Here is a 114,140-nt window from a genome sequence, read left to right as displayed (position 1 = left end):
CGTCTTCGGCAACGGCATGCTGCTCTCCGAGCACATCCGCCTGGTCGCCGCCTTCGACCACCGGCACATCTTCATCGACCCGGACCCGGACGCGGCCACCTCGTACGCGGAGCGCCGCCGGCTGTTCGAACTGCCGCGCTCCTCGTGGGCCGACTACGACACCGCGCTGCTCTCCCCGGGCGGCGGCATCCACCCCCGCACCGCGAAGGCCATCCCGGTCAACGCGCACGTCCGCGCGGCCCTCGGCATCGAGGCGGGCGTCACCAAGATGACCCCGGCCGACCTGATGCGGGCCATCCTCCAGGCCCCCGTGGACCTGCTGTGGAACGGCGGCATCGGCACGTACGTCAAGGCGACGGCCGAAACCCACGCGGACGTGGGCGACAAGGCCAACGACGCCATCCGCGTCAACGGCTCGGACGTGCGGGCCAAGGTGATCGGCGAGGGCGGCAACCTGGGTCTGACCCAGCTCGGCCGGATCGAGTTCGCCCGTACCGGCGCCGGCGGCGAAGGCGGGAAGGTCAACACCGACGCCATCGACAACAGCGCCGGCGTGGATACCTCCGACCACGAGGTGAACATCAAGATCCTGCTCAACGCGGTCGTCGCCGACGGCGACATGACCGTCAAGCAGCGCAACAAGCTGCTCGCCGAGATGACCGACGAGGTCGGGCACCTGGTACTGCGCAACAACTACGCGCAGAACGTGGCCCTCTCCAACGGCGCGGCCCAGGCCCCCAGCCTGCTCCACGCCCAGCAGCGCTTCATGCGCCGCCTCGGCCGCGAAGGGCTGCTGGACCGGGCGCTGGAGTTCCTGCCCACCGACCGGCAGATCCGCGAGCTGCTGAACACCGGCAAGGGCCTGACCCAGCCGGAACTGGCCGTCCTGTTCGCCTACACCAAGATCACGGTGGCGAGCGAGCTCATCACCACCGGGCTGCCGGACGACCCGTACCTGCGCCGCCTGCTGCACGCGTACTTCCCGGCCGCCCTGCGGGAGCAGTTCCCGGAGCAGATCGACGCGCACGCGCTGCGCCGCGAGATCATCACCACGATCCTGGTCAACGACACCGTCAACACCGGTGGCTCGACCTTCCTGCACCGGCTGCGCGAGGAGACCGGGGCCTCCCAGGAGGAGATCGTCCGGGCGCAGCTCGCGGCCCGCGAGATCTTCGGCCTGGCCGAGGTGTGGGACGCGGTCGAAGCGCTCGACAACGAGGTCGCCGCCGATGTCCAGACCCGGGTGCGGCTGCACTCGCGGCGCCTGGTGGAGCGCGGTACCCGCTGGCTGCTGAACAACCGGCCGCAGCCGCTCCAGATCACCGAGACCATCGAGTTCTTCCAGGACCGGGTGACGCGGGTCTGGGCCGAGCTGCCCAAGCTGGTGCGCGGCGCCGACCTGGAGTGGTACGGGTCGATCATGGACGAGCTGACCGGCGAGGGCGTGCCGGAGGAACTGGCGGCCAAGGTCGCCGGCTTCTCCTCCGCCTTCCCGACGCTCGACATCGTCGCGATCGCGGACCGCACCGGCGCGGGCCCGCTGGATGTCGCCGAGGTGTACTACGACCTCGCCGACCGCCTGGAGATCACCCAGCTGATGGACCGGATCATCGAGCTGCCGCGGGCCGACCGCTGGCAGTCGATGGCCCGCGCCTCCATCCGCGAGGACCTGTTCGCCGCGCACGCGGCGCTGACCGCGGATGTGCTGTCGGTGGGCAACGGCAGCTCCACTCCCGAAGAGCGCTTCAAGGCGTGGGAGGAGAGGAACGCGGCGCTCATCGGGCGAGCCCGTACGACCCTGGACGAGATCCGGGGCTCGGACGACTTCGACCTGGCGAACCTGTCGGTGGCGATGCGGACGATGCGGTCGCTGCTGCGCGCGCACAGCTGATCGGCGGGTCGCTCCCGCGGGGGTGTACGGAACGGGCCGGCCCGGGACCTGAACGGTCCCGGGCCGGCCCGCCCCGTTGTACGGCGTGCCCGTTGTACGGCGTGCGCCGTCCGCCGCTGCGGCGCCGTCGCGGGGGCTCCGCCCCCGGGCCCCGCGCCTCAAACGCCGGCGGGGCTGGGTGGGTGCGCCTCAAACGTCGGTGGGGCTGGGTGGGTGCGGCGGGGGTGGACGGCGCGCCGCGGCTATCTCTTGGCCGTGGTGAAGGCTTCGTACGCCGCGCAGACCTCCGTGGAGGGGCCGTCCATGCGCAGGACGCCCGATTCAAGCCAGATCGCACGGTCGCAGGTCTCGCGGACCGTGTTGATGCCGTGGCTGACGAGGAAGACGGTGCCGGCGCGCTCGCGGAGCTCCGCGATGCGGGCCTGGCTGCGGCGCTGGAAGGCGGCGTCGCCGGTGGCCAGGGCCTCGTCGATCATCAGGACGTCGTGGTCCTTGGCGGCGGCGATGGAGAAACGCAGCCGCGCGCCCATGCCGGAGGAGTACGTCCGCATGGGCAGGGAGATGAAATCGCCCTTCTCGTTGATGCCGGAGAAGTCGACGATGTCCTGGTAGCGATCGCGGATCCGCTGCTTGGACATGCCCATCGCGAGGCCGCCGAGGACGACGTTGCTCTCGCCGGTCAGGTCGTTCATCAGAGCGGCGTTCACCCCCAGGAGGGACGGCTGGCCGTGCGAGTAGATCGCGCCGCCGGCCACCGGCTGGAGGCCGGCGATGGCGGCCAGCAGGGTGGACTTGCCCGAGCCGTTGGAGCCGATGAGCCCGATGGCCTCGCCCTTGTACGCGGTGAAGCTGACGCCCTTGACGGCGTGCACCTCGCGGATGCCGGGGGCGGGCCCGCGGGAGAAGATCCGGCTCAGGGCGGCGGTGGCGCCGCCCTTGCGGGCGCCGCTGCCCTGGACCTTGTAGACGACGTGGACCTCGTCCGCGATCACGGTCGGGACGCGGGTCGCGGTGTCAGCCACGGCCGTACTCCTCTTCGGACTTCCAGAAGTAGACGAAGCCGCCGGCGCCCGCCAGCACGGCCCAGCCGATGGCGATCGGCCACACGTGGTGGGGGAGCGACTGCGCCGGGAAGCTGTCGATCAGCGCGAAGCGCATCAGGTCGATGTAGACGGCCGCCGGGTTGGTCTTGAGCATCAGCAGCACCCAGTGCGGCAGATGGTCCGTCTTCAGCACCTGGTCGATGGACCACATGACGCCCGACGAGTACATCCACGTGCGCAGGACGAAGGGCATCAGCTGGCTGACGTCCGGGCTCTTGCTGCCGATGCGGGCCATGACCATGGCGCAGCCGGCGGCGAAGACGGCCATCAGCAGGAGTGTCGGGACGGCCAGCAGCCAGGACGGACTCGGGGTCTGGCCGAAGGCGAACAGCAGGATGACCAGGGCGCCCATGGTGACCAGCAGCTGCTGGAAGAGCTGGACGACGGTGGAGAGGGGCAGGCTGGCGCGGGGGAAGTGCAGGGCGCGGACCAGGCCGAGATTGCTGTGCACGGAGCGGGTGCCGGCGTTGACGGAGCTGCCGATGAAGTCCCAGACGAAAACGCCTGTGATCAGGAACGGCACGTAGTCGGGCACGCCGTGGCTGGCCCGCATCACGATCCCGAAGACGAAGAAGTACACGGCGGCGTTGAGCAGCGGGGTCACCAGGTGCCAGACCTGGCCGAGTCTGGCCGTGCTGTACGTCGCCTGCATGCGGGCGGTCGCGTACGCGGTCACGAAGTGGCGGCGGGCCCAGAGCTCCCGGATGTAGCGGGGGAGGGTGGGGCGGGCGCCGCTGACGGTCAGGCCGTGGGCGGCGGCGAGTTCTGCGGGGCGCTCGGGGCGAGCGGGTGCGGTCGCGGTGGTCACAGGGGTCGCTTTCGCCGGGGTCAGGGTCTGGCTGGCGATGGGACGGGGCCGTATCGTCGCTACGGCGAGGTTAGAGCGGGCGTCGTCGGAACGCAACCGTATCGTCGCGACGGCTAGGGGAGGGCGTGCGCCGCTATGCTCTGCGCATGACCAAGGACCCCGCCTCCGCCGATTCCCCCGCTTCCGCACCGGCCCCCGCTCCCGCCCGTCGCGCCCCGGCAGGAGCCGCCGTCCTGCGCGAGGACGTCACCGAGGCGATCCGCGGGGCGGTGCTGGAGGAACTGGCCGCCGTCGGGTTCTCACGCATGTCGATCGAGGGAATCGCGCGGCGGGCGGGCGTCGGCAAGACCGCGGTGTACCGGCGGTGGAAGTCGAAGCTGCATCTGGTGCTGGACCTGGTGGGCGCCTTCGCGGCGGACGGCCTGCCGGTGCCCGCGACGGGGTCGCTGTACGGGGACGTACGCGCGCTGCTGGAGGTCATGTCACACGTGCTGCGGCATCCGGTGGCGTCCGCGGTGGTCCCCGATCTGCTGGTCGAGGCGGCGCGGAATCCGGAGATTGCGCAAGCGGTCCGGGGCGCGGTGCTGGACGGGCAGCGGCGGATGGCGGAGGGGATCGTCGCGGACGCGGTGTCCCGGGGCGAGTTGGGGGAGGGCGCGGATCCGGAACGGGCGCTCGATCTGGCGATCGGGCCGCTGTACTGGCGGCAGGTGGTGGTGCGGGACGCCGTGTCCGGGGAGTACCTGGACGACCTGGCCCGGTCGGTGGTCGCGGGGCTGCGGGCCGTCTGATCCCCGCGGAGCCCCGGAAAGCCGGGCGCGGCCCGGCTTCGTCTGCCCGGCCCGCCGGCAGGCTTACGGCGAGAGGCCCGGCACGCGTCCGCCCCGCCCGGCGGCAGGCTTACGGCCAGAGGCCCGCCGTCAGCTTGGCCAGGCCGGGTTCCAGGGCGGGTTCCAGGGCGGGTTCCGGGGCGGGGGACTGGGCCGAAGGCGCGGGGCGGCGGTCCTCCAGAGGCGTGATCGCCGGGACCGGGACCGGCTGCCCCAGGAAGACGCGGCGGACCACACGCTCCGCCGCGTGCCCGTCGTCGTACGGGCAGAAACGGGCCCGGAACGCCGCCCGGAGCTGGGCGGAGCGGGAGCCCTGCCAGTGGCCCGTGGCGAAGATGTCCACGAGCTCGTCCTCGGTCCGGGCGATCGCGCCCGGCGGGCACGTACGCAGGTCGAAGTAGGTGCCCCGGGCGGCCTCGTACGCCTCCCAGTCGTCCGCGTGGATGACGATCGGCCGGTCCAGCACCGCGTAGTCGAACATCAGGGACGAGTAGTCCGTCACCAACGCGTCCGAGGCCAGGCAGAGTTCCTCCACCGACGGGTACGAGGAGACGTCGATCAGACGGGGATGGGCGTCCGGCGCCCACCCGCTGTCCGCGTACGTGAGGTGGGTGCGCGTCAGCAGGGTGAAGCGGGGACCCAGGTCGCGCAGGACCCGCTCCAAGTCCAGGTGGTCGGGGCGGCTGCGCCGGTAGTCGCGGTGGGTGGGGGCGTACAGGATCGCCGTGGAGCCCGGCGGGATGCCGAGGCGTTCGCGCAGCTCCAGGACGTCGGTCCGGCTCGCCCGGTGGAAGACGTCGTTGCGCGGATAGCCGTACTCCAGCGTCGTGTACGAGGACGGCACGGCCCTCTCCCACACCAGCGTGGAGTGGCGGTTCGAGGAGAGCAGGAAGTCCCACTGGTCGGCGCCGCGCAGCAGGCCCGCGAAGTCCGTCGTCGGGGTGGCCGCCGGGCGGTCCTGGAGGTCGAGGCCGACGCGCTTGAGCGGGGTGCCGTGCTGGGTCTGGACCAGGATCTGGCCGGGGCGCTTGACCAGGGCGCGGTCGAAGTTGACGTTGGTGACCAGGTACGTGGCCCGCGCGAGGGCCGTCCAGTACGCCGCCGAGCCGGGGCGCAGGGCCACCGTCTCCCGGGGAAGCGTCGCAGTGTGCGCCGGGTCGCAGATCCACGCCGTCCGCATCCGGGGGGCCAGCTCCCGCAGCTTCGCCTCGATCGCCGCCGGGTTGCAGGCGTAACCGCCGTGCCAGTACGCGGAGAAGACGGCCAGCTCCGGCCTGAGCGGCAGCAGGCGCTGGATCCGGTAGTGCAGGCGCAGCCAGGTCTCGCGCAGGCCCCGCCGGGCGGCACCGGAACCCCGGCCCACCGCCAGTGCGCCCGCCCGCAGGACCGACAGCAGCCGGTAGGTCCGCCGGGCGCCCAACCGCATCAGGGTGTGCCGCACGCGGTCGGTACGGGACAGCGAGAGCGGCAGCGCGCCTCCGCCGCCGGGAGCCCGGTGGCGGCGCAGCAGGGCCGAGGCCCGGCGGAAGAACTCGGCCCGGCTGGAGCGGGGGAGGCGGCGGGGGTCGGCGTACAGGGCGCAGAACTGTCCGGCCATCCGCCGGTGCACGGTCGGGCGCCAGCGCTCCAGCTCGGGGCGGCCGGCGAGGTAGCCGAAGACCCGGTCGTACTGGTCGAGGATGTCGAGGTGGCGGCGGCTGGAGGTGGTCAGGATCGAGCCCGTGCGCCGTTGGCGGTAGTGGACGCAGACCCGGTCCAGGACGGCGACGGACTCGGCGGCCAGCAGCGCCGGGTAGGTCCAGGGGGTGTCCTCGTAGAACCCGGGCGGGAAGGTGAGCCCCTCACGCTCCACGTACTCGCGGCGGTATGCCTTGTTCCACACCACGGTCAGCATGCCGAGCAGGGCCGGGCGGTCGGTGAGCCGGAAGCTGGCCGGACCTTCCTCCGACAGGCGGTGCGAGAGACGGTTGCGCACCAGCTCCCCGGTCCAGAAGGTGCGCGCGTAGTCGTAGACCAGGACGTCCGGCGAGCCGGTGGCCTTCAGCCGGTCCGTGATGGCCTGGAGGGCGCCCGGGGCGAGGGTGTCGTCGCCGTCGAGGAAGACGAGGTAGTCGCCGGTGGCCCGGGCCAGGCCCGCGTTGCGGGCCGGGCCCAGGCCCAGGTGGTGCGCCAGGTGCACGGCGGTGACCCGCGGGTCCCGGGCCGCGTACTCGTCGATGATCGAGCCGCAGGCGTCCGGGGAGGCGTCGTCGACCGCGATCAGTTCCAGATCCGGGTACGACTGGGTCAGGACCGAGTCCAGACTCTCCTGGAGATACGCCTGGACCTTGTACGCGGGCACGATGACGCTGAACCGGGGCACGGCACATCCAGAGGTCGGCAGGCGGGCATATGGCCCAGGAACCCCCGGCGTGGTGATCGGGTTACGCGGGGTGCGGCATTCGGGTTACGCAGCGTCAACGCCGCACGTCAACGGGGTCGACAGGCCGACAGAACCGACAGGGCCGACAGGCCGACAGAACCCGCCGCGCGGGCCGCGTCACTTGACCGCGCCGGCCATCACCCCCGTGACGAACTGCCGCTGGAAGGCGAAGAAGACGACGAGCGGCACCACCATCGACAGGAACGCACCCGGCGCCAGCACGTCGATGTTGTTCCCGAACTGCCGTACCTGCTGCTGGAGCGCGACCGTGATCGGCGGGTTCGCCGAGTCCGCGAAGACGAGCGCCACCAGCATGTCGTTCCACACCCACAGGAACTGGAAGATGCCGAGCGAGGCGATCGCCGGACCGCCCAGCGGCAGCACCACCCGGGCGAACAGGCGCAGTTCCCCCGCCCCGTCGAGGCGGGCCGCCTCCAGCAGCTCGCGCGGGATCTCCGCGAAGAAGTTGCGCAGGAGGAACACGGCGAAGGGCAGCCCGAAGGCGACGTGGAACAGCACCACACCGGCGGTGGTCTCGAACAGCCCGATGGAGCCGAAGAGTTCGGAGACCGGGATCAGCGCCACCTGGACGGGGACGACGAGCAGTCCGACGACGAGCAGGAAGAGCCAGTCCCGGCCGGGGAACTCCAGCCAGGCGAAGGCGTACCCGGCGAACGCGCCGAGGACGAGTACGAGCAGGGTCGCCGGGACCGCGATCGCGACCGTGTTCAGCAGGGAGCCGGTGATCGTGTCGTTGGCCAGCAGCCGCGCGTAGTTGTCGGCGGTCAGCCGGGACGGCGCGGTCAGCACCTGCCACCAGCCGCCCTTGTTGAGGTCGGTGGGGGAGAGGAAGGAGGAGATGAGCAGGCCGAGCGTGGGCAGCAGCCAGAAGAGGGCGGCCAGGAGCAGGAAGACGCGCAGGGCTCCGCCCGCGGCGCGGGCCGCGAGCCGTCCGGCGCGGCCGCCGGGCGTCGCCGGGGTCCGCCCGGGGACTTCCGGCCGGACCTTGGTGGGGGCGCTCATCGGGACCGCTCCTTCCGCAGCCTGCGGATGTTCACCAGCATCACCGGGACCACCAGGGCCAGCAGCAGTACGGCGATGGCGCTGCCCAGGCCCGGATCGGCGTCCGCGCCGAAGGAGGTCCGGTACAGCTGGAGCGCGAGGACGTTAGCGTCGTCCTGCACCGCGCCCGGCGCGATCACGAAGACCAGGTCGAAGATCTTCATCACGTTGATGACGAGGGTGACGAGGACGACCACCAGTACGGGCGCCAGCAGCGGGACGGTGATCCGGCGGAACACCTGCCACTCGTTCGCCCCGTCCACCCGCGCCGCCTCCAGCAGCTCGCGGGGTACGGAGGCCAGCCCGGCCCCGATCAGCACCATCGCGAAACCGGCCCACATCCATACGTACGCCCCGATGACCGCCGGGGTCACCAGGGCCGGGCCCAGCCACTCCACCCCGGAGTACGCCTCCCGGAAATTGTCCGCGGGCAGCCGCACCCGCGCCCCGTCGGCCTTCGCGGACAGGGTGAAGGTGCCGTCGGCGCGGGCCCTCGCCGAGTCCACCACCTTGCCGTCCTTGACCGCCTCGACCCGCATCCCGGCGAAGGCGGACTCGGCGGGGTCCACCGCGTTCGTACGGCCGCCCCCGCCGCGGGTGAAGTCCTGCCAGGCCGTGCCGGTCACCTTGCCGGGCTCGGCCGCGGCGGCCGCCGCCGTCCGGGTGCCCTCGGGCAGGGCCTCCGGGGCCACGCCCACCAGCGGGAGCAGCACCGGCACGCCCGCCCGGACGGGATCGCGGGTGATGAAGGCGCCCCCGTCGGCGGGCTCCAGGGGCGAGTCCCGGCCGGGACGGGCCTTGGGGAAGGCCGAGGACTCCGCGAAGGTGTCGTGCACGCCCACCCAGACCGCGTTGGCGATCCCGCGGTCGGGATCGTGGTCGTAGACGAGCCGGAAGATGATGCCCGCCGCCAGCATGGAGATCGCCATCGGCATGAACACCAGCAGCTTGAACGCGGTGCCCCAGCGGATCCGTTCGGTGAGCACCGCGAAGATCAGGCCGAGGGCGGTGGCCGTGGTGGGCGCCAGCACCACCCACACCGCGGTGTTCTGCAGGGCGGTGCGGATCGTGTCGTCGCTCAGGATCTGGCGGTAGTTGTCGCCGCCGACGAAGGTGTCGCCGGAGCGGTCGAAGAGGCTGCGGAAGAGGGAGTAGCCGATCGGGTGCACGACGAGTGCGCCGAGCAGCACGAGGGCGGGGAGGAGGAACGCCGCCGCTATCAGGCGGCGGCGCCGCGCCTCCGCGGCGCGGGCCGTCCTCCCGGCCCGCAGGGCGGCCGCGTCGTCCCCGGACCGGGGGGCGGGTCCGGCGCGGCCGGTGCCGGGGCCGGTGTCAGTTGGCTTGGCTGTCACGGAATCAGTTCCCGTACGCCTTGGCCGCGTCCGCCTCCAGTCTCGCCTGGATGCCCGCCACGTCCGACGGGTTCGCCAGGAAGTCCTGGAGGGCCTTCCACTCACCCGCGCCCGGGGTCCCGCCGAAGGCCGCCGGAGCCTGGTCCGACATGTCGAAGCGGAAGTCGTCGCCGGCCGCGATCAGCGCCTTGGCGATGTTCCGCTGGATGTCGTTCGGGTAGGCGGCCAGGTCGACCGACTTGTTCGGGGAGACGAAACCGCCCGCGCGGGCCTGGATCTCCGCCGCGTCCGCCGAGGCCAGGAAGGTCAGCAGCGCCTGCGCGCCCTTGGTCGGCTTCAGGGCCACCGCCACGTCACCGCCCGAGACCACCGGCGCCTTCGCGCCGACCGCCGGGAAGGGGAAGACGAGGGCGTCCTCGCCCACCTTCGCCTCGGTCTGCGCGATGTTCACCGCGACGAAGTCGCCCTCGAAGACCATCGCGGCCGCCGGCCGGTCACCGCCGGTGAAGGTCTGGGTCACCGACTTGGGGAACTCGGTGGACAGGGCCCCGCTCGGCCCGCCCGCCAGGAAGTCCTTGCGTCCGAACAGCTCGCCCAGGGTGGTCAGCGCCTGCTTGACGCTGTCGTCCGTCCACTTGATCTGGTGCTTGGCCAACTGGTCGTACTTCTCGGGACCGGCCTGCGAGAGATAGACGTTCTCGAACCAGTCGGTGAGGGTCCAGCCGTCCGCCCCGGCCACCGAGACGGCCGGGGTGCCGGACGCCGAAAGGGTGTCGGCCGCGGTCAGCAGCTCCTTCCACGTCGTCGGGGGCTTGACCCCGGCGGACTCGAAGGCCTTGGCGTTGTACCAGATCAGCGACTTGTTCGCGGCCTTGTAGTAGACCCCGTACTGCGTGCCTCCGACTGCGCCGAGCTCCTTCCAGCCCGCCGAGTAGTTCGCGTCGAGCTGGGTCTTGGCTTCCGGGCCCACCGGCTGCGCCCACTTGTTCTGCACCGCCGAGACCAGCGCCCCGACCTGCGGGAGCAGCGCCACGTCCGGCGGCTGGCCGCCCGCGATCTTCGAGCCGAGGAAGGTGACGATCGGGTCCTGGGCGGGGACGAAGGTGACGGTGGCCCCCGTCCGCTTCTCGAACTCCTTGAGGACCTTGGTGAAGTTCTCCTGCTCGGGGCCCGTCCAGACGGCCGCGACGGACAGCTTCTCGCCGGTCAGTTCCGGTAGTTGGACCCGGGGGGCGCCGACGGTCCCGCCCTGGGTCGGATCCGGTTTCGTGCCGTCCGCGCCGCCACCGCACGCGCCGAGCGTGAGCGCGCCGGCCGCGGCCAGCGCCGCCCAGCTGAGTGTCGTACGGCTCTTCCCGTGCCTGCGCATGGCTGTGCCCCCGATGCCCGTGGTGTGTCCCGGACCACAAGGTCTACGCCGAGCGGCGCGCCCCCGCAATACCGCGTAGCGGCATACGGGGGCGGCCGGTTGGCGCGGCCGGGCGGCTCAGCGGGCCGGCGGGAACAGCACAGGTGTGGCCGAGACCAGGTGGGAGGCCCGCTCCAGGGCGCTGGCCAGCAGCGCGAGGTCGGTCGGGCCGTTGCCCAGCTCACGCACCGGGCGGCGGGCCGGCGGGTCACCCATCCGCTCCCACTCCACCGGGACCACGGTCGGCCTCAAGGTCGCGGTCCGCGGGATCCGGCCGGTGACACGGCCGCCCTGGAACGGGACCGTCCGGCCGTCGGAGTACCGCAGCAGGCCCCGGCCGGGGCCCGGCTGGTCGGGTGCGTCGAGCTCCACGCGCAGCGGGCTCAGCCGGGACAGTTCGGTGCCGGCCGTGCGGTCCGGGCGGGCGCTGGTCGCCACCAGGTGCACCCCGAGCCCGGCCCCCTCGCGGGCCACCGCCTCCAGTGCCCGCACCACCGAACCGGCGGCGGGGCGGCCCGTACTGCCGAGCCCGGGCGCGACCAGCGCGTCGAAATCGTCCACCAGTACCACCAGGCGGGGCAGCGGGCTCGGGCCGACCGGGTCCGTACGGGTGGTGGAGGAACGCAGCCGGAGCGTGCCCGAGCGCTGAGGTTCGACATCGCCGCGCAGCTCGCCCGGGGCCGGCCGACGGGGCGAGACCATCCGCTCGGAGAGCTCGGACGGGCCCTCCCCGCCCCCGCGGGCAAGGGCGTGCCACTCGGCGAAGGGCGCACCGTCCAGCAGTTCGGCGCGGCGCTTGAGCTCGGCGCCGAGCGCCTGCGCGAACTCCCGCATGCGCAGCGGGTCGGAGGCGACGAGGTGGGCGCAGACGTGCGGGAGCTCGGTACAGGGCAGCAGCCCGTCACCGCGCTCGCCCCCGGCCCCGTCGAGGAGCACCAGTCCGAGCCGGTCCGGCCGGGCGGCGGCGCACAGCGACGCGGCGACCGACCGCAGCAGTTCGGTCCGCCCGCTCCCGGCGGGCCCCTCGATGAACAGGTGCGGGCCGTCGTGGACCAGCTCGGCACCGACGGTTCCGCGCCGCCCGCTGCCCAGCACGACCTCGGCCAGGCCGCCGACGCGCTGCCCCTGGTCGGTGGCGGCGGCCCAACGGGCCATCAGGGAGGCGGGGGTGGCCCGGGCCAGACCGAGCTCGTCCAGCAGCCGCGCGGTGGGCGGCAGGGCGGCCGCGGCCGGCCGGTACGGCTCGGCGCCGCCGCCGTCGGTGCGCAGGGGGGCCAGCGCCCGGGCGAACCGCTCGGCCCAGGCAGCGGAGACGGCGTCGGCGGTGGCGGTGCCACCGGACGGGGACGGCTTGCCGCTCCTGACCGCGAAGGTCCGTACGGCCGTGGCCACATCCCCGCTCAGCAGGGCGACCACACCGCAGTCCCGGAAGGCGGGGGTGCTCGCGCAGGCGGCCTCGTACGTCTCGGCGACCGGGGAGGCGGGCGTGGCGGCCGGCGCCTCGGCGAGCGCCAGCACATGGATTCCGGCTGCCGGACCGTGCGAGGCGAGCCGCCCGGTGACATCGCGCAGGGCGCCCGCGCCGGGATCGCCGTCGACGACGAGGAGGGTGTACGGCCCCTCGTACGCGGAGGCGGCCTGCCGGACGCTGTCCTGATCGGCGGCGGCCCAATGGGTGCCGAGCGGGCCGTCGTCGAGGCGCCGGGTCAGCTCACCGGTGCGGGCGGCGGCCTGGTCGCGGTCGTACGCGAGGAGCAGCCGGCAGTCCTGGCCGTGCGCGGGCCGTAGGTGGGGCAGCCAGCCGAGCCAGCCCCAGTCACGCCGCCGCTCGGCGAGTCCCCGCGCCCGGTCGGTGGAGAGGAGCACGATCTCCAGCTGCCCCGGCGCGTGCAGTCCCGCCAGCTGGGCCACCACGCAGCGGGCGACCCCGGCCAGCCTGGCCCGCGGACCGGCGATGCCGAGCGCGCCGACGGTGCGCAGCGCCACCCGGCTTCCGGCGCCGAGCCCCACTTCCAGCGCCCGGGGGTGCCCGGGGCCACGGGACCACAACCGCTCGGTGGGACCCAGCGCGGCCAGCAGCAGCGCGGCCGGGTCGTCCGGGTCGGGCGCGGCGGCCGGAACCGCCTCCGGCGGGATGTGGGCCTCGGGGAGGTCCTCCCCCCGCACCCACTTCCGGGCCCACGCCCCGAGCCCCTTGCGGCGTCCCGCGTGCGCGGAGCCGGGCCCGTCGGGCGAGTCCCGGTCCGGGCTCCCGGACCCGGCCGGGCCCCAGGAGCCGGGGTGCGCGGGGCGGGACCCCGAGGGGCCGCCCGGAGCCGGGGGCGCGGGGTACGGATCCGCCGGGGCGGCGGGCGTGGAGGAGTCCGCGCCACCCCACCGCGCGTCGGCGGGTGCGGGGCGCTGCCCCGCCCTCGGGTCCGGGGTGCTCGGGCGTCCCGGCTCGTGGGCGGTGGGGCGGGGCCCCGGCGGGCCGCCCGGCGTCGGTCCGGCCGCGCCGGGGTCCGGGGCGGGGTCCGGGGCGGGGTCCCGGGCGGGGTCCCGGGCGGGGTCCGGGGCGGAGCCGCCCGCGCCGGGGCGGTGGCGGGGCCCCGGAAAGGCGCCTTGCGTCGGGCCGGATCCGGGCTCCGCGCCGGAGGCGAGCGGCGCCCGGCCCGGAAGCGTGAGGTGACCCTCCAGGTCCGGCACCACCGGCAGGGCGGAGGCGACCGCCTCCCCCGCGGACGCCAGCCGCAGGGTGGATTCGCCGACGCGCAGCAACGCCCCCGGGGGCAGGGCGACCGGCTGGGGCCCCACCGGCAGGCCGTCCAGCGTCGTGCCGTTCGTCGAGCTCAGGTCGGCCACCGAGACCCGCCCGTCCCGCATCACCGTCACCGCGCAGTGCAGCCGGGACACGTCCGGGTCGTCCAGCGGGACATCGGCGTCGGCGGAGCGGCCCACGCGGATCTGCCCGCTGTGCAGCAGGTGCACCCCGCCGGCGTCGGGCCCGGCCACGACGCGCAGCTGGGGCGCGCCGAGGCCCTCCTCCGGCAGGACGTCCGGCACCGGCGCGTGCAGCGCCAGCACCGCGCCGTCCACGAGCGGCGGCTCGCCGAGCACCCGCCGCTGGAGGTCCAGCCGCTCGGCGCCGGCGTACAGCACGACCGTGCCTCCGGTGTCGGGCCCGCCGACGGTGGCCGCGAGCCCGGAGGCGACCGCGGCCAGCGCCGTACCGGCGGGCGCGGTGACGAGGACGTCACAGCTCGCGGGTGCGGTCGAGGTCTGGTGGCCGCTGCGCGACCCAAGGACGGTCAGCCGGATCTGCATCGCCGTCAGCGGTCCCTTCTGCGCGGTGCGCGGTGCGTGCGCCCGGCAGGAGGATGTCGGGACATGGCCGCCCGATCGCCCCCCGCCCGGCACGGACACGTCGTCCGGTCAGGTCTGCCGGAAGGCGGGGCTCCCGTCCCGTGCCGTTCCGTACGGGTGCATCCTCGCACCTGTCGCGGACGACACGCCCGGCACCCGCCGACAAATGATCTTGAGTGGTCGCGGTCCGTCGCGCCCCCCGCTCGGATACGCACGGCTGACCGGGGAATGGCGGGCCATGCCGGGCAGCGCCGGGGAAAATCGCCTCCGGCATACCCCGCGAACATCACCCTTCGCGCATATGTGCGGCAACCAACCTTCGGTGCCCGGCGTCTTCCCCCGGGACACCCCCTAGAGTGGGCCGGAAAACCATTTCGATGGACGGCGGCAGCGAAACGCCGCGATGACGACAGCAGGGGAGCGCGAGACGTGCGGCCAGTCGGCAGCAAGTACCTGCTCGAGGAGCCGCTCGGGCGCGGCGCCACGGGCACCGTCTGGCGCGCCCGCCAGCGGGAGGCCGCAGGCGCGGAGGCGGCCGTCGCCGGCCACGCCGGCGAGACCGTGGCGATCAAGGTCCTCAAGGAGGAGCTGGCGCACGACCCCGACATCGTCATGCGCTTCCTGCGCGAGCGCTCGGTCCTGCTGCGCCTGACGCACCCCAACATCGTGCGCACCCGCGACCTCGTCGTCGAGGGCGATCTCCTCGCCCTGGTCATGGACCTGATCGACGGCCCGGACCTGCACAAGTACCTCCGCCAGAACGGCCCCTTCACACCCGTCGCCGCGAGCCTGCTGACCGCACAGATCGCCGACGCCCTCGCCGCCAGCCATGCCGACGGCGTGGTCCACCGCGATCTGAAGCCCGCCAACGTGCTCCTCGACGAGCGCGGCGGCCAGATGAGGCCGATGCTCACCGACTTCGGCATCGCCCGCCTCGCGGACTCCCCGGGTCTGACCCGCACCCACGAGTTCGTCGGCACCCCCGCCTACGTCGCCCCCGAATCGGCCGAGGGCCGCCCGCAGACCTCCGCCGTCGACATCTACGGCGCCGGCATCCTGCTCTACGAGCTGCTCACCGGCCGCCCGCCGTTCGCCGGCGGGACGGCGCTCGAAGTGCTCCACCGCCACCTCAGCGAGGACCCGCAGCGCCCCTCGACCGTTCCCGAGCCGCTGTGGACGGTCATCGAGCGCTGCCTGCGCAAGGAGCCGAACGACCGCCCCAGCGCCGAGAGCCTGGCCCGCGGGCTGCGCGTGGTCGCCGCCGGCATCGGCGTGCACTCCTCGGCCGTCGAGGTGGAGGCCGCACTCGGCGTCGGCGCGCTGCTCGCGCCCGATCCCTCGCCGGCCCCCGTCCCGGAGACCCCCGGCGCCGCGGACCCGACCCAGATGCTGTCCGCCGCGGGCGGCTCGCCCCTGGGCGGCTACGACCCGAACGCGATGACCAGCGTCATGCCGCCGGTCGGCGCGCCCGACGCCACGTCGGTGCTGCCGAGCACCGGGGCTCCCGGGGCCGATCCGACCTCGGTCATGCCCCCCGTGCGGCAGCCGGACCAGCCGCACCCGTGGCAGTCGCAGATGCAGGCGGCCCGCGACCGCAACGAGCAGACGCAGATCCAGTTCCTCGACCCGAACGAGGACCCGCTGCGCCGCCGTCCGCAGCGGCAGGCGCCTCCGCCGCCGCAGCACCAGCCGCGCCGGCCCCATCAGCCGTACCGTCAGGGCCCGCCGCAGCCCCAGTACCAGCAGCCCCCGCAGCAGCAGTACGCGCCTCCGCCGCCGCAGCACTACCAGCCGCAGCAGCAACAGCCTCAGCAGTACCAGCAGCCGCAGCAGCCCCAGTACCGCCAGCCGCAGCAGCCTCGGCAGGCGCCCCCGCCGCAGCCGCCCGCCCGCCGGGAGCCGCGCGAGCCGCGCCGCCGCAGCGCCAACCCGGTGCGGATCCCCGGCCTCGGCTGCCTCAAGGGCTGCCTGGTCATGATCCTCCTGTTCGTCGTGGCGGGCTGGATGATCTGGGAGTTCACCGGGCTCCAGGAGTGGATCGGCACCGGCAGGGGCTGGTGGGACCAGCTGTGGACCTGGGGGACCGAGGTCGTCGGCTGGATCGGCTCCATCGGCGAAGCCACGGGCGGCACCACTCCCTGAATCGCGCACCGGTAGCGCCGAGTTCGTGGATTTGTCGACTTCTGGGGCGTGATTTCGCCCGCAGAAGTGAAGGTCGCCGCGAATCGGGCCCCCTACTGGCCTCCAACCCCGACCCGGCCGCGTAGCTTTGGTGCGTACTTCAGCCGCTGAGGGAGCAGTCGTGGCACGGAAGATCGGCAGCCGGTACACCGCGCACCAGATCCTGGGGCGCGGCAGCGCGGGCACGGTGTGGCTGGGTGAGGGGCCGGACGGGCCCGTCGCCGTCAAACTGCTGCGCGAGGACCTCGCGTCCGACCAGGAGCTGGTCGGACGGTTCGTCCAGGAACGCAGCGCGCTGCTCGGCCTGGAGCATCCGCACGTCGTCTCCGTCCGGGACCTCGTCGTCGACGGCAACGACCTCGCCCTCGTCATGGACCTGGTGCGCGGTACGGACCTGCGCACGCGCCTCGATCGCGAGCGGCGGCTCGCCCCCGAGGCGGCCGTGGCGATCGTCGCGGACGTCGCGGACGCCCTGGCGGCGGCGCACGCGGCGGGGGTCGTGCACCGCGACGTCAAGCCCGAGAACGTACTGCTCGACATGCAGGGGCCGCTCGGCCCGGGCGGCGCGCACCCGGCCCTGCTGACCGACTTCGGCGTGGCCAAACTGATCGACTCTCCGCGCCGGGCCTCGGCCGGACGGGCCTCGGCCCCGACCACCCGGATCATCGGTACGCCGGACTATCTGGCGCCGGAGATAGTGGAGGGCCTTCCGCCGCGGGCGGCGGTGGACATATACGCCCTGGCCACGGTCCTGTACGAGCTGCTGGCCGGTTTCACCCCCTTCGGCGGGGGCCATCCCGGCGCGGTCCTGCGCCGGCACGTGACCGAGACCGTCGTCCCGCTGCCGGGGATCCCCGACGAACTGTGGCAGTTGGTCGTCCAGTGCCTGGCCAAGGCCCCCGCCTCGCGCCTGCGGGCGTCGGAGCTGTCGGCCCGCCTGCGGCACCTCCTGCCGATGCTGGCCGGGATGCCGCCGCTCGACGTGGACGAGCCGGACGACGCGGAGCCGGAGCCGAAGGAGCCGGAGGAGGCCGTGGCCGAGCACCCGGTCCGGCGCCGGGGCGTGGTCCCGCTGGTGCCGGGGTCCGCGACGGACTCCAACCGGGACACCCACACCTCGATGCGGGTGCCCGGGCCGGACGAACTGGCCGGGGGTGCGCTCGGCACGGCGCGGGTGCCGCGTCCGGCCGGAGGCCATCGGCCGGGTGCGGCCCGCCACCGGGCGGAGGCGGCGCGCAAGCGACGGCTGGTGCTGACCGGTGCGGCGGTCGCCCTCGTGGCGGCGGTCGGGGTGGGCGGCTGGCTCGCCGTCTCAGGTGGCGAGGAGCCGGCCACCCCGCAGGACACCAAGCAGTCGGGCCCGGCCACGCCGTAGCGCCTGCGGCGCCGCTGCCGGCCCCGCCCCGGTCACCGCACTAGCGCGGCGGGGCTGAAATGGCGTCGTCGGCGCGTGAGGCGCAGGTCCGGGCTGAGCCCCGGGAGTCCCCTACGCCTTCAGCAGCTGCGGGTGCCAGCGCCGCGCCACGGCCGGGTGGGCGCGGACCCAGCCCTTCATCTCGTTGCGCCCGTACTCCGCGTGCAGCGGGTTCGCCGCGTCGTGCGCGATACCCGGGGCGTGGGGCAGGTAGTCGCCCGGAACGGTCTCCACCACCGCGTCCAGCCGCGGGTTGTAGAAGAACGGCACCGAGTACCGCTCCACCGCCCCCGGCGGGCTGACCACCCGGTGGTCGGTCGCCGTCAGGTAGCCCTCGGTCGCGATCTCCAGCAGCTCGCCCAGATTGACCACGAAGGCGCCCGGCAGCGGCGGCACGTCCAGGTAGCCCCCGTCCCGCACGACCTGGAGGCCGCCCACCGAGTCCTGGAGCAGGAGCGTCAGGAAGCCGTAGTCCTTGTGTGCGCCCACCCCCTGGTCGGTGCCGGAGGGGGCGGAGCCCGGGTAGCGGATCAGCTTGGTGTGCAGGTGGGGCCGGTCCGCGAAGGCCGCGTCGAAGAAGTCCGCCGGGGCGCCGATCGAGACCAGGAGCTCCTGGAGCAGCCGGTGGGCCACGCCCGCCAGCCTGGTCTGCCACTCCAGTACGGCTTCCCGCAGCTCCGGCAGGGCCGCCGGCCACTGGTTCGGGCCCTCCAGCCAGAGGTACGCCGGGTCGTCCGGTCCCACGGCCGGCGCGGGGCGCTCGGCGCCGACGTCCAGCTGGTCCCGCCAGTCCGTGGCGCCGCCGGTCAGCTCGTGGCCGATCCGGGTGTAGCCGCGAAAGTGCGGGGAGTTCAGATTGCTCACGGCGAGCCGGTCGGCTTCCGGGAGGGCGAAGAACGCCCGGGTCAACTCCAGGATGCGGGCGGTTTCGGCGGCGGTGACGCCGTGCCCGGTGAGGTGCAGGAAGCCGGTGTCCCGGGCCGCTGCGTGAAGCTCCTTCAGGAACCCGGCTCGCAGCTGCGGGTCGTCGGCCTGGGAGAGGTCCAGGACGGGCAGGGTGTGCGCGGACGGCATGACGGCTCCGTTTCGGATGTCACGGGGTCCTGTTCCCCAGAGGTGGCGGGGCCGCGGGTGGGGGGAGGGCCGCCGGCAGGGATGGCGCCGGGGGCCGCGGAGGCCGCGTACAGGACCAAGTCGGATCGTGGTGGATCAGGCTTGGGGATGGTCCGGCGGCAGACAGCTCGTCGTCGTGACACGCATGTGGTCCACATGACGGCGCTTGACGAGGAGAACGGTCATACGGTGAGCGTACGCCCGTACCCATGTTCATCAGTACGGGTGATTCGGCCTGCCCGGACGGCCATGTCCGGGGACCGGCTACGCTGGACCCGTGGCAGTCGTCGATGTTTCCGAAGAGCTGAAGTCCCTCTCCTCGACCATGGGGTCGATCGAGGCCGTCCTGGACCTCGACAAGCTGAGGGCAGAGATCGCCGTGCTCGAGGAGCAGGCCGCCGCGCCGTCCCTGTGGGACGACCCGGAGGCCGCCCAGAAGATCACGAGCAAGCTTTCGCACCTCCAGGCCGAGGTGCGCAAGACCGAGAATCTGCGCAGCCGCATCGACGACCTCGCGGTCCTCTTCGAGCTCGCGCAGGAGATGGAGGACGCGGACACCCTCGCCGAGGCGGAGACCGAGCTGGTCGCCGTGCGCAAGGCGCTGGAGGAGATGGAAGTCCGGACCCTCCTGTCCGGCGAGTACGCCGAGCGCGAGGCCCTGGTCAACATCCGCGCCGAGGCCGGCGGCGTCGACGCCTCCGACTTCGCCGAGCGCCTGCAGCGCATGTACCTGCGCTGGGCCGAGCGGCACGGCTACGCCACCGAGGTCTACGAGACGTCGTACGCGGAAGAGGCCGGCATCAAGTCGACCACCTTCGTCGTCAAGGCCCCGTACGCCTACGGCACCCTCTCCGTCGAGCAGGGCACGCACCGTCTCGTGCGCATCTCCCCCTTCGACAACCAGGGCCGCCGCCAGACCTCCTTCGCGGGTGTCGAGGTGCTGCCCGTCGTCGAGTCCAGCGACCACGTCGAGATCGACGAGGGCGAGCTGCGCATCGACGTGTACCGCGCCTCCGGCCCCGGTGGCCAGGGCGTCAACACCACCGACTCGGCGGTGCGCATCACGCACCTGCCGACCGGCATCGTGGTCTCCTGCCAGAACGAGCGCTCGCAGATCCAGAACAAGGCCAGCGCGATGAACGTGCTCCAGGCCAAGCTGCTGGAGCGGCGCCGCCAGGAGGAGCAGGCCAAGATGGACGCCCTCAAGGACGGCGGCAGCTCCTGGGGCAACCAGATGCGGTCCTACGTCCTGCACCCGTACCAGATGGTCAAGGACCTGCGGACGGAGTTCGAGGTCGGCAACCCGCAGGCGGTGCTCGACGGCGAGATCGACGGCTTCCTGGAGGCCGGCATCCGCTGGCGCAAGCAGCAGGAGCAGACCGCGTAAGGAAGCGCGGGACCGGATCGCACCGCGTCACCGCGTAGTGACGTGCGGAAGGGCCCGGACCCCACTCGACCAGTGGGTGTCCGGGCCCTTCCGCACGTCATACGTGTGATCGGTACGCGGCGCGAGCCGCACGGACGGGCGACGCCCGCACCTGCGACGCTTGACGCCGCGCCGCAGGGCCTACGCCGTCTGCTGCGCGACCAGGGCCAGAGCTGCGACGAGGACCACCAGAAGCGCTATGAGCGCCACGGGATTCAGGCCGGAGAAGGGGCCCTCCTGCTGCTGGAGGCGCGCCCGGTGCGCCCGGCACACCGGGCAGCGGCCCTGGTCCACGGGCGCGGCGCAGTTCGCGCAGACGAGCCGGTCATATGTCATGCGCTCCTCCTCTCGTCCCCTCGGTCCCTCTGTACAGAGACAACGGTGTGGGGAACGCGACCGTTCCCCCTCCCACTGTGCCAGTTTCGGCGACATTCGGCGCGCCCCGTCCGGACCGTCACGGTCCGCCCCCACCCGGACCCCGGGACATATGGGGCAACTCCGGATGCCGGGTCCACACGCCGTGCCCGTTCGCGTATGGTCACGCACACCTACTCCCGGCGACCGTGGTGCATCCGTGATCCGATTCGACAGCGTCTCCAAGTCCTACCCGAAGCAGAACCGTCCCGCGCTCAGAGATGTCTCCCTCGACATCGCGAAGGGCGAGTTCGTCTTCCTGGTCGGCTCCTCCGGCTCCGGCAAGTCCACCTTCCTGCGGCTCCTCCTGCGCGAGGAGCGGGCGAGCCACGGCCAGGTGCACGTCCTGGGCAAGGACCTCGCCAAGCTCTCCAACTGGAAGGTTCCGCAGATGCGGCGCCAGCTGGGGACCGTCTTCCAGGACTTCCGCCTGCTGCCCAACAAGACGGTGGCCGAGAACGTCGCCTTCGCGCAGGAGGTCATCGGCAAGCCGAGGGGCGAGATCCGCAAGGCCGTCCCGCAGGTCCTCGAGCTGGTGGGCCTGGGCGGCAAGGAGGAGCGGATGCCCGGCGAGCTCTCCGGCGGTGAGCAGCAGCGCGTGGCCATCGCCCGCGCCTTCGTCAACCGCCCCGCCCTGCTGATCGCGGACGAGCCCACCGGCAACCTCGACCCGCAGACCTCCGTCGGGATCATGAAGCTCCTGGACCGGATCAACCGGACCGGCACCACTGTGATCATGGCGACCCACGACCAGCAGATCGTGGACCAGATGCGCAAGCGCGTCATCGAACTCGAACAGGGCCGTCTCGTACGCGACCAGTCGCGCGGCGTCTACGGCTACCAGCACTGAAAGGACGCCATGCGCGCCCAGTTCGTCATGTCGGAGATCGGCGTCGGTCTCCGTCGCAATCTCACCATGACCTTCGCGGTCATCATCTCCGTGGCCCTGTCGCTGGCCCTGTTCGGTGGCTCCCTGCTCATGAGCGACCAGGTGAGCAAGATGAAGGGCTACTGGTACGACAAGGCCAACGTCTCGATCTACCTTTGCAACGCGCAAGACGCCAAGGACGCGGGCGGTGCCGCCAAGCCGGACGCCACGGGAGCCGTCGGCGTCGCCACCTGCTCCAAGGGTGCGGTGACGGCCGAGCAGAAGCAGGCCCTGGAGAGCGAGCTCAAGGGCATGGACCTCGTCGAGAGCGTCCATTACGAGTCAGCCGACGAGGCGTACAAGCACTACCAGGAGGAGTACGGCCACACCGCGCTGGCCGGCTCCATCACCCCGGACCAGATGCAGGAATCCTTCCGGGTCAAGCTCAAGAACCCGGAGAAGTACAAGGTCATCACCAGCGCCTTCACCGGCCGCGACGGGGTGATGGAGGTCCAGGACCAGCACCGGGAGATGGACAGCCTCTTCAAGTACCTCGGCCTGCTCAACTGGGCCGCGCTCGGCATCATGCTGATCATGCTGATCGTGGCGCTCCTGCTGATCGTCAACACGGTGCGCGTCTCGGCGTTCAGCCGTCGGCGGGAGACCGGGATCATGCGGCTGGTGGGCGCCTCCAGCTTCTACATCCAGGTGCCCTTCATCATGGAGGCGGCCGTCGCCGGCCTGATCGGCGCCGTCATAGCGTGCGTCATGCTCGGTTCCGGTCAGTACTTCGTGATCGACCACGGGCTGGGACTGCGCGAGAAGATGGAGCTGATCAAGTTCGTGGGCTGGGACTCGGTCCTCACCAAGATGCCGTACGTGCTCGCCATCGGAGTCCTGATGCCCTCCATGGCCGCGTTCATCGCATTGCGCAAGTACCTGAAGGTGTGACAAGCGCCCTGTGTGAGCTGAGGTCAACCCTCAGTGGCCGCACGGGGCTTGTCCTAGACTCGGCGCCATGCCGGGACTGCCCGCCCTCTGTCTCCGGCCCCGCGACTCGCGTCGCGGGGCCGTTTTGACGTTGGTCTTCCTCACGAGCGTCGCCGCCGCCGTGAGCACCGGTTGCTGGGACCGCGAAGACGTCTCCACCGCCGCTTCCGCCGCGCAGGCCGCCCATATGGGCGGCGCCGCGCCCGCAGGGCCCCGTGAGACGGGCACCGCCGACCGGGAGGCCGTCGCCCGGGCCGCCGCCGAGGCCGTCGCCGACGGGAAGTCCGGCAAGAAAGCCGCCCAGGACGTGGTCAGCCGCAGCGGCGACCGCTGGGGCACGGTCTACGACCAGGACGAGTACGCCGCCTTCGCCGAGGGCCTCGACGGCCGCTGGACCGGCGTCGGACTCTGGGCCAGGCGCGGCCACCACGGCCTGATCGCGGTCGACCGGGTGCAGCCCGGCGGCCCCGCCGCCCGGGCCGGCCTGCGGGCCGGTGACCGGCTGCTGAGCGTGGACGGTCATGCCGTCACCGGCCTGGCCGTGACCGATGTGGTGGCCCTGCTGCGCGGCGAGGCCGGCACCCCCGTCGTGCTGACGTTCAGCCGGGACGGGGCCGACCTCACCGAGACCGTCCGCCGGGAGCAGCTGCGTACGGAGCCCGTGACCGTACGGCAGCTCCCGGGCGGGGTCACCGTCATCAAGGTGGCCTCCTTCACCCGGGGTTCGGGCGAGCGGGTCAAGGCCGCCGTCCGCGCCGCCCCGCCCGGCGCCGGGCTTCTGCTCGACCTGCGCGGCAACCCGGGCGGGTTGGTCACCGAGGCGGTGACGGCCGCCTCGGCCTTCCTGGACGGCGGGCTGGTGGCGACGTACGACGTACGGGGTGCCCAGCGCGCCCTGTACGCCGCACCGGGCGGGGACACCGCCCGGCCGCTGGTGGCCCTGGTCGACGGCGGCACCATGAGCGCGGCGGAGCTGGTGACGGGCGCCCTCCAGGACCGGGGCCGCGCGGTGACCGTCGGGAGCCGGACCTTCGGCAAGGGTTCGGTGCAGATGCCGACGGAGCTTCCGGGCGGCTCGGTGGCCGAGCTCACGGTGGGCACGTACCGCACTCCGGCGGGCCGCAGCCTGGACGGCAGCGGCATCACACCGGACCTGGCGGCGGGCGACGGCGCCGAGGAGCGGGCCACAGCGGTATTGGGTGGCCTCGGGGTGGGTCCGTAGTGCGAAAATGACCGCACTATGGCTAAGGAAAAAGGGCGCAAGCTGATCGCCCAGAACAAGAAGGCGCGGCACGACTACACGATCATCGACACCTACGAGTGCGGTCTCGTGCTCACCGGTACCGAGGTCAAGTCGCTGCGGCAGGGCCGGGCCTCCCTGGTGGACGGCTTCGTCACGATGGAGAGCCGCGAGGCCTGGCTGTACAACGTCCACGTGCCGGAGTACAGCCAGGGGACCTGGACCAACCACAGCGCCCGGCGCAAGCGGAAGCTCCTCATGCACCGGGAGGAGATCGACAAGCTGGAGTCGAAGGCCTCGGAGACGGGTCACACGATCGTGCCCCTCGCGCTGTACTTCAAGGACGGCCGCTGCAAGGTCGAGATCGCGCTGGCGAAGGGCAAGAAGGAGTACGACAAGCGGCAGGCGCTGCGGGAGAAGCAGGACACCCGCGAGACCAACCGCGCGATCGCGGCGGTGCGGCGCAAGCAGCGCGGCGAGTAGGAGCCGTCCGGGAGCCGGGTTTTAATCTCCTGGCATGCCGTGGTCCACTTCGCGTACCATGGTCTCAGCGCCACACGCTTGCGAGTGGCGCTCGTTGAGCGGTACACAGCTCAGCGGCACCTAACTCAATAGCGGTCAACATGGGGATGATCGGTTTCGACAGCGGATGTCGATGCAGGGGAAGCGAGCCGAGGAAGCGGCAATGATCTCGTAAACCACCTGTCGCAAAAAACAATCGCCAACTCCAAGAGCGATAACTCCCGCTTCACCCTCGCTGCCTAATAACAGTGAGCTGAAGCCTCTGTGAGGAGCGTCAGCCCGGAAGTGGTCCCGGTCCGGACCCTGGCGTCAATTAGGGATCTAAACCTCTAGCCCGGGTCACGGGGGTTGGAGGGAAATCAAACAGTGACTGAGCCCGTCGGAGACTTGTCCGTGTGATCTCCGGGGCCGAGAAAAGCGCAGCGGACTGCGCTCGGAGAAGCCCTGCTTCTGCACCGTTGGACGCGGGTTCGATTCCCGCCATCTCCACCACCCCATGTGGGCAAAGGCCTCGCAGCCTCACGGCTGCGGGGCCTTCGTCATGCCCGGGAGCCCTGACCCCGAGCCACTGACAGCAGGGCCATGAGGGCGGCGGCCGCGGGGAGGGCGTAGGCCGCCGGGGGGCCGAAATGGTCGACGGCCAGGCCTGCCGTGGCCGAGCCGGCCGCTATGCCCGCCAGGATCGCGGTCACCGCGAGGGTCATGCCTTCGTTGAGACGGCCCTCGGGGGTGAGCGCGTGGACCCGGGACATCGCCGTCACCATCGTCGGGGCCGTGGCCATGCCGGCCAGGAGGAGGGCGGTGGCGAGGGCGGGCAGGGAGCCGGTGGCCGCCGCGGCCCAGGGGAGGGCCATGAGGGGGGCCAGCGCGCACAGGCAGGCCCGCAGGGAGCGGGGGCGCCGAGTGCCGTAGAGCAGGCCGGCCGCGCAGGAGCCCGCCGCCTGGAGGGCGAGGATCAGGCCGGACGCCGCGCCCAGGCCGCGGGCGTCGAGGTAGGCGATCGAGGCGACCTCCATCGAGCCGAAGACCAGGCCCAGGGTGAGGAAGAGCACGAGCATCGGGCCCAGGGCGCGCACGGGCGAGCCGCGGCGGGGCGTTGCCGTCGCCGGGGGCTCCGTGCCGCGCTGCGAGGTGAAGACCAGCATGCCGGCCAGGAACAGGACCGCGCCGGTGAGGGTGCCGGCCTCGGGGAAGACGATCGTGCAGAGGAAGGCCGCCAGGACCGGGCCGAGCATGTAGCACAGCTCGTCGGCGGCCTGCTCGAAGGACATCGCGGTGTGGTGCGAGGACGGGGAGTCGCGCAGCAGGTGGGTCCAGCGGGCGCGGGCCATGCCGCCGATGTTGGGGGTGGTGGCGGTCGCCGCGTAGGAGGCGAAGAGCGTCCAGGCGGGGGCCTGGGCACGGACGCACGCGATCAGGGCGAGCGAGCCGAGGACCGCGATCACGGTGGCCGGGAGGGCGATCCGGGCCTGGCCGTGGCGGTCGATCAGTCGGGCGGTCCAGGGCGCGACGAGGGCGGTGGCGGCGAGGCCGGTCGCGGTGACCGCGCCGGCGAGGGCGTACGAGCCCCGCTGCTCGGCAATCATCATGACCGCGCTGACCGCGAACATGCCCATGGGGAGCCGGGCGAGGAGGTTGCCGGTGGTGAACCCGCGGGTGCCGGGGAGGGCGAAGAGGCTGCGGTACGGGCCGTGGGCGCGCGCGGGCCCCGGCGGGAGGGCCGGGACGGGAGCCGGGCCCGGCGCCCGGACCGGGGCAGGGGCCGGGGCCGGGCTCGGGGCGGGGGCGGGGGCGGCGAGCACGAGCGTGCTGCCGGTGACGGTCATGAAGGGCATGGCAACAGCCTCGGTCGCGCCCGCAGGGCCCGTCCAACACCTGTTCCGAGGGGATTCACCTCTTTCTGTTGTTAGTCTCCGGAGGTGATACCCCGTGATGTGGAACCCCGCCTGCTGCGCGGGTTCGTCGCCGCCGCCGAGGAACTGCACTTCACCCGCGCCTCCGCCCGGCTGTACGTCGCCCAGCAGGCCCTCAGCCGGGACATCCGGCGCCTCGAACAGACCCTGGGCGCGGGATTGTTCGTACGCACCACCCGGCAGGTGGAACTGACCGCCGACGGGGAGCGGCTGCTGCCCCTGGCCCGGCGGGTGCTGCGCGCCCACGAGGAACTCGCCGCCGCCTTCGCCGGGGACGCCGAACCCCGGCCGCTGCTCGTCGACCTGAACACCGACGGGCCCAGCACGGGACGCACCGTGCTGGAACGGGCCCGGGAACTCGCCCCGGACTGCGAGTTGATGGCCCGCTTCGAGAGCGGGCTCACGCACGCCGCCGCCGAGGTCGCCGCCGGACGCCTGGACGTCTCCTTCGGGTACGCCGACGGACTCGGCCCGGCGCTGCGCGCCCGGCTCGCGCAGCGGCCCGTACGGTACGAGCCGCTCGCCGTGCTGCTGCCCGAGGGGCACGCCCTGGCCGCGCGGGAAGAGGTACCGCTGGACGCGCTGGCGGGGGAGAGCGTGTACGCCGGGGCCGGCAATCCGCGGACCCTGGAGTGGACCGGGCTGGCGCGCGAGCTGTTCGCCGGGCGGGGGATCGCGCTGGCGCCGCCCGCGCCGGTGGCGATGGGCAAGGAGGAGTTCCGCCGGGTGATGGCCAAGACCCGCAACCCGGTGCTGGTGACCGTGGACTTCCTCGACATGCCGGGCTCCGTGAAGCGGCCGCTGACCCGCCCGGTGCCGCTGTCGCCGCTGTCGATGGTGTGGCGCAAGGGCTTCGCGCACCCGGGGCTGGACGCGCTGCGCGCCGCGGCCGACGGGCTGGCCGCCGAACGCGGCTGGCTCGGCGTGCCCCCCGGAAGCTGGATTCCGACCGGGCTCACACACCCCGTCGGCGGCGGGTGAGAGCAAGGTTGCGCAGCGGTCATCCGGTGGTGACCGAGGCCGAAACGCGCCCTTCCTAGGGTCGTCACCACGGACGCGACAGCTGTGGAGGCGTGTGATGACCGGTACCGCACCGCGCAAGGGGGGCCGCTGGATCGAGCAGTGGGACCCCGAGGACGAAACCTTCTGGAAGGAGTCGGGGGAGCGGATCGCCCGGCGCAACCTCCTCTACTCGGTCCTCTCCGAGCACATCGGCTTCTCCATCTGGTCGATGTGGTCCGTGATGGTCCTCTTCATGGGGCCGCAGTACGGGATCGACCCGGCCGGGAAGTTCTTCCTCATCGGGACCGCCACCTTGATCGGGGCGCTGGTGCGGGTGCCCTACACCTTCGCCGTCGCACGGTTCGGCGGCCGGAACTGGACCGTCTTCAGCGCCCTGCTGCTGCTCGCGCCGACCGTGGCCGCCCTCGTGGTCATGGAGCCCGGGACCTCGTACGGCACCTTCCTGCTCGTCGCCGCGCTGACGGGCGTGGGCGGCGGGAACTTCGCCTCCTCGATGACCAACATCAACGCCTTCTTCCCCCTGCGCAAGAAGGGCTGGGCGCTCGGCCTGAACGCGGGCGGCGGCAACATCGGGGTCCCCGTGGTGCAGCTCGTCGCCCTGCTGGTCATCGGGACCGCCGGGGCCGGCCACCCGCGGCTGCTGCTGGCCGCCTACATCCCGCTGATCGTGGTCGCGGCGGTGCTGGCCGCCGTACGGATGGACAACCTGGCGCCCGTACGCAACGACACGGGCGCCGTGCGCGAGGCGCTGCGCGACGCGCACACCTGGATCATGGCCTTCCTGTACATCGGGACCTTCGGCTCCTTCATCGGCTACAGCTTCGCCTTCGGGCTGGTGCTCCAGACACAGTTCGGCCGCACCCCGCTCCAGGCGGCCTCGCTCACCTTCATCGGGCCTCTGCTCGGCTCCCTGATCCGGCCGGTGGGCGGCGCACTGGCGGACCGCTTCGGCGGAGCGCGGATCACGCTCGCCACCTTCGTGGCGATGGCGGCCGCGACCGGCGTCGTCATCCTCGCCTCCATACGGGAATCCCTGCCGGTGTTCCTGACCGGATTCGTGGCGCTGTTCGCGCTGACCGGGCTCGGCAACGGCTCGACGTACAAGATGATCCCCGGGATCTTCCAGGCCAAGGCCCTGGCCCAGGGCATGAGCGGCGAAGGCGCGGCCGCCTACGGGCGCCGGCTGTCCGGGGCCTCCATGGGCCTGATCGGCGCGGTGGGCGCGGTCGGCGGGCTCGGCATCAACCTGGTCTTCCGGGAGGCGTTCATGAGCTCCGGATCGGGGACGTCCGCCTTCGTGACCTTCCTCGGCTTCTACGCGGTGTGCTGCGCGGTCACCTGGGCGGTATACCTTCGCCGGCCCCCCGTCACGGTCGTCCCGGCCGCCGGAACGGCCGCGAAACCGCAGCTCACCTCGGTGTAGCGGGCCTTCGGCGCGGCATCGCTTTACGGCGCCGAAATACGCCGGAACCGAGTCTGACACGCCCGCTTGGCAGGCTCGGTCCCCGCGACGCGAAACCGACCACTGGGCAAGGCAGGTCACCATGTACGAGGACAAGCACATCGGTCCGCTCGCAGGCTTCACCGTCGGTGTCACCGCTGCGCGGCGGGCCGACGAGCTGATCGCCCTGCTGCGCCGCCGCGGAGCCAGCGTGCTGCACGCGCCCGCGCTGCGGATCGTGCCCCTGGCCGACGACAGCGAGCTGCTCGCCGCCACCAAGGAGCTCATCGGCCGCGCGCCGGACGTGGTCGTCGCCACCACCGCCATCGGCTTCCGCGGCTGGATCGAGGCCGCCGACGGGTGGGGGGTCGGCGAGGCGCTGCTGGAGCGGTTGCGGGCCACCGAACTGCTGGCCCGCGGGCCGAAGGTGAAGGGCGCCATCCGGGCCGCCGGGCTGGTGGAGACCTGGTCCCCGCAGTCGGAATCCCTCGCCGAGGTACTGGACCGGCTGCTGACGGCCGGTGTCGCCGGGCGGCGCGTCGCGCTCCAGCTGCACGGGGAGCCGCTGCCGGGATTCGTCGAGGCGCTGCGGGAGGGCGGGGCCGAGGTGGTGGTGGTCCCGGTGTACCGGTGGATGGCGCCGGAGGACCTCGGGCCGCTGGACCGGCTGCTGGACGCGGTGATCGGCGGCGCGGTGGACGCGGTCAGCTTCACCTCGGCGCCGGCGGCGGCCTCGCTGCTCTCGCGGGCCGAGGAGCGGGGCGTACGCGGACCCCTGCTGGATGCGCTGCGCGGCGGGCTGGTGTCGGCGTGCGTGGGGCCGGTCACCGCGCTCCCCTTGCAGGCGCACGGGGTGGACACGGTGCAGCCGGAGCGGTTCCGGCTGGGCCCGCTGGTGCAGCTGCTCTGCCAGGAGCTGCCGGGACGGGCGCGGGTGCTGCCGGTGGCCGGGCACCGGCTGGAGATCCGGGGGCAGGCGGTGGTGGTGGACACGGAACTGCGGCCGGTACCGCCGGCCGGGATGGCCCTGCTGCGGGCGCTGACGCGCCGGCCGGGATGGGTGGTGGGCCGCGCCGAGCTGCTGCGGGCACTGCCGGGGGCGGGGCGGGACGAGCATGCCGTGGAGACGGCGATGGCGCGGCTGAGGGTGGCGCTGGGGGCGCCGAAGCTGATCCAGACCGTGGTCAAGCGGGGGTACCGGCTGTCGCTGGACGCGGCTTCCGACGCGAAGTACGTGGACGCCTGAGGGCTTTCGTTCAGCGAGGTACCCGGTGCACGTTGTGCTCCTGGACATCCGGGAGCAGGCCCGCTGCGGCGGTGAAATCCTTGTCGTCGTGGAGAATGATCAGCCCGTGGTGAGCCGCCGTCACGCAGATGAGCCAGTCGACAACGGACAGGCTCTGGTGGCGGCCGCGCTGGGCCAGGCGGTACTGCGCGGTTTCGATCCACTGCCAGGCGTTCTTGGGAACGGCCACCTCCGGATAGAGGTCGGCAAGCATGTCCGTCATCGCTTCGTACTCGTCGAGACTCCGCGCGGACCTGCGGAACTCCGTGCGCTGGGGGCGACAGGAGCCGACGTTGCCCTCGTCGACTTCGTGTGCCCACGCTTCGTTGAGGGGGCGGTCGCGCTGCAGGCGCCAGACGGCAGTCGAGTCGATCAGGTAGCGGAGCACGTCAGGCGACGCCCTTCTCCGCGGCGTGCTGACGCCAGAAGCTCTCGTCGTCCCAGGCCTGGGCCGCCTGGAAGTGGCGGAGCCGGGCCTCGGTGCGGCGGCGGCGCTCGACGTATTCGCGCAGGGCGAGATTCACCGTCTCTTTCTTCGTCCGGGCGCCCGACAGCTGCATGGCCTCGGCAAGGGCCTCGTCATCAAGATCGATCTGAGTGGCTGACATATGCCCCTCCCGGGGAGTAACCATCGGCTCCATATAAAGGTAGCGGATGCTGCATACATGCGGGGCGCGGTTGGACGGTGCCGACGGGGTTCCGGTAGACGCCCCACACGGGCACTCTTGCAGGGGCACACCCCCAGAGGCGCTGGGGGAGGCACACTCACCGGGTGACCCTCCGAGGCGGTGACAGGGCGCATGGTTGCGGACAGGCGAAAGTGCGGGCTGCGGTTCGACGCCGGGCGGGTCTGCCTGGACCTGATGGCCACCTTCACGCCCCGCGAGGGGATCCCGGACGGCGACGGACTGCGGCTGTGGCTCGCCGGGACCGGGCTGGTGCCCGACCGGACGCCGCTCGCCCGGGTGGACCCGGACTGGGTCGCGGCCTTCCAGGCGCTGCGCGGCGATGTGGAGACCCTCGTACGGGCGGAACTCGCCGGGAGCGAACCGGCCGAGGACGCGCTGGCCCGGGTCAACGCGCTGGCCGCCGGACCACCCCCCGGTTTGTGTGCCGTGAGGGACCACGACGGGCACCTCGTACGGGAGTTGCGCGGCGGCGTCGAATGCCCGGCGCTGCTCGCGGCCGTCGCCCGGGACGCGGTGGAGCTGCTGACCGACCCCGGAGAGCGGGCGCTGCTGCGGGCGTGTGAGGGCGACGGCTGCGCCCGGGTCTACCTGGACACCTCGCGCGGACACCGCCGGCGCTGGTGCTCCAGCGAGCTGTGCGGCAACCGCGAGCGCGTCGCCCGTCACCGCCGCCGGGCACTGGCGGCCGGATCCGCGTAGGCCGCGTACCGCAGGGTGCGCCGCCCGGCGCAGCGCTCCCCGTACCGCCCTGTGAGACCGGTTCCGGAACGGGCGTGCGGACAGGGTCCCGATTCGCGTACGGTTGACGGTCGCCCATGCACGTCAGAAGGGGGCCTTGGTGGCCGCGCAGAATGCCGCTGTCGACAGCACGGCGGATTCCGTCCGCGATCGGGAGATCGCGGTCGAGCAGACGCATCTCGACCGGGTGTACCGACGCCTTGAGGAGAAGATCCACGAGGCCGAGTTCCTCATGAACGACGCGGCCAAGCGGGGCCAGGTGGGGACGCCCGGCGCCCTCGCCGAGCGCGACGCGCAGGTCTTCCGGGCGGGCATCCACCTGAACCGGCTCCACAGCGAGTTCGAGGACTTCCTCTTCGGCCGCATCGACCTGGTGCGGGGGAAGGACGGTGAGCGCGGCGCGGACGGCGCGTTCACCTCGGTCGAGCCCGCCGACGACGCGATCCGCGACGACCTCACGGCCGACATCGCCGAGACGCTGCACATCGGCCGCATGGGAGTCCTCGACTCCGACTACGCGCCGCTGGTCATCGACTGGCGCGCGCCGGCCGCCGCGCCGTTCTACCGCTCGACGCCCAAGGAGCCCGGTCGCGTCGTGCGCCGCCGCGTCATCCGCTCCAAGGGCCGCAAGGTGCTGGGCGTGGAAGACGACCTGATGCGCCCCGAGGTCACGGCCTTCCTCGGCGGCGAGGAACTGCCCGCCATCGGCGACGGCGCCCTGATGGCCGCGCTCGGGCGGGCCCGTACGCACTCCATGCGGGACATCGTCTCCTCCATCCAGGCCGAGCAGGACCTCGTCATCCGGGCCCCCGCCGCGTCCGTCGCCGAAGTCGCCGGCGGCCCCGGCACCGGCAAGACCGCCGTCGCCCTGCACCGCGCCGCCTACCTGCTCTACCAGGACCGGCGCCGCTACGCCGGGGGCATCCTGATCGTCTCCCCGACCCCGCTGCTCGTCGCGTACACCGAAGGCGTGCTGCCCTCCCTGGGCGAGGAGGGCCAGGTCGCCATCCGGGCGCTCGGCTCGCTCGTCGACGGCGCCGAGGCGACGACCTACGACGATCCGGCCGTGGCCCGCGTCAAGGGCTCCTCGCGGATGCCGAAGGTGCTGCGCAAGGCCGTACGCGGCGCCCTGGAGCTCGGCAACGCCCCGGACCGGCTGCGCGTGGTGGCCTTCGGGCGCCGCCAGGAGCTGGAGGCCGACGAGCTGAACCGCATCCGGCAGAACGTGCTCAGCGGCACCGCCCCCGTGAACCTGCTGCGCCCGCGCGCCCGCAAGCTGCTCCTCGACGCGCTGTACGCGAAGTCCGGCGGGTCCGGCCGGCACAGCGACCCGCAGCTCGCCGCCGAGCTGCGCTCCGCCTTCGACGAGGACGTCTCCACCGAGGACGCCTTCATCGGCTTCCTGAACGCCTGGTGGCCCGAGCTGACCCCGCGCGGGGTGCTCGCCGCGATGGCCGACGAGCGGCGCCTGTCCCGCTGGTCGCGCCGGGACCTCAACCAGCGCGAGACCCGCCAGCTGGCCCGCTCGCTGCGCCGGGTGGGCCCGGACGGCAAGGGGCCGCTGTCGGTGCACGACGTGGCGCTGCTGGACGAGCTCCAGCAGCTGCTGGGCGCCCCCGCCCGGCCCCGGCGCAAGCGGGAGCTGGACCCGCTCGACCAGCTCAGCGGGCTGGAGGAGCTGATGCCGACCCGCGAGGAGACCCAGTGGGAGCGGGCCGAGCGGCTGGCGGCGGAACGCACCGAGTACGCGCACGTCATCGTGGACGAGGCGCAGGACCTGACGCCGATGCAGTGGCGGATGGTGGGCCGCCGGGGCCGCCACGGCACCTGGACGGTGGTCGGGGACCCGGCGCAGTCCTCCTGGACCGACCCGGAGGAGGCCGCCGCGGCCCGCGACGAGGCCCTGGGCAGCCGACCGCGCCGGCGGTTCACCCTCACCGTGAACTACCGCAACCCGGCGGAGGTCGCCGAGGTCGCGTCCCGGGTGCTGCGCCGGGCCATGCCGGGCATGGAGCCGCCGTCGGCGGTGCGCTCCACGGGTCTGGAGCCCCGTTTCACGGCCGCGGCGGGCGATCTGGGCACGGCGGTCCGGGAGGAGACGCGGCGGCTGCTGGAGCAGGTGGACGGCACCGTCGGCGTGGTGGTGGCCATGGACCGGCGCGCGGAGGCCGCGGGATGGCTGGCCGACCTGGGGGAGCGGGCGGTGGCGCTGGGCAGCCTGGAGGCCAAGGGGCTGGAGTACGACGCCACCGTGGTCGTCTCCCCGGCGGAGATCGCCAGGGGCATCTCCCACGACGGAGTCGTACGGGACGAGTCCCCGGCGGGCCTGCGGGTGCTGTACGTGGCGCTGACGCGGGCGACGCAGCAGCTCACCGTGGTCTCCACGGACCGGGACGAGCCGGACGCGGACGGGGTGCCGGGCCTGCTGCGGGTGTAGGGCGGGGCGGCGTAGGGCCGTATGGTCCGCGGCCAGGCGCGTGGTGAGCGGAACCGGCCGCCGGGAGGGGGCTCACTTCCGGCGATCCTTTGTTAGCCTGGTGAAGGCACCGACTCGATCCAAGCCCCCGGGCCCAACCTTCGTCGCCTAGAGCGACCACTTGCCGCGAGGCGAGCATGGCGGGTCGGTGTCATAGACAGCAGCGTTACCAGGTGTCGCCAGGTCCGCGCCCTCCACCAGTGGAGGGCGCGGACCTGTTTCGTATCAACCCACCATTCCGTCGATCACTGGAATCTCGTATGGTGGAAGAGTCTTTCCGAAATTTGTAGCTGGTTACCTTGTACCGGCTGGTAGGTGGGACGATCGGACAACAGGTCCTGCCGCGGCAGCCGTGTGCGGGTTCTGTGTGTACAGCGAAAACCAGGGACAGAAGAGGAACACGGCCATGGCAACGGCGCCCAGCGTCTCGTATTCGATGACGGTCCGTCTGGAAGTGCCCGCGAGCGGAACCGCGGTCTCCCAGCTCACCACCGCCGTGGAGTCCTCCGGCGGTTCGGTCACCGGCCTCGATGTGACCGCCTCGGGCCACGAGAAGCTCCGGATCGACGTCACCATCGCCGCGACCTCCACCGCGCACGCGGACGAGATCGTCGAGAAGCTGCGGGGGATCGAGGGCGTCAGCCTGGGCAAGGTCTCCGACCGCACCTTCCTGATGCACCTCGGCGGCAAGATCGAGATGGCGTCCAAGCACCCCATCCGCAACCGCGACGACCTCTCGATGATCTACACCCCGGGCGTGGCCCGCGTGTGCATGGCGATCGCCGAGAATCCCGAGGACGCGCGTCGCCTCACCATCAAGCGCAACTCCGTCGCAGTCGTGACGGACGGCTCGGCCGTGCTGGGCCTGGGCAACATCGGCCCGATGGCCGCGCTGCCCGTCATGGAGGGCAAGGCGGCCCTCTTCAAGCGCTTCGCGGGCATCGACGCGTGGCCCATCTGCCTGGACACCCAGGACTCCGACGAGATCGTCGCGATCGTCAAGGCCATCGCCCCCGGCTTCGCCGGAATCAACCTGGAGGACATCTCCGCGCCGCGCTGCTTCGAGATCGAGGCCCGGCTGCGCGAGGCCCTCGACATCCCCGTCTTCCACGACGACCAGCACGGCACCGCGATCGTCGTGCTCGCGGCGCTCACCAACGCACTGCGCGTGGTGGGCAAGGCGGTCGGCGACGTCAAGGTCGTCATGTCGGGCGCCGGCGCGGCCGGTACGGCCATCCTCAAGCTGCTGCTCGCGGCGGGTGTCAAGAACGCCGTCAGCGCGGACATCCACGGTGTCGTGCACGCGGACCGCCCCGACCTCGTCGACGCGGACGAGGATTCCCCGCTGCGCTGGATCGCCGACAACACCAACCCCGAGGGCTACACGGGCACCCTGAAGGAGGCCGTGGTCGGCGCCGACGTCTTCATCGGCGTCTCGGCCCCGAACGTGCTCTCCGGCGAGGACGTGGCCGCCATGGCGGAAGGCGCGATCGTGTTCGCGCTAGCGAACCCGGACCCCGAGGTCGACCCCGCGATCGCACGCCAGACCGCCGCCGTCGTCGCCACCGGCCGTTCCGACTTCCCGAACCAGATCAACAACGTGCTGGTCTTCCCGGGCGTCTTCCGCGGCCTGCTGGACGCCCAGTCCCGCACGGTGAACACCGAGATGATGCTGGCCGCGGCGAGCGCGCTGGCCGACGTGGTCGGCGAGGACGAGCTGAACGCGAACTACATCATCCCGTCCGTGTTCAACGACAAGGTCGCGGGCGCGGTCGCGGGTGCGGTCCGCAAGGCCGCCTCCGCCGCTGTGACGGCCCCCACGTCCCGCTGATCCCGGCGCGTCGCGGGATGCGGGCCCGGCAGGGCGCCTCTAGGGTTGCGGGGATGCGCCCGCGAGGTCCGCGGTCCAGAGCATCCGGGCGGGCGACGGGTGCGGACGGAGCGTCACCGCGGCGTGACTGTGGCGCTTTTCGTGTGACCCCCGCGGGTGCCGGATTGGCTTTCCCGCCGCTGGTGGGGGCAGGATGCGTAACCGGGCGAGAGGGTCTGACGTTCAGACCCGGGTCCGGGGACTGTCCGAGGGCCCTGGCAGCATCGGCTTCGATCTCACGCCTCTAAGGCAAGTTGAACACGGGAGTACAACATGAACCGCAGTGAGCTGGTGGCCGCTCTGTCCGAGCGCGCCGAGGTGACCCGCAAGGACGCCGACGCCGTTCTGGCCGCGCTCGCCGAGACCGTCGGCGAGATTGTCGCCAAGGGCGACGAGAAGGTCACCATCCCCGGCTTCCTGACCTTCGAGCGCACCCACCGTGCCGCTCGCACCGCGCGCAACCCGCAGACCGGCGACCCCATCCAGATCCCGGCCGGCTACAGCGTGAAGGTCTCCGCGGGCTCCAAGCTCAAGGAAGCCGCCAAGGGCAAGTAGTCAGCCCCGGCGCCGAAGGCAGCACAGGCCTTTGGAACGGCAGTAGTACGTAGAACGGCGAAGGGCGGCCACCCCCAGGCGGGGTGGCCGCCCTTCCGCCTGTTCCGGGCGCCCCAGGCCCCTCGGACAGCCGGGGGCTGCCAGGGGCCGTTGGAGCCCACGGGAAAGCCCCCCTGGCCCGGGAAGGACCAGGGGGGCTTTCCGTAAGGCCGTACGTGGCGTACGTGGCGTACTTGGGGGTCGTTGGGGTACGGCCGACGTGCCGTACCCCAACGTGCCGTACCGCCGTGCTTCCGGACGGAACGTCAGACGAGGTCGCCGTTGGGGAGCTCGACCTTCGCGCCCAGCTCCACGAGCTTCTCCATGAAGTTCTCGTAGCCGCGGTTGATCAGGTCGATGCCGTGGACCCGTGAGGTGCCCTCGGCCGCCAGCGCCGCGATCAGGTACGAGAACCCGCCGCGCAGGTCCGGGATGACCAGGTCGGCGCCCTGCAGCTTGGTGGGGCCGGAGACGACCGCCGAATGCAGGAAGTTGCGCTGGCCGAAGCGGCAGGCCGAGCCGCCCAGGCACTCCCGGTACAGCTGAATGTGTGCGCCCATCTGGTTGAGCGCCGAGGTGAATCCGAGGCGGGACTCGTAGACCGTCTCGTGGACGATCGAGAGGCCCGAGGCCTGCGTCAGGGCCACGACGAGCGGCTGCTGCCAGTCGGTCTGGAAACCGGGGTGCACGTCCGTCTCCAGCGCGATGGCCTTCAGCGGGCCGCCCGGGTGCCAGAAGCGGATGCCGTTGTCGTCGATCTCGAAGGCGCCGCCGACCCGGCGGAAGGTGTTCAGGAAGGTCATCATCGAGCGCTGCTGGGCGCCGCGCACGTAGATGTTGCCGCCGGTCGCCAGGGCCGCGGAAGCCCAGGAGGCGGCCTCCAGGCGGTCCGGGAGCGCCTTGTGGTTGTAGCCGCCCAGACGGTCCACACCGGTGATCCGGATGGTCCGGTCGGTGTCGACGGAGATGATCGCGCCCATCTTCTGCAGGACGCAGATGAGGTCCTCGATCTCCGGCTCCACCGCGGCGTTGCTGAGCTCGGTGACGCCCTCGGCCAGAACGGCCGTCAGCAGCACCTGCTCGGTCGAGCCGACGGAGGGGTAGGGAAGGCGGATCTTGCAGCCGCGCAGGCGCTGCGGGGCTTCCAGGTACTGGCCGCCCTCCCGCTTCTCGATGGTCGCGCCGAACTGGCGGAGCACGTCGAAGTGGAAGTCGATCGGCCGGCCGCCGATGTCGCAACCGCCGAGCCCCGGGATGAAGGCGTGGCCGAGGCGGTGCAGGAGGGGGCCGCAGAAGAGGATCGGGATGCGCGAAGAGCCCGCGTGCGCGTCGATGTCGGCGACGTTCGCGCTCTCGACGTAGGTCGGGTCGAGCACCAGCTCGCCCGGCTCCTCGCCGGGGCGGACCGTTACGCCGTGCAGCTGGAGCAACCCGCGTACGACCCGCACGTCACGGATGTCGGGAACATTGCGCAGCCGGCTGGGTTCGCTTCCGAGCAGAGCGGCGACCATGGCCTTGGGCACGAGGTTCTTCGCACCGCGGACACGGATCTCGCCCTCGAGCGGGGTACCGCCATGGACAAGCAGTACGTCGTCACTGTCTGTGCCGGTCATGAATCTCGCGTTCCGGAGAGGGGTGGGCAGGGGACCAGTGAAAAGGGTAAGGGCCACTAGCCCCTTGTTCGCATGGCTGACGCGGCCGTAGGACTGTCATTAATTCGCCCGGCACAGTGCGTGCCCGCCTCATGGCGGAGTGTTGCCTTCCGCTCGCGTCGCCGGTAGGCGCTCCTTCCCGCGGCCGTGCGCCCTGAGCTGCGTACGATCCGATCCGGCCACCTGCTCCCCTTGAGAGGCGAATGTGCGAGATCATGGCGGCATGACCGAGGTGTCCTCCCTCACAGGGCGGTTGCTCGTGGCCACCCCCGCCCTCGCGGACCCGAACTTCGACCGTGCGGTCGTGCTGCTGCTCGACCACGACGAGCAGGGCTCGCTCGGCGTGGTCCTCAACCGGCCGACACCGGTGGGCGTCGGCGACGTCCTGCTGCCCTGGGCGCCCCTGGCCGGCGACCCGGGCGTGGTCTTCCAAGGCGGACCCGTCGGGCTCGACTCGGCCCTGGGGATCGCCGTCATCCCGGGCGAGGAAGGCCCGCTCGGCTGGCGCCGGGTGCACGGGGCGATCGGGCTGGTCGACCTGGAGACGCCGCCGGAGCTGCTGGCCGCGGCCCTGGGATCGCTGCGGATCTTCGCCGGTTACTCCGGATGGGGGCCGGGCCAGCTGGAGATCGAGCTGGGCGACGGCGCCTGGTACGTCGTGGAGTCGGAGCCCGGCGACGTGTCCTTCCCGGATCCGCAGCGGCTGTGGCGGGCGGTGCTGCGCCGCCAGCGCAGCGAGCTGGCGATGGTCGCCACCTATCCGGACGACCCGTCGCTGAACTGACGCGCGCGGTGTTCAGTACCCTGGGTGGCATGAGCACTCTTGAGCCCGAGCGCGGGACTGGCACGGGGACCCTCGTAGAGCCGACGCCGCAGGTGTCGCACGGTGACGGCGACCACGAGCGCTTCGCCCACTACGTCCAGAAGGACAAGATCATGGCGAGCGCCCTCGACGGGACTCCCGTCGTCGCGCTCTGCGGCAAGGTCTGGGTACCGGGCCGGGACCCGAAGAAGTACCCGGTCTGCCCCATGTGCAAGGAGATCTACGAGTCCATGGGCCCCGGCGGGGACAAGGACAAGGGCAAGGGCGGCAAGGACACCTAGTCCGCCCCACCCCCCTGAGCATTCCGCCTCTCTTCCGCTTGGGCGGGACCAAGGCCCCCGGGTGCGCTGGTGCGTGCCCCGGGGGCCTTTTGCCTGTCCGGGGGGGCGCGTTAGGGTCGGCCGCGCAAGCGCTCTGTGGAACGAGAGTTGCGCTGTGCGCAACGGATGGCCGTGAAGGGCTGACGCATGGACCCGATCCCCGCATCCCTGGACCTGATCCCCGCACCCCGGTTCGCCGTTCCGCACGAGGACGGGCACCGCTACGCCTTCGGACCCGCGCCGGCCCTCGCCGCCGGGCCGGGGACCGAGGCCGCCGCGCGCTGGCTGCGGCGGGAGTTGGGGGCCGCCACCGGGTACGGACTCGCGGAGCCCGCTTCCGGCGTCCGGGGCGACGTACGGCTGTCCGTGGACGGGCGGCTGGCCGCCGAGGAGTACCGGCTGGAGATCGACGCCGACGGGGTGGAGCTGGCGGGCGGCTCCGGTGCGGGGGTCTTCTGGGGCGCGCAGACGCTGCGTCAGTTGCTCGGACCGGACGCGTACCGCAAGGCCCCGCTGCCCGGCCGCACTTGGACCCTGCCGCACGCCCGGATCGCCGACGGCCCGCGGTTCGGGTGGCGCGGGATGATGCTCGACGTCGCCCGGCACTTCATGCCCAAGGACGGGGTGCTGCGGTACATCGACCTGATCGCCGCCCACAAGCTCAATGTGCTGCACCTGCACCTGACGGACGACCAGGGATGGCGGATCGAGATCAAGCGCCACCCGCGGCTCACCGAGGTGGGCGCCTGGCGGGCGCGCAGCCGGTGGGGACACCGGGCCTCGCCGCTGTGGAACGAGACCCCGCACGGCGGCTACTACACGCAGGACGACATCCGCGAGATCGTCGCGTACGCCGCCGAGCGGTACGTCCGGGTGGTTCCGGAGATCGACCTGCCGGGGCATTCGCAGGCCGCGATCGCCGCGTACCCGGAACTGGGGAACGGCGATGTCGTGGAGACCGCCGCGCTGGAGGTGTGGGACGACTGGGGGATCACCGAGAACGTGCTCGCGCCGACCGAGGCCGTACTGCGGTTCTACGAAGGCGTCTTCGAGGAGCTGCTGGAGCTGTTCCCCGCCGAGGTCTCGCCCTTCGTGCACGTGGGCGGCGACGAGTGCCCGAAGGCGCAGTGGAAGGCCTCCGAGGTGGCGCAGGCGCGGATCCGGGAGCTGGGCGTGGACGGGGAGGAAGGGCTCCAGTCCTGGTTCATCAGGCACTTCGACGGCTGGCTCGCGGAGCGCGGGCGGCGGCTGATCGGGTGGGACGAGATCCTGGAGGGCGGGCCGGCTCCGGGCGCGGCCGTCTGCTCGTGGCGCGGTTACGGGGGCGGCATCGCCGCCGCCGAGGCCGGGCACGACGTGGTGATGTGCCCGGAGCAGCAGGTCTACCTGGACTACCGTCAGGCGGCGGGCGAGGACGAGCCGATGCCCATCGGTTACGTGCGCTCGCTGGAGGACGTGTACCGCTTCGAGCCGGTGCCGCCGGAGCTGTCGCGGGAGGCCGCAACCCACGTGCTGGGCGCGCAGGCCAATGTGTGGACCGAGGTGATGGAGGATCAGAACCGGGTCGACTACCAGGTGTTCCCGCGGCTGGCGGCCTTCGCGGAGGTGGTGTGGTCACGGCTGCCGGAGCCGGGGCGGCGGGAGTACGCGGACTTCGAGGCGCGGATGACGGCGCACTACGCCCGGCTGGACGCTCTCGGGGTCGGTTACCGGCCGCCCGGTGGCCCGTTGCCGTGGCAGCGCAGGCCGGGAGTGCTCGGACGCCCGATCGACGGCGAGCCCCCGATCGTGTGAGGGGATGGGGAGGCCGACGGCGGGGAGGCCGACGGCGGGGAGGGGGCAGGAACCGGAACTCTTCCTCAATTTCCGTTTATACGGGGAAAAACGGGCGAACGGCCGAGGTTCGTGGAGCCGGGCGAAGGAGGGGGCGGACGAGGGGGCGGACGAGGGCGTGGAGAAGAGCGCGCGGAAGGGCGCGGAGGAGAGGGGCGCCCGGTGGACCCTCGCGCCCGGGCGGTACGGAAGATGTGCCAGAGTTGCCACGTCCCGGCGGTGAGCACGTACCGTACGGCGGACAGGCGTGAGCGCCGGGACCGGGACATCGGGAAGGGGCAGCTGGGTTGACCACGCACGCACCGCACGCACTGCATTCAGCGCAGGGGCCGCAGGCGGCGCAGTCCGTGACGCTGCCGGCCTCGCTCGACGAGGCCGTGGCGGCACTCACGGCCATGCCCGCCGCCGTTCCCGTCGCCGGTGGCACCGACCTCATGGCCGCAGTCAACGCCGGGCTGCTGCGTCCGGCCGCGCTGGTGGGCCTGGGCCGGATCAACGAGATCCGCGGCTGGCAGTACCAGGACGGCCACGCCCTGCTCGGGGCGGGCCTCACGCACGCGCGGATGGGGCGGCCGGATTTCGCCGCTCTGATCCCCGCGCTGGCCGCTGCCGCGCGAGCCTCCGGACCCCCGCAGATCCGCAACGCCGGCACCCTCGGCGGCAACATCGCCACCGCCGCGCCGACCGGTGACGCACTGCCCGTGCTGGCCGCGCTGGAGGCCGCCCTCATCATCGTCGGCCCGGGCGGATCGGGCCGCGAGATCCCGGTGTCGCACCTGCTGGCCGGCCGGGAGATGCTGCGGCCCGGCGAGCTGATCGGCTTCGTGCGCGTGCCGCTGCTGCACGCACCGCAGGTGTTCCTGAAGGCCACGGGTCGTACGGGGCCGGGGCGTGCTGTGGCGTCCGTGGGGCTCGTACTGGATCCCGCGCGCCGGGGCGTGCGCTGTGCGATCGGCGCGGTCGCGCCGATGCCGCTGCGGCCGCTGGAGGCCGAGGAGTGGGTCGCCTCGTTGATCGACTGGGACGGGAAGCGGAGCCTGGCCCCCGAGGCGCTGGAGGCCTTCGGCGATTACGTCGCGGCCGCCTGCGTACCCGATCAGGGAGAACCGGTGGCTCCCGGTGTACTGCATCTGCGGCGGACGGTGGCCGTGCTGGCACGGAGGGCCCTGGGGAGGGCGCTGACCTCATGAGTGAGAACGAGAACGAGAACGGGAACGTGGGCGGATCGAACGGCGGCCCGGGAGACGCGGGCTCCGTGGGTTCCGCGGGTTCCGGCTGGGGATGGGAGCCGGTGCCGCACGGCGGCGAGTACGACTCCGACGCGACGGCCTTCGTGAAACTGCCGCAGGACATGCTGGACGCGCTCGGGACCGGGGAGCCGCTGGCGGCGCCCGGGCACGGCTACGTGCCGCCGCCGATGATCGTGCCGCTCGGCTCCGCCAGTACGGATCCGGCGGCCACGGGTACCTGGACGATCTCCGTGCCGTGGCCGGAGGCGGGCTCGGCCGCCGCGGCGCCGGCCCCGGGCCCGGCCCCCGTGGGCGGGCCGATTCCGGCGTCGATTCCCCTTCCGGCCTCGGTGGCGGCGGCCTTCGCCGATCCGGCCGCGGCAGCCGCTGCGGCACCGGCCGGGACGGACCGGGATCCGGGCGACTCCACGGCGGAATGGCGGTTCCCGGAGGCGGCGCAGGAGCCCGAGGGCTCGGCGACCGGGCAGTGGGCGATGCGGGAATTCCCCGAGCAGCCGAATGACTACCGGCAGAGCGGGCTGACGGCCGACTGGAGCCAGGCCCCGGCGACCCTGCCGGGCGGCGCCGCGGCGCCGTGGGCGAACCACCCCCACTACGAAGGCGCCCAGGAGTACGCGGCGCAGCAGCCCGACCCGGACCTGGCCTCCGGGGTGCTGCCGGGTACGGACGAGGCGGCGGCGGCTTCGGCCGCGGCGGCCGCCGCCGACGCGGCCGCGGGCCGGCTGCTCGGCGGGCCCGGAGCCGAGGCCCTGCGGCGTGGGCCGCGCGTGCTGGGCGGCCCCGGTGTGGGCACACCCCTCGCGGAGGACGAGCCGGTGCATCCGGCTCCGCACGACATCGACGCCGCGCACGGCGCGGCGGCCGCGCCGGTCGCGGGGGAGCGGCCGCATCCGGTGGCCGAGCCCGCGGGGGCGGCGGAGGCCGCCGAAGCCGTGGCGCCGCCGGTGGCGCGGGTGGCGTCCGCCGTCCGTCTGGACCTCTTCGGCAGCGTGCGGGCCGAGGCGGAGCCCGCCGAGCCGCTGGAGCCCGCGGCGCCCTTGGACCGGGACCTGGGCCCGGACCGAGACTTGGGCCTGGACCGCGACCTGGGCCCGGACCGCGACCTGAGCCTGGACGGGGACGTCGACGCGGACCAGGCGCCGGCCGCAGAGCCCGCGGGGGTCCCCGGGCCGGTGCCGCCCGCGAAGTCCCTGCCGGCCGCGGAACCGGCGGAGCCGGGGAGCACCGACGGGCACGGCTTCGCGGTGTCCGGCGATCCCGCGCCGGAGCCCGCCGGCACGGACGGGCACGGCTTCGCCGGGACCGGGCCGGCCCCTGAGGACACCGCGGCCGAGCCCACACCGGGCGCGGACACCGCGGACCGTGCCGTGGTGGTCCCGGATACGGGAACGGCCGGAGGTTTCCCGGCTCAGGAGCCGACGTACGAAGAAGAAGCGGCAGCCGAGGCCGTCGCCCATCACGAACACCCGCTGGCTTCCTACGTCCTGCGCGTCAACGGCGCCGACCGTCCCGTCACCGGCGCCTGGATCGGCGAATCCCTCCTCTACGTGCTGCGCGAGCGCCTCGGCCTCGCCGGCGCCAAGGACGGCTGCTCGCAGGGTGAATGCGGCGCCTGCGCCGTGCAGGTCGACGGCCGGCTCGTCGCCTCCTGCCTCGTACCGGCCGCGACGGCGGCGGGCAGCGAGGTCCGGACCGTCGAGGGCCTCGCCACGGACGGGGAACTCTCGGACGTGCAGCAGGCGTTGTGCAGGTCGGGCGCGGTGCAGTGCGGGTTCTGCGTACCGGGCATGGCCATGACCATCCACGACCTGCTGGAGGGCAACCACGCCCCCAGCGAGCTGGAGACCCGGCAGGCGCTGTGCGGCAACCTCTGCCGCTGTTCCGGCTACGCGGGTGTCATCGACGCCGTCCGCGAGGTCGTGGCGGGACGGGACGCGGCGGCCTCGGCATCCGAGCCCGCGGGCTCACCGGCACCGCCGGAGCCGTCGACACCCTCGACACCCTCGGCATCGTCGTCACTTTCGACACATTCGGCATCGTCGGAGCCGTGGATTCCGCACCAGGCACCGCCCGGCGAGGGCGGCATCCACGGCATGCACCACGGAGGCACGGCGTGAGCGGGCAGGACGCGGCGACGGCGACGACAGCGGTGAACACCGCGATGACGGCCTCGGCGACGCCCCCGGCGGAGGACGCCGCAGAACAGCGGGTACCCCGCGGAATCGGCGCCTCCGTGCCCTCCGCCGACACCCGCGCCAAAACCGAGGGCACCTTCCCCTACGCCGCCGACCTGTGGGCCGAAGGCCTCCTCTGGGCCGCCGTGCTGCGCTCCCCGCACGCCCACGCCCGCATCCTCTCCATCGACACCGCGGCCGCCGCCGCGATGCCCGGCGTCCGCGCCGTCGTCACCCACGCCGACGTCCCCGGCGCCACCACGCACGGCCGCCGCATCGCCGACCGGCCGGTGTTCGCGCACGAGGTCGTACGCCACCACGGCGAGCCCATCGCCGCCGTCGCCGCCGACCACCCGGACACGGCGCGGCTCGCCGCGGCCGCGATCGCGGTGGAGTACGAACTCCTCGACCCGGTCACCGACCCCGAGCAGTCCTTCGGCGCTCCCCCGCTGCACCCCGACGGCAACCTGATCCGGCACATCCCGCTCCGCTACGGCGATCCGGAGGCGACCGGCGAGGTCGTGGTCGAGGGCCTGTACCGGATCGGCCGCCAGGACCCCGCCCCCATCGGCGCCGAGGCCGGCCTGGCCGTGCCGCGGCCCGACGGCGGCGTCGAGCTCTACACCGCCTCCACCGACCCGCACACCGACCGCGACCTGGCGGCGGCCTGCTTCGGGCTGGACCCCGACCGGGTACGGGTCGTCGTCACCGGCGTCCCCGGCGCGACGGCCGACCGCGAGGACGCCGCCTTCCAACTGCCCCTGGGCCTGCTGGCACTGCGTACGGGCTGCCCGGTGAAGCTGGCCGCCACCCGCGAGGAGTCCTTCCTCGGCCACACCCACCGCCACCCGACCCTGCTGCGCTACCGCCACCACGCGGACGCCGAGGGACGGCTGGTCAAGGTCGAGGCACAGGTCCTGATGGACGCGGGCGCGTACGCGGACGCGTCCTCGGAGTCCCTCGCCGCGGCGGTGGCCTTCGCCTGCGGCCCGTACGTCGTCCCGCACGCCTTCGTCGAGGGCTGGGCGGTCCGTACGAACAACCCGCCGTCGGGCCATGTCCGGGGCGAGGGCGCGATGCAGGTGTGCGCCGCGTACGAGGGCCAGATGGACAAGCTCGCGGCGGCGCTCGGCATCGACGGCGCGGAACTGCGGATGCGCAACGTCCTGGCGACGGGCGACCTGCTGCCCACCGGCCAGACGGTGACCTGCCCGGCCCCGGTCGCGGAACTCCTGCGCTCGGTGCGCGACTACCCGCTGCCCTCCCTCCCGAAGGACGCTCCGGAGGACGAGTGGCTGCTGCCGGGAGGCCTGGAGGGCGCGGGCGAGCCGGGTGCCGTGCGGCGCGGGGTCGGGTACGGGGTCGGCATGGTGCACATGCTCGGCGCCGAGGGCACCGACGAAGTCGCCACCGCGACGGTGAAGGTGGTCAACGGCGCGGCCACGGTCATCTGCGCCGCGGTCGACACCGGGCAGGGCTTCGCCACGTTGGCCCGCCAGATCGTCCAGGAGATCCTGGGCGTCGACGACGTGGCGACAGCCCCGGTCGACACCGACCAGCCGCCGGCGGGCCCGTCGGCGCACGGCCGCCACACGTGGGTCTCGGGCGGCGCGGTGGAGCGGGCGGCGAAGATGGTCCGCACGCAACTCCTCCAGCCCATGGCCCACAAGCTGGGCATGTCGACCGAGCTCCTCCAGATCACGGACGGCCGGATCACGTCGTACGACGGAGCGTTCTCGACGACGGTCACGGAGGCGATGGCGGGCAAGGAACTCTGGGCGACGGCCCAGTGCCGACCCCACCCGACGGAACCCCTGGACGCGGACGGCCAGGGCGACGCCTTCGTCGGCCTCGCCTTCTGCGCGATCCGCGCCGTGGTGGACGTGGACGTCGAGCTGGGATCGGTACGCGTGGTCGAACTGGCCGTGGCCCAGGACGTCGGCCGGATCCTCAACCCCCGCCAGCTGGAGGCCCGTATCGAGGCGGGCGTCACCCAGGGCGTCGGCGCGGCCCTGACGGAGAACCTCCGCACGGTCTCCGGCCTGGTCCGCCACCCGGACCTGACGGGCTACGCCCTGCCGACCTCGCTCGACGCCCCGGTCGTGCGCATCGTCAAACTGGTCGAGGAACGGGACGTGGTGGCACCGTTCGGGGCGAAGGCCGCGAGCGCGGTCCCTGTGGTCACGGCCCCGGCGGCGGTGGCCTCGGCGGTACGCGCGGCCACGGGCCGCCCGGTCAACAGGCTCCCGATCCGGCCATCGGCGGCGGTCGCCGCACCCAACTCGTGACGGCGTGACCTGCATTGCACGTGCAACCCCGGGGGCGGGGTGTTGGTGCCGGTCGCTAGAGTGATCGGTGAGAGTGCGCACGTTTACGCGCGAACAGGTGCGAACGGGTGCGAACGGGGACGGGGAGCGGCGGGAACGCCGCGACTACGGGGAGACGGGGAGTCGGGGAGGCCATCGTGGCAGCGGAGAACGGGCCGAGGGTAAGCGTGCTGGGGCAGAGCCCCACTGCGGGGTTGGCAGACGCGGTGATGCGCCAGGCGAAGGCGCTGGAAGTCGAATACGACTCCCTGAAGGAATACAAGAACCGGGTGGACGGCCTCCTGAAGTCGTTGGGGGAGTCCCCGGCGCACCACGGCAAGCTGGCCCACGGCACTCTGCCGGCCGGTTCGCTGGGCAAGGGTTTCCCGGAGGCCGAAGACCTCTACAACACCTACAACAAGGTTCACTCGGAGCTGCAGAAGCTGTCGAAGGGGCTGGCGGAACAGATCGAGGCCTTGGGCATCGCCCTCTTGTCGGCGGGCAAGGGGTACGACGGGGTGGATGAGGAGACCAAGCGGCGCATGGTCGCCATCGCCAAGGAGGCGAAGGAGCAGTACAAGCGGGCCCTTGACACGGACGCGGACAAGACGGGCAGCGTGCCGCCGGGCACGCCGAACAGTCCGAGCTCCGACGGAGCGAAGCCGGGAGGTCGGCTCTGATGGCGACGAACTTCGACCGCTACACGCACCAGCAACTGCTTGAGATGATCGCCTCGCTCGACCCGGAGACGGTGAAGGCGCGAGGCACTCAGCTGACCGAAGCCTCCAAGGCGATCGAGCGGATCGGGAAGGACCTCAAGGACCACAGGGTCAAGGGCTGGGAGGGCGAAGCGGCCGAGGCCTTCCAGAACTGGGTGAACAGCGCGGGCAGCGCGACGCTGGTCCTGAGCGAGTACAGCCATCAGGGCGGGCACTGGATGACCTTGGCGGCCCAGACCATGGTCGAGACCAAGGCCAACATGCCCAAGTACGACGCCGCGGCGGCGGGCAACCTTGCGTCCGCCCGTGAGTTCCGCAACGACCCGGACGCGCAGCAGATCGGCCAGCAGGCGCATTCGAAGCTGAGCGCGGACCACACCCGGGCCGTGGATGCGCTGAAGAAGCTGTCTGAGTCGTACGAGCAGTCGCACACTCAGATGAAGAAGGCGCAGGTCCCGAGGTTCCCGCCGCCGCCTCCGGTGCTGGTGCCGGTGGATTACAACAGCGGGCAGGACATGGCTCGGCCTGCAGGAGGGTCCGGGGGAGGGGCATCGGCCGGTTCGCCGTATACACCGTCGAGCCCACGTAGCAGTTCCTCCGACGAACCCGGATGGGTGGAGGGGCACCAGCCGAAGTCGGACAACACGCGCTCGCAGACGACCGGGTCCGTTCCGACACAGCCGCCCATGACGAGCACCCCGGACCGTGAGGTCAACGTGGGCCTGGACAACGTCACGACGCTTCCCAACCCGCCCCTGCCTCCGACGACCGTTACACCCGGTGGACCGCTGCCCGTGGGACCCGTCACCGGGGGTCCGCACATGGTCCCGCCTCTCGCTCTCCCGCCGACCGGCGGTTTGACGCTGCCCCGCCCCAACGGCCCCGGTGGGAACGGCCTGTTCCCCAACGTGAGTGGTCCGGGTGGTCCCGGTGGCAAGGCCGTCGGCTACGCCGGACTGCCCCCGCGTGACAGCGGCATCACGGGTGGACGCCCGGTGTCTCCCGCTGGCCCCGGCGCGGGCATCCCGCGCGGCACGGTCATCGGTGCCGAAGGCACGCACGCCGGCGGGCGTGGCATGGGTGGCGGCATGATGGGCGGCATGGGTGGTGGCGCGGGCGGCTCCCACGGCGGCCCCGGAGGCTCCGCGATGGGACGCCGACTGGCGACGGAGCCAGGCGGCGTCGTCGGAGGACGCCAGCCCGGCACGGGCAGTCAGCCGTTTACCCAGGGCGGCTCGGGCCTCGTGCGCAACCCCGGTGGCACGGGCGCCATGGGACATGCGGGCGCGGGCGCACGCACTCCGGGCAACCGGCGTGAGGACCAGGGGGGCGAACGCCCCGACTACCTGGCCGAGGACGAAGAGACCTGGAAGGCCAACCGTCGTGTTGTGCCGCCAGTGATCGACTGATCAGAACGGACGTTCCGCGAGATGCGCATGCGCAAGGCGACCTCGGCCCTGGTGGGCCTCCTGCTGGCCGGGGTCGCCGCGACCCCGGCCCACGCGGAGACGATTCGATCGCAGCAATGGCATCTCGACGCCATGAAGGCGGACGACATCTGGAAGATCAGTACGGGTAAGGGCATCACCGTCGCGGTGATCGATACTGGCGTCAACCGCATCCCGGAACTCAAGGGGCAAGTCCTCCCCGGTGCGGTCTTCCCCGTCGGCGACGCCGAGGGCGACAAGGACAACGACTACGGCGGTCATGGCACCAGCATGGCTTCGCTGATTGCCGGTACCGGTAAGCACCCGAGTGGTGATGGCGCCTACGGACTAGCACCTGGGGCCAAGATTCTCCCCATTCGCGTGCCCAACGTGCTGGAGAGCGCGGCGACCCCGTCTTTGGTCTCGGCCATTCGGTATGCAGCAGACTCGGATGCCAAGATCATCAATATCTCCCAGGGTAGGCCTGGAAAGCCAGAGGACGATCGAAACCGGGCTGAAGCGGTTAAGTATGCGCTTTCAAAGGGAAAATTGATCTTTGCCGCAGTTGGCAACTCCGGGGATTCCACCAACGAGACCGCCTACCCCAGTGCGACCCCCGGAGTCGTGGGCGTCGGAGCTGTGGACGCCAAGGGTGATGCGACGAAAGAGTCGCAGCACGGCCCGCAGGTCGACTTGTCTGCCCCAGGTATCGACATCGTCACGGCTTGCACCGGTAAGACAGGACTCTGCAAAACCCACGGCACCAGTGACGCGTCCGCCCTCGCCTCCGCTTCCGCCGCCCTCCTCTGGTCCGTCCACCCCGAGTGGACCAACAACCAGGTGCTCCGGGTCCTGCTGAACACCGCGGGGAAACCCGTCGACGGCGCCGAGCGCAACGACTACGTCGGCTACGGCGTGGTCCGGCCCCGCATCGCGGTACCCACCCCCGGCGACCCCGGTCCGGCGGACGTGTACCCCCTGCCCGACCTCGCGGCGGCCGAGGCCGGGGCCAAGTCCCCGTCGCCCTCCGCGGACGGCAAGGGCCCGGAGTCGGGCGCGTCGGGCGCGTCCCAGCCCGCCCCCAAGGCCGAGGAGAAGAAGGCCGGGAGCTCCCTTCCCTGGATCGCTCTGGGGATGGGAGCCTGCCTGCTCATCGGCGGAGCCGTCACCGTGATCGCCGTACGCCGTACCAACCGCTGACCTGACTGGACCTACAACGGGAGTGCACGCGATGTCGTTCGACGAGGAATGGTCGGCGGCGCGCGCCACGGCCGCCACCAACGTCTCCATGAGGCTCAACCAAGTTCCGGTCGATCCCGGTGGCGGTGGTGGCGGCGACCTTGCGCTCAACCAGGACCACATCGGCGCGATCGGTTCCGAGGCGCACAAGCTGCACTCACGCCTCCAGACCGACGGCAAGCACGCCGCCACCGCCACCGCCGAGGCCGCGAGCGCGCTGAAGAAAGAGAGCTTCGCGAGCGGGGCGGCGCTGCTCAAGGCACAGACCACGTGGGAAAGTCAGGTGAAGACCCTCGTGGCCGCCTGCGCGAACATCTCCAACGGCTTGAACTACTCGCTCTCCTCGCACGCCAAGGACGAGCAGCATCTCCACGCTGACTTCAGCGCCTCGGCCATCGACAAATACCTCAAGTAGGCGCGCACATGCTGACGTACGAGAACGTGATGAACGCCCCGTTGGACAAGCTCCAGACGGCCGTCTCCGACTGGAAGGCGATGGCCGGCAAGCTGGACGAGATGGCCGAGGCCGCTCGCAACGGCATGAAGGCGAAGTCCGACAAGGCGGAGTGGAACGGCGTCACCGCCGCCGTCGGACGGCCGTTCGTCGACAAGACGGCCAAGGAGTTCGAGGACGCGGCCAAGGAGGCAAAGGGCGTCCACCAGCTCCTCAGCGACGGTCACACCACCATCAAGACGGCCCGCGATGCGCTGAAGAAGGTCGTCGACGAGGAGGCCCCGGCCGCCGGGTTCCGAGTGGAGGCGGCCGGCAAGGTCTCGGCCATTCCGATGGATCCGAAGGCCGAGTTCACGGCCCGGCACGACCCGGACTACCCCGAGTTCAAGCGCAAGCAGGAGGAGAACCGCAAAGCCTGGCAGGCGAGGGTGGACCGGCTCGTCGAGGACTGCGCGGACGCCGACGACTCTCTGGCCCGCGCACTGCGTGCCAACGTCACGGACGACCACAACTTCAGCGGGCCGAAGTACACGACCCTGGACGCCGAGCAGGCCGACCGGGCGGCCGAGCTGATGAAGAAGCTCTCCAAGGAGCAGGGCGGCGTGGCCCGCAACCCCGAGGCGCTGCGCGAGCTGGAGGACCTGCTCGACGACAACCGCAACGAGGCTGACTTCTCGACCGACTTCTACCGCAAGCTCGGCCCCGAGGGCACGCTGGAGGCGTACGCGAAGCTGTCCATCGACGCGTCGACCCTGGGCGAGGCGGGCAAGGACCGCCTGTCGATGGTCGGCAACATCCAGAACGACATGGGCGCGATGCTGGGCCTCGCCACGCAGAAGAGCTCGCCGAACCACCTGGACGCGGCATGGACGACCGGCCTGATGAAGGCCGGCCGCAAGGAGATGCAGGTCACCGGCGATCTGACCAGCAAGATCTACGGATACCAGGCGTTGGGCGCGCTGCTGCACGAGGGCAAGTACGACAAGGACTTCCTGACCTCGGTCGGCCGGGACATGGTTGCCTTCGACCGCGAGAACCCCAAGGCCTGGGAGCACGGCGCTCCGTACGACCCGAAGACGGTGCTCAGCCAGGGCAAGGACGGCAGCCGGGGCTTCTACCCGCTGACCGGCCTCATGGACGCGATGTCGCACAACCCGGAGGCGGCGACGGCCTTCTTCAACGAGCCGGTCCGCAAGGACAGCAACGGCGACGGCATCGTCACCCTGGCCGACAAGGCGGTGGACGGCCAGCACGGCAAGGAACAGGGCATGGTCGACTACATGCTCGACAAGGAGCCGTGGGCCGACGGCTTCGACCAGACCGCCGGCCACCCCTACGGCGAAGCGCTGCTCGCCCACGGGGCACTGGGCGCCGCCCTGGAGTCGGCGGTCAGCGGCCGTGCCGCGGGCGGCGACGAGGACGCGAAGCCGGTCCCGCACACGAAGGAAATGACGGCCATCATGGAACGGATGGTCGAGAAGATCGGCGACGACCCGTCCCTGGTGGCGGCGGAGCCGGGCGAGGACAAGAAGCCGAAGCTGGGCGCCCTCGCGGGGCACTTCGGCAACATGGCCGCGGAATACATCCCGGACCTCCAGGCGTCCGCCGAGAACGGCGGCCAGCAGATCAAGGTCAGCGGCAGCATGGCCCAGTTCGACGAGGCGACGGTGGCCCGCTTCCTCGGCGCGGTCGGCCAGGACCCGGAGGCGTACGGCGCGATCACGAATGCCAACCAGGCGTTCACGGCGGTCCTCGTCAACGACGTCGTCCAGCACCGAGACCAGCACACCCTCCTGGGCGAGGCCATGGAGAACGCCGTACAGCCCGGTGGTCAGATCGCGGGCATGATGACGGAGGCCCGTGCCCAGGGCATGCACGCGGAGACCGCCCACACCAACGAGGAGTACGTGAAGGGCGTCGAGGACACCGCCAAGTGGATCAACCGCGGCATCACGGCCGCTGGTGGCAAGTACCTGGAATTGGTGCCGGTGGCCGGCGACGTCGTGGAATGGGTCCAGGAGGACGTCACCGAGCTCTTCGTCGAGGACGCCAAGGACGAGGGCAAGGAGAAGACCGCCGACACCGAGAAGGCTGTTGGGGAAATGTACTCACAGGCCGACAGGCAAACGAGCCAGGCGGCACAGAGAGCCGTGCTGCACGCGGCCGCCGGATCGGACATGTCCCAGCAGGACATCAATACGCTGGCCGGCGTGGCGTCCAAGGAGTCTTCGGTCGCACACTCGGTCGGCCGCGACCTGGTGGACAGCTCGAAGGGGTCGTCCTGATGTCCCCGGGGAGGTCGGCGCGAGCCGTGGCCGCCGTGGTGGTTGCCGGTGCGCTGCTTGCTGGCTGCTCGGAGAAGGAGGACAAGGCCACCGCTCCAGAGGTTCCGGAGAGGCTGTGCTGGGGCGCCTTCGAGGGCAAGACCGTGGCTTCTCTGTTGGGCAGCGGAAAGAAGATCGCAGAGGACACACGGGATACCTTCTCCCTGCCGACGGATCTCAAGACAATCACTTGCCGCGTTCAGCTGGATGGGGCAACTGTGATGACGGCGCAGGTCAACCGCATGCCGTTGGGCAGTGATGCGTTCTGGCAGTCCTTCGATCCACAGCATCCGGACAAGCTCGACTTCGGGCGCAAAGGTTTGGTGTGGGACGGCGGTGCAACGCTCCTCTACACGTGCCGGACCCCCACGGCCTCCTTCGAAGTGGAGCTGGAGATCGACAACGGCCCGGCGCTCGTGGACAGCGCGAAGGCCAGGTCGCTGAACACCCAACTAATGAGGGAATTTCAGGACTCCACTGGCAAGCAGCTGAACTGCGCCCACTGACGCACACAACGCGAAGGCCGCCCAAGGCGACTTGAGCCGCCTTGCCGGGGAAGGCGTGGGCGGAGTCGGACCGGCTGAGCTCGCTTGGCGGGGAGTCCATCGAGTAGTCCGGCACGCGGCTGTGGGGTGGTGTGCACGACCGGGTAGGGGGCCGCGGGGGTGGCTGAAATGCGACTGGCGGGCCGTGTCAGGTTCCGGAGGCCTAGGACCGGAGGCGGAGGGCGGATCCGCCGAAATGACAGGGTCGCGAGCGGGCTTCGCACCTTACCCTGGGTCGATGAGCACCCTTGAACCCCGCGTGCCCGAGAAGACCGAACCGGTGCCGCCCCCGCCGGGGGCCGGGATCCTGGGGCCCGCGTACCGGACGCTCAGTATCGGGATCATCTCCGTCGTCTTCCTCATCGCCTTCGAGGCCACCGCCGTCGGTACGGCCATGCCCGTCGCCGCCCGCGAGCTGGAGGGGATCGCGCTCTACGCCTTCGCCTTCTCCGCCTACTTCACCACCAGCCTCTTCGGCATGGTCCTGTCCGGGCAGTGGGCCGACCGGCAGGGCCCGCTGCGGCCGCTGACCGTGGGGATCGGGGCCTTCGCCGTCGGGCTGGTGTGCTCCGGGACCGCGGGCGCCATGTGGGTGTTCGTGCTCGGGCGGGCCGTGCAGGGCTTCGGCGGCGGGCTGGTCATCGTCGCCCTGTACGTCGTCGTCAGCCGGGCCTACGACGAGCGGCTCCGCCCCGCGATCATGGCCGCCTTCGCCGCCGGCTGGGTGGTCCCCTCGATCGTCGGCCCACTGGCCTCCGGGACCGTGACCGAGCACCTCGGGTGGCGGTGGGTGTTCCTCGGGATTCCGGCGCTGGTGGTGGTACCGCTGGTGCTGGCCCTGCCGTCCATACGCAGGACCGCCTCCGGGCCCGTGGATCCGGGCGCCGGGCCCGTGCCCTTCGACCGGCGGCGGATCCGGCTGGCGTTCGGGATCTCGGTGGGGGCGGGGCTGCTCCAGTACGCCGCCCAGGACCTGCGGTGGCTGTCGCTGCTCCCGGCCGCGCTGGGCGCGGCCCTGCTGGTACCCGCCGTACTGGGGCTGCTGCCGCGCGGGACGTACCTGGCGCGGCGCGGGCTGCCGTCCGTGGTGCTGCTGCGCGGGTTGGCCGCGGGGTCGTTCATCGCGGCGGAGAGCTTCGTACCGCTGATGCTGGTCACCCAGCGGGGACTGAGCCCCACTCTGGCCGGTTTCTCGCTCGCGCTGGGCGGAGTGACGTGGGCGACCGGTTCGTGGGTGCAGTCGAAGGGGCGGATGGAGCCGTACCGGGAGCGGCTGATGGTCGGCGGGATGGTGATGGTGTCGGCGGCCATCGCGGCCGCGCCGGCCGTGCTGATCGAATCGGTGCCGGTGTGGACGCTGGCCGTGGCGTGGGCCGTGGGCTGCCTGGGGATGGGGCTGGTGATCGGCTCGACGAGTGTGCTGCTGCTGAAGCTGTCGGCGCCGGCGGAGGCCGGGGCGAACTCCGCCTCGCTGCAGATTTCGGATGCCCTGGCGAATGTGGTGCTGCTGGTCGCCGGGGGCGCGGCATTCGCCGCGCTGGGCGGCGGAGCGGTGGGGGCGGCGCACACGGTGGCGTCCGGGGGCGGGGCCGGCGTGTCGCATCCGGGGGCGTTCGTGGTGGTGTTCCTGCCGATGGCGGCAGTGGCGTTGGTGGGGGCGTGGGTGGCGACCCGGCTGGACGCCGCGGAGCGCTGACGCGGGTTCTTGCGGGCGGTCGGTCGGTCGGTCTGGGGTGCGGAGCCGCCGCTTGCGACGCGGGGTTCTTCTCGGGCGGTACGGGCGGTGCGGGCGGTCCGGGCGGTACGGGTACGGCGCCGCCGCCGGGAGCCCTGCCCCCCGGACCCCCGCGCCTCAAACGCCGGCGGGGCTGGATGGGGGCCCGGGCTGTGTACGCCTCGAACTGCCCGGGGCGCCGCTGCGAGGTGCCCCCTGGCGGGCTGGATGGGTGCGGCCCGGGCCGCGGGGGCCGGGGCGGGCTGCGTACGCCTCGAACGCCGCCGGCCACCGCTGGGAGGTGCCCCCTGGCGTGGCTGGATGGGTGCGGCCCCGGGCACAGGGGGCGTTCGCCGCGCGCTCAAGTGGTTAAGCTCGCCCGGTGAATGAGCTGATCATCCGGCTGTCCGACCGGGAGCGTGCCGAGTTGGACGATCTCGCCGATGCCACCGGGCAGACGCCCGAGGAACGCGCGCTGGAGGCCGTGCGGGCGCACCTGCGCGCCGAGCGGGCCGTGGTCGGGGAGGCCGCCGGGCGGTTGGCGCAGCGTCATGCCGCGCTGTTGAAACGGCTCGGCGCATGAGTGCCGTGAGTGCCGACGGGGGTGCCGGAGGTGCCGTGAGTACCGCCGGGGCGCGACCGCGACGGCACCTCACGCTCGCCGAGGTCCTCGACCTCGCCCGGCACGCCTGCCTCGCCCAGGACCAGCCCGTCGAGCTGCGCGCCCCCGGGCTGTTGGAGTCGGCCGTGCACCGCCCGCGGGCGCGGATGTTCGGGACGCCGGCGTACGAGGACCCGTACGAGCAGGCCGCCGCGCTGCTCCACGGCATCGCCACAAACCATCCCCTGGTCGACGGGAACAAGCGCACCGCGTGGCTCGCCGCCGCGACCTTCCTCGCCGTGAACGGCGTCGATCTCGCCGACGCGGACCAGGAGGCGGCGTACGGGCTCGTCATCGACGTCGCCGCCGGCACCGAGGGCGACATCGCGCGGATCGCCGCGCGGCTGCGCGCCGTGTCCGTGTGACGCTCGCCGCACCCCCCGAGGTCACGAGCCTGTCCCTCCCGCAGGGGCCGGCCCGGGCCGGTAGGGTGGCCCGGTTGTCCTACGTACGACTGCCTGCCACCCGTACCAGATACGCCACCGGCTACACCGAGAGCACGAACCGGAGACCGTGACTACTACCGCCTCCCACCACCTCTCACCCGCCTTCCCCGGCCGTGCCCCTTGGGGTACCGCCGGCAAGCTGCGAGCCTGGCAGCAGGGAGCGCTGGACCGCTACATCCAGACCCAGCCGCGGGACTTCCTCGCGGTCGCGACACCCGGAGCGGGCAAGACCACCTTCGCGCTCACCCTCGCCTCCTGGCTGCTGCACCACCATGTCGTGCAGCAGGTGACCGTCGTCGCACCGACCGAGCACCTGAAGAAGCAGTGGGCCGAAGCCGCCGCCCGGATAGGCATCCGGCTGGACCCGGAGTACTCCGCCGGGCCGCTCAGCAAGGACTACCACGGCGTCGCCGTCACCTACGCCGGCGTCGGCGTACGGCCGATGCTGCACCGCAACCGCTGTGAGCAGCGCAAGACCCTGGTGATCCTCGACGAGATCCACCACGCCGGTGACTCGAAGTCCTGGGGCGAGGCCTGCCTGGAAGCCTTCGATCCGGCGACCCGGCGCCTGGCCCTGACCGGTACGCCCTTCCGCTCCGACACGAACCCGATCCCCTTCGTGGCGTACGAGGAGGGCAACGACGGCATCCGCCGCTCCTCGGCCGACTACACGTACGGCTACGGGAACGCGCTCGGCGACGGCGTCGTGCGGCCGGTCATCTTCCTCTCCTACAGCGGCAACATGCGCTGGCGCACCAAGGCGGGCGACGAGATCGCCGCCCGCCTCGGCGAGCCGATGACCAAGGACGCCATCTCGCAGGCCTGGCGTACGGCGCTGGACCCGCGGGGCGACTGGATGCCGAACGTGCTGCGCGCCGCCGACCAGCGGCTGACGGAGGTCAGGAAGGGCATTCCGGACGCGGGCGGGCTGGTCATCGCCTCGGACCAGGACTCGGCGCGCGCCTACGCCAAGCTGATCCGCGAGATCACCGGCAGCAAGGCGACGGTCGTCCTCTCCGACGACACCGGCGCCTCGAAGCGGATCGACGAGTTCAGTGGAGACGGCAGCCGCTGGATGGTCGCGGTCCGCATGGTGTCCGAGGGCGTCGACGTCCCGCGCCTGGCGGTGGGCGTCTACGCCACCACGATCTCCACGCCGCTCTTCTTCGCGCAGGCCGTCGGGCGCTTCGTGCGATCGCGGCGGCGCGGCGAGACCGCGTCCGTGTTCCTGCCGACGATCCCGTACCTGCTCGGCTTCGCGAGCGAGATGGAGGTCGAACGCGACCACGTCCTCGACAAGCCGAAGAAGCAGGGCGAGGAGGATCCGTACGCCGAGTCCGAGAAGGAGATGGACGAGGCGAACAAGCAGGAGGACGAGGACACCGGCGAAGAAGAGCAGATGTCCTTCGAGGCGCTGGAGTCCGACGCGGTCTTCGACCGGGTGCTGTACGACGGCGCCGAGTTCGGCATGCAGGCGCACCCGGGAAGCGAAGAGGAACAGGACTACCTCGGCATCCCCGGGCTGCTGGAACCGGACCAGGTGCAGATGCTGCTGCAGAAGCGGCAGTCGCGGCAGATCGCGCACAGCCGGCGCAAGCCGGACGCGGAGGCGGACCTGCTGGAGCTGCCGGCCGACCGGCGGCCCGTGGTCTCGCACAAGGAACTGCTGGAGCTGCGGAAGTCGCTCAACACGATGGTGGGCGCGTACGTGCACCAGAGCGGCAAGCCGCACGGGGTGATCCACACGGAGCTGCGCCGGGTGTGCGGCGGACCGCCGAGCGCGGAGGCGACGGCGGGGCAGCTGCGGGAGCGGATCAAGAAGGTGCAGGAGTGGGCCACCCGTATGCGGTGAGCTCGGACTCGAAGGCGGGGCTCGTACGCGGGCTCGTACGCGGCCGCGCACGCAGGGCTCGTACGCGGGGCGCGCACCGGGACCCGAACGCGGGGCTCGCACGCGGACTTCGGACCCTGACGTAGGGACGTGGGCTCCGGCTTTCGCCCGACTCCTGGCTCCTATCCGCTGACTCCTGATTCTTGACTTCCACTCGGGTATGGGCGGTTCGTACAGAAAGGTGGGCCAGGTCAGTGCGGAGATTCGCACGGACCCCGCCCGCGTGGTGCGTTGCCTTGTGGTGGAGACGGCCGGCTCCCTGCGGCTCCGGGGGCGGGAGCGCGTCCGCGGGGCGGAAGAGGTCACGAATTGACACCGCCGGGGGTTCTTAACCGGCATAAACAGGCAGCACGCGCCCGGATTCTGGACGAGCTCTTCCGCTGAGCGGACCCGGTCGCTACTGTCCCCGCATCGAACGCACCGTGGCAGCGCCGCCGCGGGAGCGCAGCCGGTGCTATGGCCGCTACCGGCGGCCTCTCCGTGCGTCGCCGCGGGACCGGCGACGTGCCACCCCGAGAGTCACCGCCGCTCACCAGAAGAGGGGGCGTCGTGACCGCGGAAACCTCCCAGACTCTCGACAGAGGGCTCAGGGTCCTCAAGCTGCTCGCCGACACCGACCACGGTCTGACCGTCACCGAGCTGTCCAACCGCCTCGGTGTGAACCGCACCGTGGTCTACCGGCTTCTCGCCACCCTCGAACAGCACGCCCTGGTCCGCCGTGACCTCGGCGGCAGGGCCCGCGTCGGGCTCGGGGTGCTGCGGCTGGGCCGGCAGGTGCATCCGCTCGTACGGGAAGCGGCGCTGCCCGCGCTGCGTTCCCTCGCCGAGGACATCGGGGCCACCGCGCACCTGACCCTCGTCGACGGTACCGAAGCGCTCGCCGTGGCCGTCGTCGAGCCGACCTGGACCGACTACCACGTGGCCTACCGGGCCGGCTTCCGCCACGCGCTGGACCGCGGGGCCGCCGGGCGGGCGATCCTGGCCGCCCGTCAGGGTTCGCTCACCGACCCCGGCTACACGCTCACCCACGGAGAGCTCGAAGCGGGCGCCAGTGGCGCGGCCGCGCCACTGGTGGGCATCACCGGGCTGGAGGGCAGCGTCGGCGTCGTCATGCTGGCCGACGCCGTGCCGGAGCGGGTGGGGCCGCGGGTGGTCGACGCGGCGCGCGAGGTCGCGGACGCCCTTCGCTGACGCGGACTGCCGGGGCCGCTGCGCTCCGGCTCTTCGGCCTTTCCGGGGCCTCCGCTCCGCCCCCCCCGGGCCGTTCGGGTGCGGCGCCGTTGCGGGGTGGGGCTCTGCCCCCGGGCCCCCGCGCCTCAAACGCCGGCGGGGCTGAGGGGTGGGGCTCTGCCCCCGGGCCCCCGCGCCTCAAACGTCGGCGGGGCTGCGGGGTGGGGCTCTGCCCCTGGGCCCCCGCGCCTCAAACGTCGGCGGGGCTGAGGGGTGGGGCCTCTGCCTCTGGGCCCCCGCGCCTCAAACGCCGGCGGGGCTGAAAAGGGTGACGCCGGCGGGGCCGGAAGGGGGGCGGGCCGATAGATTGGCCGGGTGCTCCCTCGTCTCACACGTCTGCCGCGCCCCGCCGCCCTGGCCGTTTGCGCCGTGCCAGTGATCGGTCTGCTCGCCGTCGCCGCGTTCGCGCCGCTGCCCTTCGTGATCGCCCAGCCCGGCCTCACCGCCGACGTGCTCGGCGTGCGCGACGGCAAGCCCGTGATCTCGGTAACAGGGGCCGCGACGCGCGAGACCAAGGGCCAGCTCCGTATGACCACCATCCAGGCCACCGGGCCCTCCACCACCGTGAACCTGCCCGACATCGTCGGCTACTGGTTCGACGGCACCCGGTCGGTCATGCCCAAGGAGGCCGTCTACCCCTCCGGTGGAAGCGACCAGGACATCGAGAAGCACAACCTGGAGGAAATGACCAAGTCCCAGTCGGTCGCCGCGGAGGCCGCCCTCGGCTATCTCCGCAAGGACCCGAAGGACGTGAAGGTCGAGCTCAACCTCGCCGACGTCGGCGGTCCGAGCGCCGGGCTCCTCTTCTCCCTCGGCATCGTCGACAAGCTCGACGGTGACGGCAGCGGCGGCGATCTCACCGGCGGTCGCAGCGTCGCCGGTACGGGCACCATCAGCGCCGACGGCAGGGTCGGCGCGGTCGGCGGGGTGGCCCTGAAGACGCAGGCCGCCCAGCGCGACGGGGCGAGCGTGTTCCTCGTACCGCAGGCGGAGTGCGCGGATGCGCAGTCCCAACTCCCCGAGGGCCTCCGGCTGATCCCCGTCACTTCACTGACGGACGCGGTGAACGCTCTTCGGGCGCTGAAGCGGGGAGAGGCCGTCCCGTCCTGCTGACGGGCGTGGTGCGAACCTGACGGAGTCGTCAGCAGGTACGTGCCAGCGGACAACGCAGGGCGGCGGGCGGGCGGGCCTCCTCGGCGAGGCGCCAGGGGCGGCCTCGGGCGCTCGGGACGCTCGGCGTGTGGCAGTGCTCCGTCAGGAGTGCTCCGTCAGCGGGTGTCGTCCTCGGCCGCCTGTTCGACCAGGGGGATGATCCGCAGCGGCACGGGGTTCTCCATGACGATCGCCGTCGAAGCCCGCACGATGCCCTCGAAACCGACGACCCGGTCGATCACGCGCTGGAGATCGGCGTTGGACCGGGCCACGAGCCGGCACAGCATGTCCCCGTGCCCGGTGGTGGTGTGCAGCTCCAGCACCTCGGGCACCCCGTCCAAGTGGGCTCGAACGTCCGCCCCTTGCCCCTGCTTGATCTCCAGCGTGGCGAAGGCGGTCACCGGATACCCGAGAGCGGCCGGATCGACCTGGGGGCCGAAGCCGCGGATGACCCCGTTCGCCTGAAGCCGGTCCAGCCGGGCCTGCACCGTCCCGCGGGCCACCCCGAGCCGGCGGGAGGCCTCCAGGACTCCGATCCGCGGTTCGCGGGCGAGCAGGACGATGAGCCGGCCGTCGAGGTCGTCGATGCCCATGATGTCTCCGGGGTGGTCGCGAGGTGGTCATAGTGCGCAGATGCTTCAGCCATCCTCTGGCTCTACTGGGCAACCTGTACAGCAGAATAGGAAACTATTGCGCAGCTTGTGGATCGGCGGGACTCTGCGCTCATGACTGAGACCATCGAAACCACCCCGCACACCGCGCGTGAGGCAGACCCCTTCCCGGTGAAGGGCATGGACGCGGTCGTCTTCGCCGTCGGCAACGCCAAGCAGGCCGCGCACTTCTACTCCACCGCCTTCGGCATGAAGCTCGTGGCGTACTCCGGACCGGAGAACGGCAGCCGCGAAACGGCCAGCTACGTCCTGACCAACGGCGCAGCGCGCTTCGTCCTGACGTCGGTCATCAAGGCGACGACCGACCGCGGCCGCTTCCTCGCCGAGCACGTCGCCGACCACGGCGACGGCGTGATCGACCTCGCCATCGAGGTCCCGGACGCCCGCGCCGCGTACGCGTACGCCGTCGAGCACGGCGCGCGCGGCCTGGACGAGCCGTACGAGGTCACGGACGAGCACGGCACGGTCGTGCTGGCCGCCATCGCTACGTACGGCCAGACCCGGCACACGCTCGTGCAGCGCGGGGACTACTCCGGCCCCTACCTGCCGGGCTTCGTCGCCGCCGAGCCGATGGTCGAGCCGCCGGCCAAGCGCACCTTCCAGGCGATCGACCACTGCGTCGGCAACGTCGAACTCGGCCGCATGAACGAGTGGGTCGCCTTCTACAACAAGGTCATGGGCTTCACGAACATGAAGGAGTTCGTGGGCGACGACATCGCGACCGAGTACTCGGCGCTGATGTCGAAGGTGGTCGCGGACGGCACCCTGAAGGTGAAGTTCCCGATCAACGAACCGGCGATCGCGAAGAAGAAGTCGCAGATCGACGAGTACCTGGAGTTCTACGGCGGCGCGGGCGTCCAGCACATCGCGCTGGCCACGAACGACATCGTCGCGACCGTGCGTGCGATGCGGGCGGCGGGCGTGCGGTTCCTGGACACCCCGGACTCGTACTACGACACGCTCGGCGACTGGGCGGGCGAGACGCGGGTGCCGGTGGAGACCCTGCGCGAGCTGAAGATCCTCGTCGACCGCGACGAGGACGGCTACCTGCTGCAGATCTTCACGAAGCCGGTGCAGGACCGGCCGACGGTGTTCTTCGAGATGATCGAACGGCACGGGTCGATGGGCTTCGGGAAGGGCAACTTCAAGGCGCTGTTCGAGGCGATCGAGCGGGAGCAGGAGAAGCGGGGCAACCTGTAGGTCGCGGTTCCCGGGCCCCTGGCTCCCGTCGGCGTGGCGTGGGTGCGGGTGCGGCGCCGCCGGGGCTTCTGCCCGAGCCCGAGTGCGGGGCTCTGCCCGGGGCCCCGCGCCTCAATCGCCGACGGGGCTGAAGATCGCCATCGCGGCTGGATCGCCCGCAGGGGAATCCCAGCCCCGCCGGCGATTGAGGCGCGGGTCCGGGCGGCGCCCGGAGAGCTCCGGGCAGCGGCCCGGCCCGTTCCCGGTCAGCGGGGTGACGCGGACGGCCTTGGCTTCGGCTTCGGCTTCGTCCGTGGCTTCGGCTTCGCCGCCGGCGCGGAGGGCTTCGACTTCACCTGCGGCCGGGGCTTGGGGAGCTCCGGGGCCACCCACGGGCGGGTGGGCCGGATGTTCTCCGGGCCCCCCGCCGGCGGCTGGCCGATCGACTCCAGGGCCTCCTTCGCCAGCGGCGCCCGTACCGGCGAGAAGACGGGGTTCGTGCGCAGGGCCTCCTGCAGGTGCCGCCGCGCCGCCGCCTCGTCGCCCAGGCCGCGTTCGATCATCGCCCGGTGGTACGCGAACTCCGCGCTCCGCAGTCCCGGCTCCGTCGCCTTCTTCGCGTACTCCAGGGCCGCCGTGTCCTCGCCCGCCTTGTGCAGCGCCCAGCCCAGCGCGTCGGCGACCTGCATGCTCTTGTGCCGCGACCACTCCTCCGACAGGCGGCGCACGGCCGCTGCGGGATCTGCGTGGTCCGCCTCGTACAGGCCGAGGACCACGTCGTCGTCCACCCCGTGCGTGCCGTCCCGCGAGGCCAGCGCCGCCAGCATGTCGTACGGCGTGCGCGCCTCCTGCTCACGGCCCAGCGACTCCAGCAGCTCGCCCAGCTCCAGGGCCAGTTGCGGCACCGGCGTCCGCCCCAGGGCCATCCGGTAGTCGCGGACCGCCTCGCCGCCCCGCCCCAGCGCGGCCAGCGCGCGGGCCCGGCCGCCCAGGGCCTCCGCCTGCGCCGGATCCGTCCGCAGCGCGCCCTCGTACTGCCGCAGGGCCTGCGCCGCGTCGCCGCGCTCCCAGGACAGCTCCCCGAGCCGGAACAGCGCGTACGCCTTCTCCGCCGGGGCCTTCGCCGCGGCCGCCGCCTGCTCCATCGCCACCACCGCGTCCTCGCGCCAGCCGCGGTCGCGGTAGACCTGCGAGGCCCTGGTGTAGGCCGCCAGGCCCGGCCGGAGCTCCAGCAGCCGCTCCATCACCCTCTGGGCGGCCTTGTAGTCGCCGAGGCCGGTGTACGCGTCCACGAGCACCGGGTACGCCGTCCAGCGCCGCGGCGCCTGCGCCCGTACCAGCTCGCCCCACTTCTTTCCGGTGCCGAAGTCCCGGCGGGCGTTGGCCAGCGCGCCCATGCCCGTCATCGCGTCGAAGTTGCCCTTCTCGGCCGGCCGGACCTCCAGCGACCGCTTCAGCGCCTTCTCCGCCTTCGGGAACCAGCCCGAGTCGGCCGTACGCCGCGCCTGTTCCAGGTAGGCGGCGCCGAGGACCGCCCAGGAGGCGTCGTCGTCGGCGTGCGCCGCGACCCACTTCTCCCGGTCCGCGACCAGCGCGGTCAGGTCCACCGCCGCCGCCGGGGCGCCCATGCCGACCGCCGCCGCGGCCCGCTCGCTCGGCCCCGGCGGGCGGGCGTCGTCGCCGGTCCGGGCCGGCCTGATCAGCAGGGCCCCGGCGATCAGGACCACCGCGACCGCGGCCGCCACGAGCGTCTTGCGGCCGGTGAAGGTCACGGGCGGCGCCAGCTGCTGCTGCGATTCCTCGTCCATGGGGTCACTGTGCGTCAATATGAAGAGCTCACCGAGGTGCCCGAAGACGGGCGCGGGCGTGTTCACACCGATGGCCCCGGCTGCCACGCTGAGTCCATGGACGACGCTCTCTCCGCCCGCCCCGCAGGGCCGCCCGCCGGACCGCTCTCCGGTTCACCCGCCGGGCCGCTCTCCGCTCCAGCCTCCGGTTCACGCTCCGGCCCGTTTCCCGGTCCGCTTCCCGGTCCGCTCTTCGCGCGCCTCCTGGAAGGGCTTCCGGCCGAGGCCCTGCTCACCGACCCCCAGGTGACCGCCTCCTACGCGAGCGACATGGCCGGCTTCTGCGCCGCCGGCACCCCCGCCGTCGTCGTCCTGCCCCGTACCGTCGAACAGGTCCAGCACGTCCTGCGCACCGCCACCGAGCTGCGCGTCCCCGTGGTCCCGCAGGGCGCCCGCACGGGCCTGTCGGGCGCGGCCAACGCCTCCGACGGCTGCATCGTGCTCTCCCTGGTCAAGATGGACCGCATCCTGGAGATCAGCACCGTCGACCGGATCGCCGTCGTCGAGCCGGGCGTCGTGAACGCCGTGCTCTCGCGGGCCGTCGCCGCGCAGGGCCTGTACTACCCGCCCGACCCCTCCAGCTGGGAGCAGTGCACGATCGGCGGCAACATCGGCACCGCCTCCGGCGGCCTGTGCTGCGTCAAGTACGGCGTCACCGCCGAGTACGTCCTCGGCCTCGACGTGGTGCTGGCCGACGGGCGGCTCCTGCGCACGGGCCGCCGTACCGCCAAAGGCGTCGCCGGATACGACCTCACCCGGCTCTTCGTCGGCTCCGAGGGCAGCCTCGGTGTCGTCGTCCAGGCCGTCCTCGCCCTGCGGCCCGCCCCGCCCCGGCAGCTCGCGATGGCCGCCGAGTTCCCCTCCGTCGCGGCCGCCTGCGCGGCCGTCTGCGCCGTCATGGAGGCCGGACTGGCCCCCTCGCTGCTGGAACTGATGGACCGTACGACCGTCCGGGCCGTCAACGCCCTCGGCAAGATGGGGCTGCCCGACACCACCGAGGCCCTGCTGCTCGCCGCCTTCGACACCCCGCACGCGCCCGAGGACCTCGCGGCCGTCGGGGAGCTGTGCACGGCCGCCGGGGCCACCGCCGTCGTGCCCGCCGAGGACGAGGCGGAGTCCGAACTGCTGCTCCAGGCCCGCCGGATGTCGCTCACCGCCCTGGAGGCACTGCGGCCCGCCACGATGATCGACGACGTGTGCGTCCCGCGGTCGCGGCTCGCCGAGATGATGGACGGGACGGCCGCCATCGCCCGCGCCCGCGGCCTGCTCATCGGGGTCTGCGCGCATGCGGGCGACGGCAACACCCACCCGGTGGTCTGCTTCGACCCGGCCGACGAGGACGAGACGCGGCGGGCCCGCGAGTCCTTCGACGAGATCATGGCGCTGGGTCTGTCCCTCGGCGGGACGATCACCGGCGAGCACGGGGTCGGCGTGCTCAAGAAGGAGTGGCTGGCCCGCGAACTCGGCCCGGTCGGAGTGGAGATGCAGCGCGCGGTCAAGCAGGCCTTCGACCCGCTGGGGCTGCTCAATCCGGGCAAGCTGTTCTGACCGTACCCCGCGTACCCGGCGTGTGCCGCGTGTGCCGTGTGCGCCCTCCGCGCGGTGTCCGCCCCGTGTCCCCGTCCGCCCCGTTCATCGCCCGCGTCGTCCCGGCCACGCGGCGTCACAGGTCACCCTCCGCCGACTCGTCCGACGGCCACGGGTCGCGCAGCCACAGCTCGTCGGCCGGCGTCGGGGTGAGGAGCTCGGCCAGCGCCGCGTCCAGACCCAGCCGCTCGGCCTCCGTGCCCGGCGGGACGATGCGCAGGGTGCGCTCCAGCCAGGCCGACACGGCGGCGGCCGGGGCCTCCAGCAGGGCGTCGCCGTCGGGGGAGCTGAGCGCCATGCAGAGCACGGCCTTGTCGTCGACCTTCGTCGGCCAGATCCGTACGTCGCCGTGCCCGGACGGCCGGAACACCCCCTCGACCAGCAGTTCACGGGCGAAGGTCCAGTTCACCGGGGTGTTCGATCCGGTGTGGAAGGTGATGTGGACGGCGAACGGGTCGTCCGTGACGTAGAGGAGCCTGGCCGGGACGGCGATGCTGCGCTCGGGGGACAGGACCAGCTTGAGTTCCAGCTCGCGTTCGACGGCGGGGTGATGCATGACGGCCTCACATTCGGTGCGCTGCGTGCGATGCGTGCGCTTCGCTCGGTTGCGGGGCCGGATCGCGCCCCACACCCGCAGAGAGCTCCCATGTGCCCGGGTATGACGCGACTGCGGGCGCCGAACGGGAGATTGGCCTGTTTCTGTCGGCTGACCGAAAATCGCCGTCGCTCAGGTTCCCCCGAAGGCGTGACCCATCGGGAGGCGTGTCGTTGATCCGATGACTGCATCGTCGGCGGCGAGGGAGTGGGACGCGGTGCGTGATGTCGTCCCCGACGGGCGGTGTCCTGCGATCGGCGTGATCAGGGGCCGCGCTCGCGGCATCCGGCGCCGGATCACCGAGCAGATCCCGGACCCTTGCCTTCTCCCGTTACCGGACCTGTCGGGGCGCGGTTCTTGGCTATGTTCCTGCCCTGCACAAGCCTCAAGCCACGATCGGAGTTGGGGACATTGACGGCCTCCCCTGGTGACGGCGAGCACGCGGCCCGCGAGGGCTACTACCCGGATCCGTCCATCCCCGGGTACGTCCGGTACTGGAACGGCGTGTCCTGGGTTCCGGGTACGAGCCGCCCCGCAGCCCCCGCTCCCGCCGACGAGACGGGTCCGCTGTTCCTGGACCAGACCTCCGTGACCGAGGCGCTGCCGGAGCCCGAGCCGGCGGCGCGGCGGGCGCCGGAGCCGGAGCCCGAACCCGTGCCGCGGACCGGGGTCGAGAGGGCCGAGGAGCCGGTCGCGTGGCAGGCCGATCCCGCCCAACAGTCCGGCTTCGGCGGGCCGCGCGACCGCCGGGTGTCGTGGGGTGGCCCGGCGGAGCCCGAGCCCGTCCTCGATCCCGGCCGCGAGCCCGACACCGGTCGGGAGCCCGCCCGTTCGACGGGAGTCTCGCTGGGGCGCGGGCCCCGGCAGGAACCTCAGGGCGTACCCGTCGCCGGAGTCCCTGCGGCGCGTACGCCGACCGCCGCGGCCGCCGCGGCCGCGTCGGCTCCGGCGGACCGGTTTCCCGCGCAGGCCCCGGCGGGGCGCGGCTCCGCCGAGGGCGTGGGGATCCTGTCGGTACGGTCCCCGGTGAGCCCGGCCGCGTCCGAGTGGCCCGAGGCGCCCGGAGCCACCGCGTCCGGGATCACCTCCGCCTGGCCCGAGGCGGCCCCGCGGGCGGCCTCCGCCGCGGTACGGGCGCCCCAGGCAGCTTCGGGAGCACCGGCGGCCGCAGCGCCTCCCACGGCCGCCCCACAGGCCCGTCAGAGCGCCCTGCGGTCCGAGGAGCCCCGCCCCACCGCGCGGCGACCCGAGGAGCCCGGCCACGGCTCCCTGCGGTCCGAGGAGCCCCGCCGCGCCCTGCGGTCCGAGGAGCCCCGCCCCAAGGTGTCGGAGGAGCCCGCCGCTCCGCGCCCGGAGGAGTCCGCCCGCCCGCCCAAGGCCACCCCGCGGGAGGTGTTCGAGCGGATGGCGGAGCGGGCGGTACGCCCCGCCGGGTTCTTCCGACGCGCCGTGGCCCGCGCCCTGGACTCCCTCGTTCTCGGCGCGGTCGCGGCGGGAGCCGCCTGGCCCCTCGTCCCCGACGCCACCGCCCACCTCCAGGCCAAGGTGGACGCGGCCCAGGGCAGCGGGCAGACGACCACCGTCTGGCTGCTGGACGCCACCATCGCCGGATACCTGGGCATGGTCCTGGGCGCGGTCCTGCTCTTCGGGGTCTTCTACGAGGTTCTGCCCACGGCCCGTTGGGGCCGCACCCCGGGCAAGAAGCTGCTCGGCGTCCGGGTCCTGGCCACCGCCGGCCTGCGCCCGCCCGGCTTCGGCGCAGCCCTGCGCCGCTGGCTGGTGTTGGCCCTGCTCGGCGTCCCGGGCGGCCTCTGGTGCCTCGTGGACCGCCCGCGCCGTCAGGCCTGGCACGACAAGGCGGCCAAGACGTACGTGGCCCGCTGAGCCGACCGGGGGCCGCCCGGGGCGGTCCGTACCCCGAACGGACCCCGTCCCGTTGCGGGGCCGCCGGAGCGGGGTTCGACTCGGGCCATGAGTACCGATCAGCCGCCGCCGGGCGAGCCGCCCGAGGACCCGTTCCTCAAGAAGCCCCAGGAACCGACACCTCCGTCGGGCGGTTCGCCGTACGACTCGTCGCCCCCCGGGGGCGGCGGGAACGCGCCGCCCCCGCCTCCGGGAGGGCCGGGTGGCGGATACCCGCCTCCGCCGCCCCCGTACGGCGATGGTGGTGACCCCTACGGCGGAGGCGGCGGCTACGGCATGCCCGATCCGCTCGCCGGGATGCCCCCGCTCGCCGACTTCGGTAAGCGGCTCGCCGCCCGCCTCATCGACCTGCTGATCATCGCCGTGCCGCTGTTCCTCATCCAACTGGCCGTCGGGACGAACCGGTACACGGTCGAGACGGAGCGCGGCGAGGACGTCACGGAGGTCATCAGCAGGTCCTACAGCGGCAGCGGTCTGCTCATGACCCTGCTTTCGATCGTCGCCTACGTCGGCTACGACTGGTGGTTCACGAAGAAGAACGGCCGGACGGTCGGCAAGAAGGCGATGGGCCTGCGCGTCGCGATGCTCAACGACGGCAGCGTCCCGAACTCCAACGCGGCCCTGACGCGCGCCGCCGTGCTCTGGCTGCCCACGCTGATCTGCTGCTTCTGCCTGTGGCCGATCGCGATCATCATCTCGATCCTCGTCGACAAGCCGTACAAGCAGGGCCTCCACGACAAGGTCGCCAAGACCGTGGTGGTGCAGGCCGCCACCTGACGCTAGTGGTGCACAGGATGTTCGGCCGCGGCCGTCCGGCGTTCAGCCCGGGCGGCCGCAGCCGCGTCCGCGGGGGCGGGAGCCGCGGCGGAACCCGTACGGGCATGGCGGCCACGGCGCTTGGGGGCCGCGACGGTGACGGCGACGAGCAGCCCCAGGGCGAGGGCGGCGGCCGAGACGACCGCGACTCCGAGCCCCGTGCTCGTCCGCGAGAGCAGCAGCAAGGCGATCGTCGTCACGATGACGGTGGCGGACCCGTAGGCGAGCTGGGCGGCAGTCGGACGCGGCATGGCGATATCCGTCCTCAAGGGGGGAGGGGGAGTCGGCTCAACTAGGTCGCGCGTCAAGTGACTCTACGACGGGGGATGCCCGAGCGGAACGGCCAGTAAGCGTGATCTAACCCACGGTGCCCGGGAGCATGGGGGGCGCACAGGGTCATTCCGCGTGCCACAGCAGGGTCGGGAAGTACCCTTCGCCCCATATGGCAGCGGAACGTCCGGATACCGGAACTGGCTGCCCGCATAGTGCAGTTGTAAGGATCAAGTCAAGGTCTGTCTTTTCTGGCTTCTCTCCGGTCAAATGTCGTCACTTGAGACGCGCGCCGCGCGGAACCCCCCGCTCCTATGGAGACGTTCCGACCTATGTTGCGGCCGCGGGAGGGGAACGACATCAAGTGACCAGCAACTCCGTCAGAAGACGAGCGCTGCGTGCTGCGGCCGTCGGTGTGACCTTGGCCGCGACCGCGGCCTCCGGCGCCTTCTTCACGGCCACCACCGCGCAAGCCAACCCCAGTCCGCTGGGCGCGCCCGCCGCGGACCGTGAGGACCCGACCGCTCCCGCGAAGGAGAACGTCGAGCACAACCTCGAAGGGCCGTTCAGCAAGCAGCAGGAGCAGCAGCGCGAGGCCGCCCTGGAGCAGGTGCTGAGCGGCAAGAAGGACGTCGAACAGCGCGGCGGCTCCAAGGTCGTCAAGCTGGACGACAAGAAGTACGTCGAGCTGGGCCGTGAGAAGACCGACAAGATCTTCACGATCCTCGTCGAGTTCGGCGACCAGGTCGACAACACGACCATGTTCGACCCGGACGGCCCCGGCCCGAAGCCGGCCGTCCCGAAGTACGGTGGCACCCCCGGCCCGATGCACAACACGATCGCGGAGCCGGACCGCGCCAAGGACAACAGCACCGCCTGGCGCAAGGACTTCAGCCGCGACTACTTCCAGGACCTGTACTTCGGTACCGGTGAGGGCAAGCACTCGCTGAAGACCTACTACGAGAAGACCTCCTCGGGCCGCTACTCGGTCGAGGGCGAGGTCTCCGACTGGGTCAAGGTCCCGTACAACGAGGCCCGTTACGGCTCGAACTACTGCGGCCAGAGCAACTGCTCCAACGTCTGGGACACCGTCAAGGACGGCGTTCTCGCGTGGACGGAGGCTCAGAAGAAGGCCGGCAAGACCGACGCCGAGATCAAGGCGCAGCTGTCCCAGTACGACCAGTGGGACCGCTACGACTTCGACGGCGACGGCAACTTCAACGAGTCCGACGGCTACATCGACCACTTCCAGATCGTCCACGCGGGCGAGGACGAGTCGGCCGGCGGCGGCGTGCAGGGCACCACCGCGCTGTGGGCGCACCGGTGGTACGCGTACGGGACCAGCGCGGGCAAGACCGGCCCGGAGAACAACAAGGCCGGCGGCACCCAGATCGGTGACACCGGCATCTGGGTCGGCGACTACACGATGCAGCCCGAGAACGGCGGCCTCGGCGTCTTCGCGCACGAGTACGGCCACGACCTCGGTCTGCCGGACCTCTACGACACCTCCGGTGGCGGCGAGAACAGCGTCGGCTTCTGGTCCCTGATGTCGGCCGGCTCCTGGCTCGGCACGGGCCAGGACTCCATAGGCGACCTCCCGGGCGACATGACCGCCTGGGACAAGCTCCAGCTGGGCTGGCTGAACTACGACACGGCCAAGGCCGCGACGAAGTCCACCCACAAGCTGGGCGTGTCGGAGTACAACACCAAGGACAAGCAGGCGCTCGTCGTCGAGCTGCCGAAGAAGCAGGTCAAGACGGACATCGTCGCTCCCGCCGAGGGCTCCTCGCAGTGGTGGAGCAACATGGGTGACGACCTCAAGAACACCCTCACCCGGTCCGTCGACCTCACCGGCAAGTCCTCCGCCGCCCTGTCCCTCAAGGGCTGGTGGGACATCGAGGCCGACTACGACTACCTCTACACCGAGGTGTCCACCGACGGCGGCGCCAACTGGACGGCCCTCGCCGGTACCGCCAACGGCACGGCCATCCCGGTCGACGCGGCCGGCAGCCCCTCGCTGACCGGCGTGTCCGAGGCCTGGAAGTCGCTGAACTACCCGCTCGACGCCTACGCGGGCAAGAAGATCGACCTCCGCTTCCGCTACCAGACGGACGGCGGCGCGGGCGGCAAGGGCTTCACCGCCGACGCCGTCACCCTCACCGCGGACGGCTCCCCGCTGTTCACCGACGGCGCCGAGGCCGGCGACAACGGCTGGACCGGCAAGGGCTTCTCCCGCATCGGCGCCGGCTTCACCAAGGAGTACGCGCAGTACTACCTGGCCGAGAACCGCCGCTACGTCTCGTACGACACCACCCTCAAGGTGGGCCCGTACAACTTCGGCTTCGGCAACACCCGCCCCGACTGGGTCGAGCACTACCCGTACCAGGACGGCCTGCTGATCTGGCTGTGGGACACCTCCCAGAAGGACAACAACACCAGCCAGCACCCGGGCCAGGGTCTGATCCTGCCGATCGACGCCAACGCCAAGCCCATGAAGTGGGCGGACGGCACCCTGCTGCGGAACAAGATCCAGCCGTACGACGCGGCGTTCAGCGCCTACTCGACGGACGCGTTCACCCTGCACAAGAACGGCGAGGCGCTCTTCCTGAAGCCGAAGGCGGCCAACCTCGTCTTCGACGACCGCAAGGGCAAGTACTACTACGACGAGAACCCGACCGGCAGCGTGAAGGTCACTGACACCAACACGAAGATCAAGATCGCCAAGGAGACCTACGACGGTCTCGTCATGACGGTCGAGGTCGGACCCTCCACGAAGTAGCGCGTAAAACCGCAGGTCAGAGCACGATCGGCCGTCGCCCTCTAGCGGGCGGCGGCCGATCGCGTTTAGATGCGTCGTGCGACTTTCTTATTGACGGGGGAGATGACTGTCATGCCCGGTGGGGGTTTCGTCAGATTGCCAGGCGGCAGCGTGGTGGTCGCGCTCATGCTGCCCAGGCCCTCGGGAGAGGGCGGGAACGTCCGCGTGCTGGTGCACGCCGCGAACCGGGCCCGCGCCCTGACCAGGCTGCGGAACCTCGGCATGCGGGCCGTGTACCTGCGGGGCAACGCCCAGCCGCCGACGCCGGACGAGGTGACGGCCGTCCTGCACCACCCGGACGGCCTGCTGTGGCGCAGCGCCCCCGACCGCGTGGCGGAGCTCTGGCACCCGATCAGAGCCCTGCTGAGCGGCTGAAGGGCGCCTGGCCGACCAGGACCACCCCGGCCGCCCGCAGGTCCTCCAGCGCCCGCTCGGTGGTCTGAGGGGCGACGGCGGCCGTCAGGTCCAGGAGCACGCGGGTGGTGAAGCCGGCCCGGGCGGAGTCGAGGGCGGTGGCCCGGACGCAGTGGTCGGTGGCGATCCCGACGACGTCGACCTCGGTGACGTGCCGGTCCCGCAGCCACTGGGCGAGGCCGGCCCCGTTCTCGTCGGCGCCCTCGAACCCGCTGTACGCGGCCTCGTACGCGCCCTTGTCGAAGACGGCGGCGACGGCTCCGGACGCCACGGCGGGGGCGAAGTTCGGATGGAAGCCCACGCCCTCCGTTCCGGCGACGCAGTGGACGGGCCAGGAGGTCTCGTAGTCCGGCTCGGCCGGGGGGCGGGCGAAGTGCGCGCCGGGGTCGACGTGGTGGTCGCGGGTGGCGACGACGTGCCGGTAACCGGGCGTGGCCTGGCCGATGAGGTCGGTGACGGCGGCGGCGACGTCGGCCCCGCCGGTGACCGCGAGGCTGCCGCCTTCGCAGAAGTCGTTCTGGACGTCGACGACGATCAGTGCGCGGTGCATTTCCGTTGCCCTTCGCTCGGTGTGGCGGGTGCGGCGCAGAGCGCGGGGCTCTTTCCCCGCCCCCGCTTGCAGGGCTCTGCCCCGCCCCCCGCGCCTCAATCGCGGGCGGGGGCTGAAATCGCCCTGCGGGCCGCCGCCGGGTGGACGCCATCGGCCGGCTCCAGCCCCGCCGGGGCCCCTCCCCGGGGGTAGCCGGGGGAGTTCGAGGCGCGGCTCCGGGGCGGGGGCCCCGGGGGCCGGGCGCAGCCCCGCTTCGCCGCCCGGCCCGGCCCACGGGTGTGCCTCCGGCTGCGCCCCGGCGGAGCCGGTGCGGTCCCGCCGGGGCCACCCCGCGGGGCTACACGTACTCCGTCGGGATGACGGCCTCGCCGCGCGAGAGCTGCATCGCGGACAGGGGCAGGCCCGCCCGGGCGGCCCGGTGGCGGTCGCGCGCCGCCTCCAGCGGCTCGCGGGCGATCACCTCGCCCGCCTTGACCAGCTGGGTCAGGAGCTGGTGGTCGGCCAGCGCCGCCGGCACCGGGCCCGTCCCGACGACCTCGGCCTCGGCGACGCCGTCCGCGTCCGGCCGTCGGGCCGCCCACTTCCGGCCGCCGATCGAGGTCTTGCCGCCGGCGGCCTTCTTCGCCACCGGTACCAACGCGGCCTTCGGGTCCGCCGACGCGGCCCGCGCCACCAGCTTGTAGACCATCGAGCACGTCGGGTGCCCGCTGCCCGTCACCAGCTGGGTGCCGACCCCGTACGCGTCCACGGGCGCCGCCGCCAGCGAGGCGATGGCGTACTCGTCCAGGTCCGAGGTGACCACGATCCTCGTCGCCGTCGCGCCCAGCTCGTCCAGTTGCTGGCGCACCCGGTGGGCCACCAGCAGCAGGTCGCCGGAGTCGATGCGGACCGCGCCCAGCCCCGTACCCGCGACCTCCACGGCCGTCCGGACCGCTTCGGCGACGTCGTACGTGTCCACCAGCAGCGTCGTCCCGCCGCCCAGCGAGGCCACCTGCGCCGTGAAGGCGTCCCGCTCGCTGTCGTGCACGAGCGTGAAAGCGTGGGCGCTGGTGCCGACCGTCGGGATCCCGTACCGGAAGCCGGCCGCCAGGTCCGAGGTGGAGGCGAAGCCGCCCACGTACGCGGCGCGCGAGGCCGCGACGGCCGCCAGCTCGTGCGTGCGCCGCGCGCCCATCTCGATCAGCGGGCGCTCGCCCGCCGCCGAGGACATCCGGGAGGCGGCCGCCGCGATCGCCGAGTCGTGGTTCAGGATCGACAGGATGACGGTCTCCAGCAGCACGCACTCGGCGAAGCTGCCCTCGACCCGCAGGAGCGGCGAGCCGGGGAAGTAGACCTCGCCCTCCGGGTAGCCCCAGATGTCCCCGGAGAAGCGGTAGGAGGCGAGCCAGTCCAGGGTCCGCATGTCGACCACGGCCCGTTCGCGCAGGAATTCCAGCACCGCGCCGTCGAAGCGGAAGTTCTCCACGGCGTCGAGCACCCGGCCGGTTCCCCCCACCACCCCGTAGCGGCGCCCCTCGGGCAGCCGCCGGGTGAACACCTCGAAGACCGAGCGGCGGTCGGCGGTGCCGTTCGCCAGAGCGGCCTGCAGCATCGTGAGCTCGTAATGGTCCGTGAAGAGCGCTGTCGACGGCACGTCCACCGGCAGGCCCAGGTCCGCAGGGTTCATGACGGCGATGCTAGCGCACATTTCGTCAGAGTGACGAGATGTGGGTCCCGTTTGTGCGACCGGCCGTTGGCAGTGGCAGCATGGGACAAGTGAGTGTTGCTCCCATTGAGATCGAACGCACCGAATCGGCCGAAGAGACCTTCGCGGTCCCCGAACCCGACGTCCCCTGGGTGACCCTGGTGCACAACGACCCGGTCAACCTCATGAGCTACGTGGAGTACGTGTTCCAGGCGTACTTCGGCTACCCCAAACACAAGGCGCACAAGCTGATGCTCGACGTCCACCACAAGGGGCGGGCCGTCGTCTCCAGCGGCACCCGCGAGGAAATGGAGCGCGACGTGCAGGCCATGCACGGCTACGGCCTGTGGGCGACCCTCTCCCAGGACCGCGGCTGATGAGCGGACGGACCGGCATGTTCGAGGCCCTCAAGGACGGATCGGGCGCGTCCATCGTCCTCGACGAGATCGAGATCTCCATCCTCCGCTCGCTGGCGGTCCAGCTCCTGGAGCTGATCGGCCCCGGCGCTCCCGAGGCCGCCGAGGACGCCGACCCGCTGGCCGCGCTGTTCGCCGAGGGCCCCTCCGAGCCGCCGTCCGACCCGGCGCTGGCCCGGCTCTTCCCCGACGCGTACGGAGCCCCCGACGGCGCCGGCGACACGGGCGTGGACCCGGACGAGCTGAAGGCCCGCTCGGCGGAGTTCCGCCGCTTCACCGAGAACGACCTGCGCACCCGCAAGCGGGAGGACGCGCTGGCCGTCGTACGCAGTCTGGACGGGCTCGACCCGGCCGACGGCGGGGCGGCGGTGCTGGAGCTGACCGGGGAGCAGCCGCTGCGCTGGCTCGGCGCGCTCAACGACCTGCGCCTGACCATCGCGGCCCGCCTCGACATCACCGAGGACGACGAGAGCGCGGTGCTCTTCCGCCTGCCGGACGACGATCCGCGCAAGCCCATGGTGATGGCGTACCTCTGGCTCGGTGGTCTTCAGGAGAGCCTCATCGAGACCCTCTGAGGATCCCCGAGGGGGGAGCGGCGTTCGCTCAGCGGACGCTCAAATCCGGATAACGATCAGATCACCACGCTGTGGTGATCTGATCCATTTCCAGGCCTTTGTCCAAGATTCTCCGTGCCGTGTGTCACTTTTTCCGCCCGCGATATCCCGTCATCCCGTGATAAATCTTCACGATCGCCGACGGGACGCCACCCATGTCCCCCGGCCTGCTTGAACCGGCTGACCGCCGGCGTGCAACTCCATCCGTATCCGGGGGGATCGAGGACCCGATCCGCGGCCTGCAGAAGGCGCGGGTCGGCGTGGAGAAAGGCGCACCAGACATGACCTCTGTGCAGGTCGAGCAGCACGACAAGACGCCCGGCGAGGGCGCTCCGGGCGAGGGCGAGGGCTACCACCGCGCGCTCGGGGCCCGCCAGATCCAGATGATCGCGATCGGCGGAGCCATCGGCACCGGCCTGTTCCTGGGCGCCGGCAAGGCGATCTCCAAGGCCGGCCCGAGCCTGATCCTGGCCTACGCCATCGCGGGCCTGGTCATCTTCTTCATCATGCGGGCCCTGGGCGAACTGCTCATGTACCGCCCCGTGGCCGGTTCCTTCTCGGACTACGCCCGCGAATTCCTGGGCCCCTTCTGGGGATACGTGACCGGCTGGACGTACTGGCTCTTCTGGGTGGTCACCGGCATCACCGAAGTCACCGCGGCCGCCCAGTACATGGCGTACTGGACCCACGACAGCTTCCCGCAGTGGGCGTACGCGCTGATCTTCACCGTCATCCTCTACGGCGCCAACCTGATCTCCGTGAAGCTCTTCGGCGAGCTGGAGTTCTGGTTCTCCATGGTCAAGGTCACCGCCATCGTCGGCATGATCCTGATCTGCGCCGGAATCCTCACCATCGGCTTCTCCGATGCCGGGGACACCGCCACCGTCACCAACCTGTGGAGCGACGGCGGCTTCTTCCCCAAGGGCATCGGCGGCACGCTGATGACCCTGCAGATCGTCATGTTCGCCTTCCTGGCGGTCGAGCTGGTCGGCGTCACCGCCGGCGAGTCCAAGGACCCCGAGAAGACCCTGCCCAAGGCCGTCAACACCGTGCCGTGGCGCATCGCCGTCTTCTACGTCGGCGCGCTGATCATGATCCTGTCGGTCGTCCCGTGGCACGAATTCCAGCCGGGCGTCAGCCCCTTCGTCGCCGCCTTCGAGAAGATGGGCCTCGGCGTGGGCGCCGCCATCGTCAACTTCGTGGTGCTGACCGCCGCCCTGTCCTCCTGCAACTCGGGCATGTACTCCACCGGCCGCATGCTGCGCGACCTCGCGCTCAACGGCCAGGGTCCGAAGTTCTTCACCAGGCTCACCAAGAGCGGCACGCCGCTCATCGGCACCACCTTCTCCGCCGCGCTGATGCTGGCGGGCGTCTGGATCAACTACGTCGCCCCGGGCAAGGCCTTCGACTACGTCGTCTCCTTCGCCACCATCTCCGGCATGTGGGCCTGGATCATGATCCTCGTCTGCCAGATCCGCTACCGCGCCAAGGCCGACCGGGGGGAACTGCCCCAGTCGTCCTTCCGGGCGCCCGGCGCCCCGTGGACCAGCTGGTTCGGGCTGCTCTTCATCGGGATGGTCATCGTGATGATGGGCATCGACAAGGACGCCCGGGTCTCCCTGTACTGCGCCCCGCTGTGGGGGCTCGTCCTCGGCCTGTCCTACCTGGCCCTGAAGTCCCGCAACCCGCGCGGAGCCGCCTTCACCAAGGCCTCGTAGCCGCCACCACCGCGGGACCGCCCGCGCGGCGCGTGAGGCCGGTGAGCCCGCCCGCCGGGGGTTGTGTCCAGCATCCGGGCCCTTCCGTACCACTCCTCGGTACGGGAGGGCCCGTCTGCTTATCCTGTCGCTCATGCTGACCCTCACCCAGGCCCTGTACGACCAGATCGTCGAGCACGCCCGCCAGGACCACCCCGACGAGGCGTGCGGTGTGGTGGCCGGCCCGGCGGGCACCGGCCGCCCCGAGCGGTTCATCCCGATGCTCAACGCGGCCCGCTCGCCCACCTTCTACGAGTTCGACTCCAAGGACCTGCTGAAGCTCTACCGCGAGCTGGACGACCGCGACGAGGACCCGGTGATCGTCTACCACTCGCACACCGCGACCGAGGCCTACCCGTCGCGCACGGACGTCACGTACGCGAACGAGCCCGCAGCGCACTACGTGCTGGTCTCGACGGCGGACAAGGACGGCCTCGGCGAGTTCCAGTTCCGCTCGTACCGGATCGTCGACGGCGTGATCACCGAGGAAGAAGTGCGGGTCGTAGAGGCCTACTGACCAACATGTGAGCGGTCACCGTCCACGATGCGGGATCCCACTCCAAACCGGGGACCGGGAATCGTTAACATGACCGCATGGTTTCCCACGACGTGAGCATCGAGACGCCCGGCAGGCTGCTGCTTGTGGCGCGGCTGCACGTCGATCTGTGCCGCCTCGCCAGCGCGATCTGTCCTGCCGCCTGAGCACCACAGCGCCCCACAGCCCTCTCGCGCGGGGGCAACAAGAACCGCGCGCCCTGACGTTCTCACGCCCCTTCACGACACTGGAGCCAGCCATGGCCATCGAGGTCCGCATCCCCACCATCCTGCGCACGTACACCGACGGCCAGAAGGCCGTCGAGGGCAGCGGTGCCACCCTGGACGAGCTCTTCGCCGACCTCGACACCCGCCACAAGGGCATCCGGGAGCGCATCGTCGACGAGTCGAAGGGCGGCGAACTGCGCCGCTTCGTGAACGTCTACCTCAACGACGAGGACGTCCGCTTCCTCGCCGGCATCACCACCGAGCTCTCCGACGGCGACAGCGTGACCATCCTCCCCGCCGTGGCCGGCGGATCGAAGTAATGCGCTACGACTCCCCTCTGGCCGCGGTCGGCAATACGCCGCTGGTCCGGCTGCCCCGGCTGTCGCCCTCCGCCGACGTGCGGATCTGGGCCAAGCTGGAGGACCGCAACCCCACCGGCTCGATCAAGGACCGCCCCGCGCTCCACATGGTCGAACAGGCGGAGAAGGACGGCCGGCTCCACCCGGGCTGCACGATCCTGGAGCCCACCTCGGGCAACACCGGCATCTCGCTGGCGATGGCGGCCAAGCTCAAGGGCTACCGCATCGTGTGCGTGATGCCGGAGAACACCAGCCAGGAGCGGCGTGACCTGCTGGCCATGTGGGGAGCCGAGATCATCCCGTCGCCGGCTGCCGGCGGCTCGAACACCGCGGTCCGGGTGGCCAAGGAACTGGCGGCGGAGCACCCGGACTGGGTGATGCTCTACCAGTACGGCAACCCGGACAACGCGGGCGCGCACTACGCCACGACGGGCCCGGAGATCCTCGCGGACCTCCCGTCCATCACCCACTTCGTGGCGGGCCTGGGCACGACCGGCACCCTGATGGGCGTCGGCCGCTACCTGCGCGAACACGTCGAGGGAATCAAGATCGTCGCGGCCGAACCGCGCTACGACGACCTGGTCTACGGCCTGCGCAACTTGGACGAGGGCTTCGTCCCGGAGCTGTACGACGCCTCCGTACTCACCAGCCGCTTCTCGGTCGGCTCCGCGGACGCGGTCACCCGCACCCGCGAGCTCCTCCAGCAGGAGGGCATCTTCGCGGGCGTCTCCACCGGGGCGGCCCTGCACGCGGCGATCGGCGTCGGCCGCAGGGCGGTGGCCGCGGGCGAATCGGCGGACATCGTCTTCGTCGTGGCCGACGGGGGCTGGAAGTACCTCTCGACGGGGGTCTACACGGCTGCGACGACGGAGGAGGCCATCGAGGTCCTCCAGGGCCAGCTCTGGGCGTAGCCGCGTGCGGGCCCTCTGTCGGGGTCCCGTCGGCGTCGCCGCGTGCGGCCTCTCTGCCGGGGCTCCGCCCCGGACCCCGTACGGCGCCGCGCCGGCGTAGCAGCCTGCGGGCCCTCTGCCGGGGCTCCGCCCCGGACTCCGTACGGCGCCGCGCCGGCGTAGCAGCCTGTGGCCCCCCTGCCGGGGCTCCGCCCAGACCCCGTACGGCGCCGCGCGCCCGCGCCTCACGTCACGCCCTCCGCCGGCGATCGAGGCGCGGGGCCCGGGGCCCGGCGCACCCCGGCCCGGGAACACGACGTCGCGGCACCCCCACCGGCACGGGCCCACGGCACCGGATCCGCCCCGGGCGACGGGCGCCGGGGCGTCGCGGCACCCACACCGGGCGGCACCGGCTCCGCCTCGCCCCCGGGGCGACGGGCGACGGCCGGTTAGCCCGGCCGTTCCGCGAGCACGGCGGCGTGGCTCGACCCCGGATGCTTGACCGCGGTCGACAGGGCTGACCGCCCCGGCCCGCCGCCCGCCAGGGCGCACAGGCGGGCCAGTTCCGCACCGCCCCGCCTCCGGGGGTTCGTACACGCGCCCCGCCCGGATCATCCGCTCATCCGCCGCGGCCTCCCGGCCCGCCGAGGCCCTGGATCTCGTCCCACAGCGCCGGGTCCAGCAGTCCGACCCTGGTCCGCAACTCCCACACCGACACCTCGGCCGGCCGATCCGCCTCCAGGAAACTCGGCCGGCCCTGCGTCCCCTCCGTCCCCGGGGGCAGCGGGAGCACCCCGGCCCGCCGGTCGTCGTACTTCCCGGTGATCCACGCGACGCGCACGCGGCGGGTCCGTACCGCCCCCACCGCCAGGACCAGACACGTCCGGCCGTCCGCCAGACGCCACAGCTCGCCCGCCCGCGGCCGGGGCGGCGGGCCGGCTCCGTGCGCAGGCGGGGCCCGGCGGGGCATCCCCAGCCGTTCCCCGGCGACCAGCACCACCAGCGCCACGGCCACGACCGCGGCCACGGCGGGCCACCAGGACGTGTCCATGCTTCGACCGTAGCCGCGCCGCGCGCCCCCGGCACGGCAGCGCAGCGGCCCCCGCACGGCAGCGCAACGGCGCCTGGCACGGCGGCGCATGGCTACGCCCGTGCCCACCGTCGCTCCCCCGAGTGACACCACAGGTGATTCCCCCCACAACGGCCCGCCGCGGAGGAGCGACCGAGGGTTTCGCGCCTTACGCTCGACGCACGCACGGCCCGCATTCCGTCCACGGACCGTCCACGGAGGTTCACGCTCCATGAAGCTCACCGTCGTCGGCTGTTCGGGGTCGTTCCCGTCCGCGGAATCGGCCTGTTCGAGCTACCTCGTCGAGGCCGACGGCTTCCGGCTGCTCCTCGACATGGGCAACGGCGCGCTGGGCGCCCTCCAGCGCCATTGCGGCCTCTACGACCTCGACGCGATCTTCCTGAGCCACCTGCACGCCGATCACTGCATCGACATGTGCGCGTACTTCGTCGCCCGCTACTACCGGCACGAGGGCGGCCGCTGCGGCACCATCCCCGTCTACGGCCCCGAGGGCACCGAACAGCGCCTGACCGCCGCCTACGAGGACGTCCCCGACGAGCGCTCGATGAGCGAGGTCTTCGACTTCCGCACCCTGAAGTCGGCCACCTTCGAGATCGGACCCTTCCGGATCCGTACGGAGAAGGTCTGCCACCCGGTCGAGGCGTACGGCATCCGCATCGAGCACGACGGCCGCTCGCTCACGTACTCCGGTGACACCGGCGTCTGCCCCGAGCTGGGCCTGCTCGCCGAGGGCACCGACCTCTTCCTCTGCGAAGCCTCCTTCACGCACGGCAAGGAGGACATCCCGGACCTCCACCTCAACGGCCGCGAGGCCGGCGAGTACGCCCGCGTCGGCCGGGTCGGCCGGCTCGTCCTCACCCACATCCCGCCGTGGACGGACGCCGGACAGAACCTCGCCGACGCCCGCGCGGTCTACGACGGCCGCGTCGACCTGGCGTACCCGGGCGCCGTCTACGAGATCTAGCGGGCACCCGGCGGTCGGGAGGCCCGAGGGCCGCCCGGCGCCGATGACGCGCATCGCCGAAGCCCCCTGTCCTTCACGAGGAAGGACAGGGGCTTCGGTTCTGAAAAATGCCGGGTGCGGCGGGCAGCCGCGGGGACTACTTGGCCTCGGCCTTCACCAGCTCGGCGAGCTCCTCGTCGGACTCGCGGCCCGGGGTGGGGAGGTTGAACTTGGTGATCGCGAAGCGGAAGACGACGTAGTAGACGACCGCGAAGCAGAGGCCGACCAGGACCAGCATCCACGGCTTGTCCGCGATGCCCAGGTTCAGCAGGAAGTCCACCAGGCCCGCCGAGAAGCCGAAGCCGTCACGCATGCCCAGGGCCCAGGTCAGCGCCATGGAGACACCGGTCAGCACCGCGTGGATCGCGTACAGCACCGGCGCGATGAACATGAAGGTGAACTCGATCGGCTCGGTCACACCGGTGACGAAGGAGGTGAGCGCGAGGGAGAACATCATGCCGCCGACGACCTTGCGGCGCTCGGGGCGGGCGCAGTGGACGATCGCGAGGCAGGCCGCGGGGAGCGCGAACATCATGATCGGGAAGAAGCCGGTCATGAACTGTCCGGCGCTCGGGTCACCGGCGAGGAAGCGGCCGATGTCACCGTGGACGGCGCCGTTGGGGGTGTCGAACGAACCGGCCTGGAACCACGGGAAGGAGTTCAGCAGGTGGTGCATGCCGATCGGGATCAGCGCACGGTTGGCGACACCGAAGATGCCCGCGCCGACCGCGCCGGAACCGGTCAGCCACTCACCGAAGTTGTGCAGACCCGTGCCCAGCACCGGCCAGATCAGGCCGAAGACGATGCCCGTGACCAGGCCCGCGAGCGCGGTGAGGATCGGGACGAGGCGGCGCCCGCCGAAGAAGCCCGCCCAGTCGGGCAGCTTGGTCCGGTAGAACTTCTGGTAGAGCAGGGCCGTGATGATGCCCATCACGACACCGCCGAGGACCCCGGCGTTGACGGCGGCGTCCACCATGACGATCTTGCCGCCGACGACCTTGGCGACCTGGGGCAGGTTGCTGTCGGTGAAGGTGGCGAGGACCTTCTGGAAGACCAGGTAACCGGTGACGGCGGCGAGGGCGGTGGAACCGTCGGACTTCTTGGCGAAGCCGATCGCGATGCCGACGGCGAACAGCAGCGCCATGTTGTCGAGGATCGCGCCGCCGCCGGCGGCCATGTAACCCGCGATCTTGAGGATGAACGTCGGGAAGACGTCCTTGTCGCCGAGCATGTCGTCCGCGCCGAGACGCAGCAGCAGGGCGCCTGCGGGCAGCACCGCGACGGGGAGCATCAGGCTCCGGCCGATGCGCTGCATGACAGCCATCGCTCCGGAGCCCTTCTTCTTCTCGGCCGCCGGGGCAGCGCTAGCCGTGGACACAACTTCCTCCAGGGGGCAAGGCGCCGCCCGGGGACAAGGAAGAAGGGTGGCGGCGTCTCAGAAAGGGGGACCGCGAGGGCCGGATCAAGCCACCGCGTGGTCTACACCAATAGGTGGTGTAGACCAGTTGTAACACGGTGAGGGTTAGATAAGGAACCTTCGTTTTCATGTGGCCTACGCCACACCGGCGCCGCCAACGGCCCACCACCGGGGCCTCCGGACCCACGGACATGCCGAAGGCCCCCGGAACCTGGGATCCGGGGGCCCGCGCGGCAGGGCCCAAGGGCCTCAGCGCGCCATGCCGACCGCTACGCCTTGGTGTTCTCCGCCTGCATCGCCGCGATCTCCTCGTCCGACTCCCGGCCCGGCGTCGGGATGTCGAACTTCGTGATCGCGAAGCGGAAGACCACGTAGTAGACGAGGGCGAAGGCGAGACCGATCGGAATGATCAACCAGGGCTTCGTCGCCAGACTCCAGTTGATGACGTAGTCGATCAGACCCGCCGAGAAGCTGAAGCCGTCCTTCACCCCCAGCGCCCACGTCACCGCCATCGACACACCCGTCAGCACCGCGTGGATCACGTACAGCAGCGGCGCCACGAAGAGGAAGGAGTACTCCAGCGGCTCCGTGATGCCGGTGACGAAGGACGTCAGGCCGACCGACAGCATCAGGCCACCCACCTCCTTGCGCCGCTGCGGCTTGGCACAGTGCGTGATCGCCAGCGCCGCCGCCGGAAGGGCGAACATCATGATCGGGAAGAAGCCGGTGAGGAACTGACCGGCATCCGGGTCACCCGCCAGGAACATGTTGATGTCACCGTGCACCGTCTGCCCGTCCGGCTTCGTGAAGCTGCCGAACTGGAACCACACCGGCACGTTCAGGAACTGGTGCAGGCCGATCACCAGCAGCGCCCGGTTCGCGATGCCGAAGAGCCCGGCACCCCAGGCACCCAGACCGATCAGCCAGTCGGAGAAGCTCTCCAGCGCACCGCCGATCGGCGGCCAGATCCACAGGCACAGCGCGGCGAAGGCGATCGCGACGAAGGACATGATGATCGGCACCAGCCGGCGGCCGTTGAAGAAGCCGAGCCAGTCGACCAGCTTCACCCGGTGGTAGCGCTGCCAGAACCAGGCGGTCAGCAGGCCCATCACGATGCCGCCGAAGACCCCCGGATTCTGGAACGTGTACCCCGCGAAGGCATCGGCCTGCCCCAGGCAGCCGCCCCTGATGTCCCGCGTGCCCTCGGGGCAGTCCTTGGGGAAGGCGTGCAGCACACCCCGGTAGACGAGGAAGCCCGCCACCGCCGCCAGCGCGGTCGAGCCGTCCGCCTTCTTCGCCATGCCGATCGCGACGCCGATGCAGAACAGCAGCGGCAGCCCGAGGTCCGCGTCCAGCAGCGCCCCGCCTGCGCCCGCCATCACCTTGGCGACGTTCGTCCAGTTCAGGCCCTCGGAGCCGAACACGTCCGGCTGGCCGAGGCGGTTGAGGATGCCTGCCGCGGGCAGGACCGCGATCGGCAGCTGCAGACTCCGCCCCATCTTCTGCAGTCCCTGGAACAGGCTGTTCCACCACCTGCTCTCCGGCACTGCTGCGGCGCTGCTCGCGCTCATCGGCGTCCTCCCTGACCGACCCGGTTTCTGGCAGTCGCAACATGTGCGGCACACTGGTGTAGACCAGTCGTGGGGCAGGCTGCTGCTGATGGTCATCATTCGACAGAAGCCCGGCATGCGCCCGCGTAGATGGGCCAACCGTGAGCTACCGTGACAAAGCGGACCACGCTGGTTACGGCCGCCGAGACTCGTTCTTCGTAACACTCAGGGAGAAACACATGGCCACCAAGGCTGAGAAGATCGTCGCCGGGCTCGGCGGTATCGAGAACATCGAAGAGGTCGAAGGCTGCATCACCCGCCTGCGCACCGAGGTCATCGACCCGAGCAAGGTCGACGAGGTCGCACTCAAGGCCGCCGGCGCCCACGGCGTCGTCAAGATGGGCACCGCGATCCAGGTCGTCATCGGCACCGACGCCGACCCGATCGCCGCCGACATCGAAGACATGATGTGACCTGAGCCGTACCCGCAGGCCCCCCGCACGAAGGCCCCCCGTACGGAGGCCTCCGCACGAAGGCCCCGTACGAAGACGCCGTACGAAGACGCCGTACGAGACGCCGCCTGAAGACCCCGTCCCGGACCACCCGGACGGGGTCTTCGCGTTCCCCCGCAGGAGCTAGGCTCGAACCATGTCTCGCATCGACGGCCGCACGCCCGAACAGCTCCGCCCGGTCACCATCGAACGCGGATGGAGCAAGCACGCCGAGGGCTCCGTCCTCATCTCCTTCGGAGACACGAAGGTCTTCTGCACCGCCTCCTTCACCGAAGGCGTCCCGCGCTGGCGCAAGGGCAGCGGCGAAGGCTGGGTCACCTCCGAATACTCGATGCTGCCCCGCTCCACCAACACCCGCGGCGACCGCGAATCCGTACGCGGCAAGATCGGCGGCCGCACCCACGAGATCTCCCGCCTCATCGGCCGCTCCCTGCGCGCCGTCATCGACTACAAGGCCCTCGGCGAGAACACCATCGTCCTGGACTGCGACGTCCTCCAGGCCGATGGCGGCACCCGCACCGCCGCCATCACCGGCGCGTACGTCGCCCTCGCCGACGCCGTCGCCTGGGGCCAGAAGAAGAAGCTCATCAAGGCCGGCCGCAAGCCGCTCACCGGCACCGTCGCCGCCGTCAGCGTCGGCATCGTCGACGGCGTCCCCCTCCTCGACCTCTGCTACGAGGAGGACGTACGGGCCGAGACGGACATGAACGTCGTCTGCACCGGCGACGGCCGCTTCGTCGAGGTCCAGGGCACCGCCGAAGGGGAGCCCTTCGACCGCAAGGAACTCAACGCCCTCCTGGACCTCGCCGCCGGAGGCTGCGCAGACCTGGAAGCCATCCAGCTGCGCGCGCTGGACCTGCCCGCTCTGTAGGGGGCAACCGCCGGGCCCGTCCCGGCGTCATGGAAGATACGGGCGCACGGTGTCACAACCGTGCGCCCGTCCACGTATCCGAACCCTTGGGGGACCCGAAATGAAGCAGAAGTACCGCATCGCCGCCGTGGTGGCCGCCGCCGCCCTGTCCGTCTCCGCCCTGACGGCGTGTGACGCCATCTCCACGGCGATGGACTGCGCGAACACCGCCGTCGCCATCACGGACGGCGCCAACGACCTCCAGCAGGCGGTCTCCCAGGCGGGCAACAGCCCGCAGGAGGCCCAGAACGCGCTCAACCAGATCGAGTCGAACCTCAAGAAGATCGGCGACCAGACGGGCAACGCCGACCTCGGCAAGGCCATCGACTCGATGAACACGGCCGTCAAGAACGTCCGCACCGCCATCGAAAACGGCAACCCCACCCCCGACATCAAGCCGGTCGCGGACGCGGCGAGCGAGATCTCCAAGGTGTGCACCCCGGGCTGACGGCGCTGACATGACTGACCGGGCTGGCGGGGCCGGCGGGCTGGCGGGGTTGACCGGGCTGACCGGACGACGGGGGCGGCCGGAATAATGGCCCCCATGAGCAGCAGCCGCCTGATCCTCGCGACCCGCAACGCGGGCAAAGTCTCCGAACTCCGCGCCATCCTGTCCGACGCCGGCCTGCCGCACGAGCTGGTCGGCGCGGACGCGTACCCCGAGATCCCGGACGTCAAGGAAACCGGCGTCACCTTCGCCGAGAACGCCCTCCTCAAGGCCCACGCCCTGGCCCAGGCCACCGGCCTCCCGGCCGTGGCCGACGACTCCGGCCTCTGCGTGGACGTCCTCGGCGGCGCCCCCGGCATCTTCTCCGCCCGCTGGGCCGGCACTCACGGCGACGACGAGGCCAACCTGCGCCTCCTCCTGGCCCAGCTCTCCGACATCGCCCCGGAACACCGCGGCGCCCACTTCTTCTGCGCGGCGGCCCTGGCCCTCCCGGACGGCACCTCCCGCGTGGTCGAGGGCCGCCTCCTGGGCACCCTGCGCCCCACCCCGTCGGGGACGGGCGGCTTCGGCTACGACCCGATCCTCCAGCCGCTCGGCGAAACCCGCACCTGCGCGGAGCTCTCGGCGGCGGAGAAGAACGCCATCTCCCACCGCGGCCAGGCCTTCCGCGCCCTGGTCCCGGTGGTCCGCGACCTCCTGGGCTGACGCCTGCCGTTCACGCCGAAGGCCCGGCTCTGAGAGCCGGGCCTTCGTACGAGTGCGGCCGGGGGGATTCGAACCCCCACGGGATCTCTCCCACGGCGTTCTAAGCGCCGCTCGGCTGCCTGATTTCGACACGGCCGCTTGGTGCTGCCATGGTAGCGGTCGAGCGCGAGTTGTGCGTTAGTGCGTCATGTAGCGCGCCGACGGGCTCCTCCCCGACACCAGGTGTTCGTGACCGCATGACAGTTGGGGCAGAGCAGCCGCAGGTTCTCGCGCCGGTCGTCGCTCCAGTCGCCGTTGATGTGGTCGACCTCCAGCGTCATGGGCAGGCCGCGCCAGCCAGGAGGTGTTCCGCACATGTCGCAGCACTCTGGGACGCCGACCTCGCGCAGAGCGCGCCGTAGGAGGAGGGTGCGGGTGCGTCGCTTTCCGTCGTGCTTGATGAGGATGTTCTCGGCAGGCCTCGCGGCAGTGTGACCCGGCTTACCGCGTTGATGGGCCTGACCGAGGAAGTGCGCTGTCGACAGGCAGTCCTCGCGGATCCACTGCTTGAGTGCCTCGTTCATGCTGCCGGAGGGCTTCCAGCCCAGGCGGCGCAGGGTTTCCGCGAACGAGCAGGAGGTGGCAACGGCTTCACGCAAGACGGCGCCTTCGGGCTTCACGCGCCAGGCGTAGTTGCGGCGTTGGCGCGTGATGTGAGTGAAGTGCGTGATGTCGATGCCGTACTTGTGGAACCTTCCGAGCAGGTATCTGTCGAGCCGGGGGTAAGCCTCGGTGCCGAGGTGGGCGATGACCTGGTCGATGTCACGGCACCGTGCGGCGGCCTCCGACAGAACCTCGCGGGAGTAGACCTTGCGGACCCTCATCGACGGCGGCCCTTCGCTCGGCCGCGGTATGTGTCCGTGGTGGAGTGGCAATTGGGGCAGAGCAGCCGGAGGTTCTCCGGACGGTTGTCGCGCCAGTCGCCGTCGATGTGGTCGACCTCCAGCGGCAGCGGGTACCCCTGCCAGGTGGGATCGGTGCCGCACAACTGGCACTGTTCTGGGACGCCCAGTGATGCGAGCGCCCGCTTGAGTTGCTCACTCTGTGCCCGGCGGGCGTGAGCCCCGTCCTGCTTGACGAGGACCGACTCCGGGGTCCGCCGGGTCTTGGGGCGTCCCGCAGGGGAGGGCAGCGTGAAATGCGCGGTGTCTATGCCGAACGCCTTCACGCGGCGGGTGATGTGGGTGTGGTGGCCGCCCACCACCTCAAGGCCGAGCCGCCGTAGAACCGCGCACATGGTGGTCGAGGCGGCGACCGCCTCCGCCAGAATCTCCCTCGTCCACTTCGCTCCCTCCACCTGAAAGTGCGACGTGTCCACTCCCAGCTTCCGCATGCGGTCGTGCAGGTAGCGCCGTGAGCCGCTCTTCGGATCCACCCCCAGCTTCACCAGCGCCTCGGACAGCGTCCGTGACCCCTCCGCCGCCTCCGCGAGGCGCTCCCTCGTGTACGGACTGATCGGCATGGCCCCTCCATTTCTCGGCCGCGCGTTCGCAGCCTCGTACGGAGTAACGGACCGATAGTCGGACGGTTGCGACCTTTTCCGTCCGATAAACGGCAGCGACCCGCACCAGTTGGTGCGGGCCGCTGCCGATCGCGGGGAAGGGCGGGGGTCAGATGCCCAGATCCTTGATGATCTTGGCTACGTGGCCGGTGGCCTTCACGTTGTAGAAGGCCTGCTCGACCTTGCCGTCCCCGTCCACGACCACCGTCGAGCGGATGACCCCGGTCACGGTCTTGCCGTACAGCTTCTTCTCGCCGTACGCGCCGTACGCCTCCAGAATCTTCTTCTCGGGGTCGCTAACCAGGGTGACCTTCAGGCTCTCCTTCTCGCGGAACTTCGCGAGCTTCTCCGGCTTGTCCGGGGAGACGCCGATGACGTCGTAGCCCGCCGAGGCCAGGACGGCCAGGTTGTCCGTGAAGTCGCAGGCCTGCTTGGTGCAGCCCGGCGTCAGGGCGGAGGGGTAGAAGTAGACGATCACCTTGCGGCCGGTGTGGTCGGCGAGCGAGACCTCGTTGCCGTCCGCGTCGGGCAGGGTGAAGGCGGGGGCGATGTCGCCCGGCTGGAGTCGCTCACTCATCTTGACAGTCTCCTCGGCAGGGGATCGGTATGGCACGAGCCTAAGCTGAGTCAGCTGACAGACTGTCCATGACGGATCACGATCACGACCACGACGATGGAGGCAGCGCGGTGCCGGAAGCCAGGACCCCCGCACAGATCGAGGCGGACATCGTCCGCCGCCGCGAGCAGCTCGCCGAGACGCTCGACGAGATCGGTGTGCGCATGCACCCGAAGACGATCATCGGGGACGCCAAGGCCAGGGTCGCCTCGACGGTCGACCACACCGCCGGGCGTGCCTTCGTGGCGGTGAACCGTCTTGTGACGGACGCGAAGGCCGGCCTGCGCCACGAGGACGGGTCTGCGCGCATCGAGCGGATCGTGCCCGTCGCGCTGCTCGCGGCGGGTGTGGTCGGCCTGCTCGTGGTGTCGGCGCGCCGTAAGCGTTGATGACCCTCCGGAGTGCGGCACGGGTGCGGGCAGGTAGGTTCGGGTCGTGAGCGAGAACACCACCCACGACAAGATGCCCATCCGCATGCTGCACGACCGCGTGCTCGTGAAGTCCGATCTGCCCGAGGGCGAGCGCCGCTCGGGCGGCGGCATCCTGATCCCGGCGACGGCCGCGGTGGGCAAGCGGCTGGCCTGGGCCGAGGTGGTTGCGGTCGGGCAGAACGTACGGAGTGTCGAGCCCGGCGACCGGGTGCTGTACGACCCCGAGGACCGGGCCGAGGTCGAGGTGCGGGGTGCGACGTACGTGCTGATGCGCGAGCGGGATCTGCACGCGGTGGCGGCGGAGCGGCTGGAGGGGTCGAAGGACTCCACGGGGCTCTACCTCTGACGTTGGACGTGGGGCCTGTGGCTCGGCGGTGGGTGAGAAGGGCTGGTGGCCGAGGTCACCAGCCCTTTCGGCTGCCCTTTGCTACGGTGGACGGGTACCCCGACGAGACGCGCCGTACCGGGTTCTGGACAAGACGACGCACCCTGTATCGCTCTCGTCCGGAGGTGTCTGTCATGGCCTGGGTCCTGCTGCTTGTCGCCGGTCTGCTCGAAGTCGGCTGGTCGATCGGCATGAAATTCACCGAAGGCTTCACCCGGCTCTGGCCCAGTGTGTTCACGGGCGCCGGGATCGTCGCGAGCATGGTGTTGCTGTCCTACGCCGCGAAATCGTTGCCGATCGGTACGGCGTACGGGGTGTGGGTGGGCATTGGCGCTGCCGGGGCGGCGGTGCTGGGTATGGCGGTGCTGGGTGAGCCCGTGACCGCCGCCCGGATCTTCTTCATCTGTCTGCTGCTGGTCGCCGTGGTGGGGCTGAAGATGACCTCCGGTCACTGACCTCACTGACCTCACCGACCGGCGGCCGGCTACTCAAGGAATGCGGACGGCGGGCGCTGGCCTTCGGTGACGCCGCCGTCCGTGCCCTGGGTGCCGGTGGTGGTGCCCCCTTCGTCGCCTTGGGTGGCGCCTCCCTGGGTCTGTCCTCCTTGCGTCTGCCCTCCCTGGGTCTGACCGCCGTTCGTCTGGCCGCCGTTCGTCTGGCCTCCCTGGGTCTGGCCGCCTTGCGTCTGCCCTCCCTGCGTCTGGCCGTCCGTCGGCGGGTTCGGCGGGCTGGGCGGGTTCGGGCGCGTCGGCGGATTGGGCCGGCCCGGGTTCGTCGGCGGGCGGTCGCCTCCCGGTGTCTCCTGCTCGGGGTCGGACGGTGCGGGCGGCGGGCTCGGGGGCGGGGCCGCGCCGGGCTGGAGTTCCAGGTCGAAGTCGACGGGGTCGGTGCCCTCCAGTGCCGTCTTCGTGTACGCGGCCCAGATGCGGGCCGGGTAGCCGCCCCCGCCGATCCGGGCTTCGCCGAGGGTGTTGTACAGCGACTGGAGGCTGCCGGTGTCCGGGTCCTGGCCCATCATCGCGACGACCGTGACCAGGTTCGGGGTGTACGCCGCGAACCAGGCGGAGCGGTCGAGTTCGCCGGTGCCGGTCTTGCCGGCCGCGGGGTGGCCGGCGGCGAGGGCTGCCGTACCGGTGCCGTTGTCGACGACGCTGACCAGCATGGAGGTGGTGGTGTCGGCGGCTTCGCGGCTGATGGCCTGGGTGGGGCCGCGGTCGGGCAGGCCGATGGTGTCGCCGTCCTTGGTGATCTCTTCCAGGAAGGTGTAGGGGGTGTGGCGGCCGTGGTCCGCGAGGGTCGCGTACGCCTGCGTCATGTCGAGGACGCTGGCCTGCATGGTGCCCAGTGCCATGGCGGGGCCCGCGTCGAAGTTCGGGGTGTTCTCGGGGATGCCGAGGGCGACGGCGGTCTGTTTGACCTCGTCGGTGCCGACGTCGACGGCCATTTGCGCGAAGACGGCGTTGACGGAGAGGTCGGTGGCGGTGTTGACGGTGATGTTGCCGTAGGACACCTGGCCCTCGTTCTCGGGGGCGTAGGGGATCCGGGTGCCGACGACGCGGCGTTTGTTGTCGCCGTTGTAGATCGTGTGCGGGGTGATCCGGCGGCCGTCCTGTGTGCGTGCGTCGTTCTCGACGGCGGCGGCGAAGACGAACGGCTTGAAGGTGGAGGCGACCTGGTAGTCGTGCCGGGTGGCGTTGTTGACGTACTGCTTGGTGTAGTCGATGCCGCCGTACAGGGCGACGACCTTGCCGGTGGCGGGGTCGATGGAGACTCCGCCGGCGCGTACGAACCGGTCGGCCTTGCGTGTCGCGGGGTCGAGTCTGCTGACCATCTGGTCGTCGACGGCCTCGACGAAGGCGTTCTGGCGGCGCCTGTCGATGGTGGTGGTGATGCGGTATCCGCCCTCGGCGAGGGTTTTGTCGTCGAGGATCTCGCGGTCGACGATGTAGTCCTTGATCGCCTCTACGAGGTAGCCGCGCTGCCCGGACAGTCCTGCGGCCGGGCGGACCTTGCCGGGCTCGGGGAACGGTGTGGTCGCGCGTTCGGCGGCGGACATCCAGCGCTTCTTGACCATGCCGTCGAGGACGTAGTTCCAGCGGGCGACGGCGCGGGGGCGTGCGCGGGGGTGAGAGACGACGTCGAAGGCGCTGGGGGAGTTGAGGAGGGTGGCGAGGTAGGCGCCCTCGGCGGTGGTGAGTGTGCCGACGTCCTTGCCGTAGTAGGCCTGGGAGGCGGCCTGGATGCCGTAGGCGTTGCGGCCGAAGTAGCTGGTGTTCAGATAACCCTCCAGGATGTAGTCCTTCGACTTCTCGCGACCGAGTTTGATCGCGATGAAGAACTCTTTGACCTTGCGTTTGATGGTCTGTTCCTGGCCCAGGTAGTAGTTCTTGACGTACTGCTGGGTGATGGTCGAGCCGGACTGGGTGCCCTTGCCGGTCGCGGTGTTCCAGGCGGCGCGGACCATCGCCTTGGGGTCCACCGCCCGTTCGGAGTAGAAGTCCCGGTCCTCGGCGGCCAGTACGGCTTCCTGGACGGTGCGCGGGATCTGTGAGAGCGGGACGTTGACGCGGTTGACCTCGCCGTCGCGGGCGAGGGGGGAGCCGTCGGAGTAGAGGTAGAGGTTGGACTGGGCGGTGGCGGCGGCGTTGGCCGGGGGGATGTCGACCAGCAGGTAGCCGGCGAGGAGGGCGCCGCCGAGCAGCAGGGCGAGGACCAGGACGCCGCCCACGACCATGCGCCAGGTGGGGAAGGCCCGGCGCCAGCCGGTCCGCTTCCGGCCGGTCTTCTTCCCGGGCTTGCGGGGAGTGGCCGGTCCTCCCGGTTCCCGCCGCGGCCGCTGTTCGTGGGGTGTGTCCGGGTCACGAGGGATCCAGCCGGGTGGTGGGGACTGGTCGCTCATCTCCAGGACTCCTCGGCGCCGTGCGAAATATCCACTTCTGTACCTCATGGTGTCTACCGGATGGCCGGTGATTCCGCTCCGGACGGGCGTAAATCGGTCGCGTGGATCGCCCCTCCGCACTAAGCTCGCGCGCTTTGGCCGACGTAGGAACGACGTGGGAAACGGAGGGATACGGTGCGTCAGAGGGCGGGTGGGACAGTGCGTCTCTACCTCGAGGTCGCGGCCGGCGGATTCCGGCGCTACGCCACCTACGGGACGGCGACGGCGGCCGGGGTGTTCACCAATACGGTGTTCGGTTTCATCGTCGCGTACACGTACATCGCACTGTGGGACGAGCGGCCGGGACTCGGCGGTTACGACCAGGCGCAGGCGCTGACCTTCGTGTGGGTGAGCCAGTCGCTGCTCGCCGCCAGTGCGCTCATCGGGGGCGGCTTCCAGGAGGAGGTCCAGGAGCGGATCCGTACGGGTGACATCGCCGTCGACCTGTATCGGCCGGCGGACCTTCAGATGTGGTGGCTGGCGGCGGACATGGGCCGGGCCTGCTTCCAGCTGCTGGGGCGGGGGTTGGTTCCGCTGGTGGCGGGGTCGCTGGCCTTCCAGTTGGCCCTGCCGACGGATCCGTCGCGCTGGCTGCTGTTCCTGGTGTCCGTCACGCTCGGGCTGGTGGTGAGCTTCGCGGTGCGCTACCTGCTGGGGCTGGCGGCCTTCTGGCTGATGGACGGGGCCGGGATCAACATGATGGCCACCGTCGTCTCGATCTTCTTCTCCGGGATGCTGCTGCCGCTGACGGTGTTCCCGGGCGGCTTCGGCGAGTTCGTCCGGGCGCTGCCGTGGGCGGCGATGCTCCAGGTGCCGATGGACGTGCTGCTGGGCCGGCATGCGGGGGCCGGGGCCGTGGCCGGGGCGCTGGGGTTCCAGGCCGCGTGGGCGTGCGTACTGCTGGGAGTGGGGCGGCTGTTGCAGTCGGCCGCGACGCGCAAGGTGGTGGTCCAGGGTGGCTGAGCTGGTGCTGGAACGGGACCGGGTGGTGCTGGACGTACCGCAGCGCAATCGCGCCGTGGAGGGGCTGCGCGGCTACGGACTGATCGTGGCGATGTGGATCCGGTCGACGATGACGTACCGGACGTCGTTCTTCCTGTCGACCTTCGGGAACGCGGCGATCACGCTCCTCGACTTCGTCGCGATCTACATCATGTTTTCGCACGTGGACGTCCTCGGCGGCTTCACGCTGCCCGAGATCGCCCTGCTGTACGGATCCTGCTCGGCCTCCCTGGGCCTGGCGGACCTGCTGCTGGGCAATACGGACCGGATCGGGACCCGGATCCGCGACGGGTCGCTCGACACCATGCTGGTGCGTCCGGTTCCGGTGCTCGCGCAGGTCGCGGCGGACCGCTTCGCGCTGCGCCGGCTGGGGCGGGTCGCGCAGGGGCTGGCGGTGCTGGTCTGGGCGATGTGGGTGCTGGGTCCGGGCGGTCCGGCAGGTCTGGGGGCTCCGGGGGCTCCGGGGGTGGACTGGACGGTCGGGAAGGTGCTGCTGGTGCCCGTGATGGTCGTGGCCGGCGCGGCGATCTTCGCGGCGGTGATGGTGGCCGGCGCGGCGTTCCAGTTCATCGCGGGGGACGCGGCGGAGGTGCAGAACTCCTTCACGTACGGCGGCTGCACGATGCTCCAGTACCCGCCGACCGTGTTCGCGAAGGACCTGCTGCGCGGCGTGACCTTCATCCTTCCGCTGGCCTTCGTCAACTGGCTGCCCGCCCTGCACATCCTGGGGCGGCCCGATCCGCTGGGGCTGCCGGGGTGGGTCGCCTACGTCAGCCCGCTGGTGGCCTTCGCGGTGTTCCTGCCCGCGTCGCTGGCATGGCGCGTGGGAGTCCGTTCGTATCGAAGTACGGGGAGCTGAACGATGGCAGAGGCATTGATCGCGCTGGACGGGGTCGAGAAGGTCTTCGACGTACGGCGCCGAGTGAGCCTGATGCGCCGGGAGAAACGCCAGGTCAGGGCGGTCGACGGGATCAGCTTCGAGGTGGCGCGGGGCGAGATGGTCGGCTACATCGGGCCCAACGGCGCCGGGAAGTCGACCACGATCAAGATGCTGACGGGCATCCTGACGCCGAGCGGCGGCCGGCTGCGGGTCGCGGGCATCGACCCGGCGCGGGAGCGAATGCGCCTCGCGCACCGGATCGGGGTGGTCTTCGGGCAGCGCACGACGCTGTGGTGGGACCTGCCGCTGAAGGACTCGTACGGGCTGATGCGGCGGATGTACCGGATTCCGGCGGCGCGGTTCAAGGAGAACCTGGAGCGCTGCGTGGACCGGCTGGACCTGGCGGAGCTGCTCGACGTACCGGTGCGGCAGTTGTCGCTGGGGCAGCGGATGCGCGGGGACATCGCGGCGGCGCTGCTGCACGATCCGGACGTGCTGTACCTGGATGAGCCGACGATCGGGCTGGATGTGGTGAGCAAGGCGAAGGTACGGGGCTTCCTGCGGCAGCTGAACGAGGAGCTCGGCACGACGGTGCTGCTGACGACGCACGACCTCCAGGACATCGAGCAGCTGTGCGAGCGGGTCATGGTGATCGACCACGGCCGGCTGATGTACGACGGGGCGCTGGCCGGGCTGCACTCGGCGGGGTCGGTGGGGGAGAGCGAGCGGACGCTAGTGGTCGATCTGGAACGGGAGCTGGCGCCGATCAGCGTGGCGGGGGCGCGGGTGGTGAAGGTTGACGGGCCGCGGCAGTGGCTGGCGTTCCCGGCGGGGGCTTCGGCCGCGCCGCTGGTGGCGGCGGTGGCGGCGGAGTATCCGCTGGTGGACCTGTCGGTGCGGGAGCCGGACATCGAGGACGTGATCGCGCGGATGTACGCGGGGCGGGGGTGAGGGACCGGGGGCGGGACGGGGAGGGGGTGGGGGCCGGGTCGGGCCCGGGTGGGGTCGGGTGGGGGTCGGGTGGGGGCTGCGTCAGGGAGGAATCCGGGGCGCGGGTCAGGGAGAAACCCGGGGCGCGCGTCCCGGGTAAGTCATACAACTGCCCTGCGTCTCTGCATAGGCTGGTGTTCATGAGTGACGAGCGGCCGGAGAAGCCGTTGCCGGAGCTGAGGGCGTCGGATGCCGACCGGGACCGGGTGGTGGAGCGTCTGCGGGATGCCGTCGCCGAGGGCCGGCTCGACATGGAGGAATTCGAGGAGCGGCTGGAGGCGGCGTACAAGTCCCGCACGTACGCGGAGCTGGAACCGCTCACACGGGACCTGCCGGCGGCCCTGACCCCCATGCCGGCGGCCGCGGGGGCCGGCTCGGGCTCGGCCTGGCAGGCGCGGATCGGCGGCGCGGGGGACTCGAAGACGGCCGTCGCCGTCATGTCGGGGTTCCAGCGCAAGGGGCGGTGGACGGTGCCCGCCCGTTTCGACGCGGTGGCGTTCTGGGGCGCCGGGGAGCTCGACCTGCGCGAGGCGGACTTCGCCCAGCGGGAGGTCGTGATCAACTGCGTCGCGATCATGGGCGGCATCGAGATCACGGTGCCGCCGGGGGTGGAGGTCGACGTACGGGGCTTCGGTTTCATGGGCGCCTTCGACCAGCGTGACAGCCCGGGCCCGAGCCGGCCGGGCGCCCCGCGGGTGGTCGTGACGGGCTTCGCCTTCTGGGGCGGCGTGGACGTCAAGGTCAAGGAACCGAAGCACTTGGGCGGCGGCCCGCACCGCAAGGAGCTGTAGCGGGCACCGCCCCACCGCCCCTGCGGTGGTCCGGTACGCGGGCGGGGGGTTGGGTGTGGGGCCGGGACGGGCATGCGGGTCGGGTGGGCAGTCTCCCGCGCGGGCCTGGCCCGCTCCCGGTCGGCGGCAGGCCGGGGCGGCATGGGACGCTTGCGAGCCGGGGCCGGGGGTCGCGGCCGCGGCCGCAGGGCCTCGGGCAGGCCGATCTGGACCGCACCCCCCCGCGGGAGCGAAATGGCGTGGCGGGAACTCTTCACACCGCCCGGGAGTCGGATGCTATGCAGACAAAACCGGCGCCCGGGGGAAGGCAGGAGCACGTGGACAACCGCACCGCAGCAGGAGGAGGAGCCGCCCCGCCGGCGCCACCACCGCCGTCACCGTCACCGTCTTCGCCGCCGTCACCACCGGCGCCGCCCACCCGCGGCGCGTTCGTGTTCAGCGTCGCCGACGAGGAGCGCCGGCGCGGCGTCCGCCGGATGAAGACCACCGCGACGAGCCTGCTGGTCCTGGTCGCGCTGGTCTACGTACTGGCCGAGTACGCCCAGCACGCCTGGGGCGCCGGTGCCTGGGCGGGATACGTCGCGGCCGCCGCCGAGGCCGGCATGGTCGGCGCGCTCGCGGACTGGTTCGCCGTCACCGCCCTCTTCCGGCGGCCCCTCGGCCTGCCCATCCCGCACACCGCGATCATTCCGACCAAGAAGGATCAGCTCGGCGTCTCCCTCGGGGAGTTCGTCGGCGAGAACTTCCTCTCCTCCGACGTGGTCAAGGCCCGGCTGCACGCGCTCGGCATCGGCGGCCGGCTCGGGGCCTGGCTGGCCGAGCCCGCGCACGCCGACCGGGTCACGGCGGAGCTGGCCACCGCGCTGCGCGGAGCCCTGACCGTACTGCGCGATTCCGATGTGCAGGCCGTCGTAGGCGAGGCCATCACCCGGCGTGCCGAGACGGCCGAGATCGCGCCGGCCATGGGCAAGACGCTGGAGAAGGTCGTCGCGGACGGCGGACATCACCGGGCCGTCGACCTCGTGTGCACGCGGGCGCACGACTGGCTGGTCACGCACGGGGACTCGGTGATGGACGCGGTCCAGGGCGGGGCGCCCGGCTGGACCCCGCGGTTCGTGGACCGCAAGATCGGTGACAAGGTCTACAAGGAGCTGCTCCGCTTCGTCACGGAGATGCGGGACATGCCGGAGCATCCGGCGCGCGGGGCGGTGGACCGCTTCCTGACGGACTTCGCGGCCGACCTCCAGTCGGATACGGACACCCGCGCCCGCGTGGAGCGCCTCAAGTCCGAGATCCTGGAGCGTGACGAGGTCCAGGACGTGATCGCCTCCGCCTGGGCCGCGATCCGCTCGATGATCATCTCGGCGGCGGAGGACGAGCAGAGCGAACTGCGCCTGCGCGTGCGTGCCTCGCTCCTCGCGCTGGGTGCCCGCCTGGCCACCGACGGCCGCCTCCAGCGGAAGGTGGAGGGCTGGATCGAGGGCGCGGTGGTGTATGTCGTCACCACGTACCGGGACGAGATCACCTCGCTGATCACGGACACGGTGGCGGGCTGGGACGCCGAGCACACGTCCCGGAAGATCGAGGCCCACATCGGCCGGGACCTGCAGTTCATCCGGATCAACGGCACGGTGGTCGGCGCCCTGGCGGGCCTGCTGATCTACACGGTCTCCCACGCCTTCGGCGCGTAACGGGCGCGCCCGGTCAGCCGCGGTCGGCGACAGCCCAGGAGGCGGCGGCAACGACCGCGGCGGCCCCGCATACGGCCGGCCACGCTCCGACTCGCTTGGCCAGCGGGTGGGCGCCGGCGAACCCGGCGAGGTACAGCGTCCCCAGCCCGGCCGCCGCGGGCGTGCCGCCCCGGCGGTGCCATTGGCGCCCGGCGGCGAGACCGGCGGCGCCGAGGACGACACCGCCCAGGGGGCGCTTCTTGGTCCACCGGGCGACGGCGTACCCGCCGATCAGACCGGTCGCCGCCACCACGGAACTGGGTACGCGTGCCATGTCGAACTCCCTGGGTCGTCTGGTCCGATGAGCCGTGTCACGAGGCTAACGCGATCGCCTGGCCACCCGGCGGGCACCCAGGGCCGTGAGTACGAGCACGGCGCCGCCGACCACGGCATCAGGCACGGCGTCCTGCATGGTGCGGGGCAGCAGCGCCACCGCGCCCAGGACGAGAAGGAAGGCGAGCGCGCAGGTGCCCGCGGCCCGAAGCAGTCTGTCCACGGCTGCTCAACGCGGCTGCGGGGCTTCCCGACACGCAGGGTGGGGAGGGGATTTGTCGCATACTCGCCGGATCCGTGCGATGAGTGTGCCAGGAACCCGGAGCCCATAAATTTGCTCTCTCAACCCAAAAGGGAGAATCCACACCGAGCATCAGGAGCCAGGACATCGTGATCTGCTACGGACAGGCCGTCCTCGACCTTGCGGACGAACTGGTCGACGCCTACGCGGACGTCTTCTCCGGTCCGCCGTGGAACGAGGGTGAAGAAACCATTCGCCAGTTCGCGACCCGCCTCCAGACCGACGCACGGCGCCGCGGGTTCCGTACCGCTTTCGCCCAGTCGGCAACCGGCATCGACGGTTTCGCCACCGGCTGGGTCACACCGGCCACCTTCCCCAAGAACCGCGCGTACGCCCAGGTCGCGGCCCAGCTCGGCCCGAGCCGCGTGAAGGAACTCCTGAGCGGCGCCCTGGAGATAGACGAGCTCGCGGTACGCCCGTATGCGCGCGGCCGCGGCACCGGCCGGGCGCTGCTCACCGAGATCACCGCCGACGCCCCGGACCGGCGCGCCTGGCTGCTGACCTCCCGCCTCGCTACCGAGACGGTGGCCACGTACCGCCGCCTGGGGTGGCACGAGGTCGCTGCCCGCCCCGGCACCGAGACAGGCGTGATCGTCTTCCTGTCCCCGGACCACCCCAACCGCTAGGCCGAGAGCGGGGGTAGGCCGCCCTGACGGCTGGGCATACCCGCAGCATGATCACGACGAAGCACACGGCAGCGACACCCACCGCGACCACGAAGGTGGCCCGCAGGCAGCTCAACCTGGCCACGCGCCACCAGCTCACCACGGCCGGCATTCCCGGCGGCACGATCACCTCACGCACCCGGCCCGGCGGTCCCTGGCAGCGCTTACTGCCCCGTGTCTACCTCCTGCAGACCGGACCCCCCGACCCTCGCCAGCGCGCACTCTCCGCCGTCCTGTACGCCGCCGAGCCCGCCGCGGACCCCCTGGCCGGCGAGACGGCAGCCCTCACCGGCGGCGCCGCCCTCGCGCTCCTCGGCATCCGCGACGCCCCCTCGACACCGGCTGACGTCCTGATCCGCGCCCCGCGCAAGCTCGCCGGCACCGCCGCGGTCCGTCCGCTCCCGACCTCGCGCTGGCCGCGGACCATCACCGTCTCCGGCATCCCGAGCACCCGGCCGGTCCGGGCGGCTGCGGACTTCGCCTCCCGCGCGGGACACCCCGACCGGATCCGCTCGGTCCTCGCCTCCGTCGTCCAGACGGGCTGGTGCCACCCGAACGACCTGTACGCCGAACTCCGCGCCTCCCGCCTCCTCAGCCGTCCCGCGGTCCGCGCCGCCGCCGCCGAACTGGTCGCCGGAGTCCGCTCGATCGCCGAAGCGCGGGCCCGCGACACCCTCACGGCGACGGACCTTCCGACCCCCCTGTGGAACGTCCGCCTCTACACCGCGGCCGGCGCCTTCCTGGCCAGCCCGGACGCCTACTGGCCCGACGAGGGCGTGGCCCTGGAGGTCGACTCGGCGGAGTACCACTACACCCGCGACGCCTGGCACGCCACGCTCCGCCGTCGCCTCCGCCTGGAGTCCCACGGCATCCTGGTGGTCAGCGCCACCCCGTCGATGATCCGCGACACCCCCGCCGAGGTCATCTCGGCCCTCCGCGCCCTCCTCACCTTGGCCGGCTCCCGCCCCACCCCACCGACAGCGGTGGCCCGCGGCCACCAACAGCTGACGCTGTTCCCGCAGGATTCCCGTCTCCGGCCGTAGCGCCTGAAAGTCCGCCTTGGGGTGGTGGAGTGTCCTGAGGGCCCGGGCGATGCCGCACAATAGCCGGGGCGTTGTCAGTGGGGTCTGTCACCCTCTGTGATAGCTGGTGGCACAAGGCGCCAGCGGGGTATCTGTTCAAGGAGGGTGCATGACCAGCACTGAGGCCGAGTTCACTTCGATTGAAATCTGTGCTGGAGCTGGTGGCCAGGCCATCGGACTGCACCAGGCAGGCTTCAGACACCTCGCGCTCGTAGAAATCGACGCGCACGCGGTGGGCACGCTGCGCAAGAACATCGAGGGGCTGAAGGAATGGAGGTGGGAGAAGGAGCACTGTGACCTCCTCCCTCCCACTGACGTCAAGTCGTTCGATCCGGCCCGGGATCTCAAGAAGAGCGGCGAGGTGTTGCGGAGGGACGGGCTGGATCTGCTGGCCGGCGGTGTGCCGTGCCCCCCGTTCTCCCATGCCGGTAAGCAGCTGGGCAGGGACGATGATCGCGATCTCTTCCCCAGGATGCTGGAGCTGGTCGAGCAGCTGAACCCGCGTGCGGTCATGATCGAGAACGTCCGCGGGATCATGGACCCGAAGTTCTCCGACTACCGGGACTGGATCGTCGCCCAGCTGCAAGGCGGCACGTACCGTGAGGAGGACGGGCGTGCGTCCTCCGCCGTCGGGCTCGGCTACACGGTGTGCAAGTGGGGCGTTCTCGAGGCCAGCAACTTCGGGGTTCCGCAGCTGCGTCCGCGCGCCATTCTGGTAGCCATCCGAGACGACGTGCTCAAGGATTTGAAGTACGAGTGGCCGTCTCCGACGCACGAGGATCCAGTGAGCGTCGCAGCCGCCCTCAAGGGCAGCATGTACGACCGGTACAAGCGCTATTTCGAGGGTGCTCACCAGGAGCGGGCCCGGGCGGCGTATGCGACGTGGCTCCAGAGGGCGACGGAGCGTGACGCTGAGCTCAAGGGCAAAGGGGGCGGCATCGCACCCACCCTGGTCGGTGGTTCGCGGAAGCACGGGGGAGCCGACCTCGGGCCCAGCCGCGCCAAGGCGGCATGGAAGCAGCTTGGGGTGTCGGGGATGGGCGTCGCCAATGACGCGGCGACCTGCGCGGAGAAGGAATCCGAAGAGAGGGACCTCTTCCGCCCGGAAGGGCCGATGCTCACGGTGGAACAGGCCGCGATCATCCAGGGCTTCCCCAAAGGCTGGTCCTTCGACGGTAGAAAGACTGCGCAGTACCGGCAGGTGGGCAACGCCTTTCCGCCCCCTGTGGCTGCTGCTGTGGGCAAGTCGATCATTGAGGTTCTGCAAGCAGCCCGAGAGCGAGACCGCGAGCAGGACTGATCAGGCTGTCTCATTGGCCCTGTGTCCGGGCACGGCGCTTCTCGACCTCTGCGGCGATACGGATCGCGCACTCTCCGGAGGGCTCGTGCTCCCAGAAGCGCAGGACCGTCCAGCCAGCCTCTTGCAGGCGCCGATCCGTATCCCGGTCGCGGGCCATATTGCGGGCCACTTTGTCTGACCAGTAACCAGGATTGGTCTTCGGCGGCACGTAGTGCTCAGGACACCCGTGCCAATAGCAGCCATCAATGAAGACCGCCACCTTCGCAGGACGGAACACCATATCCGCTGTGCGGCGAAGATCCTTCAGTGGTTTTGCCGCAACCCTGTACCGCAGGCCCTGTGCGTGGACCAGGCTGCGGATCAGCTGCTCAGGTCTGGTGTCACGGCTGCGGATGGCCTGCATGTTCCGGCGTCTTGCGGCTGAGGAAGCCCACGAGCCGGCTGGAGGTGTCCAGTCTTCAGCCATGCCTGCGGCCCCTTCCGTGCTTCGCGTGCGGCAGTGTAGGAGCGCCGCTCCGGCAGCGCACATCGGCTGCTGCTATGCCAGTCAACCGCTCTCGCTCTCAGTGTGCCGGGGAAGGAACGGGGCGGTTTCCACCGCATCCTCGGCAGTGGCGAGCACCCAGGTGCGGCCGTCCAGTTCGACGCGAAGGCGCGAACCGTGGTGTGGCCTCGCCTGAGCGACACGGAAGCTGACGAGTTCCCCGGGACGGGGCACCTTAGCGCCCAGAGCCCGGGCAACGTGCTGGTGACTGCTGTAATGACCAGGAATGAGCAGGCCTTCCGCCCGCAGCACCGTGCGAGCTCGGCCCTTTGCCTCGCGTACGCGCGCCATGTAGTCGCTCTGCTGGGCCACCGTACGGACGACTCCACGGCCGATTCTGCGGTTCTGCACCCGCCGGAACAGCTCATTGACCCGTTTCTGTCCGGAGGGCAGGCCGAGGATGGCGTCACGTGTCGCTGCGGGGAGGTGCAGCAGAACGTTCTCTGGAAGTTCCGCCCTGTGTGCCAGCCACAGAATCTTGTTGCGGTGTTCCGCTTTCACCGTCAGCTTCATGTCCCGGTTGTTGCCCCGGTTCAGCCATTCTTCTCGTATCCGCAGCAGTCCGGCGCTCCACAGGCTCTGTGTGTCATCCGCCCAGACCAACAGGCAGAGATGTCCCCGTGCTTCGGGCGGGATCATCCAGCTGCCGAACTGCTGCGAGTATTTGCAGTCAACATCGACTCCCGCAATGCTGTAGTCCATGTGCAAGCCGTCAGCGAACTTGAACTCCCGCTGCAAGTTGATTTCGACGAGAGTCCCCGCGTGAGTCTTCTCGGTCTTGTAGAGCTTTTTCCACTCGAATCGGCCGGTTGCCTGTCCATTGAGCAGCTGGTCGATCGTCTCACGGAGAACCGATGCGAATCGCTGTCTTTCCGGGTCTAGGCGGAGGAGCTGTTCATACACGAGAGCCAGTTCCGGGTCGTCGCGCAACGCAATGGCAGTATGAATATTCATCGCGGCTGAAATGTCTGAGGGCAGCAAGATTCTCTTCCTTACGTCCGGGGGCCCACGTGTTCGAGTACTGCCCGGAGATCTGTGGCATCCATTCCCCAGAAGCCCATCTCCTCCTCCGGATCGGCCAGTTCCTGAACGGACGGATCGTCGAGGATCTTCCCCATGAACTCCAGCTTGAAGCCAAGACGTTCATGGATCACTTCATCGATGGTTCCACGGGAGATGAGCACAGTGATACGTGTATTGGTGTGTTTCTCAAGCCCCAGACGATGAATGCGGTCCAGGCTCTGGAGGAAACGGCCCGCCGCAAAGTCACGGTCTAGGTAGATCGCGTCGTGACATACGTGGTGCAGGCTGATTCCTTCGCCCAGTGTCGCCGGATTGGACAGCAGTACCATGCAATCGGGATCCTGCCGGAAACGCCGGATTTCCTCATCGCGGTCGTTGCTGCTGCCGTGCACTACTGCTGGCTGGAATTTGGCCAGTGCACTTCCCAGTGTGTTCAGGTTGCGCACGAAGGTCGACCACACCAGAGTTTTGCGGCCGGCCTTGGCATTTTCAACTACCGTTTTAACGACGGCCTCGTACTTAGGGGAAATTTCAAAGTGGGGAAGGTTGTGCATGAGGTCGCGCAGGGACCCGCTGCCAGGTGTGTCGAGATCAGGAATGTAAAAAGGCAGCGGCTCGTTGCGGTCAGTAATTTTATCGAGCAGTGCTGGGCTGGTGCTGGCCATCATCAGATAGACCAGGACCTTACCCATCCTGGTGAATTCTTCCTGCTCTTCGGGGCTGTTGTGCGAGGCATTCGCGCGAAGGGCGGAGTACAGTCTCCGGTGGGCCTCCGGGAGATCGACGTACTGCACGCGGACATCCACAGGGGGGAGGCCGAGCTCATTTTTCGTGGTCCGCGTGAAGAGCGGGCGCAGAACTCTGCTCGCATGGGCCAGATCCCCGCCGTCCACGGCTCTGTCGACGGCGCGCCGACCGTGACCCGGCCACACGAAGGAGAGCAGGCTTTCGAGGTCCTTAACGCCGTTCGGAGCAGGCGTTCCCGTCAGGATGAGACGATGGCGTGCCAGAGGTCCGAGCGCCATACACGTCGCGCCATAGGTTCCCCTGACGCCGAGCTTCATCCGGTGTGCCTCATCCAGCACCATCAAGGCCGGTGCGGCGCTCAGCCAGTCAGCGAGCTCTGCCTGGTAGCGGTGAAGCCGCTCGTAGTTCACCAGCAATACTTCGGTGCCGGCATCCGGCCGACGCTTGAACACGCGGGCGGTCAAGGGCGCGGCGAAGCAGAGGCTGCTCTCCTCCTCCCAGGCCTCGTACGCGGACTTGGGGCTGACGACCAGCAGGCGCCTGACATTTCCCGCGTGCCGGAGCGCTGCGTAGACAGCCATGGCGGTACGCGTCTTCCCTGCTCCGGGCACACTGAAGTTCGCACCGTGCGTCAGGGACAGCAGTTTGGCTATGTCGCGGAGCTGGAACTCAGTGAGGGGAGCCGTCCAGGCGGGTCCCAGCCGTTCCGGGACATCGGTGGCCAGAACCTCCCCAGAAACTTCCCCGCCCTGGCTGCCAGCGGTCAGCCGGGCCTCGACCGCCTGGGAGTCCCTCACCGATCCCTCGGCCAGAGCCATCAGGTCAGGAGCGAAAATAACCCCGGCCGGATCGGGCCACCGGTTGAGCAAGGTGAGATGGGCGAGGAAGTCCTCAAGTCCGATCTCCGCAGCGAGTGTTCCCCGCTGACTGCCGGTGCCGAAGCGGGCTGTCAGCCGGACCAGCTGCTCTTGACCGTCCGGCCGCACCCTGAGGACGACCTTCGTGCGGGTTTCGTCAAAGCCGAGCCGTAGCGACGGCTCTGCCGGGTTGGTCACGCGGAGTCCTCGCTTGCCTTGACCAGCCACTGAACACCCTCGCCACGCTGGGTCACTCCGCGGTTCGCCGCCCGCGCAAGCTTCGAGAGGCTCGCCTTGAGCCGGACCAGCGCGCTGTCGAAGCTCTTCTCGTCAAGACTGTTGCTCGCGAACGCCTGAGTGAGGTCCCTGATGCTCTGATCGATCGCGGCCCGCGCGTCGTCAAGTCTTTCCGCAGTCGTCTGCTGAACCCGCTTGAGACGGTCATCCCGGTCGGCCTCGTCGAGTGCCCGCCGCATGCCCTTACGCGCAGCGACTACCGTCTGCTGCGCCGCAGCCCGGACTTCAGCGGAAAGATGGCGTGCTGATTCGGTGGCTTTGGCCTGGAGGATCTGGTCGGTTACGGCCCGCGCTTGTGCAACAAAGCCCGCCGGCGGTGCGACGGCCACGCTCAGCCCAGGGATGGAGACCAGGGCTTCGGCGGCCACTGGGCGGTTCGCCGTGAACTCGTGTGGGAGTGCCTTGTCGAGGTAATGGCTCTGGAACTCTTCACCGATGAGCCGGGTCTTCGTCTTCGCGAAATCGAGAACGATGGCCGCAATGCGATTCTCTTTGACCTGTTCGGCGCGCTCCTGGCTGGATGCGGCCACGCTCATGTAGTTCCTGTGCAGTTCCTTGAGGTTTTCCTGATGTCCTTCAAAGTCGGCCAGACTCAGCTGTGAACCGGATGCGGTACGGCTACGCTCAATCATGTCCTGGATGACGCCAAGAATCCACCGTTCCTGTTTGAAGGTCTTCAGCTGGACATGAAATTCCCTGGCGATATCCGCGGCGTCCCGCCCCATCAGCTCCTGTTCCTCCATGGCGAGCAGGCGGTTGATGTACGAGTAGTCCCTCCGCTTGTCGGGACGGAGCTGCAAGGCAAGTTCCACCGCGTTGATGTCCTCCCAGGTGAAGGAAGACGGCAGCACTCCTACCCGGATCGAGGCCTTCTTGAGCATCCGCAGGGCGGCGGCCCGGGTATTTCCGTTTACCAGGATGCCCTCGTGAGTGATCAGCCCCGGCTCCTGCTGATCAACGTCCTTCAGGCTTTCCAGCAGCGCCTCGAACTCAGAGTCAGGCTCATCCGGGTTCGTGGACTTGCCGATGAGCAGCCGGTTCAGATACTCCTGACTCTCCGGCTGCCACGGATCAGCGTCGAGGTTCCGGGCCTGTTCCGGGTCGTGCCCCCGCTGGGCTCTGATCCGGTGCGTTGCCGGGTTGTAGTACAGGTCGCGCAATGGCATGTCGATGACGCCCACGTGCAGGGGGCGGCCATTCCACTCCACTGTGACCGTTTCTCGCGGGCCTTCCCCTTCCATAGCTTCCTTGAGCCGCCGGGCGACGAACTCGGCGTTCTCGGCTGCCTTCGGGGGCGGAGCGAACTTCAGCATTTCCACAATTCTCCTTGTTCTCGGCCGTGCAGCCCTGCGCCGGGCCGGGCCGTGCGCGACGACTACTCGGTGACAGCGACGGACGCCCTGACCGCCTTGCGGGACTCTGCCGGCAGGGTCCGGTACCTGCCCCACAGGCGTTCCATCCTGCTGAAGTCCCTGTGGTCAGCCGCCATCCACTGGGCGAAGTGCTCCCGCTCGATCTGGCTCATCTGTGCCAGGCCGGCAAGGATGCCCGACAGGTCAGCCTGGCGCTCCCGGCCGCCGACCCGGCACCTGCGGCACTCGGTGACCATCTCCGTCACGGCCGTTCCGCCGGCGGTAAGTACCTCCCTGCGCGCGACGTCCAGCTGGGCAGTATCCACCCCGCCGTCGTAAGCCTCGCCTGCGGCGATCCCGCAGACCCGGCACAGGTGGTCGTCCGCCTCGAAAATCTCAAGCCGCCGCGCTGCCGTAACGGTTGCGGCCGGCGTCTTCGCCTTCGACTGCCCCGGCTTCCATACCTCGGCGCCCATCTCCACGAAGCGGTGCTCGTTGGAACTCAGTGTCACGTCCTCCCGATTGGTGGCGATGCGCCACCCTCGATCCCGGAGGTCCCGCATACGGCGGTCGATCTGAGAGGTCTCCGGGAACGCCTCCCGAAGCTGCGTCTTGGTGAACACCTCACCCAGGCCGACCTCGGTAACCAGCCACAAGGCGCAGCGCACCATGGTGCCGCGCTTTTCATCACGCCAGGAGGGAATCTCCTGATGAGTCATAGTTTCTGCCTTCCGGGCAAGGGCCAAGGGCAAGGGGCCGGATCCGATACTGCGCCGCTCCGAGGAGCGGCAGCATGAGACTGCGTTCGCGCCCACCCATTGGACGGGCAGGCAGTAGCTGGAGCAAGTCACATCCGGTCTTTGCGGCGCAACGCAAACATGACGGGCAGAGCGGCACCACAAAGTGAAAACATCCCTCAGCCGCATCGCTCTGACGCAAACAGGCCGAGGGTGGAGTAGGTCATTCCGGGTTGCGCGAAGTCTCCCTTCTCAAGAAAGCTGACTACCACTCAACACCTGGTCGAAGGAGGCATATCGGTGGCCGCACTCGGTCATGTCCGCGAGGCGTTCTGGGAGGGGTGTCACCCGGCCCGCAGAAGGTACGTGCAGCGTTTCCGTGCACTGGTCCTCGCCATTCCCACCCCCAAGCAGCAGGCGCGGGCGCGGCACATGAACGTGCCGGTGAGTACCCTGTCGAACTACTGGAGCGGACGGCGGGTGCCTCGCGAGAAGGGGCTGCGGGCGATGTACCAGTCGGTGGGCCAGTGTGTCCGCCCTGGAGAGATGCCCGTCACCCTTGCTGAACTTGAGCACCTTCGCCGTTCTGCTGCGCAGCAGAACAGGGACCTGTCCGTGGCGTCGCGAATCGCCATGCCTGGTTTTTCGCCCGCCGTGGGCATGCTCGAGGCGGCTGCTCCGGGTGGCGGCGCGGAAGCGGCACCCCGACCGGCAGCGGACCGGCGCAACGCCGGGGCCGGTCCGATTCGCCGGATGATCGGCGAGCTGGTCGACGCTCAAGCCACGGGTGACCGTTGGCGCGTGCTTGGAATCGCCTGGTCGGCGAGTAAGACGATGACCGCTAGAGAGCTCAGCGCGACCGTCGCCGGGCTGCGTGCGACCGGATGCCCGGATCTCGCCGAGGCGGTGCTCCTGGGCGGAGGCGAGCGTACACACGCCGACACCATGCGGCTCGCACTCGCCCTCATGGCGGCGGGTCTTTCGCAGGACGCCGAGCTGGTCCTCCGCAACGCATTGCCTCCGGAAGCGTGTTGACGCGCCATCACGCCACCCTCGACATTCTTCTACCCAATAAGGGAGAGGCCATGAACAGCCCCGGCGAACAGCGGACGAGCTGGACGGAGACCACGACCCGAGTCGAGCGGAAGCGGTTCGTGAGACCGGCGATCCACAAGGACGGCGACTGGTCCAGCATCGAAACCATCACGGTGACCGTGGTGCACAGCGGCAGCGAGGACACCATGCCCGGGGGTGGCCCGCAGGAAGAGGGGCTCGCGTAAGTCAGTTCACAAAGATCCCGGTCATCAGCCGCAGCATGCGGACCTTCCGGCGAGACCGGCCGCACCCCTCCTCGGACTGCCCGCGCTCACGGCTCAGTGACAGCCGGCCGGACACCTGCCGCTGCCTGATCCCGCCTTCAGCGAGGCGCGGTCTGGCTCGGACGTCCTCCAGCGGATAAGCGCCCGCCTCCCCCTACATGAAGGAGTAACTTCAATTTGAACTAGACCCGTGCTGCTCCTCGTCACCATCGCGATCGCGTTCCTCCTGACCTTGGTGCCGGCTGGAGGGGCCGTGACCCTCGCACATGGGACGGGCGTACCGTCCCCGCGTCCTCGGGCTCGGCATCGCCGCGTTCGTCACCACCTTGACGCTGCTGTGCGGCCTGCTCGGTCTGATCCTCGCGGCACATGGCTGACCTCGGCTTCCCAGGCGCGGCGGCCGGAGCCCACGTCGCAGGATCACGCCGATGGCCCATCGCCTTCTGCCCGGGGGCCAGGACCGCCGGTTCGGCGGTCGGACGATGTCATGCACCTTCCTCAGCCGCTCCCACTTCGCTCTGCTGCAAATTCCCCAGGCCTGCGGCGCCCCCGGCCCGCAGGGACTAAGCGTGGGCGATCCCGTGGCACTCCGCGTACGGCTTGCCCGAGGTGCACCAGCAGGGGGACGTCGGGGAAGGGGGCCAGGGGGTGGCTTTGCCGCGGGCCGCCAGGGTGGTGGCGTATTCCGCCAGGAGGCTGGGGGAGGCCGGGGAAGTCTTTTCGGATGCGGCGAAGGCCTCGTAAGAGGGGACGCTCGCCGTGACGATGCCGAGGTTCGTGGTGCCCGAGGCGGCCAGGGCGCGGAGGGAGGCCTCGACGCTGGACAGGTGGGTCTCGTGGGAGGGGTACTCCGAGCCGAGGGTGGGGTAGCTGGTGAGGAGCTCGGCCAGTTCGCGCTCGGGCCAGTGGAGGATGGCCACCGGGAAGGGGCGCGAGAGAGCGGCGCGGCGGTCGCCCAGTTCGGCGCGGAGGCGGGCGATCTCGGCGCGGAGTTCGTTCGGATCGTCCGAGCCCAGGGCCCAGATGCGCTTCGGGTCGTGGAGCTCGTCCAGGGGGATCGGGCCGATGTGGCGGGTGTCGGCGACCATGTCCCAGTCGTCGTGCGGGCGCCCGAGGAGGCGCCGGACGCGGTGGCGGCCCGTGAGGAGCGCGGTCGTGGCCGGGGTGAGGGGGGCGTCCTCCTCGATGAGGAGGCGCGCGGCCTCGGTGAAGCAGTCGTGCGAGGCTTCCAACTCGTCGTGCGTTTCGAGGGTTTCCGCGATGACCTCCCAGGGTGCCGGGTCCTTGGGGGCCGCGGCGCGGATGCCCGAGATGAGGGCACGGGCCTCGGGTTCGTGGCCGTACTCCCACAAGTTCGCCGCCTGCAGGGCCTTGATCAGGTGGGGGTCGGCGGGGGAGGAGGAGAGGAGTTGGTCGTACAGCGCGCTGGCGCGGTCCCGGGCGTCGGCCAGTTCGAGGTGGGCCGCGGCCTGGAGGAGCAAGGGCTCCTGGTCCTCGGGGTAACGGGTCGCCGTGCGGATGAGGCGCTCGGCTTCGGCGATGTGCTCGGCAGGCGTGTCATGGCGCATGGATCACACCGTACTGCCGCTGGTCAGTTGACGGGGGAGGTCTTAAGGTGCGGCCCGTGCGGGATCACATACCGGTGGTGGTGCAGGGGAAGGGCCGGCGGGTACGGCGGGCCGGTCTCGCGGGGGTGCTGTGGGCAACCGCAGAGCTGACCGTCACCGTGGGCGTGGTGGTCCTGTTGCTGGTGGTGCACCAGGTGTGGTGGACCAACCGGCAGGCCATGGCCGCCGCCCAGGAGCAGGTCCACGCCCTGGAGAGCGCCTGGGGCGATGACCCCGCCCCGGCCCCCGACCCCCCTTTGCCTGCGCCTGTGCCTCCGCCTGTCCCCGTCCCCGTCCCCGCTGAGTCGGCTGATTCCGGTGCTGCGCCCGTGGTGACCGCGCCTGTGCCGTCCCTGGCTCCCCGTCCTGCCGCCAAGCCGCCGGCCAAGGACCAGGCGTACGCCGTCCTGCGCATCCCGCGCCTCGGCCTCGTCGTCCCCGTCGCGCAGGGGATCGACAAGCGGGCCGTGCTCGACAAGGGCTACGCCGGGCAGTACCCCGGGACCGCCGGGCCCGGGGCGGAGGGGAACTTCGCGCTGGCCGGGCACCGGAACACGCACGGGGAGCCGTTCCGGTACATCAACCGGCTGCGGGCCGGGGACGAGCTGATGGTCGATGTCCGGGGGCGCAGGTATACGTACGTCGTCGGCAAGGTGCTCGGCGAGACCACCGAGCGGGACACCGGGGTGATCGCGCCCGTGCCGCGGAGCGTGGTGAAGCCGGAGTACGGGTACAGCGAGCCCGGCGCGTACATCACGCTCACCACCTGCACGCCCGAGTACAGCTCCAAGTACCGGCTGGTGGTGTGGGGGACGCTCAAGTCCTAGCCCGGTTGTCAGTGGGGCGGGCTAGTATCGATCGCGAGTACCGGATCTCGTACGGGAGTTCGTGCGCGGAAGTGGGAGGGGGCGGTCTGCATGGCTCGGCAACGACGTGGCGATGGGTCGCCGTCCTTCGCGTTGTCCTTCCCGCTGTTCCATCGGTCGTCCTTCCCGCTGTTCGCCCGGGTGGCGAGGGCGCTGGCCGTGCTGATGCCCTTGGTGCTGCTCGGGGGAGTCCTCGGACTGTTCCTCGGGGAGAGTGGGCTGGCCGCCGTGGTGGTCGCCCTCGCGGCCACCGTCGCCGTGGGCACGGAGGCTCTCGCAGCGGCCGCACGTCTCGTACGGCCTGTGCCGCCGCACCGAATACGCACCGCGATTCGTGATCGCGAGCAGCGCACCGCGTTCCTGCCGCAGTGCGATCCCGATGCCTCGGGCCGCTCCAGGCCGAGGGCGCCCGGCCGTCTCGTCCCGACGGCCGCGTAGGGGCGCGCAGTACGCAGGCTTCCGCACCGGCTTCTTCCCGGCATCGCCATGGTCGTCACCATCGGCAGCGATACCGCCCGGGGACTGCCTCCGCTGCTGCTGACTGATCACTTTCGTTCGCCCCTCGCGGGTCGTCACGCCGAAATGCCTCTCTTTCGACGTTCGACGAGACCCTTCGGAGGGCCCGCGTGTCCGTTTTCACCCATCTTGTTGTTGAGTTGGGCCGGCTCCTGGAGCCGGTACTGGCCGAGTCCGCGACCGCTGCCGCGATCGTGCTGTTCACCCTGCTCGTACGGGTCGCCCTGTACCCGCTGAGCCGGGCGGGCTTCCGCGGGGCGACCCCGGTGGCGGGGTGCCTGCCGGTGCTGTTGCAGCTGCCGGTGTTCTTCGTGATGTACCGGGCGTTCTCCTCGGCCGAGGTCGGCGGGGAAACCAATGAGCTGCTCGGGCACCAACTGTTCGCCGCACCGCTCGGGACCAGCTGGGCCCGGGCGCTGGCGGAGGGCGGCCTGTTCGGGGCGCAGGGGCTGGTGTTCCTCGGGCTGTTCGCGGCGATCGGGCTGGTGGCCGCCTGGAGCGCGGTGCGGGGGCGGCGGGCGGCCGCGGCCTCGGCCGCGGCGGGTGCGCCGGGTGCGGCGGGTGCGGCGGGCGGTTCCGCCCGGACCCGGGCGGGGGCCGGTTCCGGTGCGGGCGGCGGCGGGGGAGGTCGGGGCAAGGCCGGCGCGGGTGCGCGGTCCGGGGGCGGCGCGGGCGCCGTGGTGAGTGCCGAGCAGCAGGAGGTCATGCGCAAGCTCGGCGGCGTACTGCCCCTGCTGTCCTTCGGCACGCTGATCACGGCTGCCCTGGTACCCCTGGCGGCCGGGCTGTATCTCCTCACCACCACCGCGTGGTCCGTGGCGGAGCGCGCCTGGCTCGAACACCGCAAGGAGCGCGCGGAGCGGGAGATCGACGGAGGGGCCCGTTCCAGTCTGTGAACAGGGTCTTGCGGATTGGGGGGACTTCTTGGAGGATCGGCCAATCCTCCGATGGCCGCAACCCATCGTCCGGCCCGGGGCATGCCCATGGGCCGACCACCCTCGACCACGGGAGAATGCCCATGAAGCTGCTGCGTGTCGGACCGGTCGGGTCGGAGCGCCCCGCGCTGCTCGACCAGGACGGGACCCTGCGGGACCTGTCCGGCCTGATCACGGATGTGGACGGCGAGCTGCTCGCCGACGACTCCGTGCTGTCCCGGGTACGGGACGCGGCGGTAACCGGCGGACTTCCGGCCCTGGACGCGGAAGGGCTGCGCATCGGCGCGCCGGTCGGCCGGATAGGCAAGATCGTGGGCATCGGGCTGAACTACTTCGCCCACGCGGCCGAGGTCGGCGCCGAGCCCCCGGCCGAGCCGATCTTGTTCCTCAAGGCTGCGGACACCGTGGTCGGCCCCGACGACACCGTGCTGATCCCGCGCGGCAGCGTGAAGACCGACTGGGAGGCCGAGCTCGGCGTCGTCATCGGCAGCACCGCCCGCTACCTGGGCTCCGCCGAGGAGGGCCTCGCGCACGTCGGCGGCTACGTGCTGGTCAACGACGTCTCGGAGCGCGAGTTCCAGATCGAGCGCGGCGGCACCTGGGACAAGGGCAAGAACTGCGAGACCTTCACCCCGCTCGGCCCCTGGCTGCTCACCGCCGACGAGGTGCCGGACCCGCAGGTCCTGGACGTGAAGCTGTGGGTCAACGGCGAACTCAAGCAGGACGGCAACACCTCGGACCAGATCTTCCCGGTCGGCGAGGTCGTGCGGTACCTGAGCCAGTTCATGACCCTGTACCCGGGCGACGTCATCGTGACCGGTACGCCGGCGGGCGTGGCCATGGGCCAGCCGGAGCCGAAGCCGTACCTGCGGGCCGGTGACGTCGTGGAGCTGGAGATCGAGGGCCTGGGCCGTCAGCGCCAGGAGTTCAAGGGCGCGTAGCTACGCCGAGTACGTAGCTACGCGGAGTACGCGGAGTACGCGGAGTACGCGGAGTACGCGGAGTACGCGGAGTACGCGGAGTACGCGGAGTACGCGGAGTACTCGGAGTACGC

Annotated in this window: 103 protein-coding genes, 1 tRNA gene, 1 other RNA gene and 1 riboswitch (1 of these 106 running past the window's edge); of the genes, 70 read left to right on the top strand and 35 right to left on the bottom strand. The window is 71.2% G+C overall.

Translation table 11 applies throughout. The features are described 5' to 3' along the window. Nucleotides 1-1,891 carry the 3' end of an NAD-glutamate dehydrogenase gene (locus ABZX75_RS22565; RefSeq protein ID WP_355413235.1) on the top strand. 3,080 nt of this gene lie to the left of the window's left edge, so the window shows 1,891 of its 4,971 coding nt (coding positions 3,081-4,971); the start codon falls outside the window, past its left edge; its stop codon occupies nt 1,889-1,891. Between the two features lie 242 nt (nt 1,892-2,133). Here ABZX75_RS22565 and ABZX75_RS22560 read toward each other — a convergent pair whose 3' ends face one another. Next, entirely contained in the window at nt 2,134-2,913 is a 780-nt protein-coding gene (locus ABZX75_RS22560) for an ABC transporter ATP-binding protein (protein WP_355413233.1), read from the bottom strand. Continuing rightward, nucleotides 2,906-3,802, bottom strand: coding sequence for an ABC transporter permease (locus ABZX75_RS22555; protein WP_355413231.1), 897 nt, complete (start codon nt 3,800-3,802; stop codon nt 2,906-2,908). Before ABZX75_RS22555 ends, ABZX75_RS22560 begins: the two co-directional genes overlap by 8 nt. 146 nt (nt 3,803-3,948) lie before the next feature. Between ABZX75_RS22555 and ABZX75_RS22550 the strand changes: the two genes are divergently transcribed. Beyond that, nucleotides 3,949-4,593 (top strand): TetR/AcrR family transcriptional regulator, encoded by a 645-nt coding sequence (locus tag ABZX75_RS22550; protein ID WP_355413229.1) that lies wholly within the window; start codon nt 3,949-3,951, stop codon nt 4,591-4,593. A gap of 109 nt (nt 4,594-4,702) precedes the next feature. Here the strand turns inward: ABZX75_RS22550 and ABZX75_RS22545 are convergent, their stop codons facing one another. The 5 genes from ABZX75_RS22545 to ABZX75_RS22525 all read right to left on the bottom strand — a co-directional run bounded on the left by ABZX75_RS22545 (nt 4,703) and on the right by ABZX75_RS22525 (nt 14,179). Further along, the gene (locus ABZX75_RS22545) at nt 4,703-6,994 is read right to left on the bottom strand and encodes a bifunctional glycosyltransferase family 2 protein/CDP-glycerol:glycerophosphate glycerophosphotransferase (RefSeq protein WP_355413227.1); all 2,292 of its coding nucleotides are present in this window, start codon (nt 6,992-6,994) and stop codon (nt 4,703-4,705) included. A gap of 177 nt (nt 6,995-7,171) precedes the next feature. Then, on the bottom strand, nt 7,172-8,077 hold the full coding sequence (locus ABZX75_RS22540) for a carbohydrate ABC transporter permease (RefSeq protein WP_355413225.1): 906 nt from the start codon (nt 8,075-8,077) through the stop codon (nt 7,172-7,174). Beyond that, complete coding sequence (locus tag ABZX75_RS22535; RefSeq protein WP_355413273.1) at nt 8,074-9,387, bottom strand: sugar ABC transporter permease; 1,314 nt, start codon at nt 9,385-9,387, stop codon at nt 8,074-8,076. Before ABZX75_RS22535 ends, ABZX75_RS22540 begins: the two co-directional genes overlap by 4 nt. An 85-nt stretch (nt 9,388-9,472) precedes the next feature. Further along, entirely contained in the window at nt 9,473-10,837 is a 1,365-nt protein-coding gene (locus ABZX75_RS22530; RefSeq protein ID WP_355413223.1) for an ABC transporter substrate-binding protein, read from the bottom strand. Between the two features lie 117 nt (nt 10,838-10,954). Next, nucleotides 10,955-14,179 carry an FHA domain-containing protein gene (locus tag ABZX75_RS22525; protein ID WP_355413221.1) on the bottom strand — a complete coding sequence of 1,075 codons (3,225 nt, stop codon included), beginning with the start codon at nt 14,177-14,179 and terminating at the stop codon, nt 10,955-10,957. Between the two features lie 468 nt (nt 14,180-14,647). Here ABZX75_RS22525 and ABZX75_RS22520 point away from each other — a divergent pair, with 468 nt between their 5' ends. Together ABZX75_RS22520 and ABZX75_RS22515 are read left to right on the top strand one after the other, a co-directional pair. Continuing rightward, nucleotides 14,648-16,360, top strand: coding sequence for a protein kinase (locus tag ABZX75_RS22520; RefSeq protein WP_355413219.1), 1,713 nt, complete (start codon nt 14,648-14,650; stop codon nt 16,358-16,360). A gap of 160 nt (nt 16,361-16,520) precedes the next feature. Then, complete coding sequence (locus tag ABZX75_RS22515) at nt 16,521-17,774, top strand: serine/threonine-protein kinase (protein WP_355413217.1); 1,254 nt, start codon at nt 16,521-16,523, stop codon at nt 17,772-17,774. Nucleotides 17,775-17,885: 111 nt separating this feature from the next. Here ABZX75_RS22515 and ABZX75_RS22510 read toward each other — a convergent pair whose 3' ends face one another. Continuing rightward, nucleotides 17,886-18,887 (bottom strand): 2-oxoglutarate and iron-dependent oxygenase domain-containing protein, encoded by a 1,002-nt coding sequence (locus ABZX75_RS22510; RefSeq protein WP_355413215.1) that lies wholly within the window; start codon nt 18,885-18,887, stop codon nt 17,886-17,888. A gap of 316 nt (nt 18,888-19,203) precedes the next feature. On the opposite strand from ABZX75_RS22510, the gene prfB reads away from it, so the two are divergent. Further along, on the top strand, nt 19,204-20,313 hold the full coding sequence (prfB, locus tag ABZX75_RS22505) for a peptide chain release factor 2 (RefSeq protein ID WP_355413213.1): 1,110 nt from the start codon (nt 19,204-19,206) through the stop codon (nt 20,311-20,313). A gap of 180 nt (nt 20,314-20,493) precedes the next feature. On the opposite strand, the gene ABZX75_RS22500 is transcribed toward prfB, so the two are convergent. Beyond that, the gene (locus tag ABZX75_RS22500) at nt 20,494-20,688 is read right to left on the bottom strand and encodes a hypothetical protein (protein WP_355413211.1); all 195 of its coding nucleotides are present in this window, start codon (nt 20,686-20,688) and stop codon (nt 20,494-20,496) included. 238 nt (nt 20,689-20,926) lie between these two features. Here ABZX75_RS22500 and ftsE point away from each other — a divergent pair, with 238 nt between their 5' ends. The 5 genes from ftsE (at nt 20,927) to ssrA (ending at nt 24,878) form a co-directional block, all read left to right on the top strand. Further along, the gene (ftsE, locus tag ABZX75_RS22495; protein ID WP_355413209.1) at nt 20,927-21,616 is read left to right on the top strand and encodes a cell division ATP-binding protein FtsE; all 690 of its coding nucleotides are present in this window, start codon (nt 20,927-20,929) and stop codon (nt 21,614-21,616) included. Between the two features lie 9 nt (nt 21,617-21,625). Then, nucleotides 21,626-22,585 (top strand): permease-like cell division protein FtsX, encoded by a 960-nt coding sequence (ftsX, locus tag ABZX75_RS22490; protein ID WP_355413207.1) that lies wholly within the window; start codon nt 21,626-21,628, stop codon nt 22,583-22,585. A 67-nt stretch (nt 22,586-22,652) separates the two neighbouring features. Further along, a complete protein-coding gene (locus ABZX75_RS22485; RefSeq protein ID WP_355413205.1) occupies nt 22,653-23,846 on the top strand; it encodes a S41 family peptidase in 1,194 nt (397 codons plus the stop codon). A gap of 18 nt (nt 23,847-23,864) precedes the next feature. After that, nucleotides 23,865-24,347 carry an SsrA-binding protein SmpB gene (gene smpB / locus ABZX75_RS22480; protein ID WP_355413203.1) on the top strand — a complete coding sequence of 161 codons (483 nt, stop codon included), beginning with the start codon at nt 23,865-23,867 and terminating at the stop codon, nt 24,345-24,347. Nucleotides 24,348-24,489: 142 nt separating this feature from the next. Then, nucleotides 24,490-24,878, top strand: a transfer-messenger RNA (tmRNA) gene (gene ssrA / locus ABZX75_RS22475). Between the two features lie 47 nt (nt 24,879-24,925). Here the strand turns inward: ssrA and ABZX75_RS22470 are convergent. Next, complete coding sequence (locus tag ABZX75_RS22470) at nt 24,926-26,221, bottom strand: MFS transporter (RefSeq protein ID WP_355413201.1); 1,296 nt, start codon at nt 26,219-26,221, stop codon at nt 24,926-24,928. A gap of 84 nt (nt 26,222-26,305) precedes the next feature. Between ABZX75_RS22470 and ABZX75_RS22465 the strand changes: the two genes are divergently transcribed. From ABZX75_RS22465 to ABZX75_RS22455, 3 genes are all read left to right on the top strand, one after another. Next, complete coding sequence (locus tag ABZX75_RS22465) at nt 26,306-27,280, top strand: LysR family transcriptional regulator (protein ID WP_355413199.1); 975 nt, start codon at nt 26,306-26,308, stop codon at nt 27,278-27,280. A 97-nt stretch (nt 27,281-27,377) separates the two neighbouring features. Next, nucleotides 27,378-28,745 carry a nitrate/nitrite transporter gene (locus ABZX75_RS22460; protein ID WP_355413197.1) on the top strand — a complete coding sequence of 456 codons (1,368 nt, stop codon included), beginning with the start codon at nt 27,378-27,380 and terminating at the stop codon, nt 28,743-28,745. 121 nt (nt 28,746-28,866) lie between these two features. After that, on the top strand, nt 28,867-30,009 hold the full coding sequence (locus ABZX75_RS22455) for a uroporphyrinogen-III synthase (protein ID WP_355413195.1): 1,143 nt from the start codon (nt 28,867-28,869) through the stop codon (nt 30,007-30,009). A 10-nt stretch (nt 30,010-30,019) separates the two neighbouring features. Here the strand turns inward: ABZX75_RS22455 and ABZX75_RS22450 are convergent, their stop codons facing one another. After that, nucleotides 30,020-30,436, bottom strand: coding sequence for a PIN domain-containing protein (locus tag ABZX75_RS22450; RefSeq protein WP_355413193.1), 417 nt, complete (start codon nt 30,434-30,436; stop codon nt 30,020-30,022). Between the two features lies 1 nt (nt 30,437). Beyond that, nucleotides 30,438-30,656, bottom strand: coding sequence for a type II toxin-antitoxin system VapB family antitoxin (locus ABZX75_RS22445; RefSeq protein WP_355413191.1), 219 nt, complete (start codon nt 30,654-30,656; stop codon nt 30,438-30,440). 192 nt (nt 30,657-30,848) lie between these two features. Between ABZX75_RS22445 and ABZX75_RS22440 the strand changes: the two genes are divergently transcribed. From ABZX75_RS22440 to ABZX75_RS22425, 4 genes are all read left to right on the top strand, one after another. Continuing rightward, on the top strand, nt 30,849-31,436 hold the full coding sequence (locus tag ABZX75_RS22440; protein ID WP_355413189.1) for an ABATE domain-containing protein: 588 nt from the start codon (nt 30,849-30,851) through the stop codon (nt 31,434-31,436). 139 nt (nt 31,437-31,575) lie between these two features. Beyond that, nucleotides 31,576-33,912, top strand: a complete 2,337-nt coding sequence (locus tag ABZX75_RS22435; protein ID WP_355413187.1) for a UvrD-helicase domain-containing protein — start codon at nt 31,576-31,578, stop codon at nt 33,910-33,912. A gap of 445 nt (nt 33,913-34,357) precedes the next feature. Beyond that, a complete protein-coding gene (locus ABZX75_RS22430) occupies nt 34,358-35,782 on the top strand; it encodes an NAD-dependent malic enzyme (RefSeq protein WP_355413185.1) in 1,425 nt (474 codons plus the stop codon). A gap of 312 nt (nt 35,783-36,094) precedes the next feature. Then, on the top strand, nt 36,095-36,376 hold the full coding sequence (locus tag ABZX75_RS22425) for an HU family DNA-binding protein (protein ID WP_007264399.1): 282 nt from the start codon (nt 36,095-36,097) through the stop codon (nt 36,374-36,376). Nucleotides 36,377-36,681: 305 nt separating this feature from the next. On the opposite strand, the gene murA is transcribed toward ABZX75_RS22425, so the two are convergent. Continuing rightward, nucleotides 36,682-38,028 carry a UDP-N-acetylglucosamine 1-carboxyvinyltransferase gene (gene murA / locus ABZX75_RS22420; RefSeq protein ID WP_355413181.1) on the bottom strand — a complete coding sequence of 449 codons (1,347 nt, stop codon included), beginning with the start codon at nt 38,026-38,028 and terminating at the stop codon, nt 36,682-36,684. A 262-nt stretch (nt 38,029-38,290) separates the two neighbouring features. Here murA and ABZX75_RS22415 point away from each other — a divergent pair, with 262 nt between their 5' ends. The 18 genes from ABZX75_RS22415 (at nt 38,291) to ABZX75_RS22330 (ending at nt 60,536) form a co-directional block, all read left to right on the top strand. Beyond that, the gene (locus ABZX75_RS22415) at nt 38,291-38,851 is read left to right on the top strand and encodes a YqgE/AlgH family protein (protein WP_355413179.1); all 561 of its coding nucleotides are present in this window, start codon (nt 38,291-38,293) and stop codon (nt 38,849-38,851) included. Nucleotides 38,852-38,880: 29 nt separating this feature from the next. Continuing rightward, nucleotides 38,881-39,171, top strand: coding sequence for a DUF3039 domain-containing protein (locus tag ABZX75_RS22410; protein WP_355413177.1), 291 nt, complete (start codon nt 38,881-38,883; stop codon nt 39,169-39,171). Nucleotides 39,172-39,357: 186 nt separating this feature from the next. Then, nucleotides 39,358-41,004: a beta-N-acetylhexosaminidase gene (locus tag ABZX75_RS22405; protein WP_355413175.1), complete on the top strand. Its 1,647-nt coding sequence runs from the start codon at nt 39,358-39,360 to the stop codon at nt 41,002-41,004. A gap of 326 nt (nt 41,005-41,330) precedes the next feature. Then, on the top strand, nt 41,331-42,233 hold the full coding sequence (locus ABZX75_RS22400) for an FAD binding domain-containing protein (protein WP_355413173.1): 903 nt from the start codon (nt 41,331-41,333) through the stop codon (nt 42,231-42,233). Next, complete coding sequence (locus ABZX75_RS22395; RefSeq protein ID WP_355413171.1) at nt 42,230-44,410, top strand: (2Fe-2S)-binding protein; 2,181 nt, start codon at nt 42,230-42,232, stop codon at nt 44,408-44,410. Before ABZX75_RS22400 ends, ABZX75_RS22395 begins: the two co-directional genes overlap by 4 nt. Nucleotides 44,411-44,454: 44 nt before the next feature. Then, nucleotides 44,455-46,755: a xanthine dehydrogenase family protein molybdopterin-binding subunit gene (locus ABZX75_RS22390; protein ID WP_355413271.1), complete on the top strand. Its 2,301-nt coding sequence runs from the start codon at nt 44,455-44,457 to the stop codon at nt 46,753-46,755. A gap of 233 nt (nt 46,756-46,988) precedes the next feature. Continuing rightward, entirely contained in the window at nt 46,989-47,453 is a 465-nt protein-coding gene (locus tag ABZX75_RS22385) for a hypothetical protein (RefSeq protein ID WP_355413169.1), read from the top strand. Next, nucleotides 47,453-48,901 carry a hypothetical protein gene (locus tag ABZX75_RS22380; protein ID WP_355413167.1) on the top strand — a complete coding sequence of 483 codons (1,449 nt, stop codon included), beginning with the start codon at nt 47,453-47,455 and terminating at the stop codon, nt 48,899-48,901. Before ABZX75_RS22385 ends, ABZX75_RS22380 begins: the two co-directional genes overlap by 1 nt. A gap of 21 nt (nt 48,902-48,922) precedes the next feature. Continuing rightward, the gene (gene mycP / locus ABZX75_RS22375; RefSeq protein WP_355413165.1) at nt 48,923-50,119 is read left to right on the top strand and encodes a type VII secretion-associated serine protease mycosin; all 1,197 of its coding nucleotides are present in this window, start codon (nt 48,923-48,925) and stop codon (nt 50,117-50,119) included. A gap of 31 nt (nt 50,120-50,150) precedes the next feature. Continuing rightward, nucleotides 50,151-50,573, top strand: a complete 423-nt coding sequence (locus ABZX75_RS22370; protein WP_355413163.1) for a hypothetical protein — start codon at nt 50,151-50,153, stop codon at nt 50,571-50,573. Nucleotides 50,574-50,581: 8 nt separating this feature from the next. Next, nucleotides 50,582-52,897 carry a hypothetical protein gene (locus ABZX75_RS22365; protein ID WP_355413161.1) on the top strand — a complete coding sequence of 772 codons (2,316 nt, stop codon included), beginning with the start codon at nt 50,582-50,584 and terminating at the stop codon, nt 52,895-52,897. A gap of 26 nt (nt 52,898-52,923) precedes the next feature. Continuing rightward, complete coding sequence (locus ABZX75_RS22360; protein ID WP_355413159.1) at nt 52,924-53,442, top strand: hypothetical protein; 519 nt, start codon at nt 52,924-52,926, stop codon at nt 53,440-53,442. A 277-nt stretch (nt 53,443-53,719) separates the two neighbouring features. Then, nucleotides 53,720-55,177 carry an MFS transporter gene (locus ABZX75_RS22355; protein ID WP_355413156.1) on the top strand — a complete coding sequence of 486 codons (1,458 nt, stop codon included), beginning with the start codon at nt 53,720-53,722 and terminating at the stop codon, nt 55,175-55,177. 400 nt (nt 55,178-55,577) lie between these two features. Beyond that, nucleotides 55,578-55,778 (top strand): hypothetical protein, encoded by a 201-nt coding sequence (locus tag ABZX75_RS22350; protein WP_355413154.1) that lies wholly within the window; start codon nt 55,578-55,580, stop codon nt 55,776-55,778. Between the two features lie 35 nt (nt 55,779-55,813). Next, on the top strand, nt 55,814-56,221 hold the full coding sequence (locus tag ABZX75_RS22345; RefSeq protein WP_355413152.1) for a type II toxin-antitoxin system death-on-curing family toxin: 408 nt from the start codon (nt 55,814-55,816) through the stop codon (nt 56,219-56,221). Between the two features lie 148 nt (nt 56,222-56,369). Beyond that, entirely contained in the window at nt 56,370-58,154 is a 1,785-nt protein-coding gene (locus tag ABZX75_RS22340; RefSeq protein ID WP_355413150.1) for a DEAD/DEAH box helicase, read from the top strand. 588 nt (nt 58,155-58,742) lie between these two features. Beyond that, nucleotides 58,743-59,384, top strand: coding sequence for a helix-turn-helix domain-containing protein (locus tag ABZX75_RS22335; protein WP_355413148.1), 642 nt, complete (start codon nt 58,743-58,745; stop codon nt 59,382-59,384). Between the two features lie 408 nt (nt 59,385-59,792). Then, complete coding sequence (locus tag ABZX75_RS22330) at nt 59,793-60,536, top strand: S16 family serine protease (protein ID WP_355413146.1); 744 nt, start codon at nt 59,793-59,795, stop codon at nt 60,534-60,536. Nucleotides 60,537-60,691: 155 nt separating this feature from the next. Here the strand turns inward: ABZX75_RS22330 and ABZX75_RS22325 are convergent, their stop codons facing one another. Beyond that, a complete protein-coding gene (locus tag ABZX75_RS22325) occupies nt 60,692-61,168 on the bottom strand; it encodes an Lrp/AsnC family transcriptional regulator (protein WP_355413144.1) in 477 nt (158 codons plus the stop codon). A 132-nt stretch (nt 61,169-61,300) separates the two neighbouring features. Here ABZX75_RS22325 and hppD point away from each other — a divergent pair, with 132 nt between their 5' ends. Continuing rightward, nucleotides 61,301-62,446, top strand: a complete 1,146-nt coding sequence (gene hppD, locus ABZX75_RS22320; protein WP_355413142.1) for a 4-hydroxyphenylpyruvate dioxygenase — start codon at nt 61,301-61,303, stop codon at nt 62,444-62,446. A gap of 245 nt (nt 62,447-62,691) precedes the next feature. Here hppD and ABZX75_RS22315 read toward each other — a convergent pair whose 3' ends face one another. Next, the gene (locus tag ABZX75_RS22315; protein ID WP_355413140.1) at nt 62,692-64,233 is read right to left on the bottom strand and encodes a tetratricopeptide repeat protein; all 1,542 of its coding nucleotides are present in this window, start codon (nt 64,231-64,233) and stop codon (nt 62,692-62,694) included. A 96-nt stretch (nt 64,234-64,329) separates the two neighbouring features. On the opposite strand from ABZX75_RS22315, the gene ABZX75_RS22310 reads away from it, so the two are divergent. Then, a complete protein-coding gene (locus ABZX75_RS22310; protein ID WP_355413138.1) occupies nt 64,330-65,820 on the top strand; it encodes an FAD-linked oxidase C-terminal domain-containing protein in 1,491 nt (496 codons plus the stop codon). Between the two features lie 115 nt (nt 65,821-65,935). Here ABZX75_RS22310 and ABZX75_RS22305 read toward each other — a convergent pair whose 3' ends face one another. After that, nucleotides 65,936-66,415 carry an SsgA family sporulation/cell division regulator gene (locus ABZX75_RS22305; protein WP_355413136.1) on the bottom strand — a complete coding sequence of 160 codons (480 nt, stop codon included), beginning with the start codon at nt 66,413-66,415 and terminating at the stop codon, nt 65,936-65,938. A gap of 450 nt (nt 66,416-66,865) precedes the next feature. Here ABZX75_RS22305 and ABZX75_RS22300 point away from each other — a divergent pair, with 450 nt between their 5' ends. Together ABZX75_RS22300 and ABZX75_RS22295 are read left to right on the top strand one after the other, a co-directional pair. Further along, complete coding sequence (locus ABZX75_RS22300) at nt 66,866-68,338, top strand: RDD family protein (protein WP_355413134.1); 1,473 nt, start codon at nt 66,866-66,868, stop codon at nt 68,336-68,338. Nucleotides 68,339-68,425: 87 nt separating this feature from the next. Beyond that, nucleotides 68,426-69,154 (top strand): RDD family protein, encoded by a 729-nt coding sequence (locus tag ABZX75_RS22295; protein ID WP_355413132.1) that lies wholly within the window; start codon nt 68,426-68,428, stop codon nt 69,152-69,154. A gap of 2 nt (nt 69,155-69,156) precedes the next feature. Here ABZX75_RS22295 and ABZX75_RS22290 read toward each other — a convergent pair whose 3' ends face one another. Continuing rightward, nucleotides 69,157-69,444 carry a hypothetical protein gene (locus tag ABZX75_RS22290; RefSeq protein WP_355413130.1) on the bottom strand — a complete coding sequence of 96 codons (288 nt, stop codon included), beginning with the start codon at nt 69,442-69,444 and terminating at the stop codon, nt 69,157-69,159. A gap of 383 nt (nt 69,445-69,827) precedes the next feature. Between ABZX75_RS22290 and ABZX75_RS22285 the strand changes: the two genes are divergently transcribed. Both ABZX75_RS22285 and ABZX75_RS22280 read left to right on the top strand, forming a co-directional pair. Further along, nucleotides 69,828-72,242, top strand: coding sequence for an immune inhibitor A domain-containing protein (locus ABZX75_RS22285; RefSeq protein WP_355413128.1), 2,415 nt, complete (start codon nt 69,828-69,830; stop codon nt 72,240-72,242). A 111-nt stretch (nt 72,243-72,353) separates the two neighbouring features. Beyond that, nucleotides 72,354-72,656, top strand: a complete 303-nt coding sequence (locus ABZX75_RS22280) for a hypothetical protein (protein WP_355413126.1) — start codon at nt 72,354-72,356, stop codon at nt 72,654-72,656. Here ABZX75_RS22280 and ABZX75_RS22275 read toward each other — a convergent pair. After that, on the bottom strand, nt 72,634-73,245 hold the full coding sequence (locus ABZX75_RS22275) for an isochorismatase family protein (protein WP_355413124.1): 612 nt from the start codon (nt 73,243-73,245) through the stop codon (nt 72,634-72,636). The genes ABZX75_RS22280 and ABZX75_RS22275 overlap by 23 nt on opposite strands. A 337-nt stretch (nt 73,246-73,582) precedes the next feature. Beyond that, nucleotides 73,583-74,911, bottom strand: coding sequence for a nicotinate phosphoribosyltransferase (locus ABZX75_RS22270; RefSeq protein ID WP_355413122.1), 1,329 nt, complete (start codon nt 74,909-74,911; stop codon nt 73,583-73,585). Between the two features lie 80 nt (nt 74,912-74,991). Between ABZX75_RS22270 and clpS the strand changes: the two genes are divergently transcribed. From clpS to ABZX75_RS22235, 7 genes are all read left to right on the top strand, one after another. Continuing rightward, nucleotides 74,992-75,306: an ATP-dependent Clp protease adapter ClpS gene (gene clpS / locus ABZX75_RS22265; protein ID WP_355413120.1), complete on the top strand. Its 315-nt coding sequence runs from the start codon at nt 74,992-74,994 to the stop codon at nt 75,304-75,306. After that, complete coding sequence (locus ABZX75_RS22260) at nt 75,306-75,920, top strand: DUF2017 domain-containing protein (RefSeq protein WP_355413118.1); 615 nt, start codon at nt 75,306-75,308, stop codon at nt 75,918-75,920. Before clpS ends, ABZX75_RS22260 begins: the two co-directional genes overlap by 1 nt. Before the next feature lie 320 nt (nt 75,921-76,240). Then, nucleotides 76,241-77,677: an amino acid permease gene (locus ABZX75_RS22255; protein ID WP_355413116.1), complete on the top strand. Its 1,437-nt coding sequence runs from the start codon at nt 76,241-76,243 to the stop codon at nt 77,675-77,677. A 133-nt stretch (nt 77,678-77,810) separates the two neighbouring features. Continuing rightward, a complete protein-coding gene (locus tag ABZX75_RS22250; protein ID WP_355413114.1) occupies nt 77,811-78,233 on the top strand; it encodes a M67 family metallopeptidase in 423 nt (140 codons plus the stop codon). A 77-nt stretch (nt 78,234-78,310) separates the two neighbouring features. Continuing rightward, nucleotides 78,311-78,418: a putative leader peptide gene (locus ABZX75_RS22245; RefSeq protein ID WP_311736929.1), complete on the top strand. Its 108-nt coding sequence runs from the start codon at nt 78,311-78,313 to the stop codon at nt 78,416-78,418. A 92-nt stretch (nt 78,419-78,510) separates the two neighbouring features. Further along, nucleotides 78,511-78,798, top strand: coding sequence for a MoaD/ThiS family protein (locus ABZX75_RS22240; RefSeq protein WP_355413112.1), 288 nt, complete (start codon nt 78,511-78,513; stop codon nt 78,796-78,798). After that, complete coding sequence (locus tag ABZX75_RS22235; protein WP_355413110.1) at nt 78,798-79,748, top strand: cysteine synthase; 951 nt, start codon at nt 78,798-78,800, stop codon at nt 79,746-79,748. Before ABZX75_RS22240 ends, ABZX75_RS22235 begins: the two co-directional genes overlap by 1 nt. Before the next feature lie 598 nt (nt 79,749-80,346). On the opposite strand, the gene ABZX75_RS22230 is transcribed toward ABZX75_RS22235, so the two are convergent. Next, entirely contained in the window at nt 80,347-80,778 is a 432-nt protein-coding gene (locus ABZX75_RS22230; protein WP_355413108.1) for a hypothetical protein, read from the bottom strand. A 250-nt stretch (nt 80,779-81,028) separates the two neighbouring features. Here ABZX75_RS22230 and ABZX75_RS22225 point away from each other — a divergent pair, with 250 nt between their 5' ends. Beyond that, the gene (locus ABZX75_RS22225; protein WP_355413106.1) at nt 81,029-81,781 is read left to right on the top strand and encodes an MBL fold metallo-hydrolase; all 753 of its coding nucleotides are present in this window, start codon (nt 81,029-81,031) and stop codon (nt 81,779-81,781) included. Nucleotides 81,782-81,917: 136 nt separating this feature from the next. On the opposite strand, the gene ABZX75_RS22220 is transcribed toward ABZX75_RS22225, so the two are convergent. Both ABZX75_RS22220 and ABZX75_RS22215 read right to left on the bottom strand, forming a co-directional pair. Next, entirely contained in the window at nt 81,918-83,198 is a 1,281-nt protein-coding gene (locus tag ABZX75_RS22220; protein ID WP_355413104.1) for a PTS transporter subunit EIIC, read from the bottom strand. Nucleotides 83,199-83,506: 308 nt separating this feature from the next. Beyond that, nucleotides 83,507-84,808 carry a PTS transporter subunit EIIC gene (locus ABZX75_RS22215; RefSeq protein WP_355413102.1) on the bottom strand — a complete coding sequence of 434 codons (1,302 nt, stop codon included), beginning with the start codon at nt 84,806-84,808 and terminating at the stop codon, nt 83,507-83,509. 140 nt (nt 84,809-84,948) lie between these two features. Between ABZX75_RS22215 and ABZX75_RS22210 the strand changes: the two genes are divergently transcribed. From ABZX75_RS22210 to rdgB, 4 genes are all read left to right on the top strand, one after another. Continuing rightward, nucleotides 84,949-85,260 (top strand): PTS glucose/sucrose transporter subunit IIB, encoded by a 312-nt coding sequence (locus ABZX75_RS22210; protein WP_355413100.1) that lies wholly within the window; start codon nt 84,949-84,951, stop codon nt 85,258-85,260. 175 nt (nt 85,261-85,435) lie between these two features. Beyond that, entirely contained in the window at nt 85,436-86,170 is a 735-nt protein-coding gene (rph, locus tag ABZX75_RS22205; protein WP_355413098.1) for a ribonuclease PH, read from the top strand. A 100-nt stretch (nt 86,171-86,270) separates the two neighbouring features. Continuing rightward, the gene (locus tag ABZX75_RS22200; RefSeq protein WP_355413096.1) at nt 86,271-86,657 is read left to right on the top strand and encodes a hypothetical protein; all 387 of its coding nucleotides are present in this window, start codon (nt 86,271-86,273) and stop codon (nt 86,655-86,657) included. 96 nt (nt 86,658-86,753) lie between these two features. Further along, a complete protein-coding gene (gene rdgB / locus ABZX75_RS22195) occupies nt 86,754-87,362 on the top strand; it encodes an RdgB/HAM1 family non-canonical purine NTP pyrophosphatase (protein ID WP_355413094.1) in 609 nt (202 codons plus the stop codon). A 53-nt stretch (nt 87,363-87,415) separates the two neighbouring features. Here rdgB and ABZX75_RS22190 read toward each other — a convergent pair. The 4 genes from ABZX75_RS22190 to bcp form a co-directional block, all read right to left on the bottom strand. Continuing rightward, nucleotides 87,416-87,500, bottom strand: a tRNA-Leu gene (locus ABZX75_RS22190). 47 nt (nt 87,501-87,547) lie between these two features. Further along, the gene (locus ABZX75_RS22185; RefSeq protein WP_355413092.1) at nt 87,548-88,225 is read right to left on the bottom strand and encodes an HNH endonuclease; all 678 of its coding nucleotides are present in this window, start codon (nt 88,223-88,225) and stop codon (nt 87,548-87,550) included. Next, nucleotides 88,222-88,863, bottom strand: a complete 642-nt coding sequence (locus ABZX75_RS22180) for an HNH endonuclease signature motif containing protein (RefSeq protein WP_355413090.1) — start codon at nt 88,861-88,863, stop codon at nt 88,222-88,224. Before ABZX75_RS22180 ends, ABZX75_RS22185 begins: the two co-directional genes overlap by 4 nt. Before the next feature lie 148 nt (nt 88,864-89,011). Further along, the gene (gene bcp / locus ABZX75_RS22175; protein ID WP_355413088.1) at nt 89,012-89,479 is read right to left on the bottom strand and encodes a thioredoxin-dependent thiol peroxidase; all 468 of its coding nucleotides are present in this window, start codon (nt 89,477-89,479) and stop codon (nt 89,012-89,014) included. A 110-nt stretch (nt 89,480-89,589) separates the two neighbouring features. On the opposite strand from bcp, the gene ABZX75_RS22170 reads away from it, so the two are divergent. The 3 genes from ABZX75_RS22170 (at nt 89,590) to ABZX75_RS22160 (ending at nt 90,789) form a co-directional block, all read left to right on the top strand. After that, a complete protein-coding gene (locus tag ABZX75_RS22170) occupies nt 89,590-89,907 on the top strand; it encodes a DUF3618 domain-containing protein (protein ID WP_355413269.1) in 318 nt (105 codons plus the stop codon). Nucleotides 89,908-89,953: 46 nt separating this feature from the next. Continuing rightward, nucleotides 89,954-90,295, top strand: a complete 342-nt coding sequence (locus ABZX75_RS22165; RefSeq protein ID WP_355413086.1) for a co-chaperone GroES — start codon at nt 89,954-89,956, stop codon at nt 90,293-90,295. 69 nt (nt 90,296-90,364) lie between these two features. Beyond that, nucleotides 90,365-90,438, top strand: a riboswitch (guanidine-III (ykkC-III) riboswitch). Between the two features lie 30 nt (nt 90,439-90,468). Further along, nucleotides 90,469-90,789 (top strand): multidrug efflux SMR transporter, encoded by a 321-nt coding sequence (locus ABZX75_RS22160; RefSeq protein ID WP_355413084.1) that lies wholly within the window; start codon nt 90,469-90,471, stop codon nt 90,787-90,789. 29 nt (nt 90,790-90,818) lie between these two features. Here ABZX75_RS22160 and ABZX75_RS22155 read toward each other — a convergent pair whose 3' ends face one another. After that, nucleotides 90,819-93,233: a transglycosylase domain-containing protein gene (locus tag ABZX75_RS22155; protein WP_355413082.1), complete on the bottom strand. Its 2,415-nt coding sequence runs from the start codon at nt 93,231-93,233 to the stop codon at nt 90,819-90,821. 198 nt (nt 93,234-93,431) lie between these two features. Here ABZX75_RS22155 and ABZX75_RS22150 point away from each other — a divergent pair, with 198 nt between their 5' ends. The 5 genes from ABZX75_RS22150 to ABZX75_RS22130 all read left to right on the top strand — a co-directional run bounded on the left by ABZX75_RS22150 (nt 93,432) and on the right by ABZX75_RS22130 (nt 98,626). Further along, nucleotides 93,432-94,235 (top strand): ABC-2 family transporter protein, encoded by an 804-nt coding sequence (locus tag ABZX75_RS22150; RefSeq protein WP_355413080.1) that lies wholly within the window; start codon nt 93,432-93,434, stop codon nt 94,233-94,235. A gap of 91 nt (nt 94,236-94,326) precedes the next feature. Beyond that, entirely contained in the window at nt 94,327-95,133 is an 807-nt protein-coding gene (locus ABZX75_RS22145) for an ABC transporter permease (RefSeq protein ID WP_355413267.1), read from the top strand. Between the two features lie 3 nt (nt 95,134-95,136). After that, nucleotides 95,137-96,105, top strand: a complete 969-nt coding sequence (locus tag ABZX75_RS22140) for an ATP-binding cassette domain-containing protein (protein ID WP_355413078.1) — start codon at nt 95,137-95,139, stop codon at nt 96,103-96,105. 179 nt (nt 96,106-96,284) lie between these two features. Further along, entirely contained in the window at nt 96,285-96,935 is a 651-nt protein-coding gene (locus tag ABZX75_RS22135) for a DUF1707 domain-containing protein (protein WP_355413076.1), read from the top strand. Between the two features lie 278 nt (nt 96,936-97,213). Next, a complete protein-coding gene (locus tag ABZX75_RS22130; RefSeq protein ID WP_355413074.1) occupies nt 97,214-98,626 on the top strand; it encodes a DUF445 domain-containing protein in 1,413 nt (470 codons plus the stop codon). A 13-nt stretch (nt 98,627-98,639) separates the two neighbouring features. Here ABZX75_RS22130 and ABZX75_RS22125 read toward each other — a convergent pair whose 3' ends face one another. Together ABZX75_RS22125 and ABZX75_RS22120 are read right to left on the bottom strand one after the other, a co-directional pair. Beyond that, nucleotides 98,640-98,939 (bottom strand): hypothetical protein, encoded by a 300-nt coding sequence (locus ABZX75_RS22125; RefSeq protein ID WP_355413072.1) that lies wholly within the window; start codon nt 98,937-98,939, stop codon nt 98,640-98,642. Between the two features lie 45 nt (nt 98,940-98,984). After that, entirely contained in the window at nt 98,985-99,161 is a 177-nt protein-coding gene (locus ABZX75_RS22120; RefSeq protein WP_355413070.1) for a hypothetical protein, read from the bottom strand. Between the two features lie 167 nt (nt 99,162-99,328). On the opposite strand from ABZX75_RS22120, the gene ABZX75_RS22115 reads away from it, so the two are divergent. The 3 genes from ABZX75_RS22115 (at nt 99,329) to dcm (ending at nt 102,286) form a co-directional block, all read left to right on the top strand. Then, entirely contained in the window at nt 99,329-99,865 is a 537-nt protein-coding gene (locus ABZX75_RS22115; RefSeq protein WP_355413068.1) for a GNAT family N-acetyltransferase, read from the top strand. A gap of 47 nt (nt 99,866-99,912) precedes the next feature. Continuing rightward, nucleotides 99,913-100,947 carry a hypothetical protein gene (locus ABZX75_RS22110; protein WP_355413066.1) on the top strand — a complete coding sequence of 345 codons (1,035 nt, stop codon included), beginning with the start codon at nt 99,913-99,915 and terminating at the stop codon, nt 100,945-100,947. Nucleotides 100,948-101,095: 148 nt separating this feature from the next. Next, a complete protein-coding gene (gene dcm / locus ABZX75_RS22105) occupies nt 101,096-102,286 on the top strand; it encodes a DNA (cytosine-5-)-methyltransferase (protein WP_355413064.1) in 1,191 nt (396 codons plus the stop codon). Between the two features lie 10 nt (nt 102,287-102,296). On the opposite strand, the gene ABZX75_RS22100 is transcribed toward dcm, so the two are convergent. The 5 genes from ABZX75_RS22100 to ABZX75_RS22080 all read right to left on the bottom strand — a co-directional run bounded on the left by ABZX75_RS22100 (nt 102,297) and on the right by ABZX75_RS22080 (nt 107,825). Continuing rightward, complete coding sequence (locus ABZX75_RS22100) at nt 102,297-102,752, bottom strand: very short patch repair endonuclease (RefSeq protein ID WP_355413062.1); 456 nt, start codon at nt 102,750-102,752, stop codon at nt 102,297-102,299. An 81-nt stretch (nt 102,753-102,833) separates the two neighbouring features. Further along, the gene (locus tag ABZX75_RS22095; RefSeq protein WP_355413060.1) at nt 102,834-103,811 is read right to left on the bottom strand and encodes a NaeI family type II restriction endonuclease; all 978 of its coding nucleotides are present in this window, start codon (nt 103,809-103,811) and stop codon (nt 102,834-102,836) included. An 11-nt stretch (nt 103,812-103,822) separates the two neighbouring features. Continuing rightward, nucleotides 103,823-105,655 carry a DEAD/DEAH box helicase gene (locus tag ABZX75_RS22090; protein ID WP_355413058.1) on the bottom strand — a complete coding sequence of 611 codons (1,833 nt, stop codon included), beginning with the start codon at nt 105,653-105,655 and terminating at the stop codon, nt 103,823-103,825. Next, nucleotides 105,652-107,067 carry a transcriptional regulator gene (locus ABZX75_RS22085; protein WP_355413265.1) on the bottom strand — a complete coding sequence of 472 codons (1,416 nt, stop codon included), beginning with the start codon at nt 107,065-107,067 and terminating at the stop codon, nt 105,652-105,654. Before ABZX75_RS22085 ends, ABZX75_RS22090 begins: the two co-directional genes overlap by 4 nt. 62 nt (nt 107,068-107,129) lie before the next feature. Then, entirely contained in the window at nt 107,130-107,825 is a 696-nt protein-coding gene (locus ABZX75_RS22080) for a hypothetical protein (RefSeq protein ID WP_355413056.1), read from the bottom strand. Between the two features lie 318 nt (nt 107,826-108,143). Between ABZX75_RS22080 and ABZX75_RS22075 the strand changes: the two genes are divergently transcribed. Next, the gene (locus ABZX75_RS22075) at nt 108,144-108,878 is read left to right on the top strand and encodes a hypothetical protein (protein WP_355413054.1); all 735 of its coding nucleotides are present in this window, start codon (nt 108,144-108,146) and stop codon (nt 108,876-108,878) included. A 50-nt stretch (nt 108,879-108,928) separates the two neighbouring features. Next, nucleotides 108,929-109,123: a hypothetical protein gene (locus ABZX75_RS22070; RefSeq protein ID WP_355413052.1), complete on the top strand. Its 195-nt coding sequence runs from the start codon at nt 108,929-108,931 to the stop codon at nt 109,121-109,123. Between the two features lie 602 nt (nt 109,124-109,725). Here ABZX75_RS22070 and ABZX75_RS22065 read toward each other — a convergent pair. After that, nucleotides 109,726-110,730, bottom strand: a complete 1,005-nt coding sequence (locus ABZX75_RS22065) for an SEC-C domain-containing protein (protein ID WP_355413051.1) — start codon at nt 110,728-110,730, stop codon at nt 109,726-109,728. A gap of 56 nt (nt 110,731-110,786) precedes the next feature. On the opposite strand from ABZX75_RS22065, the gene ABZX75_RS22060 reads away from it, so the two are divergent. The 4 genes from ABZX75_RS22060 (at nt 110,787) to ABZX75_RS22045 (ending at nt 114,027) form a co-directional block, all read left to right on the top strand. Beyond that, entirely contained in the window at nt 110,787-111,596 is an 810-nt protein-coding gene (locus tag ABZX75_RS22060; protein WP_355413049.1) for a class E sortase, read from the top strand. Between the two features lie 90 nt (nt 111,597-111,686). Then, the gene (locus ABZX75_RS22055; RefSeq protein ID WP_355413047.1) at nt 111,687-112,073 is read left to right on the top strand and encodes a DUF6412 domain-containing protein; all 387 of its coding nucleotides are present in this window, start codon (nt 111,687-111,689) and stop codon (nt 112,071-112,073) included. A 188-nt stretch (nt 112,074-112,261) separates the two neighbouring features. Continuing rightward, complete coding sequence (locus tag ABZX75_RS22050; RefSeq protein WP_355413044.1) at nt 112,262-113,047, top strand: hypothetical protein; 786 nt, start codon at nt 112,262-112,264, stop codon at nt 113,045-113,047. Nucleotides 113,048-113,169: 122 nt separating this feature from the next. Further along, nucleotides 113,170-114,027: a fumarylacetoacetate hydrolase family protein gene (locus tag ABZX75_RS22045; protein ID WP_355413042.1), complete on the top strand. Its 858-nt coding sequence runs from the start codon at nt 113,170-113,172 to the stop codon at nt 114,025-114,027. The last annotated feature ends 113 nt before the right edge of the window (nt 114,028-114,140 follow it).

The organism is Streptomyces sp. NPDC003038, from assembly GCF_040611115.1.
Lineage (GTDB): Bacteria > Actinomycetota > Actinomycetes > Streptomycetales > Streptomycetaceae > Streptomyces.
This window is presented reverse-complemented; position numbering and strand designations above follow the sequence as displayed.

Coding starts and splice junctions, on each gene's coding strand:
- ABZX75_RS22130 (WP_355413074.1), top strand. CDS start 97,214: ATGCAGACAAAACCGGCGCCCGGGGGAAGGCAGGAGCACGTGGACAAC.
- ABZX75_RS22200 (WP_355413096.1), top strand. CDS start 86,271: ATGAAGCAGAAGTACCGCATCGCCGCCGTGGTGGCCGCCGCCGCCCTG.
- ABZX75_RS22065 (WP_355413051.1), bottom strand. CDS start 110,730: ATGCGCCATGACACGCCTGCCGAGCACATCGCCGAAGCCGAGCGCCTC.
- ABZX75_RS22125 (WP_355413072.1), bottom strand. CDS start 98,939: ATGGCACGCGTACCCAGTTCCGTGGTGGCGGCGACCGGTCTGATCGGC.
- ABZX75_RS22550 (WP_355413229.1), top strand. CDS start 3,949: ATGACCAAGGACCCCGCCTCCGCCGATTCCCCCGCTTCCGCACCGGCC.
- ABZX75_RS22160 (WP_355413084.1), top strand. CDS start 90,469: ATGGCCTGGGTCCTGCTGCTTGTCGCCGGTCTGCTCGAAGTCGGCTGG.
- ABZX75_RS22045 (WP_355413042.1), top strand. CDS start 113,170: ATGAAGCTGCTGCGTGTCGGACCGGTCGGGTCGGAGCGCCCCGCGCTG.
- ABZX75_RS22415 (WP_355413179.1), top strand. CDS start 38,291: ATGACCGAGGTGTCCTCCCTCACAGGGCGGTTGCTCGTGGCCACCCCC.
- smpB (WP_355413203.1), top strand. CDS start 23,865: ATGGCTAAGGAAAAAGGGCGCAAGCTGATCGCCCAGAACAAGAAGGCG.
- hppD (WP_355413142.1), top strand. CDS start 61,301: ATGACTGAGACCATCGAAACCACCCCGCACACCGCGCGTGAGGCAGAC.
- ABZX75_RS22250 (WP_355413114.1), top strand. CDS start 77,811: ATGCTGACCCTCACCCAGGCCCTGTACGACCAGATCGTCGAGCACGCC.
- mycP (WP_355413165.1), top strand. CDS start 48,923: ATGCGCATGCGCAAGGCGACCTCGGCCCTGGTGGGCCTCCTGCTGGCC.
- rdgB (WP_355413094.1), top strand. CDS start 86,754: ATGAGCAGCAGCCGCCTGATCCTCGCGACCCGCAACGCGGGCAAAGTC.
- ABZX75_RS22080 (WP_355413056.1), bottom strand. CDS start 107,825: ATGACTCATCAGGAGATTCCCTCCTGGCGTGATGAAAAGCGCGGCACC.
- ABZX75_RS22440 (WP_355413189.1), top strand. CDS start 30,849: ATGGTTGCGGACAGGCGAAAGTGCGGGCTGCGGTTCGACGCCGGGCGG.
- ABZX75_RS22155 (WP_355413082.1), bottom strand. CDS start 93,233: ATGAGCGACCAGTCCCCACCACCCGGCTGGATCCCTCGTGACCCGGAC.
- murA (WP_355413181.1), bottom strand. CDS start 38,028: ATGACCGGCACAGACAGTGACGACGTACTGCTTGTCCATGGCGGTACC.
- bcp (WP_355413088.1), bottom strand. CDS start 89,479: ATGAGTGAGCGACTCCAGCCGGGCGACATCGCCCCCGCCTTCACCCTG.
- ABZX75_RS22275 (WP_355413124.1), bottom strand. CDS start 73,245: ATGCACCGCGCACTGATCGTCGTCGACGTCCAGAACGACTTCTGCGAA.
- ABZX75_RS22245 (WP_311736929.1), top strand. CDS start 78,311: ATGGTTTCCCACGACGTGAGCATCGAGACGCCCGGCAGGCTGCTGCTT.
- ABZX75_RS22255 (WP_355413116.1), top strand. CDS start 76,241: ATGACCTCTGTGCAGGTCGAGCAGCACGACAAGACGCCCGGCGAGGGC.
- ABZX75_RS22395 (WP_355413171.1), top strand. CDS start 42,230: ATGAGTGAGAACGAGAACGAGAACGGGAACGTGGGCGGATCGAACGGC.
- ABZX75_RS22405 (WP_355413175.1), top strand. CDS start 39,358: ATGGACCCGATCCCCGCATCCCTGGACCTGATCCCCGCACCCCGGTTC.
- ABZX75_RS22145 (WP_355413267.1), top strand. CDS start 94,327: ATGTGGATCCGGTCGACGATGACGTACCGGACGTCGTTCTTCCTGTCG.
- ABZX75_RS22085 (WP_355413265.1), bottom strand. CDS start 107,067: ATGCTGAAGTTCGCTCCGCCCCCGAAGGCAGCCGAGAACGCCGAGTTC.
- ABZX75_RS22240 (WP_355413112.1), top strand. CDS start 78,511: ATGGCCATCGAGGTCCGCATCCCCACCATCCTGCGCACGTACACCGAC.
- ABZX75_RS22540 (WP_355413225.1), bottom strand. CDS start 8,077: ATGAGCGCCCCCACCAAGGTCCGGCCGGAAGTCCCCGGGCGGACCCCG.
- ABZX75_RS22290 (WP_355413130.1), bottom strand. CDS start 69,444: ATGCCGCGTCCGACTGCCGCCCAGCTCGCCTACGGGTCCGCCACCGTC.
- ABZX75_RS22500 (WP_355413211.1), bottom strand. CDS start 20,688: ATGACATATGACCGGCTCGTCTGCGCGAACTGCGCCGCGCCCGTGGAC.
- ABZX75_RS22355 (WP_355413156.1), top strand. CDS start 53,720: ATGAGCACCCTTGAACCCCGCGTGCCCGAGAAGACCGAACCGGTGCCG.
- ABZX75_RS22230 (WP_355413108.1), bottom strand. CDS start 80,778: ATGGACACGTCCTGGTGGCCCGCCGTGGCCGCGGTCGTGGCCGTGGCG.
- ABZX75_RS22280 (WP_355413126.1), top strand. CDS start 72,354: ATGCCCGGTGGGGGTTTCGTCAGATTGCCAGGCGGCAGCGTGGTGGTC.
- ABZX75_RS22270 (WP_355413122.1), bottom strand. CDS start 74,911: ATGAACCCTGCGGACCTGGGCCTGCCGGTGGACGTGCCGTCGACAGCG.
- ABZX75_RS22430 (WP_355413185.1), top strand. CDS start 34,358: ATGGCAACGGCGCCCAGCGTCTCGTATTCGATGACGGTCCGTCTGGAA.
- ABZX75_RS22410 (WP_355413177.1), top strand. CDS start 38,881: ATGAGCACTCTTGAGCCCGAGCGCGGGACTGGCACGGGGACCCTCGTA.
- ABZX75_RS22315 (WP_355413140.1), bottom strand. CDS start 64,233: ATGGACGAGGAATCGCAGCAGCAGCTGGCGCCGCCCGTGACCTTCACC.
- ABZX75_RS22455 (WP_355413195.1), top strand. CDS start 28,867: ATGTACGAGGACAAGCACATCGGTCCGCTCGCAGGCTTCACCGTCGGT.
- ABZX75_RS22180 (WP_355413090.1), bottom strand. CDS start 88,863: ATGCCGATCAGTCCGTACACGAGGGAGCGCCTCGCGGAGGCGGCGGAG.
- ABZX75_RS22055 (WP_355413047.1), top strand. CDS start 111,687: ATGGCTCGGCAACGACGTGGCGATGGGTCGCCGTCCTTCGCGTTGTCC.
- ABZX75_RS22365 (WP_355413161.1), top strand. CDS start 50,582: ATGCTGACGTACGAGAACGTGATGAACGCCCCGTTGGACAAGCTCCAG.
- ABZX75_RS22235 (WP_355413110.1), top strand. CDS start 78,798: ATGCGCTACGACTCCCCTCTGGCCGCGGTCGGCAATACGCCGCTGGTC.
- ABZX75_RS22325 (WP_355413144.1), bottom strand. CDS start 61,168: ATGGGCATCGACGACCTCGACGGCCGGCTCATCGTCCTGCTCGCCCGC.
- ABZX75_RS22100 (WP_355413062.1), bottom strand. CDS start 102,752: ATGGCTGAAGACTGGACACCTCCAGCCGGCTCGTGGGCTTCCTCAGCC.
- ABZX75_RS22310 (WP_355413138.1), top strand. CDS start 64,330: ATGGACGACGCTCTCTCCGCCCGCCCCGCAGGGCCGCCCGCCGGACCG.
- ABZX75_RS22225 (WP_355413106.1), top strand. CDS start 81,029: ATGAAGCTCACCGTCGTCGGCTGTTCGGGGTCGTTCCCGTCCGCGGAA.
- ABZX75_RS22110 (WP_355413066.1), top strand. CDS start 99,913: ATGATCACGACGAAGCACACGGCAGCGACACCCACCGCGACCACGAAG.
- ABZX75_RS22305 (WP_355413136.1), bottom strand. CDS start 66,415: ATGCATCACCCCGCCGTCGAACGCGAGCTGGAACTCAAGCTGGTCCTG.
- rph (WP_355413098.1), top strand. CDS start 85,436: ATGTCTCGCATCGACGGCCGCACGCCCGAACAGCTCCGCCCGGTCACC.
- ABZX75_RS22215 (WP_355413102.1), bottom strand. CDS start 84,808: ATGAGCGCGAGCAGCGCCGCAGCAGTGCCGGAGAGCAGGTGGTGGAAC.
- ABZX75_RS22510 (WP_355413215.1), bottom strand. CDS start 18,887: ATGCCGTCCGCGCACACCCTGCCCGTCCTGGACCTCTCCCAGGCCGAC.
- ABZX75_RS22530 (WP_355413223.1), bottom strand. CDS start 10,837: ATGCGCAGGCACGGGAAGAGCCGTACGACACTCAGCTGGGCGGCGCTG.
- ABZX75_RS22370 (WP_355413163.1), top strand. CDS start 50,151: ATGTCGTTCGACGAGGAATGGTCGGCGGCGCGCGCCACGGCCGCCACC.
- ABZX75_RS22260 (WP_355413118.1), top strand. CDS start 75,306: ATGAGCGGACGGACCGGCATGTTCGAGGCCCTCAAGGACGGATCGGGC.
- ABZX75_RS22390 (WP_355413271.1), top strand. CDS start 44,455: ATGACGGCCTCGGCGACGCCCCCGGCGGAGGACGCCGCAGAACAGCGG.
- ABZX75_RS22470 (WP_355413201.1), bottom strand. CDS start 26,221: ATGCCCTTCATGACCGTCACCGGCAGCACGCTCGTGCTCGCCGCCCCC.
- clpS (WP_355413120.1), top strand. CDS start 74,992: ATGGGACAAGTGAGTGTTGCTCCCATTGAGATCGAACGCACCGAATCG.
- ABZX75_RS22380 (WP_355413167.1), top strand. CDS start 47,453: ATGGCGACGAACTTCGACCGCTACACGCACCAGCAACTGCTTGAGATG.
- ABZX75_RS22525 (WP_355413221.1), bottom strand. CDS start 14,179: ATGCAGATCCGGCTGACCGTCCTTGGGTCGCGCAGCGGCCACCAGACC.
- ABZX75_RS22425 (WP_007264399.1), top strand. CDS start 36,095: ATGAACCGCAGTGAGCTGGTGGCCGCTCTGTCCGAGCGCGCCGAGGTG.
- ABZX75_RS22485 (WP_355413205.1), top strand. CDS start 22,653: ATGCCGGGACTGCCCGCCCTCTGTCTCCGGCCCCGCGACTCGCGTCGC.
- ABZX75_RS22295 (WP_355413132.1), top strand. CDS start 68,426: ATGAGTACCGATCAGCCGCCGCCGGGCGAGCCGCCCGAGGACCCGTTC.
- ABZX75_RS22135 (WP_355413076.1), top strand. CDS start 96,285: ATGAGTGACGAGCGGCCGGAGAAGCCGTTGCCGGAGCTGAGGGCGTCG.
- ABZX75_RS22070 (WP_355413052.1), top strand. CDS start 108,929: ATGAACAGCCCCGGCGAACAGCGGACGAGCTGGACGGAGACCACGACC.
- ftsX (WP_355413207.1), top strand. CDS start 21,626: ATGCGCGCCCAGTTCGTCATGTCGGAGATCGGCGTCGGTCTCCGTCGC.
- ABZX75_RS22185 (WP_355413092.1), bottom strand. CDS start 88,225: ATGAGGGTCCGCAAGGTCTACTCCCGCGAGGTTCTGTCGGAGGCCGCC.
- ABZX75_RS22445 (WP_355413191.1), bottom strand. CDS start 30,656: ATGTCAGCCACTCAGATCGATCTTGATGACGAGGCCCTTGCCGAGGCC.
- ABZX75_RS22140 (WP_355413078.1), top strand. CDS start 95,137: ATGGCAGAGGCATTGATCGCGCTGGACGGGGTCGAGAAGGTCTTCGAC.
- dcm (WP_355413064.1), top strand. CDS start 101,096: ATGACCAGCACTGAGGCCGAGTTCACTTCGATTGAAATCTGTGCTGGA.
- ABZX75_RS22460 (WP_355413197.1), top strand. CDS start 27,378: ATGACCGGTACCGCACCGCGCAAGGGGGGCCGCTGGATCGAGCAGTGG.